107 protein-coding genes, 3 pseudogenes and 1 riboswitch (1 of these 111 running past the window's edge) are annotated in these 112,180 nt (G+C 64.3%); of the genes and pseudogenes, 64 read left to right on the plus strand and 46 right to left on the minus strand.

What is annotated here, in order from left to right:
- On the plus strand, positions 1 to 272 hold the 3' portion of the coding sequence (locus tag GGD61_RS10475; protein WP_018318642.1) for a L,D-transpeptidase. It extends 445 nt beyond the left edge of the window; 272 of the gene's 717 nt are visible here — the last part of the coding sequence; its start codon lies beyond the left edge, outside the window; its stop codon occupies positions 270 to 272.
- Between the two features lie 114 nt (positions 273 to 386).
- Positions 387 to 803 (plus strand): cytochrome c family protein, encoded by a 417-nt coding sequence (locus GGD61_RS10480; RefSeq protein ID WP_049814899.1) that lies wholly within the window; start codon positions 387 to 389, stop codon positions 801 to 803.
- On the opposite strand, the gene GGD61_RS10485 is transcribed toward GGD61_RS10480, so the two are convergent.
- Positions 800 to 1,066, minus strand: coding sequence for a hypothetical protein (locus tag GGD61_RS10485; protein ID WP_092253514.1), 267 nt, complete (start codon positions 1,064 to 1,066; stop codon positions 800 to 802). The genes GGD61_RS10480 and GGD61_RS10485 overlap by 4 nt on opposite strands.
- Positions 1,059 to 1,850 carry a DUF899 domain-containing protein gene (locus GGD61_RS10490; protein WP_409362460.1) on the minus strand — a complete coding sequence of 264 codons (792 nt, stop codon included), beginning with the start codon at positions 1,848 to 1,850 and terminating at the stop codon, positions 1,059 to 1,061. Before GGD61_RS10490 ends, GGD61_RS10485 begins: the two co-directional genes overlap by 8 nt.
- Positions 1,851 to 2,003: 153 nt before the next feature.
- Between GGD61_RS10490 and GGD61_RS10495 the strand changes: the two genes are divergently transcribed.
- The 8 genes from GGD61_RS10495 to GGD61_RS10530 all read left to right on the plus strand — a co-directional run bounded on the left by GGD61_RS10495 (position 2,004) and on the right by GGD61_RS10530 (position 11,637).
- Positions 2,004 to 3,224: a helix-turn-helix domain-containing protein gene (locus tag GGD61_RS10495; protein WP_183230672.1), complete on the plus strand. Its 1,221-nt coding sequence runs from the start codon at positions 2,004 to 2,006 to the stop codon at positions 3,222 to 3,224.
- A 28-nt stretch (positions 3,225 to 3,252) separates the two neighbouring features.
- Positions 3,253 to 3,891 (plus strand): PQQ-binding-like beta-propeller repeat protein, encoded by a 639-nt coding sequence (locus GGD61_RS10500; RefSeq protein WP_018318637.1) that lies wholly within the window; start codon positions 3,253 to 3,255, stop codon positions 3,889 to 3,891.
- A gap of 140 nt (positions 3,892 to 4,031) precedes the next feature.
- Positions 4,032 to 5,597 (plus strand): DUF4403 family protein, encoded by a 1,566-nt coding sequence (locus GGD61_RS10505; RefSeq protein WP_092253520.1) that lies wholly within the window; start codon positions 4,032 to 4,034, stop codon positions 5,595 to 5,597.
- 136 nt (positions 5,598 to 5,733) lie between these two features.
- Complete coding sequence (locus tag GGD61_RS10510; RefSeq protein ID WP_092253522.1) at positions 5,734 to 6,843, plus strand: ABC transporter ATP-binding protein; 1,110 nt, start codon at positions 5,734 to 5,736, stop codon at positions 6,841 to 6,843.
- Between the two features lie 48 nt (positions 6,844 to 6,891).
- On the plus strand, positions 6,892 to 7,950 hold the full coding sequence (locus tag GGD61_RS10515) for an ABC transporter substrate-binding protein (RefSeq protein WP_026202048.1): 1,059 nt from the start codon (positions 6,892 to 6,894) through the stop codon (positions 7,948 to 7,950).
- A gap of 22 nt (positions 7,951 to 7,972) precedes the next feature.
- Positions 7,973 to 9,235: an ABC transporter permease gene (locus GGD61_RS10520; RefSeq protein ID WP_183230673.1), complete on the plus strand. Its 1,263-nt coding sequence runs from the start codon at positions 7,973 to 7,975 to the stop codon at positions 9,233 to 9,235.
- Positions 9,232 to 10,059 carry an ABC transporter permease gene (locus tag GGD61_RS10525; protein ID WP_177236969.1) on the plus strand — a complete coding sequence of 276 codons (828 nt, stop codon included), beginning with the start codon at positions 9,232 to 9,234 and terminating at the stop codon, positions 10,057 to 10,059. The genes GGD61_RS10520 and GGD61_RS10525 overlap by 4 nt, the downstream gene beginning before the upstream one ends.
- Positions 10,060 to 10,425: 366 nt before the next feature.
- A complete protein-coding gene (locus tag GGD61_RS10530) occupies positions 10,426 to 11,637 on the plus strand; it encodes an ABC transporter substrate-binding protein (RefSeq protein ID WP_183230674.1) in 1,212 nt (403 codons plus the stop codon).
- A gap of 108 nt (positions 11,638 to 11,745) precedes the next feature.
- Here the strand turns inward: GGD61_RS10530 and GGD61_RS10535 are convergent, their stop codons facing one another.
- Entirely contained in the window at positions 11,746 to 12,276 is a 531-nt protein-coding gene (locus tag GGD61_RS10535; protein ID WP_018318630.1) for a PRC-barrel domain-containing protein, read from the minus strand.
- A 231-nt stretch (positions 12,277 to 12,507) separates the two neighbouring features.
- Positions 12,508 to 13,080: a hypothetical protein gene (locus GGD61_RS10540; protein ID WP_177236970.1), complete on the minus strand. Its 573-nt coding sequence runs from the start codon at positions 13,078 to 13,080 to the stop codon at positions 12,508 to 12,510.
- Between the two features lie 180 nt (positions 13,081 to 13,260).
- Between GGD61_RS10540 and GGD61_RS10545 the strand changes: the two genes are divergently transcribed.
- Both GGD61_RS10545 and GGD61_RS10550 read left to right on the plus strand, forming a co-directional pair.
- Positions 13,261 to 14,040, plus strand: coding sequence for a response regulator (locus GGD61_RS10545; protein ID WP_092253529.1), 780 nt, complete (start codon positions 13,261 to 13,263; stop codon positions 14,038 to 14,040).
- A gap of 14 nt (positions 14,041 to 14,054) precedes the next feature.
- Positions 14,055 to 15,377, plus strand: coding sequence for an ATP-binding protein (locus GGD61_RS10550; RefSeq protein ID WP_183230675.1), 1,323 nt, complete (start codon positions 14,055 to 14,057; stop codon positions 15,375 to 15,377).
- Between the two features lies 1 nt (position 15,378).
- On the opposite strand, the gene GGD61_RS10555 is transcribed toward GGD61_RS10550, so the two are convergent.
- A complete protein-coding gene (locus GGD61_RS10555; protein ID WP_092253533.1) occupies positions 15,379 to 15,594 on the minus strand; it encodes a hypothetical protein in 216 nt (71 codons plus the stop codon).
- 242 nt (positions 15,595 to 15,836) lie between these two features.
- Between GGD61_RS10555 and GGD61_RS10560 the strand changes: the two genes are divergently transcribed.
- The 10 genes and pseudogenes from GGD61_RS10560 to GGD61_RS10610 all read left to right on the plus strand — a co-directional run bounded on the left by GGD61_RS10560 (position 15,837) and on the right by GGD61_RS10610 (position 25,291).
- Positions 15,837 to 16,394, plus strand: coding sequence for a lytic transglycosylase domain-containing protein (locus GGD61_RS10560; protein WP_183230676.1), 558 nt, complete (start codon positions 15,837 to 15,839; stop codon positions 16,392 to 16,394).
- A gap of 178 nt (positions 16,395 to 16,572) precedes the next feature.
- Positions 16,573 to 16,701, plus strand: a riboswitch (TPP riboswitch).
- Positions 16,689 to 17,699: an FAD-dependent oxidoreductase gene (locus tag GGD61_RS10565; RefSeq protein WP_092253537.1), complete on the plus strand. Its 1,011-nt coding sequence runs from the start codon at positions 16,689 to 16,691 to the stop codon at positions 17,697 to 17,699. Its footprint overlaps the riboswitch before it by 13 nt.
- Positions 17,690 to 17,887, plus strand: coding sequence for a sulfur carrier protein ThiS (gene thiS, locus GGD61_RS10570; RefSeq protein ID WP_018318622.1), 198 nt, complete (start codon positions 17,690 to 17,692; stop codon positions 17,885 to 17,887). Before GGD61_RS10565 ends, thiS begins: the two co-directional genes overlap by 10 nt.
- A gap of 164 nt (positions 17,888 to 18,051) precedes the next feature.
- Entirely contained in the window at positions 18,052 to 18,834 is a 783-nt protein-coding gene (locus tag GGD61_RS10575) for a thiazole synthase (RefSeq protein ID WP_092253539.1), read from the plus strand.
- Complete coding sequence (locus tag GGD61_RS10580) at positions 18,821 to 19,429, plus strand: thiamine phosphate synthase (RefSeq protein ID WP_092253541.1); 609 nt, start codon at positions 18,821 to 18,823, stop codon at positions 19,427 to 19,429. The genes GGD61_RS10575 and GGD61_RS10580 overlap by 14 nt, the downstream gene beginning before the upstream one ends.
- A gap of 164 nt (positions 19,430 to 19,593) precedes the next feature.
- Entirely contained in the window at positions 19,594 to 21,492 is a 1,899-nt protein-coding gene (gene thiC, locus GGD61_RS10585; RefSeq protein ID WP_092253543.1) for a phosphomethylpyrimidine synthase ThiC, read from the plus strand.
- Between the two features lie 135 nt (positions 21,493 to 21,627).
- Positions 21,628 to 22,515: pseudogene (locus GGD61_RS40450) on the plus strand (ParA family protein).
- Between the two features lie 531 nt (positions 22,516 to 23,046).
- Positions 23,047 to 24,213, plus strand: coding sequence for a DUF262 domain-containing protein (locus GGD61_RS10600; protein WP_092253547.1), 1,167 nt, complete (start codon positions 23,047 to 23,049; stop codon positions 24,211 to 24,213).
- 1 nt (position 24,214) lies between these two features.
- On the plus strand, positions 24,215 to 24,685 hold the full coding sequence (locus tag GGD61_RS10605; RefSeq protein WP_092253549.1) for a HEPN domain-containing protein: 471 nt from the start codon (positions 24,215 to 24,217) through the stop codon (positions 24,683 to 24,685).
- Positions 24,686 to 24,790: 105 nt separating this feature from the next.
- Positions 24,791 to 25,291 carry a mismatch-specific DNA-glycosylase gene (locus GGD61_RS10610; RefSeq protein ID WP_092253551.1) on the plus strand — a complete coding sequence of 167 codons (501 nt, stop codon included), beginning with the start codon at positions 24,791 to 24,793 and terminating at the stop codon, positions 25,289 to 25,291.
- 118 nt (positions 25,292 to 25,409) lie between these two features.
- On the opposite strand, the gene GGD61_RS10615 is transcribed toward GGD61_RS10610, so the two are convergent.
- Positions 25,410 to 25,973, minus strand: coding sequence for a phosphohydrolase (locus tag GGD61_RS10615; RefSeq protein ID WP_409362461.1), 564 nt, complete (start codon positions 25,971 to 25,973; stop codon positions 25,410 to 25,412).
- Positions 25,966 to 26,190: a DUF6429 family protein gene (locus GGD61_RS10620; protein WP_092253553.1), complete on the minus strand. Its 225-nt coding sequence runs from the start codon at positions 26,188 to 26,190 to the stop codon at positions 25,966 to 25,968. Before GGD61_RS10620 ends, GGD61_RS10615 begins: the two co-directional genes overlap by 8 nt.
- A gap of 356 nt (positions 26,191 to 26,546) precedes the next feature.
- Between GGD61_RS10620 and GGD61_RS10625 the strand changes: the two genes are divergently transcribed.
- Positions 26,547 to 27,197, plus strand: coding sequence for a glutathione S-transferase family protein (locus tag GGD61_RS10625; RefSeq protein ID WP_092253555.1), 651 nt, complete (start codon positions 26,547 to 26,549; stop codon positions 27,195 to 27,197).
- A 149-nt stretch (positions 27,198 to 27,346) separates the two neighbouring features.
- Here GGD61_RS10625 and GGD61_RS10630 read toward each other — a convergent pair whose 3' ends face one another.
- Positions 27,347 to 28,903, minus strand: a complete 1,557-nt coding sequence (locus GGD61_RS10630) for an outer membrane protein (RefSeq protein WP_092253557.1) — start codon at positions 28,901 to 28,903, stop codon at positions 27,347 to 27,349.
- Between the two features lie 179 nt (positions 28,904 to 29,082).
- Between GGD61_RS10630 and GGD61_RS10635 the strand changes: the two genes are divergently transcribed.
- Positions 29,083 to 29,778, plus strand: a complete 696-nt coding sequence (locus GGD61_RS10635) for a glutathione S-transferase family protein (protein ID WP_092253984.1) — start codon at positions 29,083 to 29,085, stop codon at positions 29,776 to 29,778.
- 123 nt (positions 29,779 to 29,901) lie between these two features.
- On the opposite strand, the gene GGD61_RS10640 is transcribed toward GGD61_RS10635, so the two are convergent.
- Positions 29,902 to 30,336: a hypothetical protein gene (locus tag GGD61_RS10640; RefSeq protein WP_018318613.1), complete on the minus strand. Its 435-nt coding sequence runs from the start codon at positions 30,334 to 30,336 to the stop codon at positions 29,902 to 29,904.
- A 480-nt stretch (positions 30,337 to 30,816) separates the two neighbouring features.
- Between GGD61_RS10640 and GGD61_RS10645 the strand changes: the two genes are divergently transcribed.
- The 3 genes from GGD61_RS10645 to GGD61_RS10655 all read left to right on the plus strand — a co-directional run bounded on the left by GGD61_RS10645 (position 30,817) and on the right by GGD61_RS10655 (position 32,103).
- Positions 30,817 to 31,200 (plus strand): RidA family protein, encoded by a 384-nt coding sequence (locus GGD61_RS10645; RefSeq protein ID WP_018318612.1) that lies wholly within the window; start codon positions 30,817 to 30,819, stop codon positions 31,198 to 31,200.
- Positions 31,201 to 31,351: 151 nt separating this feature from the next.
- Positions 31,352 to 31,612 (plus strand): hypothetical protein, encoded by a 261-nt coding sequence (locus GGD61_RS10650; RefSeq protein WP_018318611.1) that lies wholly within the window; start codon positions 31,352 to 31,354, stop codon positions 31,610 to 31,612.
- A gap of 239 nt (positions 31,613 to 31,851) precedes the next feature.
- Entirely contained in the window at positions 31,852 to 32,103 is a 252-nt protein-coding gene (locus tag GGD61_RS10655) for a hypothetical protein (protein WP_018318610.1), read from the plus strand.
- A gap of 187 nt (positions 32,104 to 32,290) precedes the next feature.
- On the opposite strand, the gene GGD61_RS10660 is transcribed toward GGD61_RS10655, so the two are convergent.
- A complete protein-coding gene (locus GGD61_RS10660; RefSeq protein WP_092253560.1) occupies positions 32,291 to 32,788 on the minus strand; it encodes a molecular chaperone DnaJ in 498 nt (165 codons plus the stop codon).
- Between the two features lie 111 nt (positions 32,789 to 32,899).
- Between GGD61_RS10660 and GGD61_RS10665 the strand changes: the two genes are divergently transcribed.
- The 3 genes from GGD61_RS10665 (at position 32,900) to GGD61_RS10675 (ending at position 34,789) form a co-directional block, all read left to right on the plus strand.
- The gene (locus GGD61_RS10665) at positions 32,900 to 33,667 is read left to right on the plus strand and encodes an SDR family NAD(P)-dependent oxidoreductase (protein ID WP_092253562.1); all 768 of its coding nucleotides are present in this window, start codon (positions 32,900 to 32,902) and stop codon (positions 33,665 to 33,667) included.
- Between the two features lie 286 nt (positions 33,668 to 33,953).
- Entirely contained in the window at positions 33,954 to 34,202 is a 249-nt protein-coding gene (locus GGD61_RS10670) for a helix-turn-helix domain-containing protein (RefSeq protein ID WP_018318607.1), read from the plus strand.
- A 71-nt stretch (positions 34,203 to 34,273) separates the two neighbouring features.
- Positions 34,274 to 34,789, plus strand: coding sequence for a collagen-like protein (locus tag GGD61_RS10675; protein ID WP_092253986.1), 516 nt, complete (start codon positions 34,274 to 34,276; stop codon positions 34,787 to 34,789).
- Between the two features lie 159 nt (positions 34,790 to 34,948).
- Here GGD61_RS10675 and GGD61_RS10680 read toward each other — a convergent pair whose 3' ends face one another.
- Both GGD61_RS10680 and GGD61_RS10685 read right to left on the minus strand, forming a co-directional pair.
- Positions 34,949 to 35,167, minus strand: coding sequence for a hypothetical protein (locus tag GGD61_RS10680; RefSeq protein WP_026202044.1), 219 nt, complete (start codon positions 35,165 to 35,167; stop codon positions 34,949 to 34,951).
- A 98-nt stretch (positions 35,168 to 35,265) separates the two neighbouring features.
- Positions 35,266 to 35,532: a DUF2277 domain-containing protein gene (locus tag GGD61_RS10685; RefSeq protein WP_018318604.1), complete on the minus strand. Its 267-nt coding sequence runs from the start codon at positions 35,530 to 35,532 to the stop codon at positions 35,266 to 35,268.
- Between the two features lie 125 nt (positions 35,533 to 35,657).
- On the opposite strand from GGD61_RS10685, the pseudogene GGD61_RS10690 reads away from it, so the two are divergent.
- The 3 genes and pseudogenes from GGD61_RS10690 (at position 35,658) to GGD61_RS10700 (ending at position 37,909) form a co-directional block, all read left to right on the plus strand.
- Positions 35,658 to 36,727 (plus strand): annotated as a pseudogene (locus tag GGD61_RS10690) (alpha/beta fold hydrolase).
- 148 nt (positions 36,728 to 36,875) lie between these two features.
- On the plus strand, positions 36,876 to 37,229 hold the full coding sequence (locus GGD61_RS10695; RefSeq protein ID WP_028145598.1) for a hypothetical protein: 354 nt from the start codon (positions 36,876 to 36,878) through the stop codon (positions 37,227 to 37,229).
- A gap of 77 nt (positions 37,230 to 37,306) precedes the next feature.
- Positions 37,307 to 37,909 (plus strand): MSMEG_1061 family FMN-dependent PPOX-type flavoprotein, encoded by a 603-nt coding sequence (locus GGD61_RS10700; RefSeq protein ID WP_092253988.1) that lies wholly within the window; start codon positions 37,307 to 37,309, stop codon positions 37,907 to 37,909.
- 220 nt (positions 37,910 to 38,129) lie between these two features.
- Here the strand turns inward: GGD61_RS10700 and bfr are convergent, their stop codons facing one another.
- From bfr to GGD61_RS41635, 3 genes and pseudogenes are all read right to left on the minus strand, one after another.
- Complete coding sequence (bfr, locus tag GGD61_RS10705) at positions 38,130 to 38,618, minus strand: bacterioferritin (RefSeq protein ID WP_008556076.1); 489 nt, start codon at positions 38,616 to 38,618, stop codon at positions 38,130 to 38,132.
- A 133-nt stretch (positions 38,619 to 38,751) separates the two neighbouring features.
- On the minus strand, positions 38,752 to 39,024 hold the full coding sequence (locus GGD61_RS10710; protein ID WP_018318601.1) for a bacterioferritin-associated ferredoxin: 273 nt from the start codon (positions 39,022 to 39,024) through the stop codon (positions 38,752 to 38,754).
- 160 nt (positions 39,025 to 39,184) lie between these two features.
- Positions 39,185 to 39,493: pseudogene (locus GGD61_RS41635) on the minus strand (hypothetical protein).
- A gap of 134 nt (positions 39,494 to 39,627) precedes the next feature.
- Here GGD61_RS41635 and GGD61_RS10720 point away from each other — a divergent pair.
- Complete coding sequence (locus GGD61_RS10720; RefSeq protein ID WP_092253567.1) at positions 39,628 to 39,951, plus strand: hypothetical protein; 324 nt, start codon at positions 39,628 to 39,630, stop codon at positions 39,949 to 39,951.
- A 237-nt stretch (positions 39,952 to 40,188) separates the two neighbouring features.
- Positions 40,189 to 40,476, plus strand: coding sequence for a hypothetical protein (locus GGD61_RS10725; RefSeq protein ID WP_018318597.1), 288 nt, complete (start codon positions 40,189 to 40,191; stop codon positions 40,474 to 40,476).
- 80 nt (positions 40,477 to 40,556) lie between these two features.
- On the opposite strand, the gene GGD61_RS10730 is transcribed toward GGD61_RS10725, so the two are convergent.
- Both GGD61_RS10730 and ettA read right to left on the minus strand, forming a co-directional pair.
- Positions 40,557 to 41,783 (minus strand): lytic murein transglycosylase, encoded by a 1,227-nt coding sequence (locus GGD61_RS10730; RefSeq protein ID WP_092253569.1) that lies wholly within the window; start codon positions 41,781 to 41,783, stop codon positions 40,557 to 40,559.
- A gap of 7 nt (positions 41,784 to 41,790) precedes the next feature.
- Positions 41,791 to 43,440, minus strand: coding sequence for an energy-dependent translational throttle protein EttA (gene ettA, locus GGD61_RS10735; RefSeq protein WP_018318595.1), 1,650 nt, complete (start codon positions 43,438 to 43,440; stop codon positions 41,791 to 41,793).
- 234 nt (positions 43,441 to 43,674) lie between these two features.
- On the opposite strand from ettA, the gene GGD61_RS10740 reads away from it, so the two are divergent.
- Complete coding sequence (locus GGD61_RS10740; protein WP_018318594.1) at positions 43,675 to 43,890, plus strand: hypothetical protein; 216 nt, start codon at positions 43,675 to 43,677, stop codon at positions 43,888 to 43,890.
- Positions 43,891 to 44,033: 143 nt separating this feature from the next.
- Positions 44,034 to 44,996 (plus strand): D-2-hydroxyacid dehydrogenase family protein, encoded by a 963-nt coding sequence (locus GGD61_RS10745; protein WP_092253571.1) that lies wholly within the window; start codon positions 44,034 to 44,036, stop codon positions 44,994 to 44,996.
- 75 nt (positions 44,997 to 45,071) lie between these two features.
- On the opposite strand, the gene GGD61_RS10750 is transcribed toward GGD61_RS10745, so the two are convergent.
- Entirely contained in the window at positions 45,072 to 46,277 is a 1,206-nt protein-coding gene (locus tag GGD61_RS10750) for a L,D-transpeptidase (protein WP_177237003.1), read from the minus strand.
- Positions 46,278 to 46,645: 368 nt separating this feature from the next.
- Between GGD61_RS10750 and GGD61_RS10755 the strand changes: the two genes are divergently transcribed.
- Positions 46,646 to 47,416 (plus strand): hypothetical protein, encoded by a 771-nt coding sequence (locus GGD61_RS10755; protein ID WP_177237004.1) that lies wholly within the window; start codon positions 46,646 to 46,648, stop codon positions 47,414 to 47,416.
- Between the two features lie 171 nt (positions 47,417 to 47,587).
- Here GGD61_RS10755 and sseA read toward each other — a convergent pair whose 3' ends face one another.
- From sseA to GGD61_RS10770, 3 genes are all read right to left on the minus strand, one after another.
- On the minus strand, positions 47,588 to 48,445 hold the full coding sequence (sseA, locus tag GGD61_RS10760) for a 3-mercaptopyruvate sulfurtransferase (protein ID WP_092253577.1): 858 nt from the start codon (positions 48,443 to 48,445) through the stop codon (positions 47,588 to 47,590).
- A gap of 225 nt (positions 48,446 to 48,670) precedes the next feature.
- Positions 48,671 to 49,084 (minus strand): rhodanese-like domain-containing protein, encoded by a 414-nt coding sequence (locus GGD61_RS10765; protein WP_018318589.1) that lies wholly within the window; start codon positions 49,082 to 49,084, stop codon positions 48,671 to 48,673.
- A 238-nt stretch (positions 49,085 to 49,322) separates the two neighbouring features.
- Entirely contained in the window at positions 49,323 to 50,498 is a 1,176-nt protein-coding gene (locus GGD61_RS10770) for a VWA domain-containing protein (RefSeq protein WP_183230678.1), read from the minus strand.
- Positions 50,499 to 50,621: 123 nt separating this feature from the next.
- Between GGD61_RS10770 and GGD61_RS10775 the strand changes: the two genes are divergently transcribed.
- Positions 50,622 to 50,867 (plus strand): GlsB/YeaQ/YmgE family stress response membrane protein, encoded by a 246-nt coding sequence (locus GGD61_RS10775; RefSeq protein WP_092253581.1) that lies wholly within the window; start codon positions 50,622 to 50,624, stop codon positions 50,865 to 50,867.
- A 108-nt stretch (positions 50,868 to 50,975) separates the two neighbouring features.
- Entirely contained in the window at positions 50,976 to 51,818 is an 843-nt protein-coding gene (locus tag GGD61_RS10780) for a MoxR family ATPase (RefSeq protein WP_018318586.1), read from the plus strand.
- 839 nt (positions 51,819 to 52,657) lie between these two features.
- Here GGD61_RS10780 and GGD61_RS10785 read toward each other — a convergent pair.
- From GGD61_RS10785 to GGD61_RS10800, 4 genes are all read right to left on the minus strand, one after another.
- Positions 52,658 to 54,304 (minus strand): GMC family oxidoreductase, encoded by a 1,647-nt coding sequence (locus GGD61_RS10785; protein ID WP_092253583.1) that lies wholly within the window; start codon positions 54,302 to 54,304, stop codon positions 52,658 to 52,660.
- A gap of 16 nt (positions 54,305 to 54,320) precedes the next feature.
- The gene (locus GGD61_RS10790) at positions 54,321 to 54,914 is read right to left on the minus strand and encodes a GNAT family N-acetyltransferase (protein WP_092253585.1); all 594 of its coding nucleotides are present in this window, start codon (positions 54,912 to 54,914) and stop codon (positions 54,321 to 54,323) included.
- Positions 54,915 to 55,107: 193 nt separating this feature from the next.
- Complete coding sequence (locus GGD61_RS10795; RefSeq protein WP_018318582.1) at positions 55,108 to 56,034, minus strand: SMP-30/gluconolactonase/LRE family protein; 927 nt, start codon at positions 56,032 to 56,034, stop codon at positions 55,108 to 55,110.
- A gap of 139 nt (positions 56,035 to 56,173) precedes the next feature.
- Complete coding sequence (locus GGD61_RS10800; protein ID WP_092253587.1) at positions 56,174 to 57,007, minus strand: AraC family transcriptional regulator; 834 nt, start codon at positions 57,005 to 57,007, stop codon at positions 56,174 to 56,176.
- A 172-nt stretch (positions 57,008 to 57,179) separates the two neighbouring features.
- On the opposite strand from GGD61_RS10800, the gene GGD61_RS10805 reads away from it, so the two are divergent.
- Positions 57,180 to 58,283 carry a mandelate racemase/muconate lactonizing enzyme family protein gene (locus GGD61_RS10805; RefSeq protein WP_092253589.1) on the plus strand — a complete coding sequence of 368 codons (1,104 nt, stop codon included), beginning with the start codon at positions 57,180 to 57,182 and terminating at the stop codon, positions 58,281 to 58,283.
- 9 nt (positions 58,284 to 58,292) lie between these two features.
- Here GGD61_RS10805 and GGD61_RS10810 read toward each other — a convergent pair whose 3' ends face one another.
- Positions 58,293 to 58,646, minus strand: coding sequence for a hypothetical protein (locus tag GGD61_RS10810; protein ID WP_183230679.1), 354 nt, complete (start codon positions 58,644 to 58,646; stop codon positions 58,293 to 58,295).
- 183 nt (positions 58,647 to 58,829) lie between these two features.
- Here GGD61_RS10810 and GGD61_RS10815 point away from each other — a divergent pair, with 183 nt between their 5' ends.
- A complete protein-coding gene (locus GGD61_RS10815) occupies positions 58,830 to 59,054 on the plus strand; it encodes a hypothetical protein (protein ID WP_018318578.1) in 225 nt (74 codons plus the stop codon).
- 279 nt (positions 59,055 to 59,333) lie between these two features.
- Here the strand turns inward: GGD61_RS10815 and GGD61_RS10820 are convergent, their stop codons facing one another.
- A complete protein-coding gene (locus GGD61_RS10820; protein WP_018318577.1) occupies positions 59,334 to 59,990 on the minus strand; it encodes a glutathione S-transferase family protein in 657 nt (218 codons plus the stop codon).
- Positions 59,991 to 60,148: 158 nt separating this feature from the next.
- Here GGD61_RS10820 and GGD61_RS10825 point away from each other — a divergent pair, with 158 nt between their 5' ends.
- Positions 60,149 to 61,372, plus strand: coding sequence for a polyhydroxyalkanoate depolymerase (locus GGD61_RS10825; protein ID WP_092253594.1), 1,224 nt, complete (start codon positions 60,149 to 60,151; stop codon positions 61,370 to 61,372).
- Positions 61,373 to 61,402: 30 nt separating this feature from the next.
- On the opposite strand, the gene GGD61_RS10830 is transcribed toward GGD61_RS10825, so the two are convergent.
- The 7 genes from GGD61_RS10830 to GGD61_RS10860 form a co-directional block, all read right to left on the minus strand.
- The gene (locus tag GGD61_RS10830) at positions 61,403 to 63,232 is read right to left on the minus strand and encodes a diguanylate cyclase domain-containing protein (protein WP_409362462.1); all 1,830 of its coding nucleotides are present in this window, start codon (positions 63,230 to 63,232) and stop codon (positions 61,403 to 61,405) included.
- A 263-nt stretch (positions 63,233 to 63,495) separates the two neighbouring features.
- Positions 63,496 to 65,667: a glycosyltransferase gene (locus tag GGD61_RS10835; protein ID WP_143109026.1), complete on the minus strand. Its 2,172-nt coding sequence runs from the start codon at positions 65,665 to 65,667 to the stop codon at positions 63,496 to 63,498.
- 12 nt (positions 65,668 to 65,679) lie between these two features.
- Positions 65,680 to 66,960 carry an HlyD family efflux transporter periplasmic adaptor subunit gene (locus GGD61_RS10840; RefSeq protein ID WP_244550624.1) on the minus strand — a complete coding sequence of 427 codons (1,281 nt, stop codon included), beginning with the start codon at positions 66,958 to 66,960 and terminating at the stop codon, positions 65,680 to 65,682.
- Positions 66,961 to 67,266: 306 nt separating this feature from the next.
- The gene (locus tag GGD61_RS10845; RefSeq protein ID WP_177236972.1) at positions 67,267 to 70,596 is read right to left on the minus strand and encodes an adenylate/guanylate cyclase domain-containing protein; all 3,330 of its coding nucleotides are present in this window, start codon (positions 70,594 to 70,596) and stop codon (positions 67,267 to 67,269) included.
- A 313-nt stretch (positions 70,597 to 70,909) separates the two neighbouring features.
- Positions 70,910 to 71,428 (minus strand): hypothetical protein, encoded by a 519-nt coding sequence (locus tag GGD61_RS10850; protein WP_018318571.1) that lies wholly within the window; start codon positions 71,426 to 71,428, stop codon positions 70,910 to 70,912.
- Between the two features lie 462 nt (positions 71,429 to 71,890).
- The gene (locus GGD61_RS10855; RefSeq protein WP_092253598.1) at positions 71,891 to 72,817 is read right to left on the minus strand and encodes a glyoxylate/hydroxypyruvate reductase A; all 927 of its coding nucleotides are present in this window, start codon (positions 72,815 to 72,817) and stop codon (positions 71,891 to 71,893) included.
- A gap of 8 nt (positions 72,818 to 72,825) precedes the next feature.
- Entirely contained in the window at positions 72,826 to 74,154 is a 1,329-nt protein-coding gene (locus GGD61_RS10860; RefSeq protein ID WP_183230680.1) for an FAD-binding oxidoreductase, read from the minus strand.
- Positions 74,155 to 74,390: 236 nt separating this feature from the next.
- On the opposite strand from GGD61_RS10860, the gene GGD61_RS10865 reads away from it, so the two are divergent.
- A complete protein-coding gene (locus GGD61_RS10865) occupies positions 74,391 to 76,256 on the plus strand; it encodes an ATP-binding protein (protein WP_092253602.1) in 1,866 nt (621 codons plus the stop codon).
- A gap of 10 nt (positions 76,257 to 76,266) precedes the next feature.
- Here GGD61_RS10865 and GGD61_RS10870 read toward each other — a convergent pair whose 3' ends face one another.
- The gene (locus GGD61_RS10870; protein WP_092253604.1) at positions 76,267 to 77,292 is read right to left on the minus strand and encodes an AraC family transcriptional regulator; all 1,026 of its coding nucleotides are present in this window, start codon (positions 77,290 to 77,292) and stop codon (positions 76,267 to 76,269) included.
- 188 nt (positions 77,293 to 77,480) lie between these two features.
- On the opposite strand from GGD61_RS10870, the gene GGD61_RS10875 reads away from it, so the two are divergent.
- The 4 genes from GGD61_RS10875 (at position 77,481) to GGD61_RS10890 (ending at position 81,785) form a co-directional block, all read left to right on the plus strand.
- Positions 77,481 to 77,960, plus strand: a complete 480-nt coding sequence (locus tag GGD61_RS10875; RefSeq protein ID WP_018318566.1) for a cupin domain-containing protein — start codon at positions 77,481 to 77,483, stop codon at positions 77,958 to 77,960.
- A 108-nt stretch (positions 77,961 to 78,068) separates the two neighbouring features.
- Positions 78,069 to 79,559, plus strand: a complete 1,491-nt coding sequence (locus GGD61_RS10880; protein ID WP_183230681.1) for an NAD(P)/FAD-dependent oxidoreductase — start codon at positions 78,069 to 78,071, stop codon at positions 79,557 to 79,559.
- Between the two features lie 94 nt (positions 79,560 to 79,653).
- Positions 79,654 to 80,721 (plus strand): hypothetical protein, encoded by a 1,068-nt coding sequence (locus GGD61_RS10885; RefSeq protein ID WP_092253608.1) that lies wholly within the window; start codon positions 79,654 to 79,656, stop codon positions 80,719 to 80,721.
- Positions 80,722 to 80,786: 65 nt separating this feature from the next.
- Complete coding sequence (locus tag GGD61_RS10890) at positions 80,787 to 81,785, plus strand: NAD-dependent epimerase/dehydratase family protein (protein ID WP_183230682.1); 999 nt, start codon at positions 80,787 to 80,789, stop codon at positions 81,783 to 81,785.
- A 39-nt stretch (positions 81,786 to 81,824) separates the two neighbouring features.
- Here GGD61_RS10890 and GGD61_RS10895 read toward each other — a convergent pair whose 3' ends face one another.
- A complete protein-coding gene (locus GGD61_RS10895) occupies positions 81,825 to 82,343 on the minus strand; it encodes a GNAT family N-acetyltransferase (protein WP_018318562.1) in 519 nt (172 codons plus the stop codon).
- Positions 82,344 to 82,356: 13 nt separating this feature from the next.
- Positions 82,357 to 83,148 carry an ABC transporter substrate-binding protein gene (locus GGD61_RS10900; RefSeq protein WP_092253612.1) on the minus strand — a complete coding sequence of 264 codons (792 nt, stop codon included), beginning with the start codon at positions 83,146 to 83,148 and terminating at the stop codon, positions 82,357 to 82,359.
- Positions 83,149 to 83,400: 252 nt separating this feature from the next.
- On the opposite strand from GGD61_RS10900, the gene GGD61_RS10905 reads away from it, so the two are divergent.
- Positions 83,401 to 84,594, plus strand: coding sequence for an efflux RND transporter periplasmic adaptor subunit (locus tag GGD61_RS10905; RefSeq protein WP_092253614.1), 1,194 nt, complete (start codon positions 83,401 to 83,403; stop codon positions 84,592 to 84,594).
- Positions 84,595 to 84,605: 11 nt separating this feature from the next.
- On the plus strand, positions 84,606 to 87,761 hold the full coding sequence (locus tag GGD61_RS10910; RefSeq protein ID WP_092253616.1) for an efflux RND transporter permease subunit: 3,156 nt from the start codon (positions 84,606 to 84,608) through the stop codon (positions 87,759 to 87,761).
- Positions 87,762 to 87,871: 110 nt separating this feature from the next.
- Here the strand turns inward: GGD61_RS10910 and GGD61_RS10915 are convergent, their stop codons facing one another.
- Both GGD61_RS10915 and GGD61_RS10920 read right to left on the minus strand, forming a co-directional pair.
- Positions 87,872 to 90,139: a cation:proton antiporter gene (locus GGD61_RS10915; protein WP_092253618.1), complete on the minus strand. Its 2,268-nt coding sequence runs from the start codon at positions 90,137 to 90,139 to the stop codon at positions 87,872 to 87,874.
- A gap of 221 nt (positions 90,140 to 90,360) precedes the next feature.
- Complete coding sequence (locus tag GGD61_RS10920) at positions 90,361 to 91,533, minus strand: MFS transporter (protein ID WP_092253620.1); 1,173 nt, start codon at positions 91,531 to 91,533, stop codon at positions 90,361 to 90,363.
- A 50-nt stretch (positions 91,534 to 91,583) separates the two neighbouring features.
- On the opposite strand from GGD61_RS10920, the gene GGD61_RS10925 reads away from it, so the two are divergent.
- Both GGD61_RS10925 and GGD61_RS10930 read left to right on the plus strand, forming a co-directional pair.
- Positions 91,584 to 92,408, plus strand: a complete 825-nt coding sequence (locus tag GGD61_RS10925) for a helix-turn-helix transcriptional regulator (protein WP_092253622.1) — start codon at positions 91,584 to 91,586, stop codon at positions 92,406 to 92,408.
- Positions 92,409 to 92,728: 320 nt separating this feature from the next.
- Positions 92,729 to 94,081 (plus strand): malonyl-CoA decarboxylase, encoded by a 1,353-nt coding sequence (locus GGD61_RS10930; protein ID WP_018318555.1) that lies wholly within the window; start codon positions 92,729 to 92,731, stop codon positions 94,079 to 94,081.
- A gap of 202 nt (positions 94,082 to 94,283) precedes the next feature.
- Here GGD61_RS10930 and tarD read toward each other — a convergent pair whose 3' ends face one another.
- The 5 genes from tarD to GGD61_RS10955 all read right to left on the minus strand — a co-directional run bounded on the left by tarD (position 94,284) and on the right by GGD61_RS10955 (position 98,279).
- Positions 94,284 to 95,453, minus strand: a complete 1,170-nt coding sequence (gene tarD / locus GGD61_RS10935; protein WP_092253624.1) for a D(-)-tartrate dehydratase — start codon at positions 95,451 to 95,453, stop codon at positions 94,284 to 94,286.
- 226 nt (positions 95,454 to 95,679) lie between these two features.
- A complete protein-coding gene (locus tag GGD61_RS10940) occupies positions 95,680 to 95,922 on the minus strand; it encodes a DUF3297 family protein (RefSeq protein WP_038950952.1) in 243 nt (80 codons plus the stop codon).
- Positions 95,923 to 95,933: 11 nt separating this feature from the next.
- On the minus strand, positions 95,934 to 96,410 hold the full coding sequence (locus GGD61_RS10945; protein WP_092253626.1) for a glutathione peroxidase: 477 nt from the start codon (positions 96,408 to 96,410) through the stop codon (positions 95,934 to 95,936).
- Between the two features lie 2 nt (positions 96,411 to 96,412).
- On the minus strand, positions 96,413 to 97,813 hold the full coding sequence (locus tag GGD61_RS10950; RefSeq protein ID WP_092253993.1) for an amidase family protein: 1,401 nt from the start codon (positions 97,811 to 97,813) through the stop codon (positions 96,413 to 96,415).
- A 208-nt stretch (positions 97,814 to 98,021) separates the two neighbouring features.
- Positions 98,022 to 98,279 (minus strand): DUF6894 family protein, encoded by a 258-nt coding sequence (locus GGD61_RS10955; protein WP_026202038.1) that lies wholly within the window; start codon positions 98,277 to 98,279, stop codon positions 98,022 to 98,024.
- A 248-nt stretch (positions 98,280 to 98,527) separates the two neighbouring features.
- On the opposite strand from GGD61_RS10955, the gene pqqA reads away from it, so the two are divergent.
- The 10 genes from pqqA to GGD61_RS11005 all read left to right on the plus strand — a co-directional run bounded on the left by pqqA (position 98,528) and on the right by GGD61_RS11005 (position 108,532).
- Positions 98,528 to 98,608 carry a pyrroloquinoline quinone precursor peptide PqqA gene (gene pqqA, locus GGD61_RS10960; RefSeq protein ID WP_007595659.1) on the plus strand — a complete coding sequence of 27 codons (81 nt, stop codon included), beginning with the start codon at positions 98,528 to 98,530 and terminating at the stop codon, positions 98,606 to 98,608.
- 117 nt (positions 98,609 to 98,725) lie between these two features.
- Positions 98,726 to 99,655, plus strand: a complete 930-nt coding sequence (pqqB, locus tag GGD61_RS10965) for a pyrroloquinoline quinone biosynthesis protein PqqB (protein ID WP_092253628.1) — start codon at positions 98,726 to 98,728, stop codon at positions 99,653 to 99,655.
- Positions 99,652 to 100,431 carry a pyrroloquinoline-quinone synthase PqqC gene (pqqC, locus tag GGD61_RS10970; protein ID WP_092253630.1) on the plus strand — a complete coding sequence of 260 codons (780 nt, stop codon included), beginning with the start codon at positions 99,652 to 99,654 and terminating at the stop codon, positions 100,429 to 100,431. Before pqqB ends, pqqC begins: the two co-directional genes overlap by 4 nt.
- Before the next feature lie 12 nt (positions 100,432 to 100,443).
- Complete coding sequence (gene pqqD, locus GGD61_RS10975; RefSeq protein ID WP_092253632.1) at positions 100,444 to 100,755, plus strand: pyrroloquinoline quinone biosynthesis peptide chaperone PqqD; 312 nt, start codon at positions 100,444 to 100,446, stop codon at positions 100,753 to 100,755.
- On the plus strand, positions 100,752 to 101,951 hold the full coding sequence (gene pqqE / locus GGD61_RS10980; protein ID WP_092253634.1) for a pyrroloquinoline quinone biosynthesis protein PqqE: 1,200 nt from the start codon (positions 100,752 to 100,754) through the stop codon (positions 101,949 to 101,951). Before pqqD ends, pqqE begins: the two co-directional genes overlap by 4 nt.
- On the plus strand, positions 101,941 to 102,927 hold the full coding sequence (gene pip, locus GGD61_RS10985) for a prolyl aminopeptidase (RefSeq protein ID WP_092253636.1): 987 nt from the start codon (positions 101,941 to 101,943) through the stop codon (positions 102,925 to 102,927). Before pqqE ends, pip begins: the two co-directional genes overlap by 11 nt.
- Before the next feature lie 24 nt (positions 102,928 to 102,951).
- Positions 102,952 to 103,629 carry a DUF4286 family protein gene (locus GGD61_RS10990; RefSeq protein WP_092253638.1) on the plus strand — a complete coding sequence of 226 codons (678 nt, stop codon included), beginning with the start codon at positions 102,952 to 102,954 and terminating at the stop codon, positions 103,627 to 103,629.
- Positions 103,630 to 103,863: 234 nt separating this feature from the next.
- On the plus strand, positions 103,864 to 105,663 hold the full coding sequence (locus tag GGD61_RS10995) for an FAD-dependent oxidoreductase (protein ID WP_183230683.1): 1,800 nt from the start codon (positions 103,864 to 103,866) through the stop codon (positions 105,661 to 105,663).
- On the plus strand, positions 105,633 to 107,480 hold the full coding sequence (locus GGD61_RS11000) for a 2-oxoacid:acceptor oxidoreductase subunit alpha (RefSeq protein ID WP_018318542.1): 1,848 nt from the start codon (positions 105,633 to 105,635) through the stop codon (positions 107,478 to 107,480). The genes GGD61_RS10995 and GGD61_RS11000 overlap by 31 nt, the downstream gene beginning before the upstream one ends.
- Positions 107,477 to 108,532: a 2-oxoacid:ferredoxin oxidoreductase subunit beta gene (locus GGD61_RS11005; RefSeq protein WP_018318541.1), complete on the plus strand. Its 1,056-nt coding sequence runs from the start codon at positions 107,477 to 107,479 to the stop codon at positions 108,530 to 108,532. Before GGD61_RS11000 ends, GGD61_RS11005 begins: the two co-directional genes overlap by 4 nt.
- Here GGD61_RS11005 and GGD61_RS11010 read toward each other — a convergent pair whose 3' ends face one another.
- Together GGD61_RS11010 and GGD61_RS11015 are read right to left on the minus strand one after the other, a co-directional pair.
- Positions 108,533 to 108,982 carry a DUF4399 domain-containing protein gene (locus GGD61_RS11010; protein ID WP_092253640.1) on the minus strand — a complete coding sequence of 150 codons (450 nt, stop codon included), beginning with the start codon at positions 108,980 to 108,982 and terminating at the stop codon, positions 108,533 to 108,535.
- Between the two features lie 17 nt (positions 108,983 to 108,999).
- Entirely contained in the window at positions 109,000 to 110,565 is a 1,566-nt protein-coding gene (locus GGD61_RS11015) for an SUMF1/EgtB/PvdO family nonheme iron enzyme (protein WP_092253642.1), read from the minus strand.
- 302 nt (positions 110,566 to 110,867) lie between these two features.
- Between GGD61_RS11015 and GGD61_RS11020 the strand changes: the two genes are divergently transcribed.
- On the plus strand, positions 110,868 to 111,488 hold the full coding sequence (locus GGD61_RS11020; RefSeq protein WP_018318538.1) for a hypothetical protein: 621 nt from the start codon (positions 110,868 to 110,870) through the stop codon (positions 111,486 to 111,488).
- A 38-nt stretch (positions 111,489 to 111,526) separates the two neighbouring features.
- On the plus strand, positions 111,527 to 111,976 hold the full coding sequence (locus GGD61_RS11025; protein ID WP_177236973.1) for a DsrE family protein: 450 nt from the start codon (positions 111,527 to 111,529) through the stop codon (positions 111,974 to 111,976).
- Positions 111,977 to 112,180 lie beyond the last annotated feature (204 nt).

Below are 112,180 nucleotides of genomic sequence, written 5' to 3' on the forward strand. Positions count from 1 at the left end.
AAATGATCGCCCGCCAGCCCTATCTGCCGCGCCACATGGCCGGTGGCCCCGGTAACCCGCTTGGCGCCCGCGCCATGTATCTCGGCGGCACCATCTACCGCATCCACGGCACCAACGCCCCCGACACCATCGGCAAGCGCGTCTCTTCCGGCTGCATTCGCCTGACCAATGATGACGTTTCCGACCTCTACTCCCGCGTCAACGTCGGCACCAAGGTGATTGTGCTGCCGATGACGGAACGGAGAGCGGAGCTCGGAACCGCGACGCGCTGAACCGACAGGACATTGTGACGCAAACGGCCCCGGAACATCCCCGGGGCCGCTTTCGTTTGCCCTCGACATTCCGGCGCGCGCTTGCTGCGGCGCGGGTCCCCGATGGAGGCGCAAATGCAATCACGCCTGCAGACGTCACGAAGTTCATCGCTGCGCACGATTGCGGCCGCCGGAGCAGTGACACTGCTTCTCTCGACCCCCTCGCTCGCGCAGCAGCCTGCGGGCAACGAGGCAGCCCACCAAGCCTTCAACAATTCCTGCCGCACCTGCCATTCCGTGAAGGAAGGCGACAACCGTCTCGGCCCCAACCTCAACAAGATTCTGGGACGCAAGGCCGGCGCGCTCCCGGACTATAATTATTCCTCTGCGATGAAGGATGCCGGTTTCGTCTGGGACCAGGACAAGCTCGCGCGCTTCATGGTCAAGCCGGACGAGGTCGTTTCCGGCAACAAGATGCAGCCCTATGGCGGCATCTCGGCGGAGGAAGCGGGGAAGATCGTTGCTTATTTGCAGGCAGGTGGGACGCCCTAACGAATCCGCCGCTCCGCAATCAACCTCAGCCACGCCGCCGAGTGAAACGCGCTCATCAAGAGATACATCGGCACCATGCCGCCGAGCACAGATCCCTGCCCGGCGCCGCACAGCATGTCCGGCCCACCCCCGATCATGGCCGTCAGCACGGCCATGATCGCGAAGGTTGGCGTCGCCGCCAAGGCCAGCCACTTGGCGAGATGGCGCGCAGCCACCACGCCATCGCGACCGGCGCCGGCCGTTGCGTTGAGCGGACTAGTCACGTCCTTTCGCGGCCTCGTCGCGAAAGGCCTTCTCGCCGGCGTCGGAGATCTCGACCCATTTTTTGTCGGGCGCCGCGCCTTCGGTGTAGCTGTCGTGCCAGTTCCACCATTTGTAGGTCGGCGTCTGCGGATAGCCCTTTGGCGAATCCTCCCAGACCTCCTGCCGTCCGAGCGGCGTGATGTCGAGATAATTCCAGGTGCCGCCCATCTGCTCGTCGCCGCGGCTCTTGACGAAATAGGTGCGGAAGATGCGGTTGCCGTCGCGGTAGAACACGTTCGTGCCATGCCATTCGTCGACGCCGAAATCGGCGTCAAAGCTGTCGGTAACGATGACCCACGGCATGGTCCAGCCCATCCGCTGCTTCAGCCTGATGATGTCGGCCTGCGGCGCGCGTGAGGCGAACACCAGCGTGGTATCGCGGGCGTTGAGGTGCGCGACGTGGGCGACCTGGTCCGCCACCATGGAGCAGCCGCGGCAGGCGTGATCGGGCCAGCCGAACACGCCGGGCTCGAAGAAGGCACGGTAGACGATCAGCTGCCGCCGGCCCTGGAACAGGTCGAGCAGGCTGACCTTGCCGCCGGGCCCCTCGAACGCATAGGTTTTGCTCACTTCCATCCACGGCATGCGCCGGCGCTCGGCGGCCAGGGCGTCGCGGGCACGGGTATGGGCCTTTTCCTTCACGAGCAGTTGCTGACGGGCGGCCTCCCAGTCCTGCGGCGACACCACCGGCGGTGTTTGCATGCCTGCCTGTCCGTTGTTCCGTTCGTTTTGGGCTAATGTCATCATGACTCTCCGAATTCCTTGCTTGACGTTTTGCCTGGGCGATCACTCCGCGTCTCGCGGAACCGCTCGCCCGTCACCGCACCTTGTCGGCCGTCAACGAATTCTGGCACCTCGCGGTTGCGCGGTGGGAGTAACAAGTGTGGCGGGATTGACATGGAGTCGCTGATCACCGCCGCCGCGCGCGCGCTCGAGGCCGGCGATCCGCTCGGCGCTCTGAACCGCGTCGCGCTGCGCAACGATGCGCCGTCGCTGCCGCTGCGCGGCATCGCGATGGCGCAGCTCGGCGATCTCGCGAAGGCGAAGACGCTGCTGCGAAGCGCGGCGCGCGCGTTCGGTCCGCGCGAGGCGGTGGCGCGCGCCAGATGCGTGGTGGCCGAAGCCGAGATTGCGCTGGTCTCGCGCGACCTGAGCTGGCCGGCGAAGACGCTCGCGGCGGCACGGACGACGCTCGAAAAGCACGGCGATGTCGCCAATGCCACGCATGCGGGCCACATCGAGGCACGACGTCTTCTTCTCGTCGGACGGCTCGACGACGCCGAGCGTATCCTCGCCGAGCTCGGCACCTCTCCGCTTCCGCCTGCCCCGCAGGTCGTCCGCGAGCTCGTGGTCGCCGGCATCGCAATACGGCGGCTCAGAACCAAAGACGCGCGCGCGGCGCTTGCCCGGGCGACCGACGCAGCGAGCCTGGCGGGCATCCCTGGGCTGACAGCCGAGGTCGAGAGCACGAACCGCGTGCTCGATACACCCGCAGCACGCCTGATCACGCATGGCGGCGAATGTCCGTTGCTGCTGGAGCAGGTCGAGGAGCTCGCGACCTCGGACGCGCTGGTCGTGGACACGTTCCATCATTCGGTGCGCAGGCGAGCCACGATCCTATCGCTCGGGACTCGCCCAGTGCTGTTCGCGCTCGTCCGCCTCCTGGCGCAGGCCTGGCCCGCGGACGTCTCGCGAGAAAAGCTCATCACCGGAGCGTTCGGCGCAAGGCACGTCGATGAATCGCATCGCGCGCGCTTGCGCGTGGAGATCGGCCGCCTCCGCGCCAAGCTCAAGCCTGTGGCCGATGTCGGCGCCACGAAGCAAGGCTTTGCGCTGACCCCGCGCAAGACGCGGCAGGTCATGGTGCTGGCGCGGCCCGTCGAGGAGAAGCACGCCGCTGTCCTCGCCTTCCTCTCCGATGGCGAGCCGTGGTCGAGCTCTGCGCTCGCGCTGGCGCTGGGAACCAGTGCGCGCACCGTGCAGCGCGCGCTCGACGAGCTGGCGCGATCGAACAAGGTGCAGTCGTTCGGACATGGACGGGCGCGGCGCTGGATGACGCCGCCCGTCCCGGGTTTCCCGACAGGCTTGTTACTCCCCACGCCACTGCTGAAGACGTAAGGTAGGAGCACATCACAGGGAGCGAGACATGAAGCGTTCAGCCGCCGAGATCGTCAGGGAGTACGGGCCGTTTGAGGGCGTCGAGGCCGTGCACGGCGTCACCTATGATGGCAGCCATGTCTGGTTCGCATCCGGCGACAAGCTGAATGCAGTCGATCCTGATAGCGGCAAGGTCGCGCGCTCCCTCGATGTCGCAGCCCATGCGGGAACGGCGTTCGATGGCCGGCACCTGTTCCAGATCGCCGAGGATCGCATCCAGAAGATCGATGCGGCCTCGGGCAAGGTGCTCACCAGCATCCCGGCGCCGGGTGGCGGTGGCGATTCCGGCCTGGCCTGGGCCGAGGGCTCGCTGTGGGTCGGGCAATATCGCGAGCGCAAGATCCATCAGGTCGATCCGGACACGGGCAAGGTCCTTCGCACCATCGAAAGCAAGCGCTTCGTCACCGGGGTGACCTGGGTCGACGGCGAGCTCTGGCACGGCACCTGGGAGGGCGAGGATAGCGATATCAGGCGGATCGATCCCGCCACAGGCAAGGTGCTCGAGCAGCTCGACCTGCCTGCCGGAACGATGGTGTCAGGGTTGGAGTCCGACGGCGGTGACCGCTTCTTCTGCGGCGGTGGCCCTAACGGCAATGTGAGAGCGGTCCGCCGTCCCCGGCGCGGCTAGCCCCCGACGATGGCCTGAATGCACGGCAGCGATGCGGTCGCTGCCGTTAACCCATTCGCCCCAATTCCACCCCATCGGTGCGCTCTAGCGCCCTCCTCGCCTGCCCTGTAAAATCCCAGCCGGGGCGGCCTGGGGGATCGATGCGACTGACGTTCAACTTGAAGACCATCACGATCGCCGTCGTAGTGCTCGCGGCGTCATTCTTCATCAGCTTGAAGGCCATGGACTGGCTGTCGCCGCGCGCGACGAACTCCGCGCCGCCGGTGGCGCAACTGCCGCCGTTGCCGCCGGTCGCGAAGAGCTCGATCGTGGTGGCGCCGGTCGCCATCGCGCTGTCGGCGATCCGCGACCAGGCCGAGAAGGCCGCCCCGCGCAATTTCGCAGGAAAGGCCGACAACCCGATCTCGCAGATCCTGGAGAACGCCGATATCGGCTGGACTGCCGTGCGCGGGCCGATGGCGACTGCCGGCGACAAGGACGTGCTGACGATCTCGACACCGCTGAGCGGCAAGCTGAACGTGACGGGCTCGCTGTCGGCGAAGGCCACAGGCGCGCTCGGCGACGCGCTCGGCAGCGTGCTTGGCGGTGACGCAGCGAAACGGATCGGCGCTGTCAACATCAAGAATTTGAACGCCAGCGCCGAGATCAAGGGCAACGTGGTCGTCACCTCGCGCCCGAAGCTTGCGGCCAACTGGCATCTCGAGCCCAATCTTGGCGCCCAGGTCAATCTCGGCGATACCAATCTCAACGTCGCCGGCGCCAAGGTCAACGTTCCGGCGCAGGTTAAGCCGCTGATCGACAAGAATGTCGGCGAGCAGATCAACATCGTCTCCGAACGCATCCGCAACGATCCGAGCCTGCGCGAGAATGCGAAGCTGCAATGGGCCAAGGCCTGCCGCTCGATCCCCCTGCAGGGCTCGGGCTCGACCGCGCTTCCGCCGCTCTGGCTGGAGATGAAGCCGATCCGCGCCATTGCCGCGCAGCCGCGCGTGGACGCGCAGGCCGTGACGCTGCTGATGGGCCTGGAAGCGGAGACGCGCGTGACGTCGGCGCAGACCAAGCCGAACTGCCCGTTCCCCGACAAGATCGCGATCGTGCCGCCGACCGGCACCGGCGTGAACATCGGCGTGCCCATCGACGTGCCCTTCACCGAGATCAACAAGCTGATCGCCGCGCAGATGGTCGGCCACACCTATCCCGAGGACGGCTCCGGCCCGGTCGACGTCACCGTCAAGAGCGTCAACGTGATCCCGTCGGGCGAGCGCCTGCTGATCTCGCTTTTGGTCCGCGCCAAGGAAAAGAAGAGCTGGCTCGGTCTCGGCGCCGAGGCGACCGTGCACATCTGGGGCCGGCCGGTGCTCGATCAGGCCCAGCAGACGCTGCGGCTCACCGACATCCAGCTCGCGGTGGAGTCGGAAGCCGCTTTTGGCCTCTTGGGTGCCGCGGCGCGCGCGGTGGTGCCGCAGATGCAGCAGGCGTTGCTGCAGAGGGCGACGCTCGACCTGAAGCCGATTGCGGCGAACGCGCGCGAGAAGATCGCTGGCGTCATCGCCGACTTCCAGAAAAGCGAGGACGGTGTCAAGGTCGACGCCAAGATCGACAGCCTGACGCTGGCCGACATCGCCTTCGATTCCAAGACGCTGCGCGTGGTCGCGGAAGCCGGCGGCACGCTGAATGTGTCGGTGACGAAGCTGTCGGGGATGTAGCTCGCTTTCGCTCGCCGTATCTGGGCGCCTCTTGATCGGTTGCGCCGCTGGCATTCTGATCGGAGGGTGCTAAGCTGTTCCTCGCAACCTCGAATGAGGTGCCGACAGCACTGTATTGGGTAACGCGAGGGACAAGATGGAAGCCGGCATGGTCACGCCTGCGCCGGCACTGGTGCGCTTCTCCGGCATTCAGAAGACCTATGATGGCGAGCATCTCGTGGTGAAGAACCTCGACCTCGACATCAGGAAGGGCGAGTTCATCACGTTGCTTGGCCCGTCGGGCTCGGGCAAGACCACCACGCTGATGATGCTGGCCGGCTTCGAGGTTCCGACCCATGGCGAGATCTACCTCTCAGGCCGGCCGATCAAGAACATGCCGCCGCACAAACGCGACATCGGCATGGTGTTCCAGAACTATGCCTTGTTTCCACACCTGACGATCGCGGAGAATATCGCCTTCCCGCTCTCCGTGCGCAAGACGAACAAGGCGGACGTGGAGGAGCGCGTCGGGTCGGCGTTACGCATGATCAAGATGGAAACCCTGGCGCACCGTCGGCCCGGACAGCTGTCCGGCGGCCAGCAGCAGCGCGTGGCATTGGCCCGCGCGCTGGTCTTCAATCCGCAACTCGTGCTGATGGACGAGCCGCTAGGGGCGCTGGACAAGCGCCTGCGGGAGCAGATGCAGTTGGAGATCAAGCAACTGCACGAGACGATGGGCATCACCGTCGTTTACGTCACCCATGACCAGAGTGAAGCGCTCACCATGTCGGACCGCATCGCCGTGTTCAATGACGGCATCGTGCAGCAGATCGACAAGCCCGACGCGCTGTACGAGCACCCGGTGAACAGCTTCGTCGCCCATTTCATCGGCGAGAACAATGTGCTGGCCGGCACCGTCGAGACGGTCGACAAGGATTATTGCCGCGTCGCGCTGGCTGCCGGCGGCACTGTCACCGCGCGGGCGATCAACATATCAGGCGCGGGCGCATCGACCTCGCTGTCGGTGCGGCCGGAGCGGATCACTATTATTCCGGACGGCAGCTCCAGTGACGGACCGAACCGGCTGCCGGCCAAGGTGCAGAACACCATCTATCTCGGCGACCACGCGCTGGCCGTGCTCGATGTCTCGGGGAATGCCGAGTTCATGGTCAAGCTTCAGCCCGGCGCGCATGACAGCCTGACACATGGTGCAAACGTGTTCGTCACCTTTCGCCCCGAGGACTGCCTCGCCCTCGATCCCGTCTGATCCAGCGATCGAACTCAATGCAACGCATATGAAGAAGGAACAATGACCATGCTGAAGCGCAAGATTGGCAAGATTGCTCTGGGTTTCGCCGCGGCCTTCACCGCCAGCGCCGCGCTGGCCACGGTCGGGCAGGCGCGTGATCTCACCGTCGTGTCGTGGGGCGGCGCGTATCAGGATGCCCAGAAGAAGGTCTATTTCGAGCCGTTCAAGAAGGCGGCCGGAATTGCCATGAATGACGAGTCCTGGGACGGCGGCGTCGGCGTGCTGCGCGCCAAGGTGCAGGGCGGCGCCGCCACCTGGGATGTCGTCCAGGTCGAGAGCGACGAGCTGGCGGTCGGCTGCGAGGAAGGTCTGTTCGAGAAGATGGACTATTCCAAGATCGGCGGCGAGGCCGCCTATATCCCGCCATCCGTCAATCCCTGCGGCGTCGGCGCCATCCTCTATGACTTTGTGCTCGGCTACGACAAGGACAAGCTGAAGGAGGCTCCGAAGGGCTGGGCCGACTTCTTCGACACCAAGAAGATTCCCGGCAAGCGCGCCCTGCGTCAGGGCCCGAAGACCACGCTGGAGATCGCGCTGATGGCCGACGGCGTCGCGCCGAAGGACGTCTACAAGGTGCTGGCGACCGACGAGGGCGTCGACCGCGCGTTCAAGAAGCTCGACACCATCAAGAGCGACCTCGTCTGGTGGAAGGCCGGCGCCCAGCCGCCGCAGCTGCTCGCCTCCGGCGAAGTCGCGATGACCTCGGTCTACAATGGCCGCATCGATACCGCGAACAAGAACGAGAAGAAGAACTTCGGCATGGTCTGGGACGGCGCGCTGTTCACCCTCGACAGCTGGGTGATCCTGAAGGGCAGCCCGAACAAGGACGCGGCCTACAAATTCCTGGATTTCGTCGGCAAGGCGGAGAACCAGTCCAAGCTTTCCGAGAACATTGCCTACGGCACCTCGAACAAGGACGCCGCCGGCAAGCTGCAGCCCGCCGTTCTGAAGGACCTGCCGACGGCGCCTGACAACATCAAGAACGCGGTCGAGATCAACGTCGGCTTCTGGCTCGAGAACATCGACCGCCTGACCGAGCGCTTCAATAAATGGGCCGCGAAATAACGCGCGCCGCAAGGCTCGCCCCATGACGGATGCGCTCTTGACCGGCGGCAATGCGTCGACCGAGGTGCCGCTCAAGCGCCGATTGAGGCGCGCGGAGCGGACACGCCAGGTCAAGGCATTGGCGCTGGTCCTGCCGCTTCTCGTCTTTCTGCTCTTCACCTTCGCAGGCCCGATCGCCGGCATGCTGTGGCGCGCGGTCGATGACAGGGAGGTGCGTCAGGTTCTGCCTCAAACCGTCGCGGCTCTCGCCGATTGGGACGGCAAGGACCTGCCGGACGAAAAGGCGTACGCTGCGCTGGCAAGCGACATCGTGGCGGCGCGCGCCTCTGGCACCATCGCGATTGCGGCGAAGCGGCTGAATTACGCACTCAACGGTTTTCGCACGATCCTGACCAGCACGGCACGCAATCTGAAGACGATGCCGGAGCCCGGCGCGGCCAAGGAGACGCTGGGCAAGATCAATGCGGCCTGGCGCGAACGCGCCACCTGGACGACGATCAGGGATGCCAGCGGCCCCATCACGGGCTTCTACCTGCTGGCGGCGCTCGACCTTGTCAGGAACGTCGACGGCGCGATCGTCGCGGCCCCGCCGGACCAAGCCATCTACCGCAGCCTGTTCACCCGCACCTTCATCATCAGCCTCAGCGTCACCGCGCTCTGCCTGATCCTCGGCTTCCCGGTCGCCTACCTCCTGGCGACACTGCCGCCGGGAAGATCGAACCTGCTGATGATCTTCGTGCTGCTGCCGTTCTGGACGTCGCTCCTGGTTCGCACCTGCGCCTGGATCGTGCTGTTGCAAAGCAAGGGCGTCGTGAACGACAGCCTGCACTGGCTCGGCATCATCGACGGGCCGTTACGCCTGATCTACAACCGCTTCGGCGTCTGCGTGGCGATGACCCACGTGCTCCTGCCCTTCATGATCCTGCCGCTTTACAGCAGCATGAAGGCGATCTCACCTGCTTACATGCGTGCCGCCGCCTCGCTCGGCGCGCCACCGTTCACCGCTTTCTTGAGGATCTACCTGCCGCAGACGCTGCCCGGCATCGGCGCAGGAAGCCTGCTCGTCTTCATCCTCGCGCTCGGCTACTACATCACACCTGCGCTCGTCGGCGGCGCCGCCGATCAGATGATCAGCTACTTCATCGCGCTCTACACCACCGAAACAGCCAATTGGGGTCTTGCTTCGGCGCTCGGTGCGGTGCTGCTGCTCGCCACCATTCTGCTGGCACTGGTCTACGGCAAGCTCGTGCAGGGCCAGCAGGTCACGGGAGGCATGAAGAATTGAGCGACAATGCTTCCCTCCGCACGCCGAGCCAGCGCATTGCGTGGACCGCAACCATCATTGTCTCCGCGCTGGTGTTCATCTTCCTGATCGCGCCGATCCTGGCGATCATGCCGCTGTCCTTCAGTTCGGGCTCGTACCTGACCTATCCGCTTCCGGGCCTGTCGTTGCGCTGGTACGACGACTTCATCAGCTCGCCGCGCTGGATGAATTCGCTGAAGAACAGCATGATCATTGGCGTCGCCTCGACGCTGCTGTCCATGGTGCTCGGCACGCTCGCGGCGCTCGGCCTGGCGCAGTGGAAGAGTAGGTTCAAGCCGCTCGTGCTGGCCTTCGTGCTGTCACCGGTCGTCGTGCCCGGCGTCATCACCGCGGTCGGCCTGTATTTCTTCTTCGCGCCGATCGGGCTGACCGGCAGCTATCTCGGCTTGATCCTGGCCCACACCGCGCTGGCGACGCCCTTCGTGGTGATCACGGTCGGCGCGACGCTGCAGAGCTTCGACACCAATCTTTCGCGCGCCGCCGCCTCGCTCGGCGCCTCGCCGCTTCAAGCGTTTCGCCGCGTGATCCTGCCGCTGATCCTGCCCGGCCTCGCCTCGGGCGCATTGTTCGCCTTCGCGACCAGCTTCGACGAGGTCGTGATCGTGCTGTTCATGGCAGGTCCCGAGCAGCGCACCCTGCCGCGCGAAATGTTCAGCGGCATCCGCGAGAACATCAGCCCGACGATTACAGCAGCGGCGGTGATCCTGACGGCGGTCTCGGTGATCCTCCTCGCCACCCTCGAAGGCCTGCGCCGCCGCAATGAACGGCTCAAGGCCGGCGGCTGAGCGCTCTTCCTTCTCCACGATTGCAGGGTGAGGGGAAGTCTTCGCAAGGACGACGGCAGTATCGTTGGGTGGGCAAAGCGACTTGTCCGCCGTAGCTCGAAGAGCGAAGGCGGAAGCGTGCCCACATGTCCCTCGATCATGCTGAGATGGTGGGCACGGCGCAAATGCGCCTTTGCCCACCCTACGATCCTGAGCTCGCTGATCCTGCTGAGCCTCATCAGCTGCGGGGAGAGGCGAAGGGAACACGCCCGCCCCTTCTCTTTTTGCATTCCGCTATGGCGCGCATCGCTTAGCTGCCGCGGTCGATTGTCGCTAGAACAGTCCCCGCAACAAAGCCCAAACAACAACACAGGGAGAAGAACAACCATGCAAAAACTCATCGCCGCCGTCGCGGCCGGTTTCGCCCTCGCCGCTACGTCCGGCGCGGCGCAGGCGCAGATTTCCGACGATGTCGTCAAGATCGGCGTGCTCACGGACATGTCCGGCCTCTATGCGGACGCGACCGGCAAGGGCTCGCTCGCCGCCGTCGAGATGGCGGTCGCCGATTACGGCGCGAAGGTCGCGGGCAAGCCCGTGCAGGTGGTCGCCGCCGACCACCAGAACAGGCCCGACGTCGGCGTCAACATCGCCCGAAACTGGTACGACAACGACAAGGTCGACGCGATCTTCGACGTGCCGACGTCATCGGTGGCGCTGCCGGTCTCGGCGCTGACGCGCGAGAAGAACAGGATCAACATCAATTCCGGCGGCGGCTCGTCCGACATCACCGGCACCGCCTGCTCGCCCAACACCGTGCACTGGACCTACGACACCTATGCGCTGTCGAACGTCGCCGGCAAGGCGATGGTCAAGCGCGGCGAGGATAGCTGGTTCTTCGTCACCGCCGACTACGCCTTCGGCATGGCGCTGCAGCGCGACGCCGCCAACGTCGTCAAGGAGAGCGGCGGCAAGGTGCTCGGCGAAGTCCGCCATCCGCTCAACTCGTCGGATTTCTCCTCGTTCCTGCTCCAGGCCCAGGCCTCCAAGGCCAAGGTGGTCGCGCTGGCCAATGCCGGCGGCGACACCACCAACGCGTTGAAGCAGGCGTCCGAGTTCGGCCTGACCCAGGGCGGCCAGAAGATGATCGCGCTTCTGCAGGAGATCACCGACACGCATTCGCTCGGCATCAAGGCAACCCAAGGCCTGATCGTCACCGACGCCTTCTACTGGGACATGAACGAGGAGACCCGCGCCTTCTCCAAGCGCTTCAACGAGAAGGTCGGCCACATGCCGACCATGATCCAGGCCGGGCTCTACTCGGCGACCATGCACTATCTGAAGGCGATCGACGCCATCAAGAGCGACGAGGCGCCGAAGGTGATGGAGCAGATGCGCAAGACGCCGGTCAACGACTTCTTCGCCAGAGGCGGCAAGATCCGCATCGATGGCCGCATGGTCCACGACATGTATCTGTTCGAGGTCAAGAAGCCCGAGGAATCCAAGGGCGAGTGGGACCTCTACAAGCTGATCGCCACCGTGCCCGGCGACGAGGCCTTCCGTCCGCTCGACAAGGGCGGCTGCCCGCTGGTGACGCACTGAGAGCCGTCTCCCTCGCCGCCTCTCTAGCGGGACGAGGTAAGAGAAAGACACGACAGCGCGCCCGGCGAAAACCAGGCGCGCTTCGTTTAGGCAGTTACGCGGGCTGCATTACTCCGCGTACTTGAACTCCGGCATGTTCTTCAGCTCGTCCTTGCTGGCATTGAACACGGCGTGGTCCGGATACCACTTCGAGGTGGACGACGTCGTGGTCGCAGCCGGCCTGTCGGTGCCGGTCGCAGCGCCTGTCGTGGTCGATGCGGCGGGCTTGGCGCCCGGATTCGTGCCGGTGCCGGTATAGGCGACGGCCTCGTTGACGAACTTCAATTTCTCATAGGGCACGGCGACCAGATGCTCGCCCATGCCGAGGAAGCCGCCGACGCCGATCACGGCAATCTTGACGTTGCCGCTCTTGTCCATCAGCAGCTCGTTGATCGAGCCGATGTTCTCGTTGGCCTCGTTATAGACCTTCAGGCCCGACATCTTCGACGTACGCCACTCGCCGGAAGCGGTCGTGGTGGCCGTCGTCGCGGTGGCCGCGGTCGGCGCCTTGTCGGTGGTGGCGGTCGGCGATTGCGCGAACGCAACGGTCGCAAGCAGTGCGGTGCCGGCGAGGCCGGCGGCGATGGATTTCGTCAGCATGTTGTCCTCTCCTTCACAGAAAAAACTCGTGTGGAGAAAACAGCGCTGATCACACGCAGTTCCGTGCGCGCCGCAATTTCGTCGCGCTATGCGCGAGCGCGGAAACCTCGCAGGGACTGTTCCTGCGTCACCCAGGAACATTTTGCGGCGCACGGTTCCCCGCCGACGATCATGCGCCCTGGGTGAAGCACGATCGTGGCGAGGACTCGCGCCGACCCGCGTCGCTCAGGGTCAGCTCTTGTAGTCGATCAGAAGCGCGGAGAGGTCGGAATTGCCGGACGAACTGCCGTTGGCGCCGTAGGACGAGCTCGATGATTGCGACTGCTGCAGCGCCTGCAGGAACTGCTGGAGAATCTCGGCCGTGGAGGCATCGGTCGACGTGCTGCTGGTCGAGTCCGCAGACGACGCCGAATCCGAAGCGCTGTCGTCCGGCGGCGGACCGGGCGGAGGTCCGCCTGCACCGCCGGCGCCACCCGGCCCGCCCGGACCGCCCGCGAAGGCGGACTGAAACACGCCCTTGAGCGCTTCGGCCTGATCCGACGTCAGCGTGCCGTTCGACACCTCGTTCGAAATGAGGTCGTCGATCTTCGACTTCATGTCCTCCTTGGAGGGACGCGTGCCGCTCGACTGGTCGCTCGAGCGGCTCTGCTGGAGTGCCGTGTCGATGTCGGTCAGCGCCGTCGAGAGCGCTGACTGGTCCGACGACGAGATCGTGCCGGCGGACACTTCCGATTGCAATTCCTGCTGCAGCCGCTGCAGCGGCGAGGGGTGGTTGTTGGCGGAGGCCGCCGAAATCGAGGTCATGATGGCTCCGTGGATTTTGCGGGGTTTCGTCGCGGACCACGCCACGCTATGGTTAACGGCCTTAACGAGACCTTGCCGCTTCGCGACGGCGCGATTGCCGCCTGTTGCGGGAAGCCCGACAGAAACAATCCGAAACAAAAATCTTCGCCATTTGGCCCGAATCCTGGACAAACAAAGCGCATGGCCGTTCCCAATCCCAACATCCTGGTCGTCGAAGACGACCGCGAAACCCGGACGTTGATTGCGAAGTACCTGCGCAACAACGCCTGCAACGTCACCGCCGTGAGCGACGGCCGCGAGATGTCGCGCGCCATGGCCGATCACCGCGTCGACCTCATCATCCTCGATGTCATGCTGCCGGGCGAGGACGGCCTCAGCCTGTGCCGCAAGGTGCGTGCCGAGGCGCAGACGCCGATCATCATGCTGACCGCGCGCGGCGAGGACGTCGACCGCATCGTCGGCCTGGAGATGGGCGCCGACGACTATCTGCCGAAACCGTTCAACCCGCGCGAGCTGCTCGCCCGCATCAACGCGGTGCTGCGCCGCCAGGCCGCGGCCCAGGCGGCGAGCTCGATCGAAGGCGCCTCCACGCTCACCTTCGAGGGCTGGCACATCGACCTGCGCCTGCGCGAATTGCGCAATCCCGAAGGCGCGCGCGTCGCGGTGACCAGCGCCGAGTTCGATCTCCTGCGCACGTTCTGCGAACGGCCCGGCCGCGTGCTGTCACGCGACAGCCTGCTCGACCTCACGCAAGGGCGCAGCACCGGTTCGTTCGAACGCTCCATCGACGTTCTGGTCAGCCGCATCCGCCGCAAGATCGAGCCCAATCCAACCGATCCCACGCTCATCAAGACGGTGCGCTCCGGCGGCTATCTGTTCACGCCGCGAACGCAGGTGGCGAGTCCTCAAGGCACTCAAGCAGCGAGCATTGAAGCGGTTGCGGCGCCCCTGAGCAGTTGAAGGGGACGCCAACGATGAAGCCGTTCGGATTCTTCCACCTCAAGGGGATCGGCGGGCAGATCGCCGCGCTGGTGCTGGCTTCGACCGTCGCGCTCCATCTCGTCGTCACCACCGCCTTCCTGATCAGCCGGCCCGACCGCCCCGACACGCCGCCGGACGGCGCCCATCAGCTGACCGATGCCGCGCTGCTGCTCGGCTCGGCCGAGGCCGGCGAGCGTCCGCGCCTCGTCGCCGATCTCGCGCGCGCCTTCCCCAAGCTCGGCATCGAAATGCTCGCCCCCGGCACCGCAAGCGTCGCAGAGAGCGACAATCAGCATCTGCGCGGGATGCGCCGTCATCTCGGACGCGGCTACAGGGCGGTCCAGCTGACCTTGGGCGGCACAGCATCCCGCGTCGGCGTCGAGTTGCCCGACGGCACCGTGATCGCCGGACATGTCGAGGGCGACCCGCGCCCGTGGTTCTGGGGCGGCCCCTGGCTGACGGCGCTGATGACCGCCTTCATCTGCGTCAGCGTGCTCGGCCTGTGGGCGGTGCGCGCGCTGGCAGCACCGCTATCGTCATTCGCCAACGCCGCCGAGAATTTCAGCGTCGACGGCGAGGCGGAGCCGCTGCCGGAGCGCGGCCCGGAGGAGATCCGCTCGGTAGCGCGCGCGCTCAACCGCATGCATGAGCGGATCGCCCGGCTGATGTCGGATCGCACCCGGATGCTGGCCGCGATCAGCCACGATCTGCGCACGCCAATCACGCGGCTGCGCCTGCGCGCCGAATTCATCGAGGACGAGGGCAACCGCAAGCGCATGCTGATGGACCTCGATCAGATGCGCGCGATGCTGGAATCGGTGCTGTCGCTGTTGCGCAACGACCGCAAGGTCGAGGCGGTTACGCTGGTCGACATCGCCAGCACGCTCCAGCTCGTCGCCGACCAGTTCGGCGACATGGGCCATGTCGTGCATTACGACGGGCCGGCGTCCGCGACCGCCGCCGCGCGGCCCGACGATCTGCATCGCGGTGTCACCAACCTGGTCGAGAACGCCGTGCGCTTCGGCGCCGAGGTGACGATCCGCCTCGACATCTCGGGTACCACGCTCGTCATCGACGTCGAGGACGACGGCCCCGGCATTTCTGATGCGCGAAAGCAGGAGATGCTGGAGCCGTTCGTGCGCGGCGACGATGCGCGCACCATGGACGAATCCACCGGCTTCGGGCTCGGCCTGTCGATCGCGCGCGCCATCGCGCTCGCCCATGGCGGCGAGCTGTCGCTGCACGACCGCAACCCACATGGACTAATCGTACGAATGCAATTGCCGCTTTGGCAGCAGCCGCGGCTCGCCGCCTAACTCACGCCGCGAGCGGCGGGTGCTCGATCGCGGTCTCGTCGAAGATGGCCATCGCCTCGAAGCGATAATTGCAGGCGTGGCAATTCCAGAGATAGGAGACGCGTCCCTCGCCCGGCTCGATCCAGTCAGGCTGCGGGATCGGCGCGCCACATTGGGCACAGGGGTTCTGTCTGGGGATGTCGCCGGCATACAGCCTGGCCATGTTTGATTTTGTCATGGCACCTCTCCCGATTTGCAGCGTCTTCTTACTCGCTTTCGCTGGCACGCGCGAATAGACAGGCGTGCTGCCGCGAGCGGGGATCGTCCGTCCCCGAAGCTCTCTTGCGCCAGCTTTGAGTCGTAACCGCGGCTCGGCACCGCAAAATCGGGCGATGGCGGCGTTTGGTCACATCATCGCCGCGTTCGGAAGGCCTAACGGCGGCTGGGCGCAGGTCACCTAGGGGACCTCAGGGATATCTGATGAAAATTTTATGCATTGCCGCGCTGCTCGCGGCCGGATTGACATTGCCGCAGGCTGCAGTCGCGGGCGAAGCCGAATATGCCGAGATGGTCGCGGCCCATGCCCGCGCCAACGGCGTGCCGGAAGCGCTGGTGCATCGCGTGATCATGCGCGAGAGCCGCTACCAGCCGCACCTCGTCGGCCGCGGCGGCACCATCGGGCTGATGCAGATCAAGCTCGCGACCGCCCGCGGGGTCGGCTACACCGGCGACGCCGCCGGCCTGCGCGATCCCAACACCAACCTCACGTATGCCGTGAAATACCTCGCCGGCGCCTATCGCGCCGCCAACGGCGACCATGCCCGGGCCGTGCGTTATTTCGCCGGCGGCTATTACTACGCCGCCAATCGCCAGCGGCAGCAGGCCGTGCAAATCGCCAATATGGGCGATACCAATATGGGCAATATGGGCCAACCCTGGCTCGAGCCCAACGGCAACCCGCAGCCGATGTTCGGCGCCACTCCGCACAGGAAGCTGGCCCAGCGTGTCCGCAATGCGCGGGCGCAAGCCTCGCAATAGCCGCTCGTGTCCCGGACGCGCTGCAGCGCGTAGCGTTGCTGCGCAGCGCCGGGACCCAGCATCCCTGCATCAGCATGGGCCCCGGCTCAGCAGCGCAGCACTGCGTGATGCGCTGCGTCCGGGGCATGAGGGTTCCCGCAACACGCGTTGACCACCCCGCCTCCGTGGCATACATTAGAGCCGTTCCGAGGGGTGCTCCGAGGAGGAGCTGAGATACCGCTAAATGGGCAATAACGCCCAGGACCGCGGTGACCCTTTGAACCTGATCCGGGTCATGCCGGCGAAGGGACAGGGATGTTGCAAACGACCAAGCGACCGGACTCACCGGTATCCATCATCGGCGCAGGCATCGCCGGAGCCTGGCAAGCCCTGCTGTTCGCGCAGGCCGGCCATGCCGTGACCTTGCACGAGCGCGGTGACGAGGCGATGACGGACGCCACCAGCCATTGGGCCGGCGGCATGCTCGCGCCCTATTGCGAGGCCGAGGTCGCCGAACCCATCATCAGCCGCCTCGGGCTGCGCTCGCTCGACCTCTGGCGGCGCGAGCTGCCCGACACGCCCTTCAACGGCTCGCTGGTCGTCGCACATCCGCGCGAACGCAACGATTTCGAGCGTTTTGCGCGCATGACCGAGGACCACCGCCGGCTCGATGCCTCAGGCCTCGCCGCGCTCGAACCCTCGCTGGAGGGCCGCTTCCGCGACGCGCTGTTCTTCCCGGCCGAGGGCCATGTCGAGCCGCGCCGCGTGCTGCCGCAGTTGCACGATCGCATCCGCGCCGCCGGCGGCACCATCAAATTCTCCAGCGACGTCGCAGCCGGGGATCTCGACGGCATCGTGATCGACTGCCGCGGCCTTGGCGCCCGCGACGAGCAGAGCGAGCTTCGCGGCGTCAAGGGCGAGATGATCCTGATCGAGACAGACGAGGTGCAGCTTGCGCGCCCGGTGCGGCTGATGCATCCGCGCTGGCCGCTTTACGTGATCCCGCGCGAGGACAATCTGTTCATGCTGGGCGCGACCTCGATCGAGGCCGAGGACACCGGCGTCAGCGTCCGCTCCGCGCTGGAGCTTTTGGGCGCGGCCTACGCCGTGCACCCCGCCTTCGGCGAGGCCCGCATCGTCGAATTCGGCTCGGGGCTGCGTCCCGCCTATCCCGACAATCTGCCGCGCATCGGCATTCGCGGCAAGACGATCTCCGTCAACGGACTCTACCGCCACGGCTTCCTGATCGCGCCGGCGCTCGCCGAGCTGACGCTCGCCTATGTCGAGCGCGGCCAGATCGACAACGAGGTGATGCGATGCTTGTGATCGTCAACGGCGAGCAGCGCGAGGTGACTTCGGGAAGCGTCGATGCGCTGCTCTCGGAGCTCGACTACGAGGGCACCCATTTCGCGATCGCGCTGAACTACGACGTCGTGCCGAAGAGCCGCTGGGCCGAGACGGCACTGAAGGCCGGCGACGAGATCGAGATCATCACGCCGCGGCAGGGAGGGTGAGGTGATGCCTGTCGCCACAAACGACGCCGTCATCCTGAGGTGCGAGCCGTCTTCGGCTCGCCTCGAAGGATGGCCGCAAGCGGCGCTGTCATCCTTCGAGACGCGCAAGTGCGCGCACCTCAGGATGACGGTCTGTGCAAGTCGCCCGCAAGGAAATTGAAGCCATGGTGACCTTCTACGGCAAATCCTTCGCCTCCCGCCTGCTGATCGGCAGCGCGCTCTATCCCTCGCCTGCGATCATGCAGGAAGCGATCCGCGCCTCCGGCTCGAACATCGTCACGGTGTCGCTGCGGCGCGAATCCGCCGGCGGCAAGACCGGGGACGCGTTCTGGAAGCTGATCCGCGAGCTCGACGTCACCGTGCTGCCGAACACCGCGGGATGCCGCAGCGTGCGCGAGGCCGTGACCACGGCAAAGCTCGCGCGCGAATTGTTCGGGACGAGCTGGATCAAGCTCGAGGTGATCGCCGACAACGACACGCTGCAGCCCGATGTCGTCGGCCTCGTCGAAGCTGCCACCATCCTGATCAAGGACGGCTTTGAAGTGTTCCCCTATTGCACCGAGGATCTCTCGGTCGCCAACCGCCTGGTCGATGCCGGCTGCAAGGTGGTGATGCCGTGGGCAGCTCCGATCGGCAGCGCGAAGGGCATCACCAATCGCGATGCCTTGAGGCTGCTGCGCGAGCGCCTGCCCGACATCACGCTGGTGGTCGACGCCGGCCTCGGCGCTCCCAGCCACGCCGCGCAGGCGCTGGAGCTCGGCTATGACGCCGTGCTGCTCAACACCGCGATCGCCAAAGCCGCCGATCCCGTCGCGATGGCAAACGCCTTCCGCCTCGGCTGTGATGCCGGCCGCACCGCTTATGAAGCCGGGCTGATGAACGCCCGCGACTTCGCCTCCCCCTCCACCCCTGTCGTTGGGACTCCGTTCTGGCATGCCGTATCCTGATCGATTTTATCCCGTCGTCGACAACCTCAAATGGGTCGAGCGACTGACAAAGCTCGGCGTCGGCACCATCCAGCTGCGCGCCAAGGAGCTCAACGACGCCGACGCGCTGCAGATCGTCACCGACGCGCTGGCCATCACCAAGGATACGCAAGCCAAGCTGGTCGTGAACGACTATTGGCGCGCCGCCGTCGTCGCCGGCGCGAAATATCTGCATCTCGGCCAGGAGGATCTGGCGGAAGCCGACCTCAAGGCCATCCGCGAGGCCGGCCTTTCGCTCGGCATCTCCACCCATGACGATGCCGAGCTTGAAACCGCGCTCGAGGCCAAGCCCGACTATGTCGCGCTCGGCCCGATCTTCTTCACCACACTTAAATCGATGCGCTTCGAGCCGCAGGGCATTCCGAAGATCACCGAATGGAAGAAGCGCATCGGCAACATCCCGCTGGTCGCGATCGGCGGCATCAAGTTCGAGCACGCCGCGGAGATATTTGCGGCGGGCGCGGACTCGATCGCAGTGGTGAGCGATGTGACGCAGAACGCCGATCCCGATGCGCGCGTGCGGCAATGGCTCGGCCAATCAGCGGAGGATGCATGATGCAGGTCCGCCCCTATTCGACCCGTCACCCTGAGGTGGCCGCTTCTTCAGCGGCCCTCGAAGGGCGACGGCCCGGCTCTTTCATCCTTCGAGGCTCGCGTTCCGCGAGCACCTCAGGATGACGAGATCGAATATCTCACAACAGAATTAAACCGGAGGATCCCATGAACATCCGCTCCAATCCCGAGAAAACCGTCCCCGCCGTCACCACCGGCCCCCTTCCCTCCTCGCGAAAAATCTTCGCCTCGCCGGACGCTGCGCCCGACCTGCGCGTGCCGCTGCGCGAGATCATCCTGTCCGAAGGCGCGGGCGAGCCGAACCTGCCGGTCTACGACACCTCGGGCCCTTACACCGATCCGTCCGTGACCATCGACGTCAACGCCGGCCTTGCCCGCAATCGCAAGCAATGGGTGCTGGAGCGCGGCGGCGTCGAGGAATATCACGGCCGGCAGATCAAGCCGGAGGACAACGGCAGCGTCTCCACCGACAACGCCGCGCGCGCCTTCAGCGCCTATCACCAGCCGCTACGCGGCCTCGACGGTCACAAGATCACCCAGCTCGAATTCGCCCGCGCCGGCATCATCACCAAGGAGATGATCTACGTCGCCGCCCGCGAGAACCTCGGCCGCAAGCAGCAGCTCGAGCGCGCGGAAGCAGCCCTCGCCGACGGCGAGAGCTTCGGCGCCGCCGTGCCCGCCTTCATCACCCCGGAGTTCGTTCGCGACGAGATCGCGCGCGGCCGCGCCATCATCCCCTCCAACATCAACCACAGTGAACTCGAGCCGATGATCATCGGCCGCAACTTCCTGACCAAGATCAACGCCAATATCGGCAACTCGGCCGTGACCTCGTCCGTCGAGGAAGAGGTCGAGAAGATGGTGTGGGCGATCCGCTGGGGCGCCGACACCGTGATGGACCTCTCGACCGGCCGCAACATCCACACCACCCGCGAATGGATCCTGCGCAACTCGCCGGTGCCGATCGGCACCGTCCCCATTTATCAGGCGCTGGAGAAGTGCAACGGCGATCCGGTGGCGCTCACCTGGGAGCTCTACAAGGACACGCTGATCGAGCAGTGCGAGCAGGGCGTCGACTATTTCACCATCCACGCCGGCGTCCGCCTGCAATACATCCATCTCACCGCCAACCGCGTCACCGGCATCGTCTCCAGAGGCGGCTCGATCATGGCGAAGTGGTGCCTGGCGCATCACAAGGAGAGCTTCCTCTATACGCATTTCGACGAGATCTGCGACCTCATGCGCAAGTATGACGTCTCGTTCTCGCTCGGCGACGGCCTGCGCCCCGGCTCGATCGCGGACGCCAACGACCGCGCGCAGTTCGCGGAGCTGGAGACGCTCGGCGAGCTCACCAAGATTGCGTGGGACAAGGGCTGCCAGGTCATGATCGAAGGCCCCGGCCACGTGCCGATGCACAAGATCAAGATCAACATGGACAAGCAGCTCAAGGAGTGCGGCGAAGCGCCGTTCTACACGCTTGGACCTCTGACCACCGATATCGCGCCGGGCTACGACCACATCACCTCGGGTATCGGCGCCGCCATGATCGGCTGGTTCGGCTGCGCCATGCTCTGCTACGTCACGCCGAAAGAGCATCTCGGCCTGCCCGATCGCAACGACGTCAAGGTCGGCGTCATCACCTACAAGATCGCCGCCCACGCGTCCGATCTCGCCAAGGGCCACCCCGCAGCCCAACTGCGCGACGACGCCCTCTCCCGCGCGAGGTTCGACTTCCGCTGGAGCGACCAGTTCAACCTCGGCCTCGACCCTGACACGGCCAAGAACTTCCACGACGAGACCCTGCCCAAGGAAGCCCACAAGGTCGCCCATTTCTGCTCGATGTGCGGCCCAAAATTCTGCTCGATGAAGATCACGCAGGACGTGCGGGACTACGCGGCGACGCTGAACGATCCGAACAGCGTGGGCATGTCGCTGGCCGGCACCGCCGAGGACGGCATGGCCAAGATGAGCGCGAAGTTCAAGGAGATGGGGAGCAGCGTTTATCTGGATGCGGAGAAGGTGAAGGAGAGCAATCGGGTGTTGTGAGGGGGCAAGCCCGTTTTCACCTAGAAGCCTAAAGATAGAGCGCTTAGACCATCGGCCGGCAACTTTTAGTTGCCGACCGATTTATTTTCAGCCAAGCTAACCTCATTTGATTTTTGGCCATTTAGGGGGAAGGTCATGGCAGGCAATAAGAGCCCTAAGACAATTGCGACTATCAATTTTAAAGGCGGCGTGGGGAAAACAACGGTTACCTGGTGTCTCGCCGATACGCTTGCCACTTACTCCAATGCAAGCGTTCTCATGTTCGACCTCGATGCGCAAATGTCACTTACACAGGCTGTTGGCCTTAACGAGGACAGCGGCTCACTGCATGCAGCATTTGGCAGCTGGTACGACAAAAGCGTCTCTGACCGTCGGACAATCTTTGATGCGATTGATCAATACACGAAGCCATGAGCTCACTTCGATTTTCCGATAGCGTACGACTTTATCTATCAGATTACGAAGGGTCTTCACTTCGTTCCCTCGGTAGAGGACCTCTATTGGCTCGAACTGGAAGTTTTTGATCGGGACCAGATGAAGGACTTTATGCGCAGGCTACTCGGCAAAATTCATCACTCAAGCAAAGTCACCGACTATGACTATGTTCTGTTCGATTGCCCGCCTTCATTCACGCTCCTTTCGTACAGCGTACTGTCATGCTGCGATTTGGTCCTCATCCCGGTCAACCCAGACTTCTTTGCATCAAGGGGCGTCAGCTTGTTGTTGAATTCGCTTAAGATGCGAATAGAACCCCACCCAACTCCGCAGATCGCGGTCTTCATGAACAAGACTAAGACGTGGGCCAACTCACCAACAAAAGAAACTACATTCTACATGCGGCAAATTCAGCAGATCTGCGACCGCGCGACTAAAGATCACGGCATCCGTGCAAAATTCTTCGATGATGCATGGGTACGTGAGAGAGTAGGCATTAAGCGAGCCATTACCGGCGGCGGCGTACCGGCGGATTTAGTCGCCGATTTTCAGACGCTCTGGAGTGCGTGTTTGGGGGTGATTAAGTGACAAATGAAGCACCATTTCGGAGTTCTGACGAAGAGATTGAAAAGCTCTTGGAGGAATGCGGGGAGCTTAAGAGGACACTTAAGACCATTAGTTCCCAGCTTTCCCGGATGGAGAACCGGATAAAGGCCGCGTTTCCAGCTGCGGCCAAGAAGATTAAGGAGCAGCGGCAAGCACGGCCAGCGCAGAGGGAAAGCACTCTCTCAGCCGATCAAGCGGTGGCCGAGTTCGACAAGATTGTACAGCTCGCCTCTTCAGGAGCCACATCTGAGGCAGAGACTTATCTTGCTCGCCGTCCTTCTGCCGACCTACTCTCAATAGCGAGAGAAGTTGGCGTTACATTTCCCAGTAACAAACCTTCGGTTCGCGCTATGCTTGACGCAATTCTCGGTAAAGTCCGAGAGAGCCTACTCTTGTCACGTCATAGTCGTCGAGAATGAACAACTTGCCAGCTGACATCTTGCAGTGGACAGAACTGCGGCACTCGGCAAGGCGAACGATGCATTCGCAAACCTCATTCGAACGGGAGTTTTCATGGCCAAAACACTATTCGACGAAATTGAGCATTCCGATGCAGCAGCAGCTACTGAAGACAAGCTAGCACTTGAGCAGGTCTCCGACGAACTGAACGTCATCGACGAGACGGAAGACGAAAAGCTAGCACCAACACGCTTTCGGATCACGTCTTATGGCGCCGACCTTTCCGTGTTTGATCTTAGACGACGACTTGGACATGAAATTCTCATCCCTGCGCCATTTCAGCGGAAATTTGTCTGGACCCAACGCCAAGCATCGCGATTTGTCGAATCTATTCTCCTTGGCCTCCCTGTGCCTGGTATCTTTGTCTATCTGAAGGATAAGAAGCAACTCATCGTCGATGGACAACAGCGGCTGATTACTTTGGACAGATTTCTGTCAGGAACTTGGGAGACGAAGACTCGAAAGCAAGGAGGGAAGGACGTTGAAGTCGTCACGCCGTTCGATCTGGTAGATGTGGATCCTGCATGGGAAGGGAGGACATTCCAGAAATTGGACAAAGACGATCGAGACGAAATCGAGAACTACCTCATTCATGCGACGATATTTCGTCAAGATCATCCAAAGGCTAAAGATCGCAGCATCTACGAGGTCTTTGAAAGAATTAACACCGGCGGCCTTCGTCTCTCGCCCCAGGAAATAAGAGCGTGCGTTAGCCACGGCACCTTCGTCGTAAAGTTGGGCGAAGCTGCTGAGCTTCCGAATTGGCGCAGAATTTATGGCAGAAGGAGTCCACGACTGAAGGACGAAGAACTGATCCTTCGGTTCTTTGCATTACTGCACGCCGTCGACAGCTATAAGCGACCGATGCGCGTCTTTCTTGATGACTATCTCGAGGCAAACAAAGACATATCCGACCAATCCTTCGCCGATCTTGTAGCTCTTTTTGTAAGGACACTAGATGTCTTCTATGATGTTTTAGGAGATCGAGCATTTCGTCCGGAGAAGGCCATCAATGCCGCGGTCTTTGATGCAATGATGATCGGTTGCGCCAAGCGGCTCCAGAATGGCAATGTTAGTAACAAAGACGAATTCGCCAATGCGTACGCTGCACTTCTTGCAGACGAAACTTTTCGTCGCAACTATCAACGAGCAACGGCGGACGAAGAGAGCGTTAAGAATCGTATCAAGCTTGCAACATCGGCTTTCGCCAGTGTGACGTAAGATGAGAAGTCATGGCATTTTGGATCAAGTCGACAATCTAATTTCCCAAGCCAAAAGCGCTCCAATCAGCCTTCCCGGAGGCGATGGCGACTTCATTCAATCGCAGTTGGTTCGTTATGGTTGTCTTCTGACGTGCGCAGCTATCGAACAGGCATTGATCGATACTGCGGTGTCTTACGCTGATAGATTTGGTGACGATCGCCTGAGCGCCTTTGTTTCCGAGTCGCTTAAGACGGGAAGGAATCCTTCCCCCGGATATATCAAGGAGACTCTTTCGAGGTTCGACCCAGACTGGGGGTCTCACATTGGATCCGTAATCGATGCCGTAGGCGAAGATAAGATAAAGTCCATTGTTTCCAATAGGAACCGCATTGCGCATGGCGAAAGTGTCTCGATGGGAGTCACTTCCCTATTGCAGTGGGTGCCGGCGGCGCGGCAGCTTTGTTTGGAAATCGTCAAGTTTGCCAAATAAGATCGCAGGATAGCGCATTCTTCGCGTTGAGCTGCAGACAAATGCGGCTTTCCGGTTTGGGGCTCAGTCGGGCAACGCGCAACACCAACGATCTATGGTCCGTGTTTGACCCACCGCCTCCCCGACCAGCTCCGCCCCAACCTCCGCCTCGTCTTCGTCGGCACCGCCGCCTCGACGCGCTCGGCTGAAGTCGGACACTACTACGCCCATCCCGGCAACCGCTTCTGGCGCGCGATCCATGAGGCCGGCATCACGCCACGGCGGTATCAGCCAAGCGAGTTCGCATCGCTGATCGCGCTCGGGATCGGCTTCACCGATCTCTGCAAGACGGGCGCCGGGATGGATCACCAGATCGCGGCGGAGACGATCGACGTATCAGGCTTCAGGGCGAAGATCGAAAAATATCGGCCGCGGACGATTGCGTTCACGAGCAAGAAGGCGGCGAGCTTGTTTTACGGCCGGCCGTCAGTTGCGATAGCGCTGGGGCGGCAGGCGCGCGATGAGAGCTGGCCGGAGATCTTCGTGCTGCCGTCGCCGTCGGGTGCGGCGTCCGGGCATTGGACGATTGAGCCGTGGCGTGAGCTTGCGGCGCGGATCGCTGCGTAGGGTGGGCAAAGGCGCTCTTGCGCCGTGGCCACGATCTTTCCATGGGTCCGGCAGGACGTGGGCACGGCGCGCGAAGGGCGCGCCTTTGCCCACCCGCCTTTGCCCACCCTACGGCACTTCAGCCCAACGCCTTCAGCTCCCGCGCGAGGTTGACGCGGGCTTGCCGATCGAACCTCGCGGCGAAATCCGGATCGGGAAAGATCACCTCGCGTGCAGCAAAATGGCGAAGCACGCGGGCACGGCCGATGCGATAGTCGTCTTCGCCGACGTGGATGAATTCCCGGCGGATCGCGGCGGCATAGGCGTCGTAGCGCGCGGCATCAGTGCCGAGAATGCTGAGGTCGATCGAGATCAGGATCGCACCGAGACGATCGCCGGCGGCAATTTCGTGCGTCTTGGTAAGGCGGATCAGGCGGCCGACCTCCTGACGAAGCTCGGCGCGGACATGCTGCTCGGCGAGCTCCGCGCTGCGCTCCTCGTTATCCGACCGGGTCGGGTCGTACACGACGTCGTGCCACCAGATCGCCTCCGACAGCGTCTCGCGCTCGGCGGCCGAAAGACCTTCGACACCCGCGAGCGCGGCGAGGCAATCCTCGATATGCGCGAGATTGTGATAGTGGCGGCCGGGCGCCGCATAGGCCGCGGCCAACTGTTCCCGATTCATCGGCAAGGCATCATTCATCGAACAGTTCCTTGAACAGCCTCTTCGCACGTTCGAGGCCTTCCTCCGTAAACACCACGGATTTCACCTTGCCGACGGGATCGTCAATCATGCCCTTGTCATGCAGGCGGCCGAGCACGTCCCAATCAAACCCCTTCCAGGCCCGATAGCCGTCGTGCAGAGTCAGGTAAAGCAGGGCGAGCGCCGCGTCGTCGATCTTGTCGTTGTTGATGGCCATCGTGATCTCCTCCGGAGCGGGCGGAGGATATCCTATTGCGTAACAGGCAATCTGCAATGGCGACTCAGCGGCGTGGGGTGGGCAAAGGCGCTCTTGCGCCGTGCCCACGATCTTTCCGTGGGTCCGGCAACGCGTGGGCACGGCGCGAAGAGCGCGCCTTTGCCCACCCTACGGGACTGGTCGTTTCGGTACGGGGACCAACCGCAACAGATAAATCACGCGGTATGGGTCCCGTCGTTCGCCGGGACGACACCGTTGGTTTGGCAGCACGCGAGATAAGAATCGAACCGTTGTCGGAATCCGCACCAGCCGTTCGTCCTCTGCAAAGCTAAACGGCGATCAACCCGGAGCCCTAGATGCCCCCCACCATCACCGCCTTCGAAAACTCCCCCGACCGCGGCCGGGGACAGGCGCGCGACATGCGGGTTCGCTGGGCGTTCGAGGAAGTCGGGCAACCTTACGACGTTCACCTTGTCTCGTTCGCCGAGATGAAGGCGCCGGCGCACCGCGCGCGGCATCCGTTCGGGCAGATTCCGACCTATGAGGATGGCGATCTCACTCTGTTCGAGTCGGGCGCAATCGTGCTGCATATCGCAGAACGCCACGATGGCTTGCTGCCGAAGGACGCCAATGCGCGCGCCCGCGCGATCGCCTGGATGTTCGCTGCGCTGAGCACGGCGGAGCCGCCGATCGTCGAGCTCACCATGGCCATGCTGTTCGAGCGCGACAGGAACTGGTACGCGGAGCGGCTGCCCATGCTGCAGGAGCGCGTCCGTGTCAGGCTCGGCGAATTGTCCCGCCACATCGGTGGTGCCGACTGGCTCGACGGCGCGTTCAGCGCCGGCGACCTCATGATGGTGACGGTGCTGCGGCGGCTGAACACATCTGGCCTGGTGGACGAATATCCCGAGATCGCCGCCTATGTCGCGCGCGGTGAAGCGCGGCCGGCGTTCAAGCGGGCGTTCGATGCGCAGCTTGCGGTGTTTAGGGCTGCATCACAGTCGTAGTGTGGATTAGCCCCGGGCTGCGCGAAGCGCAGTCCCTCAGCGTAATCCACCTCTGTCTATATCGGCGGACACAAAAGAGGTGGGTTACGCCGCGCGGGCCGCGCTTCGCGCAGCCGCTCGGCTAACCCACCCTACGACTACGCGCCGCCTCACTGAAACCGATACGTCACGGCGAACGTCGCCAGATGCGTCCGCATCGCGACGTCATAGGTATTGACGGACGGATTGAACTCGGGTCGGCCGCTCGACCGTGCGACGGTGAAACCGGTGCTGCCGTAGTCGACATAGCGGTATTCGGCGCGCGCGAGCCAATTGCCCCACAGCACCGTCTCCAGGCCGCCGCCGAGCGTCCAGCCCATCTTCGTGGTCGACGAATTGATGATCGGCGAGGACAGCGCGAAGAAGCCGCTGCAGTTGCGGCTGGTGCAGGTTGAGGTCAATTCGAAGTTCTGCCACGCCGCGCCGGCTGTGGCATAGAGCATGGTGTGGGGGTTGACGAGATAGCCGGCGCGCGCGCGCAAGGATGCGTCCCAGCGGCTGCGGATCGAAAGGCTCTCGCCCGGCGCCTGGGAGTCGGCGAGATGGATGCTGGTAAAACCTTCGCGCATGGTGGTGCGGTCGGCGAAGCCGACGTCGCCCTCGACGCCGGCGGTCCATTGCGGGGCGAGCTGCCAGAGATAGCCCGCATAGGGGCTGGCGCGAAACGCGGTGTTGTCCATCGGGCGGTTGTTGGCGCGCTTGGCGAGGTCGAACGCAGAGCCGCCAATGGTCTCCGACGTTGCCGTCAGGTCGGTGCGCGTGGCGCGCGCTCCGAGGCCAAGGCCGAGATACGCACCCGTCCAGGACGGCAGCATGGCGGCCTGCGCCTGCAGCGGATGCCAACCGCCACCGGTGACGGGAGCGCCGAACTTGTAGGCGAGGCCGACGCTCGCCGTGTGGGTCCGCAGACTGGTGTCGAAATTGTCGACCGTCAGCGTGGGCCCCGCGCCGCTTCTGGTGCGCGCGAGGGCGAACGGCGTGGTTCCGAAATCGGCGTAGCGATAGTCGGCGCGCAGCAGCCAATTGCCCCCTAGCGCGGTCTCGAGGCCGCCGCCGAGCGTCCACCCGGTCTTGATGGCGGAGTTCGACACCACGGCGGGCAGCGCATTGTTGCAGGTGGCGCCGACGCAGACCGAGGTGACGTCGAACTGCTGCCAGGCAAGTCCGCCCGTCACATAGGCCAGTGTCGCCGGCGTCAGCAGATAGCCGGCGCGGCCGCGCAGGCTCGCATCCCAGCCGGCCTCGAGCGCGAGGCTGTCGGCGAGGAAGGTGGACGAGCCGGCCCGCGGCGAGGCGCGAAACCCCTGGAGGATGGTGGTCTGGTTGCCAAAACCGACATCGCCTTCGACGCCGAGGACCCAGCTCGGTGCCACCTGCCAATTGAAACCGGCATAGGGATTGACGCGAAGACCCGGGCCATCGAACGGCTGACTGACGACGGCATCGCCGATGTCACGGGGAACGCCGTCCTCCAGCACCGAGGTGGTGGTGAGATCGGCGGCCGTCGATCGAAAGCCGAGGCCGAGGCCGGCATAGAAGCCGGTCCACGACGAGACCGCGACCGGCGGCGCCTTGGTCAACGGCTTTGCCGCGAGGTCCGCAGCCCGTGCCGGTGCTGCGAAGGCGAGCCCGACCAGAAGCGCACCGCCGCAAGACAATGCCGGCATGTTTCGGCGGGTCGATGAACATCGCATGGCGGGCCCTGGGGCAAGTATTTCAGGCCGAATCATACTGCGAACGGGCGATCCCTCGCGTCCTCCGATCGAACGACACCGCCGACAAGGCGCCGGATTGTTGCAAGCCTGTCACTGCAGCGATACGACTCCGGGTGGAAGGGAGCCCGCCCATGCTGACCCTCTATTCCTACCCGCAACTGTTCGGCGTCGCCGACAACAACGGCTACGGCCTCAAGGTCTACGCCTTCCTCAAGCTCGCAGCCGTGTCGTTCGTGCACGAGCATATCTTCGATGCCTCGGCCGCACCGCGCGGGCAGCTGCCTTACGTCGTCGACGACGGCGAGAGCATCGGCGACAGCGAGACCATCATCGCGCATGTGATCGCGAAATATCGTCTCACCATCGATGCCGGACTTTCACCGGCGCAGAGTCGCACCAATCTCCTCGTCACGCGCATGCTCGACGATCTCTATTGGGTGATGTCGTATTCGCGCTGGAAGGACGAGCGCTATTATCCGGCGTTCCGCGACGGCTTCATCGCGCAGCATCCGCAAGTGAGTGCGGAAGGGTTCGAGAAGGCCAAGGCGTATAATGCGCAGCGCTATCATTACCAGGGCATCGGCCGCTACACGCCGGAGCAGGCTTACGCGCGCGGGCTCGCCGATTTGCAGGTGCTGGCCGAGATCGTACCCGCCGCGGGCTTCGTGCACGGCGCGGCGCCAACGAGCGTCGATGCCGGCATCTATGGCTTTGTCGCGAACATCTATTATTTTCCGATCCCGACGCCGCTGAAGGCGTTCGTGGATGCGCAGAAGAATCTCGTCGCGCATTGCGAGCGGATTCATGCGGCGGTCGGAAAATCGTAGGGTGGGTCAGCGCAGCGGCTGCGCGATGCGCGGGCCGATGCGCGTAACCCACCTCTTCGCTTTCCGCGGTGACAGAAGCGGTGGGTTACGCCAAGCGGCTAACCCACCCTACGATACCCTGGCCTACCGCATCGTGATCGCAAGGCCGCTGAGATCCGCATTCGCCATCAACCCGACCTGCGTGCCCGTCAGCTCCAGCACGGCGCCCTTCTGGTTGGTGAGCACGATGGCACGGGCGCCGGCGCCCACGGCGAGGCCCGCGCCGGCGGCGCCGTAGACCCCGGCGACATCGGAGGGACGGTTGATGTTGGAGACGCGGCCGCGCAGCACCGTCTTTGAACCGCCGAAGACGAGGCCGTAGTCGAGGCCGCCGGTGGAGAGCCCATAGGTGCGGCCGCGGAAGTTGAGCACGCCGCTCCCGCCTGAGCCGCCGATGATCCAGCCGGCCTTGTAGATCGTCAGCGTCACGAAACCGCTGTCGGCCATCGCCGAGGTCGAGAGCCCGGCCAGGGCGGCAATGGCGACCAGCGCGGCGCGGAAGGTGGATGCAATCTTCATGGACGTCTCCGGGGGCTATTTTTCAAGGGGGGAAAGCGAATCAGACGAGCCGAATCTATCCGATCGATCGGGGCGGCAACATGATGGGACTGCCCTGAGACACAAGGTGCAGCGTCGCACTCAACCGTCATCGCCCGGTTCAACCGGGCGATCCAGTATTCCAGAGGCGGCGGTGATTGAGCCGAGAGGCCGCGGCGTACTGGATGCCCCGGTCAAAGCCGGGGCATGACGGCGGAGGCTCGGGCACAAGGTCGCGCATCGCCATCATCCCATTCTGCCCTTGTTTTGCCCGACGGAGCAACTTGAGTGTTTAGCCTTTACCGAATTATAGAAGCTCAATGATCTCCGCATGATCTCTACTGTGCATGGGGTTGTTTTCGCGTTTTTGTTCTTGCCCGTCTCCGCAACCCGATTGCAAGTCTCCCGCATGTCGCTACGCTCATGCGGGCTACGCGCCCGTTCCTAATTCGAGGTGATGCCATGCCGATCCAGCATTTCGCGCCCCCGCCGCACGTGAAGGCGCCGCCGCTGTCCTTTGCGACGCGCGTCGGCGATCTCCTGTTCGTCTCGGGCATTCCGGGCTTCGATGCCAATGGTGCGCTGCCCGACGGTTTCGAGGCGCAGTTCGCCAATGTCGTCGTCAACATCAAGCGCGTGCTGGACGAGGCCGGCGCCGGTGTCCGCGACCTCGTCAAGGTCAACGTGCTCTTGACCCGCGCCTCCGACGTCGCCGCCATGAACGCGCTCTATGCCGGCGCCTTCGGCCCGCCGCCCTATCCGGCCCGCACCACCTGCGTGGTGCAGGCCCTGCCCGATCCGAAGATGCTGATCGAGATCGAGGCGGTGGCCTCGCTGGCGAAGTGAGCCACGGAGCGTGTGGCTTGCCGGGCACGCGGCCGAACCAAATGCTTGGGGAACAGCTGACATGTCCGTGAACGGCAGCTCACCGGCTTGCAAAGGACCTGCTTTTACCGCACGAATTTTTGCGTCCCACTTCCCCACAAGGAGATATTTCATGCGTCGCGTTCTCGCCCTCTGTGCCGTTGCCGGCATCGCAAGTTCCGTGTTCGCCGTGCCCGCATCCGCCAAGGTCGGCTATTACGTGATCCGCTGGGACAACACCGGCATCTGCCAGGTCTGGAACGAAGACCTGCAGTACAAGCCGCTTCAAATTGGGGTGTCGACCTACAAGGTCGTCAGCAAGCCGCTCCCGACCTTCCAGGCCGCTTCCGACGTCCAGATCAAGATGCGCGCCGAGCGCCGCTGCACGCTCTGAGCTTTTTGCAACGGATCGGATTTCGAGGGCGGGTCGCGCGAGCGGTCCGCCTTCTTCTTTTTGCGGGACCCGCGCGTTTTCCGGCCGAATTCAGCCATGTCCCGCCCGCGCGCTTTGAACCTGGCCGGCCTGCGGAACTACTCACATCTTGTCCGGGGCGCATCCCCCAAGACGTCCCGCACCAGCCCTCCCCGTCATTGCCGGGAGGCACATCACATCATTCATTTGAGGAGCTGATCATGCGTCGTATTTCCGTGCTGTGCGCTGCCGCCGGTCTTGCCGTCACCGCCTTCGTCGCGGCGAGCCCTGCGGAAGCCAGCTATCACCTGATCCGCTGGCAGGACACCGGCCTGTGCCAGATCTGGGACGAGAGCATCCCGACCACACCGTGGCCGGCCGGCTATCATCGCGCCAGCGCATCCGTGCCGACCTTCATCGACGCCCTCGCGGTGAAGGATGCCGCGCTGAAGAACGGTCAGTGCACCTGGTAAGATTTTCGATCGGCGGACGAAGAGCGGGCAAGGACCATGCGTCCTTGCCCGCTTGTTTTTCCGAGATGTCGTAGGGTGGGCAAAGGCGCGCACTTCGCGCGCCGTGCCCACGCCTTTCAACAACGAGCAAATGGCGGGCACGGCGCGATGCGCCTTTGCCCACCCTACGAGATATCGTCAAGCCCTCTCACGCGTCCTTGTGCGCGCCGGGATGGATCAGGACGTCGCGCGCGGCGGCGAGGTCGATGAAGGCTTGCGCGCTGCCGCCGTGGTCGGGATGCATGCCCTTGGCGGCGCGGCGATAGGCCTGGTTGATGTCCTCGCAGGTGAGCTGCACCGCGAGCGGCAGACCAAGCATCTTGCGGGCGCGATCCTCGCTGGACAGCTGTTTCGGCATGGCGTTGCGGCGGCCGAAGCGCGGCGCTGTCAGATCATGAACGACTTCGAGAACGACGCCGATGCGGCGCTGGGCCGCCAGCGTGACGCCGTGATCGTCATTGTCGACCGCCTGGCGAAGCACCGGAAGCGCCTGCTCGGCGGCCTGTCGCAGCGTGGCATCGACGCTCATCCGCGCGATCTCGGCCACGAGCCGGCCCGCCTCGGCCCAATCGGCCGATTGCGCCGACCGCAGGCGTTCGAGGGCGGGTTTCCAGGAGTCGAGCCGGGAGTCGAGCCGTTCCATCATGCGCGCAACGTTTAGCAATGAAGATCAGTATGCCAAGGCTGCCGTTTCCGACCCCTTAATTTCGAGTTAGCGTTTCGTGAAACTTCGAAACGAAATCGGGAGGAAAATGTAATGGCATTGCTCGCAAACCACATCGCCGTCGTCACGGGCGCCGGTTCCGGCATCGGCCACGCCATCGCGGCCGGCTACGCCCGCGAGGGCGCGCAAGTGGTGCTGCTCGACGTCAATGCCGACACGGTCGCGGAGGCCGCACAGGAGATCCGCAAAGCGGGCGGCAAGGCCGAGAGTTTTGCGCTCGACGTTGTCAGCCGCGAGGACTGTTTTGCGCTGGCCAAGCAGGTCGCGGGCGAGGTCGGGCAGGTCTCGATCCTCGTCAACAATGCCGGCATCACCCGCCGCAACGCCTTCACCGCGGAGACCGAGACGGTGGCGAAGGACTGGAACGACATCATCTCGCTCAACCTCAACGGCGTCTTCAACATGACGCAGGCCTTCCTTGCACCCTTGCGCGCGAGCAAAGGCCGCATCGTCAATATCGGCTCGATCCAGTCCTTCGTGCACCTGCGCACGCCAAGCTCGGCGGCTTACACGACCTCGAAACACGGCGTGCTCGGCTTTACCAAGGCGCTCGCGGTCGAACTCGGCAAGGAGGGCGTGCGCGTCAACGCGATCGGGCCGGGCTTCATCGAGACCAACATCAACGCCAATGTGCGCGCGACCAATCCGGCGCTGGTGCAGGCCTTCGTCGACCACACCCCGCTGGCGCGCACCGGCAAGCCCGAGGATATCGTCGGGCCCGCGATCTTCCTCGCCTCGGATCTGTCGGCTTATGTCACGGGAACGATCGTGATGGTGGACGGCGGCTATCGGACGGTGTGAGGCGCGACTCACTATCCCGAAGCACGGGATCATCGTCCGCCGTGTAGGCAATTGCGCCACTGGACCGGACGATGACACCGCGTGTGTGGAAGAGATAGTCCCGCATCACGATGCATCTGGCGCAAATCGCGGCGGCTTAGCGGCATTCCTGAGGTCAATTGGTGCGATCGTCCGCGATTAACCTTTCATTAACCAAACCCGCCCACCGTGGATCTACGGCTTGGGGGTCGTTGGTTCTCGATCCGCTTCCAAAGATGGCAGCGGGCGTTGATCGGGAGGTGTGTTGATGACCACTGTTCATGTCGCTGCGTCCGAGTCGGGCGCGCAATTCCTTGCTCCTAACCAGATCGTTCCGCTTCTGATCGGCGCCACCGTCGACGAGGTCGAGCGCGAGCTCGTGCTTCAGACGCTTGCGCGCTGCGACGGCAACCGCACACGCGCATCGCGCGTGCTCGGCCTGTCGGTGCGTACGCTGCGCAACAAGATCAAGCTCTATGCCGCGTCCGGCATCGAGGTGCCCGCCTATCAGGATTAGCGCGTGGGCGGAATTGCTGCTGTCGTCAAACGCCGCTAAGTAGCTTGCTTCCGATCATGGGGAGCAGTGGCGTGGCAGACGATCAGGGACGACGGCAGGGATCTCAAGGGCCGCGCGGACGGCAGGGTGAACCGGGACGGCCGGGACCGCAGGGTCATCCCGGCCGGCGCGGTCCCGACGGCGCGCGCGGCAAGCCGGGACCGCAGGGAAAGCCGGGGCCGCTCGGAAAGCCGGGACCTCAGGGCAAGCCCGGTCCGCAAGGCAAGCAGGGTGAGGCTGGCCCGCGTGGGGCCGCCGGCGCGCAGGGGCCTGCCGGACCTCAAGGGCCGGCGGGACCGCAAGGCCCGCGCGGCGAGGCTGGGCCTGCCGGTCAATTGCCCTCGATCGAACAGCTGCTGCCGTGGCTCGAGCAACTGTTCGACGCCTGGGACGAGCGCCGCCGCCAGCGCGAGCGCGACGCCGCCGAACGCGAGGCGCTGGAGGCCGCCGTGCAGGAGCCCGATGAGGGCATCGTCGACGACGCGAGCGACGACAGCGAAGGCGACGCGCACAAGAAAAAGAAGAAAAAGAAGAAGCACGGTCACTAGGATTAGTGGCGCGCCCGTGCCCCGACGCAGCGCAGCACGCAGTGACGCGCTGCTGGGCCGGCGCCCATCTGACCAAGAGCTTTTCTCGCGATTTTCTGGGTCCCGGCACTGCGTCGCAGCGCTGACGCACTGCGCCGCGTCCGGGACACGAGCCTCGGTTTAGGAAGCCGATGAATCATCCTTGCGCGGCAGCATGCCCATGCGCTCGAATTGCCAGCGCATGGCGCGATACCAGAGATAGCCCACCGCCGCGCCGCACAGGGCCAGGATGATCACGTTGGCGCTCGAGAACGAGCCGCTCCACCACATCATCCACGCGGTCCACAGCAGTGTGAGGACAATGGCACCTGCTTTCAGAGGAAGAAGGGGGCGGCTCATGGGTCGTGCTCCGGCTGTCAAAACCCCGGCACACATCATTGCAGGAGGAGACGCCCCCGTACCGTGAGCCAGATCACGGAATGAATTACCCTAGCCCACTAACCGAAGCGCAGCCGCGAGCGCTCCCTGGCCCTTTCCGCCTCGACCTCACGGTCCCGCGCCGGCGCATGGGTGTGCAGCGAGGTCAGGAGATTTCGCGCGGCCTGTGAGACCTCGGCCACTGCGCGGTCGAACGCCGCCTCGTTGGCCTGCGACGGCTTGTTGAAGCCGGACAGTTTTCGCACGAACTGGAGCGCGCTGGCATGGATTTCATCCTCCGTCGCCGGCGGCTCGAAGTTGAACAGCGTCTTGATGTTGCGGCACATGCAGGGGCCCCGGATGTTTCCTTGAAGACGATCGGCGGAGCCGAAATCCTACATCCTTCTGTGCATTTCTGCTAAGTCCCGCCGTAACGCGGCCGCCGACCATGAGCCGCAATGGGGAGAAAAGCATGAAGGCTTCCTGCGCCGCACTGTCGGCTGCCCTCCTGTCCTTTTCAATCCCGGTCCTGGCCGCGGATTATCCGGCACCGAAGCAGGGCGACTGGATCGCCAGGGATTTCAAGTTCCACACCGGCGAGACCATGGCGGAGCTGAAGCTGCACTACACCACAATCGGCGAGCCCTCCACCGGTGCTGGTGCTGCACGGCACGGGCGGCTCGGGCGCAAGCATGCTGTCACCCGCCTTCGCCGGCGAGCTGTTCGGCGCGGGGCAACCGCTCGACGCCTCCAAATACTACATCATCCTTCCCGACGGCATCGGTCATGGCAAATCGTCGAAGCCCTCCGACGGGATGAAGACGAGCTTCCCGAAATACGATTACGACGACATGGTCGAAGCGCAGCATCGCCTGGTGACGGAGGGCCTCGGCGTCAAGCATTTGCGGCTCGTCATCGGCAATTCGATGGGCGGCATGCACAGCTGGCTGTGGGGCGCGAAATAATCCGAACGCGATGGACGCACTGATCCCGATGGCCTCGCAGCCGACCGAGATGGCGTCGCGCAACTGGATGCTGCGGCGGATCATGCTCGACACCATCCGCAACGACCCGGACTACAATGGCGGCAATTACACCAGCGAGCCGCGCATGATGAAATATGCCATCACCGCCTACGGCATCGCCAGCATCGGCGGCACGCTGGCCTACCAATCGCAGGCGCCGAACGCGGCCAAGGCGGACAAGATCGTCGACGACCGGCTGGCGGCGCCGATCACGGCGGACGCCAACGACTTCGTCTACCAGTGGGAGTCCTCGCACGACTATAATGCCGGCGAGAAGCTGGAGGCCATCGAAGCATCGCTGCTGCTGAATTCCGCCGACGACGAGCGCAACCCGCCCGAGACCGGCATCACGGACGCTGCCATGAAGCGGGTCAAGAACGGCCGTCTCTATTTGATCCCGGCGAGCGGCGAGACGCGCGGCCACGGCACCACCGGCAATGCGAAATTCTACAGCGAGCAGGTGCGGCAATTGCTGGAGAGCACACCGCAGCAAACGATCGAATCGGCGCGCCGCTGATTTTGCAGCGCATCATGTGCGGCACTTCGGAGCCGCATATTATTTGGGCATGCAATGCGCTGACAGCTCGGGCTTAATCGCGTCACCGATGGAATCGACGCGAGCAAGACTCGCGCGCGAATAGCGGGACGCGACGAGGAGGGATCGCATGCACAGGCTCGCACTGTGCGTTTGGCTGGTCGCGATGACGGCGCTGACCAGCGCCGCACTCGCATTCGACAATGGGCAATACGACCACATCCCGCCCGATATCCGCGCCTGGTTCAAGAGCGTGATCGCGCCGAACGGCGTGCCCTGCTGCGACGTCTCGGACGGCCATCGCACCGACTACGATGTGCGCAGCGGCGCTTATTGGGTGCCGATCGAAGGGCAGTGGATGGAGGTGCCGGAGCGCGCCATCATCCGCGACCGGGGCAATCCGGTCGGCCAGGCCGTGGTGTGGTACGTTCGCCACCGTGGCGCCATCATCATAAGCTGCTTCGTGCCGGCGGACGCCGTGTAATGCGTCTTTATCGATTCCATTGGCTGGAGGCGGCCCGATCGGCTAGCTTGCCGCCAAGCTGAAGCGGAGGCATGCCGTTGACCGATCTTTGCGCCGAAGACCTCGCCACCATCTATGCCAAGCCGAGCCCGCGCGTGATCGCGAAAGCGCGGCCCGCGATCGATGCGCATGCGAAGAAGTTCATCGAGATGTCGCCGTTCTGCGTGCTCGCGACGTCGGGCGCGGACGGCAGCGTCGATGCCTCGCCACGCGGCGGCGGCACCGGCTTTGTCCACGTCGCCGGTCCCAACCAATTGCTGATGCCTGACCGCTCCGGCAACAACCGGATCGACAGTTTTCGCAACGTCGTCGAAGGCTCGGGCTTCGTGCACCTGTTGTTCTTCGTGCCCGGGATTGACGAAACGCTACGCGTCGGCGGACGCGGCACGCTGTCGGCCGATCCGGATCTGCTCGTCGCGATGGTCGAATTCGGCAAGCCGCCGCGGGCGGTGCTGAACGTCGCTGTGAGCGAAGTCTATTTCCATTGCGGCAAGGCGCTGATGCGCTCGAAGCTGTGGTCGCCAGAGAAAGTGCAGCGCTCGGTGATGCCCAGCATCGTCACGGTCATTCACGACCAGACTGGCCTCGGCGAACCGGCGAGCCAGGAAACTGTGGAAGAGATTTACAAGACGCAGTTGTAGTTGGGACGACAATCACGGTGTCGTCCCGGACAAGCGCAGCGCAGATCCGGGACCTCCGCGCGAGCGCTTGCGCTCGTCGCGATAACCACAGGGAGTGGTTTTGCGAAGACTAACAGTGAAGAACTCGTGCCCCGGTGCTCATACCGGCGCATCCAGATAGATCACGCGGTGGGTCCCGGCCTTCGCCGGGACGACACCGAGTATGCAGCGATGCCCGAGCTTAATGCCCCTCGCCCTCGAGCCCGCCGACGTGCTTCTGGGTGTAGAGTTCAAGGCCGATGCGGCCGATCAGGTCGAGCTGGGTTTCGAGGAAGTCGATGTGGTGCTCCTCGTCGCTCATCAGCTTCTCGAACAGGTCACGCGTGACGTAGTCCTTGGCGCCGTGGCAGTAGGTCGCCGCTTCCTGGTAGAGCGCACGCGCGCTCATCTCGGCAGCGAGGTCGCACTCGATGATCTCCTTGACGTTCTGGCCGATGCGCAAGGGATCGAGCACCTGCATGTTCGGAAAGCCGTCAAAGAACAGGATGCGCGCGGTGAGCTTGTCGGCGTGCTCCATCTCCTCGATGGACTCCTTGCGCCAGACCTTGGCCATGTCGAGGAGGCCCCAATTGTCGAGGAAGCGGTAGTGCAGCCAGTACTGGTTGATCGCAGTCAGTTCGTGACGCAGTGCCTTGTTGAGATAGTCGATGACTTTTGCGTCGCCCTGCATGGTTCACTCCAGCTCTTGCAGTCCAAATCGGCCCAAAACCGAATTTAGAATGCTTCTAAGTCAGTTTACGAATGAGGGCAACTGGCTACGGCGGCGCAGCCGGGGAAAAGCTCAGCTGAGCTGGCGAAGGCTTTCAGCAGGCCGCGAGGGCAAACTGGGCGGGCTCGGCCGCCTCGTCATTGGCAGCCACGGTGTGGTTGTGCGGGCAGCCGGCACAGCAGGACTGGGCGCAAGGGCCGAGAGCTTCGTCGATGATGGTCTTGATCGTCCGGGCGCAGCGGCCGCATTCGGCGCTACAGCCGAGGCATCCATAGACCTGCTTGGCATGGCGCACGGCGTCGTCGGACTCGGCGACGGCGGCGCGGATGTCGTCATCGCTCAGCACGTTACAGGAACAAACGATCATGGAAGCGGCAGGCCCTTCGTGATGCGTCATCATCGATATTTAACGGGCCCGCCGGATGCAAAAGGAAAAAGCGGTATTTGAAGCTATTCCAAACTGGCCCAAAAGCAGCCTAGAACGGCCCTAAATTTCAGGGTTGCGCTGGATCAAGATTGGAGCGGATCTAATCGCCGCCACCGCCTCCCCCACCGTCACCGCCGCCACCGCAATCGCCGCCACTGCTGCCGCTATCGCTGCTGGAACAGCTGCCGCCGTCGGCCGGGCTGCCCGAACTGTCGCTGGAAAACCAGCTTCCCAGCTAGAAGCCGTTATTGCTGCCCGAATAGGTGTCGCCGCTGCTGCTGCCGTCGCCGCCCGCCCCGGCGCGGGAGCGCCGCTGGCCGCGGTTCTGAAGATGGGTGATCCAGCCGTAACCGATCGCGGACACGACCCCGGCAGCAATCAATGCATTGATCATCGCGTTGCCCATCATCGCCTCCCTGGCCGGGCCTGAGGTCCATATCAATTGGTCGCCCGCCCCCAAGGTGCCGTTCATTGATCATTCAAGCGAAGTATGGAACTCTGCCCCCAAAGGGTTCCCGCGTGTTCGTACGAAAGGTCAAGCCAATGAAGAAGCTGCTCGTGACGGTCGCCGCCGTCGCCTCCCTGGCCGTTGCGGCCGGATCCCCGGCCCATGCCCAGCGCGGCGTCGCGGCGGGCGTGGCGGCCGGCATCGTCGGCGGCGCCATTGTCGGCGGCGCGCTGGCCTCTCCGTATTACTACGGACCTGGCCCCGGCTATTACGAACCCGGCTATTACCCGCCCCGTTACTATGCGCCGGGTCCGGGCTATGTCTCTGACGACTATTACGGCGGCGGCTGCGTCTGGCAGAAGCAGCGCTTCTGGGACGGCTATGCCTGGCGGGCCCGCCGCGTCAGAGTCTGCGGCTGAAGCGACTCGAACCGGTCCATCGCGACTGCTTCGCTGGCCGGTTCACTACGGGTGCCCCGTTCATCTCCGGGCCTGAAAAAGACCGCTTTTTCTCGTCACAGCTCCGTGTGCGTTTACCGTGGGTTGACCAATTGCGCGCTTCCTAGCTGCACGGCCAATTCCATCAGCGTGTGCGTGAACCTTTGAAACCCGGGCGCCTCTAACAAGAGGAACCCATCTCCCAGGAGAGCCCTGAGCATGAAGAAGACTCTTGTTGCCGCCCTCACGGTTGCGACGATCGCCGGTTCGCTGGTGACTGCCGCTCCGTCCGCCAAGGCGCATGACGGCAGCATCGGCGCCGGCATCGCGGCCGGCCTGATTGGCGGCGCGATCGTCGGCGGCGCCATCGCGTCGAGCCGTCCGGCCTATGGCGGCCCCGTTTACGTCGCCGAGCCCGGCCCGCCGCCCCCGCCCTGCTACTGGCAGCGTCAGCGTTATTGGGACGGTTACGGCTGGGTCGTTCGCCCGGTTCGCGTCTGCTACTGATCTGATCGCACCGGCGCATCCGCGCCACGATCGAAGCCCGGCCGAGCATCTCGGTCGGGCTTTTTCTTTTTGATGAAACGCTATCGCGCCGCCTGGATCGAACGCAGCACCTCTTCGCTCGGCCAGCAATCGACCTTGAGGCCTGCCGACTTCTGATAGGCGCCGAGCGCGGCGCGCGTCTGCATGCCGGCCTTGCCGTCAATCTTGTCCTTGTAGAGCCCGACGCGCGTGAGCCCACGCTGCATGGTCTCGACATCCCTGGTGCGCAATTGCTTCGAGGCCGCCCATGGCGTTGCGAACGGCAGCGGGCTCGTCATGCGGTCGGCAAGGTGGCCGACGAACAGCACGTAGAGATCGGAGAAATTGTATTCCTTGATGACGAAGTAGTTCTTCGTCGTCAGGAACGAGGGGCCATAGATGCCTTCCGGCTGCAGCAGCGAGGCCGGCTGCGCCTGTTCAGTAGCGCTCAGCTTCTGCCCGCGCACCGGCACAAAACCTTCGCGCAACCACTGGCCGATCGGCTTCGTCACCTCGGGCACGCCGGTGGTGCAATCGACCTTCGCGGGTGCTTGCACCTCGTACGCCCAGCGCACGCCGCTCTGCCAGCCCTTGTTGACGAGTTGCTGCGCGGCCGAGGCCAGCGCGTCCGGCACCGAATGCCAGATGTCGATGCGGCCGTCGCCGTCGAAATCGACGCCGTGCTTGTAATATTCGGACGGCAGGAACTGCGTCAGCCCGGTGGCGCCCGCCCAGGACGAGCGCATGTCCTTGCGCGTCACCACGCCTTCGCCGAGGATCTTCAGCGCGAGGATGAACTCGGTGCGGTATTGCTCCTTGCGGCGCCCGACATAGGCCTGCGTCGCCAGCACACGGACGAGATCGTAAGGCAGCGTGTAGCGGCCGTAATCGGTCTCGCGGCCCCAGATCGCGAGCATCACGGTTGCCGGCACGCCGGACTTCTTCTCGATCTCGCTCAGCGAGGCGCGATATTTCTGCAGCAGCCGCTGCCCCTCGCCCGCAAGCCGCGCGATCGAGGCTTCCTTGACGTAATCGGCCGGTACCTGCACGAACTCGGCCTGCGACGGCCCACCTAGCGCGGGCCTTCCGGGCAAGATCAGATCGGGCAGCTTGTAGTCGGGCTCGAGCCCGCGCGTCTGCTCGTCGAACGTCTTGCGCGAGACGCCTTCTGCCTGCGCCTCCGGCCACAGCGAGGCGATGAACTGGGTGAAGGCGGCATCGGCGGCGCGCGCGGACGTCCAGCCGCAGGTGACCACGATCACCGCAGCGATGAGCGCCCGCCGCATCATGCCGAAATCACCGCGTCAGCTTCTTGTACTTCACGCGGTGCGGAATGATGCTGTCCTGGCCGAGCCGGCGCATCTTGTCCTTCTCGTAATCCTGGAAGTTGCCTTCGAACCATTCGACGTGGCTGTCGCCTTCGAAGGCCAGGATGTGGGTCGCGATACGGTCGAGGAACCAGCGATCATGGCTGATGATCACAGCGCAGCCGGCAAAATCCTCCAGCGCCTCTTCGAGCGCGCGCAGCGTGTCGACGTCGAGGTCGTTGGTCGGCTCGTCGAGCAGCAGCACGTTGGCGCCGGACTTCAGCATCTTGGCGAGATGCACACGGTTGCGTTCGCCGCCGGAGAGCGCGCCGACCTTCTTCTGCTGGTCCGCGCCCTTGAAGTTGAAGGACGAGCAATAGCCGCGCGAGTTCACTTCCTTCTTGCCGAGCAAGATCAGCTCGTTGCCGCCGGAGATCTCCTCCCACACGTTCTTGCTACCGTCGAGCGCGTCGCGCGACTGGTCGACATAGCCGAGATGCACGGTCTCGCCGACCGTGATCGTGCCCTTGTCCGGGGTCTCCTGCTTGGTGATCATCTTGAACAGCGTGGTCTTGCCGGCGCCGTTGGCACCGATCACGCCGACAATGCCGCCCGGCGGCAGCTTGAAGGTGAGATCGTCGATCAGCAGGCGATCGCCATAGCCTTTGCTGAGGCCTTCGAAATCGACCACATTGGCACCGAGCCGCTCGGCGACGGGAATGATGATCTGCGCGGTCTGGGTCTGCTTCTCGCTCGCCTGCTTGAGTAGCTCCTCGTAGCGCTGATAGCGCGCCTTGGACTTGGCCTGGCGCGCTTTCGGCGAGGACGCGACCCATTCCTGCTCGCGGGCAATCGTCTTCTGGTGCGCGGCGTCTTCGCGTCCTTCCTGCTCCAGCCGCTTCTGCTTCTGCACCAGCCAGGACGAGTAATTGCCCTCGTAGGGAATTCCCTTGCCGCGATCGAGCTCGAGAATCCAGCTCGTGACGTTGTCGAGGAAGTAGCGATCGTGGGTGACGATCAGGATCGCGCCGGGATAGTTGCGCAAATGCCCTTCCAGCCACGACACCGACTCCGCGTCGAGATGGTTGGTCGGCTCGTCCAGCAGCAGCAGATCGGGCTGGTCGAGCAGCAGCTTGCACAGCGCGACGCGGCGGCGCTCGCCGCCGGAGAGCTTGGTCACGTCGGCGTCGTCGGGCGGGCAGCGCAGCGCGTCCATGGCCTGGTCGACCTTGCTGTCGAGATCCCAGAGGCCCTGGGCCTCGATCTCGTCCTGCAGCTTGGTCATCTCGTCGGCGGTTTCCTCGGAGTAGTTCATCGCCAACTCGTTGTAGCGATCGAGGATGGCCTTCTGCTTGGCGACGCCCAGCATGACGTTCTCGCGCACGCTCAGTGCCGGATCGAGATGCGGCTCCTGCTCGAGATAGCCGACACGGGCGCCCTGCGCGACCCAGGCCTCGCCGTTATACTCCTTGTCGAGGCCAGCCATGATCTTGAGCAGCGTCGACTTGCCCGAGCCGTTGACGCCGAGCACGCCGATCTTGGCGTCCGGGTAGAACGACAGATGGATGTTATCGAGCACCTTCCGGGTCGGGTAGCTCTTGGTCAGGCCCTGCATGAAATAGATGAACTGGCGCGCCATAGGTCCCGAAAACCTTCGATTTGAGGAAATTTGCTTCGCCGCCGATGTAACGATCCCGCCCCCAAAGGGCAATGTTTTCCGTCCGTTCACCACGGATGAATACGGGACGGACACCATCCGGCCACCGATCCGGACAATTGAAACCATCTTTTAATAAATCAGGCCGAAAGCTCGGTTTCGCGCGGAAACAGCGCCACCCGCTCAGAACGAAAGGGAGCACAGCGAGGCCGCATCATGGCTCTGATCGAGACCAACTCACTTCCTGTTCCGGCAGAAGCCGGCCACGTCTCCGGGCTCGTCTCGGAGGTCGCGGGGTTCTGGAAGCGCTTCTTCGCCACCGCCTTCAATCCCTACCGGCCCGAGCTGCACTACATGCGTGGACCCGGTCCCGCCTGGCGCGCCAAGCACGGCATGGATGCGCCGTTCCGGCTCAAGCCCCGGGATCTCTGAGCGCCTCCTTCCTATCGGACTTTTGAAGACGCAAGCGGCTTGCGCGCCGTCCTGATTGCGCGCAACCATGGCCTGGTTCCGACGGCGGCGCTCGCCCAGCGCCCTCACCTCTCGCCATCAACTCTGGCCCTGGATGAACGCTGATGAGCCGGCTGCGCTGTGCAATTCTCGACGACTATTTCAACCTCGCGCTCGACGTCGCCGACTGGCAGAAACTGTCCGACCGCCTCGACGTCACCGTGTTCAGCCATCCCTTCGCCTCCGAGCAGGCAGCAGCCAGCGCGCTGGCTGATTTCGAGATCATCTGCGCGATGCGCGAGCGGACGGCCTTCCCGAAGAGCCTGTTCGAGAGCTTGCCGAAGCTGAAGCTGCTGCTCACGTCAGGCATGCGCAACGCCGCGATCGACATGGAAGCCGCAAAGGCGCGCGGCGTCACCGTCGGCGGCACGCAATATTCGCGCGATCCCACAGCGCCCCTCACCATGGGGCTGATCCTGGAGCTGACCCGCGGCATCGGCCGCGAGAACGCGCGCATGCATGCCGGCGAGCCCTGGCAGACCTTTGCCGGCGTCGAGATCGAGGGCATGACGCTCGGCATTGTCGGGCTCGGCAAGCTCGGCAGCAGGATGGCCGGGATCGCCAAGGCGTTCGGCATGAACGTGATCGCCTGGAGCCCGAACCTCACGCCGGAGAAATGCGCGGCCGCCGGCGTCGGCTACGCCACCAAGGAGGAGCTGTTCGCCAAGGCCGACATCGTCACCATCCACGTGGTGCTCAGCGAGCGCTCGCGTGGTTTGGTCGGCGCTGCAGATCTCGCGCGGATGAAGCCGACGGCCTTCCTCGTCAACACCGCGCGCGGGCCGATCGTGGACGAGCAGGCGCTGCTCGAGGCCTTGCAGCAGCGCAAGATCGCGGGCGCCGGCATCGACGTGTTTTCGGTCGAGCCGCTGCCGGTCGACCATCCCTTCCGCAAGCTCGACAACCTCGTGCTGACGCCGCATCTCGGCTACGCCACCTCCGACGGCCTGCGCATCCATTACGGCCAGATGGTCGAGGCGATCGATGCCTTCACCAAAGGCAGCGAGCTGCCGCGCAAGCTGGCCTGAATGACCAAGCTCGCCTGAATGACAAAGGGCGTGCCGATGGCACGCCCTTTAGCAATCTGAATATTCGCGGCGCGCTTAGCGCACGGTGACCGGTGCAGGCAGCGGCGGCACGACCGTCGGCTGGGTGCCGGGGACCGGACCAGCCTGGGCGGCCATCGGAGCCGGACCGGCGGCAGGACCGGGCGCCGGCGCAGCGGACGCCGTCGCCGTTCCCGGCGGCGGGCCACCGGGCATCACCACCACGCGGGTGCCGACCTTGACGCGATCGAACAGGTCGGAGACGTCCTCGTTCAACATGCCGATGCAGCCGGACGAGACGAACTTGCCGATGGTCGAGGGCTGGTTGGTGCCGTGGATGCGGTAGACGGTCGAGCCGAGATACATCGCGCGGGCGCCGAGCGGATTGCCAGGGCCGCCGGCCATGAAGCGCGGCAGATAGGGCTGGCGCTCGATCATCTCGGTCGGCGGATGCCAATCCGGCCACTCGGCCTTGCGGGTGATCTTCTGCACGCCGGTCCAGGTGAAGCCGTCGCGGCCGACGCGGACGCCGTAGCGGATCGCGCGGCCATTGCCGAGCACGTAATAGAGATAGGTGTTGGGGGTATCGACCACGAGGGTGCCCGCGGGCTCCTTGGTCTGGAACGCGACCTCCTGGCGGCGCAGGTTCTGCGGCAGCTGCACCGGCGCAGCATCGGGCTGCTCCTCGGGCGGCAGCGCGGCCATCGTCATCGGTCTTCCATCGGTGCCGACGGGCGGCTGGCCGGCCTGGACCGTACCGGTCGCGGCGGGACCACCAACGGCTTCCGGCGGACGCATGCCGTCATTGGCGGGGGCCTGACCTTGACCCGGGCGATTTGCGTAGATCACCGGCGGCGGACCGGCGGGCCGGCCGTAGCGGGGATCGTCGGGCGACATCACGGGGCCCTGCGATGGCGCGGCCGAATAGACCGGCGGAGCGCCAGCCGGACGGCCATAACGTGGATCATCCGGCGACATCACCGGACCCTGCGGCGGCGCGGCCGAGTAGACCGGGGGAGCGCCGACCGGACGGCCATAGCGCGGATCGTCGGCCGGGCCGGGCGGCGGCAGCGATGCCTGCGGCATCGCGTCGTCGTCATCGTCCAGCGCGTCGAAATTCGGCGTGCGGTCGCCGGGCCGATATTCGGCCGGGGCGCCGTAGCTCGGTGCCTGCTGAACCGGATAGCTTTGAGCCTGCGCGAGCGAGGTTCCCGCCGCAGCGACTGTCGCGGCAGCGCATATCGTCAGAAAGTGTTTGATCATCATCGCTCTTGTATAGTCCCCAAGCCCGATCGGACCGTTAACGGCCAGATGGCCGAAGATAGCGGCACATTCAAGACATATCAGGCTTATTTGCGCCGGACCTGCCGATTTGTGATCCGCAAGACTACCGTTGCCCCGTTGCATCACGGGGCGGAAATCGGCTCATGGCGTCAATTGCCGGAGTCCTCGGCCCGTTTTTTGCGGAACGGGTCGGAATCGTTGCGGTATGTTCGAATCAGCCTGATTCGCCGCCCATTTGAGCTCCCGATCCCCGCGTGGCGAACGCGGCAAACAGTACCGTCACCGCGTTCAGATGGCTCTTGGGCCCTGGCTTCTTCGCCGCCGGGGCGGAAATTCGCAACCGCTCGATGCTTCCCGGCTTTCGCTTCCTGTTTGCCGCGATCCTGCTGTCAGTCTCCATCCTGGTGTTCGGCCTGGGCGCCGCCGCACTGCTGCGGGCGAGCCATGAGCAGTATGTCAGCAATCCCTCCTGGCGGAACGGCCCGCAGGAGCAGGTGTTCGCGCAGGCTCCCGAGCCGGCCCAGCCGGTGCTCGCGGTCCTCCGCGCCGAGCCGGAGCTGACCGCCGAGCCCGAGCCGTCGCTGCGCGACCGGGTGCCGACCATTGGACTGCCCGAAAGCGAGCCCGAGCAGGTCGCCGCCCTGACGACCGAGACCGAGGCTCAGCCCCAGGTCGCAGCACCTCCGGCTGATGTCCCCGTCGCCGAACCGGCCAAGGCCGAGACGGCAACGGAGACCGCAGTGCCGGCACCCGCCGATACACTCACCCCGGCCGACACCACGGCGTCGATCCCCGCGGCCGAGCCTGCCGCGACCGCCAGCGAGCCGGCGCCGGTCGATCCCAGCGCGGCCCTGGCCTCTTCCGCACTCGATGCCGCCTCGGCCAAGCTGGCCGCTCTGAACGAGCCGGCGACGACGGCCGTGAAGGATGCGCCGGCGAAGGCCAAGACCGAGAGCAAGGCTGATAGCAAGCCTGACGACAAGGCGACCAAGCGCAAGGCGAAGGCGAAGAAGCGACACCGCGTGGTGCGACGTCCGCCGCCTCAGCAGTTGCAGCAGCAGCTCGATCCGTTCGGCCAGCCGCAGACGTTTGCGACGACGACCACACGCACGCGGTGATCTTACTTCACCTCTCCCCGCTTGCGGGGAGAGGTCGGAATGCGCGCGTAGCGCGGATTCCGGGTGAGGGGGTACAGGTCACTCGATCGTCTCATCGTGTGGACAGAGGCCCCTTACCCCAACCCTCTCCCCGTAAGAACGGGGCGAGGGAGCGCACCGTCATCGTGGCGCTCACGCCGGCCCGGTCGCGATCGGCGGGCCTTTTTCCTGGCCCCATTCCGACCACGAGCCGTCATAGAGCGCGGTGTCGGTGATCCCCAGGCGATAGAGCGCCAGCGTCAGCACGCCGGCCGAGACGCCCGAGCCGCAGCTTGTCACGATCGGCGCATCGAGCTTGACGCCGGCGCTCGTGAAGGCGGCGCGCAGATCCTCGAGCGGCTTCATCGTGCCCGTCGCCGCATCGAACAGCAGATTGTAGGGCACGTTGCGCGCGCCGGGGATGTGGCCGGAGCGGATGCCCGCCCGGGGCTCGGGCGCACGGCCCTCGAAGCGGTCGGCGGCGCGCGCGTCGATCACCTGCTCGGCACGGCTTTCGACATTGGCGATCAGCTGCTGCATGCTGCGCACGCGCTTCGGATCGTAGCTCGCCTTGAACGTCGCCGGCTTCGGCTTCACCTCGCCGCTCTCGACCGCTCGCCCCTCGGCGCGCCACTTCTTCAAGCCGCCATTGAGGATGCGCACATTGTTATGGCCGAAGGCCAGGAGCATCCACCAGGCGCGGGGCGCTGCGACCCAGCCGCCGGCATCGTAGAGCACGACGGTGTCGGCGTTGGAGATGCCGAGAGTGCCGATGTCACGGCCGAACTGCTCGGCGCTCGGATACATGTGCGGCAGCGGGTTGGAATGATCCGACACCGCATCGACGTCGAAGAACGCAGCGCCCGGCAGGTGTGCGGCGAGATAATCATCCTTCGGCAGCGGCAGCACGCCCGGCAGCTTGAAGCTGGCGTCGAGCACCTTGACGTTGGCATCGTTGATGTGGGCAGCGAGCCATTCGGTGGAGACGAGGGGGTCGGTGGCGCTGGTCATGCGATTTCTTCCTTGTCATTCCGGAGCATGCGCCGCGCGAGCGAGACTGAAGCAGCGCGCGTCGCACTCCTCTGTCATCGCCCGGCCAGTGCGCAATTGCGCACTAGGAACGGGCGATCCAGTATTCCAGAGGCGGTTGTGATGGAACCGAGAGGCCGCGGCGTACTGGATTCCCCGCCTTCGCGGGGAATGACAGCAGAGCCCGGAGAGATAGCGGAGCACCCCTCACCCCTTCTTCTTCGGCTCCCACTGCTCGGTCGGCCCGCCGGCATCGCGCCAAGCGGCGTAGCCGCCGGCGATGTGGGCGACGGGCTTGAGGCCCATGTCCTGCGCGGTCTTGGCCGCGAGCGCGGAGCGCAGGCCGCCGGCGCAGTGGAAGACGAACTTCTTGTCCTCCTGGAAGACCGGCTTTGCGTAGGGGCTCTGCGGATCGATCCAGAATTCGAGCATGCCGCGGGTGCAGGCGAACGCGCCGGGGATGCGGCCGTCGCGCTCGATCTCGCGGGGGTCGCGGATGTCGACGATGACGACATCGCCGTTCTTGGAGATCTCGATGGCATCCTTGGCGTTGAGCGTCTCGATCTCGGCATTGGCCTCGTCGATCAGCGCCTTGATGCCTCGGGTGATGTTTTGGGGCATGTGGTTCTCCCTCTTGTTACGTCATCGTCCCCAAGCGAACTGCCTGAGGTGGGGTCACCTCTCCCGCTTGCGGGAGAGGTCGCAGCGCGCCGGGCGATCCGAAGCATCGTCCCGAGCGATGCGGGTGAGGGTTCTCTCCTCTGGGGGACTGTCCCGTTGTGGAGATACCCTCTCCCCAACCCTCCCCCGCAGGCGGGGGAGGGAGCGCAGTCCCGTCGCGGACAGGCTCACTCATGCATCAGTGCGTCAATTCCTTCATCGCGCCCTCAAGCCCCTCGATCGTGATCGGGTACATCCGGTTGGCGAAAATGCGTTTGATGATGGTGGTCGATTCCGAATAATCCCAATGCTTCTGAGCGACCGGGTTCAGCCACACTGCATGCGGATAGGCGCGGATGATGCGGTCGAGCCAGACCGAGCCGGGCTCCTCGTTGACGTGCTCGACCGAGCCGCCGGGCACCATGATCTCGTAAGGCGACATCGAGGCGTCGCCGACGAACACGATCTTGTAGTCGTGCGGGTATTTGTGCAGCACGTCCCAGGTCGGCGTGCGGTCGGTAAAGCGGCGCTTGTTCTGCTTCCACACGCCTTCATAGAGGCAGTTGTGGAAGTAGAAATACTCCATGTGCTTGAACTCGCTCTTCGCCGCCGAGAACAGCTCCTCGACCTGCTCGATATGCGCGTCCATGGAGCCGCCGATGTCGAAGAACACCAGGAGCTTCACCGCATTGCGCCGCTCGGGGCGCATGTGAACGTCGAGATAGCCGTGATTGGCGGTCTCGCGGATGGTGGTGTCGAGATCGAGCTCATCGGGCGCGCCGGTGCGCGCGAATTTGCGCAGACGGCGCAGCGCCACCTTGATGTTGCGGATGCCGAGCTCGACATTACCGTCGAGGTCCTTGAACTCGCGCTTGTCCCACACCTTCACGGCGCGGTTGTTGCGGTTCTTCTCCTGGCCGATGCGCACGCCTTCGGGATTGTAGCCATGGGCGCCGAACGGCGAGGTGCCGGCGGTGCCGATCCACTTCGAGCCGCCCTGGTGGCGGCCCTTCTGCTCCTCGAGGCGCTTCTTCAGGGTCTCCATGAGCTTGTCCCAGCCCATGGCCTCGATCTGCTTCTTCTCTTCGTCGGTCAGGTATTTCTCGGCGAGCTTCTTCAGCCACTCCTCGGGGATCTCCGCCTTCTCCATGGCGTCGAGCAGGTTTTCCAGCCCCTTGAACACTGTGCCGAAAACGCGGTCGAACTTGTCGAGGTTGCGCTCGTCCTTCACCAGCGAGGTGCGCGACAGGTAATAGAAATTCTCGACCGAATAATCCGATAGATCGGCGTCGAGCGCCTCCATCAGCGTGAGGTATTCGCGCAGCGTCACGGGGACCTGCGCGTCGCGCAGAGAGGTGAAGAATTGCAGGAACATGGGTGACAGATTGCCCGTCGGGTGGCTGACGTCAAGGGGCGGAGACCGTCGCGGGGTGCTGGACCGGGAAGCTTTTTGCTCTAGAATTGGGGCTCTCACGGGGTTGTTTTGGGGACGTTTGCAATGGGAATTGTCGCAGCGCTCATCATCGGGGCGATCGCAGGCTGGCTTGCGGGCAAGATTGTCCACGGCGCGGGATTTGGACTGATCGGCAACATCGTCGTCGGCATCATCGGCGCGCTGGTCGCAAGCTGGGTGTTGCCCCAGCTGCACATTCAGCTGGCAACAGGCATGGTCGGCGCCATCGTGGACGCCACCATCGGCGCGGTGATTGTGCTCGTCATCCTTTCGCTGATAAAACGGGTCTGAAAGCCTGACCGAACCGGGAACGGCCGCCACGAGCGGCCGTTCCCTTGTCGCGACCGGGGCCATGACATTGGCAAATGCATCGCGCCGACGATTACCCAAGGACACGCAATGAAATTTACCGGCACCAAGGACTATGTTGCGACCGACGATCTCAAGGTCGCCGTCAATGCCTCGATCGTGCTGGAGCGCCCGCTGCTCATCAAGGGCGAGCCCGGCACCGGCAAGACCGTGCTGGCGGAGGAAGTGGCGAAGGCGTTGAACGCGCCGCTTTTGACCTGGCACATCAAGTCCACCACCAAGGCGCAGCAGGGCCTCTACGAATACGACGCGGTGTCGCGCCTGCGCGACAGCCAGCTCGGCGACGCGCGCGTGTCCGACATCAAGAACTACATCAAGCGCGGCAAGCTGTGGGAAGCCTTCACCGCCGAGCAGCGCCCGGTGCTCTTGATCGACGAGATCGACAAGGCCGACATCGAATTCCCGAACGATTTGCTGCTCGAGCTCGACCGCATGGAATTCCATGTCTACGAGACCGGCGAGACGATCAAGGCCAAGCAACGCCCGATCATGATGATCACCTCCAACAACGAGAAGGAGCTACCGGACGCCTTCCTGCGCCGCTGCTTCTTCCACTACATCAAGTTCCCCGATGCCGACACCATGCATCGGATCGTCGACGTCCACTTCCCCGGCATCAAGAAGCGCCTGGTGGAAGAGGCGCTGCGCATCTTCTTCGAGGTGCGCGAGGTGCCCGGCCTGAAGAAGAAGCCGTCGACCTCGGAGTTGCTCGACTGGCTCAAGCTGCTGCTCAACGAGGACATGAGCGTCGAGCAGCTGCGCGAGCGCGACCCGCGAAAGCTGATCCCGCCGCTGCACGGCGCGCTGCTCAAGAACGAGCAGGACGTGCATCTGTTCGAGCGGCTGGCGTTCCTGAGCCGTCGGGAAGTGTGAGACGCCTCGTGTAACGCACGGTGCCGTCGGGTGGGCAAAGGCGCAAAGCGCCGTGCCCACCATTTGCTTCTGGTGGGCACGCTTCGCTTTGCCCACCCTACGATGTTCGCGCATGTGGCAACAGCTTCGCCATTTCAGTCGCGTTTTGAATCGCAGACACGCCTTCGCGTCCTCGCGGCGCATCTCGCCCGAGCTTTGCTTCAATCGCTCCGCCCTCCAAGAACAAGGGCGCAGGGAAGGCCGGGTGCTGACCTCGCACCCGCGGTCTGCTGCGCAAAAGGCACACGCAGAAAACCGCACAGCAGCATACAGGTGGTGCCGAACACACGGCCTTCCCTGCGCGATGGTCGGACGGCTTATGCCGTGATCTCCCGGGAGCCGAACTTTCCCTCTGGCCTCCCTCGCCCCGCGAATTGACGATGCCGTCCGCCCGGTTGGGCTCGCGCGCATCTCCGCGAAGGGCTTGACCGTAGCAACGACGGACAGGACCACACGGTTTTGCCGTACGCGCTCAGCGCCGTTCGTCTACACGCGGCCTCGGGCTCACAGGGAATACGCCCTGCCCGCTACCGTCTCGTGCCGACGCTGCCGCGTCCACCGCAACCCGGCCCGCGTTTCGAACGACTCGCGAACCGCCCCTCTTCGTCGGGCCGGGCTGTCTCGATGTATGCCGCAATTCCGAATTTCGGTAAAGTGGAATATTTTTGCGCGCAGGGGTTGACGAGCGGCGACACAGCCGGGCTCGTAGGGTGGGTAAGGCGCACTTGCGCCGTGCTCACCACCTCTACAATGTCTCAACCGAAGGTGGGCACGCTTCGCTTTGCCCACCCTACGAAGCCCTACGCCACCGCAGCGTCCGGAATCCTTGCGGCTTCCATCGGCTGCTTGCCGCGGATGAGATCCGAGGCACGGTCGGCGATCATCATGGTGGAGGCATTGAGGTTTGCCGAGATCATGCGCGGCATGACCGAGGCGTCGATGACGCGGAGGCCTTCGAGGCCGTGGACGCGGAGCTGGTCGTCGACCACCGCCCAGGTCGAATCCGCCGGGCCCATGCGGCAGGTGCAGCCGGGGTGGAAGGTGGTGGTGCCGCGCTCGGTGGCGGCTTGCAAGAACTCGTCGTCGGTGTTGACGTTAGGGCCGGGGAAATCCTCGTAGGCGTAATAGGGCGACAACGGCGCGGACTTCAAAAGGCGCCGCGCGAGCTTCATGCCGCCGACGATGACGCGGCGGTCGAGCTCGGCGTCGAGATAGTTGGTCTGGATGATCGGCGGCGCGAACGGATCGTTGGAGCGGATGCGGACATAGCCGCGGCTCTCCGGGCGCTGCTGCCAGGACGCCACGGTCATGCCGGGCTCGTCCTCGAGCTGGCCCTGCACGCCTTCCTTGTAGGACGCCGGCGTGAAGGTGAGCTGGAGGTCTGAGCTCTCGGCGCTCTCGCCGGAATGCCAGAAGCAATAGACCATGGTCGGCGACAGCGAGAGCAGGCCGCGGCGCGCGGTCGCCCATTTCAGCGCCTCGATCCACAGCGAGAAGCCGCGGCGAAGCTCGTTGATGGTCTTGATGTCTTTGACGCGCGCCACCGTGCGCGGGGCATAGTGGTCCTGCAGGCCCTCACCGACCGGCAGCGCGTGACGCACCGCGATGCCGTGCTGCTGCAGCAGATCGGGCGAGCCGACCCCGGAGAGCTGCAAGAGCTGCGGCGAATTATAGGTGCCGCCGGAGAGGATGACTTCCTTGTTGGCGCGCACCTCCACCGGCGTGCCGCCGCGGCCGCCCTTGGTGTAGCGCACGCCGACGGCGCGCTTGCCCTCGAAGATGATCTCGGTCGCGTGCGCATGGGTGTGCACATGCACGTTGGGCCGCTTCATCGCCGGTTTGAGGAACGCGGTCGCGCCGGAGACGCGCAGGCCGTTGTTGATGGTGCGCTGGCAGTAGGAGACGCCTTCCTGGGTCTTGCCGTTGTAATCGGGATTGCGGGGAATACCGAGCGAGACCGCGCCTTCCATGAAGGCTTCGCACAGCGGGTCGCGCCACTCCATGGTGGTGACGGTGAGACTGCCCTCGCGGCCGCGATAGGTGTCCTCGCCCTCGCCCACGCGCTTCTCCAGCCGGCGGAAGTAGGGCAGCACGTCGGCATAGCCCCAGCCGCGATTGCCCATCTGCGCCCAGGTGTCGAAATCCATCCGCTGGCCGCGGTTGTAGATGTGGCCGTTGATGGAGGACGAACCGCCGAGCGTCTTGCCGCGCGGCGCATAGATGCTGCGCCCGCCGGTCCAGGGCCCCGGCTCCTGCTGGTAGGCCCAGTTGATGCTCTTCATGTGGAAGGTCTTGATGAAGCCCGCCGGCAGATGGATGTAGGGATGCCAGTCGGACGGGCCGGCTTCCAGCACGCAGATGCTGGTGTTGGGGTCTTCGCTCAGCCGGCTGGTGAGCACGCAACCGGCAGAGCCCGCGCCGACGATCACATAATCAAATCTGTCCATGGTGCCTCGGCCGCTCCTAGCGCGGCTTGTCGTTGAGTTGAAATTCCAAATGTGTCTTCACCGTCGGCCATTCGGCGGCGGTGATGCTGTAGACCACGGTGTCGCGCAGTGTGCCGTTCGGCGCGACCTGGTGGCTGCGCAGGATGCCGTCCTGCTTGGCGCCGAGGCGCTCGATGGCGCGGCGGCTCTGGTGGTTGAAGAAATGCGTGCGGAATTCGACCGCGATGCAGTTCAGCGTCTCGAAAGCATGGCGCAGCAGCAGCAATTTGCACTGCGTGTTGAGCGGGCCGCGCTGCGCGCTCTTGCCGTACCAGGTCGAGCCGATCTCGACGCGGCGGTTGGCGGCATCGATGTTCATGTAGGTGGTCATGCCGACGACGTTGCCGCCGGCGTCGAACACGGTGAACGGCAGCATCGAGCCCGCGGCCTGCAGCCCGAGGCGCCGGTCGATCTCCTTGGCCATGTTCTCCGGCAGCGGGATCGCGGTGTACCAAAGCTTCGACAGCTCGCCGTCCCTGACGGCCGTCACCAGCCCGTCGAGATGCTGATGCGACAGCGGCTCGAGACGGGCGTGCTGTCCACGCAGGGTGATGGGATCGGGCCAGGGCATTTGAGGTCTCTCCTTACGTCACTGTGCGCCGAGGCATTCCGGTGCCAGATCCTCATCCTGAGGAGCGCGGAACGGCGTCTCGAAGGATGAAGGCCCGGCTGGTGGCCTCGCCCTTCGAGACGCGCGCCAAGGGCGCGCTCCTCAGGGTGAGGGTCTGAGAGTTACCTCGCCTCCCGCACAATGACGGCTTGGCTCACTTGTTCAAAAAATTCAACGGCAATCCGCTGCGCGGCCAGTCCATGGCGACCAGCTCGCCCTTGCCTGACAGCGTGATGTAGGCCGTCTTCAGCTCGGGGCCGCCGAAGGCGATGTTGGTGGTGACGCGGTCGCCGGTCGGGACCTGCTCGACCAGCGTGCCATCGGGTGCGATCACCGAGATGCAGCCGGAGACGAGGGTGGCGACGCAGACATTGCCGCCGGCTTCCACCGCGAGCGAGTCGAACATCTGGTAGCCGCCGAGGCCGCAGATCGGCTTGCCGCGCTCGCCACGATAGATCACGTCGCGCGGCTTCAGCGTGCCGGGCGCGGAGAGCTCGTAGGCCCACAGCCGGCCGGTCGGCGTCTCCGCGATGTAGACGGTATTCTCATCCGGCGACAGCCCGATGCCGTTGGCCGGCAAAATGCCGTGCACGATCTCGACGAGCTCGGTCATCCCGGGCTTGAGGTAGTACATGCCGCCGACGTCCATCTCGCGCGCGCGGCGCTTGCCGAGATCGGAGAACCACAGGCCGCCCTGCTTGTCGAACACCAGATCGTTCGGCCCGCGCAGATCGTGCTCGCCGCATCTGGTGACGACGGTCTCGACCTTGCCGGATTGCAGATCGACACGCTGGATCGAGCCGCCGAGGTAATCGTCCGGCTGCGGGCCCGGCATGATCATGTTGCGGGTCGGGATCCAGGAGAAGCCGCCGTTGTTGCAGATGTAGATCTTGCCGTCGGGCCCGAGCGCGGCACCGTTCGGGCCGCCCGGAATCTTCGCGACGATCTCCTTGCGGCCGTCGGGATAAACGCGCGTCAGGCGCTGGCCACGGATCTCCACCAGCACCACCGAACCGTCCGGCATCACGACCGGCCCTTCGGGAAATTCGAGGTCGGTGGCGAGAACGCGGACGTCAGACATTGGGGACCCTCCCGGCTGCTTGTTATGGCTTGCACGGGATGTCCGGCACGGGCCCCACACGCAAGATTTGCCTGCGGTTATGACAAAGTCGCCTCGGCTTGCCAAGCAAGCGGGATGGTATGCCAGCGTTGCGGAAGCCCTAATGCTTCACCGGCAGCCAGATCTCGAAGCCACCATTCCCGGTTGCGGGATCGAACGCCTCGTCGTAGCGCTCGAAGCTCGGCGCGTCCGCGGCCGTCAATCCCGAGGCGGGCAGCCATCGATTCCAGATCGTGTTGACGGTGCGGCGGATCGAGGCGACGTGCTCGGTATGCGTGAACACCGCATAGCGCTGCTCAGGGATGCGGATGCGGGCGAAGCGTCGCGGCAGGTCCGAGAACTCGGCGACCTCGACGCCCGCGATGTAGTCGAAATTGCCGGAATCGTCGCCGTTGCAGCAGACGCCGTAGGCGACCTGTCCGACCCTCGATGGAATATCGGCGACCTCCTGATGAAAGCGGTGCCAGAGGCCGGGGATGACGGCGCCGTTGTCGCAGGAGATGCGCTCGCCGGGACCGGCGACGAGCAACGCCCGCTCGGTCTCGAAACGCGGCGGGGCGAGATGGTCGAGCATGGTGGAGTCCATGAGGATCGGCTCCTGAAGCTTGAGGTCATTGGCGCACATCGCCGCCCTGACCGCTTCGGGCGTGGTGCCGAATTGGTCGCGGAACGCGCGGGTGAAGGCTTCGTGCGAGCCGTAATCGGCCTCCAGCGCCAGCGACAGAATGTCGGGCGCGCCGTTCGCGAGAAGACGCGCCGCCTCGGTCAGCCGCCGCGCGCGGACGTAGCGCATCACCGGAAGGCCGGTGGCTGCGGCAAACGCGCGCACGATGTGGAACCGCGACACGCCCGCGATCGCAGCGATCTCGTCGAGCGTCATCGGCTCGGCCAGATGGCTCTCGATATACCAGAGCGCGCGTTGGGCAGGGTTCATGGCGGCTCAACCCTCGTTCGAAGCGTGACGATGATGCGCCCTCAGCGCCGGCTTCGCTTGATCGGCATTGCTGTGCTCGCGTGAGGATAGTCCGGGAAAAGCCACTGGCAACGCCCCGGCATTCGCGGCTAGACTGTTTCGAACCGCTCACGAGAAAGAGGAACCCCACGTCATGGACATCACCGATGTGCGGGCACACCATATCCGCATCCCCTATGACGCCGGTGTCGCGAGCTTTCGCCAGGGCGCGTCCGCGATTACCGCGCTCGACATGGTGCTGGTCGAGGTCATCACCGATGCCGGGCTGACCGGCTGGGGCGACGCCTTTGCCTATGTCTGCCCGCGCACCGCGCGCAGCGCCGTCGAGGAGATGATCGCACCGCAGGCCCGCGGGCTGAAGGTGCCCGATACGGCCGGCATTCCCGCTGCCATGGAGCAGATCCAGCGCAATCTGCATCTGTTCGGCCGCTACGGCATCACCATGTTCGCGATCTCAGCGCTCGACATCGCGCTGTGGGATTTGGCGGCGAAGGTGCAGGGGGTGCCCCTGCATCGCCTGCTCGGCGAGATCAGGCGCACGGCCATTCCCGCCTATGCGAGCCTGCTGCGGATCGGCTCGCCCGACAACATCGCGGCCGAATGCAGGAAGGCGCTCGCGCTCGGCTATGGCGCGATCAAGCTGCACGAGACCACGGCGCCGGCGGTGTTCGCCGCCCGGGAGGCGATCGGACCGACCGTTCCGCTGATGGTCGACATGAACTGCCCGCTGACGGCCGAGCAGGCGATCGCGTTCGCGACGACCTGCCGCGACGCACGGCCGATGTTTCTGGAGGAGCCGGTCTGGCCGCCGGAGGATTTCGCCGCGCTCGCCGAGGTGCGCAGCAAAGGCGGGCTCGGGATTGCCGCCGGCGAGAACGCCTGCACGGAATATCAATTCCGCCAGATGATGCAGGCCGGCGCGGTGAGCCACGCCCAGCCGTCGGTGACCAAGGTTGGCGGCATCACGGAATTTCTGAAGGTCGCGGCGCTCGCCGATCGGCTCGGCGTCAAGATCGTTCCGCACTCGCCGTATTTCGGTCCGGGCCTGCTCGCGACGCTGCACCTTCTGGCGACACGCGAGGACGGGCTGGTCGAAATGTTCTATCTCAAGCGCGAAGCCTGCCTCTGGAGCGGCCGCGCCGACAGCGATGCCACCGGCCATGTCGCGGTGCCCGCGGGCGCGGGGCTCGGCTATGAGCCTGATCGGGACGTGATGGAGCGCTATCGCGTGGCGTGATCGGCTCGCTTATTTCGCGTCCTTCGCCGCCGGCGCGTCCTGCTTCTTCTTCAGATCATCGGCCGTCTTCACCTGCGCGGCCTGGAGATCGCCGAGCGTCTTCTGCAGGCCGGCGAGGTTCGTCTTCAGCGCATCGATCTGACGGTTTGCTGCATCCAGCTTCTGCTGCTGGTCGAGCGCGAGCTTGGTGATCGTTTTCTGCAGGAAGTCGACATTGCTCTGCAGGCAGCTGGTGCGCCGCTCTATGGTCTTCTCGACCGTGCAGATCTCGATACCGGGCACGTCCTGCGCGTGCACCTGCGCATTCGCCAGCGTTGCGAGCAGCAATATTGCGAAACAAACGCCGGCGTTTCGAAGCAGCATGAAAGGTTCCTCTCCGATCGATCACGGCAATGTGCGCTGTTTGCGCACAGCCACTCAAGGCTACCACACTCGCACCGCATTCTCGCGTTGAGCTTGCATCGTTCCCTTGGACGGGGAACGATGATCCGCACGCGGAAGAAGTGGGCGCTCGTTCCGCGGCTTTGTTTAGGGGAGATTTTTGGAATGGCAACGCGCGATAGACGACTGGCGGAATTCGACGGCGCCGGAGAACCACCGCCGGGCCTGGCGCTCGAAGTGCTGTGCGAGGACCACAGCGGAACGTACCAACTGCCGTTCGCCTGTCGCTATGTCGAGGGACGCTGGCAGAACCACGAGGCCGGCATCGCGGTCGAAGCGACCGTCATCGGCTGGCGCCTGCCGCGCGTGAGGCAGCGCGGGGCCGCCTGACGCCCATATTTGTTCCAGAATGCAACGGGGCCGCGCTCCGTCTTAACCTTCGGAACGCGGCCCGAACGAATCACGTCCGAATCAGCCGAACGGACGTGTACGCAGCTGTTCACGGCTAGATATCGATGTGGCTTGGCCGGCGCGTACAATATCTGCGCAGCGCGGTGGATGGCCCACGCCTCGCACGGGCGCCAAAGGTTAATCGCGAAAAGGACATAGCGCTCAAGTTGCTGTGGCCGGTCCCCGCCCCCGAAACAGGCAGGGCCAGGCAAGGCCTGCCTAATATTCGACCTCGAGCTCCTCGATCTCGGCCGGCTCTTCCCTCGCCGCCGCGATCCATTCCTTCATCTCATCCATCGCCATGATGGTGTCGGCGTAGGCCTTCAGCTGCGGCTCGAGCTTGACGTCGTAGGTGACGAAGCGCGTCACCACGGGCGCGTACATCGCATCCGCCATGGTTCGCCGCTCGCCGAACAGGAACGGGCCGCCGGATTTCTCCAGACAGTCGCGCCAGATCGACCAGACCCGATCGATGTCGGCCTGCGCGCGCGACCAGATCTTGAAGCCGGGAAAACGTCCCTTCAGATTCACCGGCAGCGAGGCGCGCAGCGTGGTGAAGCCGGAGTGGATTTCGCCCGAGATCGAGCGGCAATGGGCGCGCTGCACGCGATCATCAGGCAGCAGCCCGGCTGACGGCATCGCCTCGTTGAGGTATTCGGCGATCGCCAGCGTATCCCACACCACGGCACCGTCGTGCCGCAGGCACGGCACCAGGATCGACGACGACAGCAAGAGGATTTCGGCGCGCGCCGACGGATCGTCCGGCGCGGTGACGATTTCCTCGAAATCGAGCCCGGAGAATTTCGTCAGCAGCCAGCCGCGCAGCGACCAGGACGAGTAGTTCTTGCTGCTGATGGTCAGAGTCGCCTTCGCCATATGGCCATTCCCTCACGCCTGGGCGCGCACTGCCGCGCGTGCGTGCCCCGTCCTTCCCGCCCAAAGAGCAGCAAGCGACGTGCCAATTTTCCCGGCGGTCCAGCTCCCATCTGGCTTCGATATTGCATCACGAAGGGGGGACAGGTGGGCACTTCAGTATGATGTCGATGTATTATCAGGCCTTTCAGAACCAGATGGACCTGACAGCGCCGTGGCGGGCGGGGGCTTCGTCCGCGCTCAAATTCCTCAATCTGGTGCCGCAGGGCATGTCGGACCAGGTCGTCGGCCGTCTCTCGGCGGCGCTGGAGCTGATCTCGCGCTCCACCCTCACCTATCATCGCCCGGCCTACGGCATCGACAGCGTCATGGTCGGCAATCGCGAAGTCGCCGTCACCGAGGAGGTCGCCTACGCGACACCGTTTGGCTCGCTGCTGCACTTCAGGAAGGACGGCGTGACGGAGCAGCCGCGCATGCTGCTGGTGGCGCCGATGTCCGGCCATTTCGCGACGCTCTTGCGCGGCACCGTGCAGACGCTGCTGCAGGACCACGACGTCTACATCACCGACTGGCACAATCCGCGCGACATTCCGCGCAGCGAGGGCCGCTTCGGGCTCGACGACTACACCGAGCATCTGATCGATTTCCTCGGACAGCTCGGCCCGCGCCCGCACATGGTGGCGATCTGCCAGCCGTCGGTGTCGGCGCTCGCGGCCGCCGCGATCATGTGCGAGGACAACCATCCCTCGCGCCCGGCGACGCTGACGCTGATGGCGGGGCCGATCGACACCCGCATCCAGCCGACCAGGGTCAACGACTTCGCCAAGAGCAAGCCGATCGAATGGTTCGAGCGGAACCTGATCAACTACGTGCCGATGCAGTGCCGCGGCGCGCTGCGGAAAGTCTATCCCGGCTTCGTGCAGCTCACCGCCTTCGTCTCGATGAACCTCGAGCGCCACATCAAGCAGCACATGGATCTCGCCAACCACATCGCCAAGGGCGAGAACGACAAGGCCGCGACCATCAAGACTTTCTACGACGAATATTTCGCCGTGATGGACCTGCCGGCCGAGTTCTACATCGAGACCGTGCGCGACGTGTTCCAGGAGCACCTGTTGCCGCAAGGCAGACTGATGCATCGCGGCCGCCCGGTGAACACCAAGGCCGTCAGCCGCATGGGGCTGATGACGGTCGAAGGCGAGAAGGACGACATCTGCTCGATCGGCCAGACGCTGGCCGCGCAGGACCTCTGCACCGGCGTGCGCGCTTATCGGCGCGTCCACCACATGCAGGCCGGCGTTGGCCATTACGGCGTGTTCTCAGGCCGCCGCTGGAATAACGAGATCTATCCGCTACTGCGGGATTTCGTGCACGTGAATTCGTGACACCACGCCGCGGCGCGCTGGAATTGCTCTTCAAGCCCGTATCGAGCCGGGCCACGCGACGACTTGCCCTGACATCACCATGCGGTTGCGTCCGCCCTCCTTGGCGGCGTAAAGCGCCTTATCCGCAGCCGCTATCAGCGACGTGCAATCCGCCTTGTCGCCGAACGAATGATATGTGGCGCCACCAATGCTGAGGGTGACCTGCCTGGATGACGGGTTGAGCGCGTGCAGGATGCCGAGGTCCTCGATCGCCTGCCGGATTCGCTCGCCGACCTGCTCGCAACCTCCTGCGTCGGTATTCGGTAGCAGCAAGGCGAATTCCTCACCACCGTACCGGGCCGCCACGTCTGCCGGCCGTCTGGCCTGCTGCGCCAGGACCCCCGCGATTGAGCGGAGACATGAATCGCCCGCTTGATGCCCGTACCGGTCGTTGAAGCTCTTGAAATGATCGACGTCCATCAGCAGCAGTGACAGAGGCGTTCCTTCCCGCCTGGCCCGGTCCCATTCCGCCTCCAGCCGCTCGTCGAAGTGTCTGCGATTTGCCAAGGCCGTCAGGCCGTCCGAACTGGCGAGAGCCGCCAGCCTATCCTCCAGATCCTTGCGTTCGGTCATGTCGCGCGAGATCGCCACCACGCCGTTGATGTGTCCACTCTGCGCACTCCTCGTGACGCGCAGCGCAGTTTCGACCCAGATCTCTTCCTTCTCACGATGACGGGTGCGATACGTGATTCTCGCCTCCTCGGCTTCGCCGTTCATCAATGCGGAGAGCGTTTGCTCAACTCGGGCCAAATCCGCGGGATTGATGCCGGCGAGGGCTGATGTATTCACCAATTCGTTCGGAGCCCAGCCAAGGATTCGAGCGGTGGACGGCGACGCATAGAGGATCCGTCCATCGACTGCGACGCGCATGACCATGTCTCCCGACTGCTCTGCAAGGAGGCGAAAATCCGCCTCCTTGGCAACCAGGGCAGCGGCCATCTTCTGCCGCAGGTGCAACTGGCGCACCAGAAAGAGCCCGGCAACACCAAGCCCACCTGTCAGCGCCAGGACTGCGGCAATGCGCGTCAGCGCGGCTCTGCGCCAGGGGGCCAAGACGTCATCTTCTGATTCCGTAGCAACGAGGAGAACGGGGTAGCGGCTGCTGAGTTGATAGAAGCTCAGACGCCGAACGCCGTCGAGAGGCGACGTGAAGTAGTAGACGCCCGCAGCCGGCCGCTCGCGAATAGTCTTGAAAAGCGGAGCACTCGACAGATCGCGGCCCGTGTATCCGTTGTCCGGGGTACGCGCGAGGACAATGCCTCCCGCGGTCGCCAGAGCGATTGAACCATTCCGGCCAACGTCGAACCCGCGATAAAATTGCAGAAAATAGTCGACATCGATCGTCGTAAGGGCAACTCCGGCAAAACTGCCGTCAGGATGATTGAAGCGCCGTGACGCGGTGATGATCCATTGACCGCCCGATCTACTCTTCACCGGATTCCCAATGAAGGTGCCCCTGTCCGCCACGGCACGATGATGCTGGAAATAATCTCGGTCGCTGTTGTTGAGACGGGCGAAATCCACTGGCTCGCTGGTTGCGAGCCAGCGGCCGGTCTCGTCGTAGATAAATACGGCGCGGATCCGGTTCGCGGCTTTGCGTCGGGTCAAAAAGGTCTGAATCTTGGCGATTGCCGCTGGCCCGGCTCCCTCCAGTTCGAGTTGACCAACCAGCACATTCAGAACGGTGTCCGCGAGTTCGAACGTGTCGTCCGCGTGTTGCGTCAGCGACCGGGCCAGATTGGCCATGTCCGTTTCGGAACCCTTCAGCACCGCCAGTCGCGAGGACCATTCCCGCCAGCCGCTGAGCGCGACAATCGCCATACAGGCGACCGCCACGAATGCCGAGACCCAGAACGTCAGACGCCCCTGGCGAACATCACTACGGTGATCGATCAAGAGATGTTCCCTCCACCCCAACCCCGTAAACGCCTTGGGCTAAGGGATAGTTGCTCGTTCCGGTTGAGTTTCTGGCAGGGCTTCGGAAGACTGACGGCATCGATGAGCGGCTTGACGTCGATCGATAACCCTTCGACCGGTCGGGCGAGAAGGACACCACAGCAATCAGCCCGACTTGACGGCCTCGCTCAACGTGCCGGCCACTCGGCCAAGTGAGGCTCAGTGAAACTGGCCGGATGCAGGCTTCGGACTCCGGCAAGATGTGCCAGATCGTCGATCCGCGGTTGAGGCCGAATGACCAGGCTCTCTGCCGGCAACCGCATCGGCGGCGGCGAAAGCGGTGTGGGCTTCGCGCCAGTTGTAACAATTTGAGGCAACGGCACGGCCATTGACCAGATGTTCTTGAGCATCGCCCTGTTCACGGAGCATGCGACGACACCGTTCTCTTTCAGACGGGCGACGGTAAAGAGCTTGCGAATCAGCAGGTCTCGTTCAAGCGATTGCGGCAAATGGAACTGCATCCCGGCCAGCCGGCCTCGTTGCTGCACAATCATCGCGTCGATCCAGCCCACCTGCATGATGTGCACGCGCAGCGGTTCTCCAGCGCCGGAACAGTCAATGCCGGAGCCGAGCAGAACGCCAGCGCCAGAGAGGGAGATGTTGCTCACGCGCCCAGAAAGCCGTTCGCCGGCCCCGGTCTCGATCAAGACCGATTCATCGACGTCGAAACGCTCCTCGGCGCGGCCCATCCGGGCTTGCAGCGAGGTCATGCAGACGAAGAAGAGCACGACGACGTTCACCACCGACCAGAAGGCGACCATCGGTAAAGCGGCCGGATGATCGATCATCCGCCATTCCGGGATGGTGTTCAGAACCAGGCCGACAACCGTCAACGCCATCAGCGCCGCCGACGGCCAGAATATCTCCGCGGCGTAGCTTGCGCACCGCGCGGCAGCTCCCTTGGGCGTCACCTTGAACGCATGTCCCATCGGCTTGACGAGAGTCCCGAGCACCGTCGGCAGAATCTTGAAGCTCTGGATCGTCGCCGACACCTGAGCGGCGAGCGGAAAGTGCACGTGCGGCGCAAACCAGGAGATGCCGCCGTTGAGCGCCAGGATCGCGGGGAACAGGTAAAAGAAGACCGCCTCGGGGGTGACGTCGGCGACAGGCGCTAGACCGGTCCACATGAACACGATCGGAACCACCACGACCATGAGCGCTCGCAAGCCCAATGAGAGCCAATGAGTCGGAAAGAACAGGAGCCGATGCATCAAGCCCAGTCCGGGGCCGAGCGGGCCGGCGGCGAGATACAGAGTCTGGATCGCGCCACGCGCCCAGCGTTGCCGTTGCACGAAAAACGCGTCAAGGCTTTCCGGCGCCAATCCAATCGCCAATGGCTCGTTGAGATAACGGGTGATGTACCCTTTGCGCAGCAGGACCAGCGTCAGCAGAATGTCTTCGGTAATGGACTGGGTCGGCAAGGCATCCCCAACCACGCGAAGTGCGGCACGACGCGTGACGGAGTTGGAACCACAACAAAAGGCACCATCCCAGCCGTCGCGCGCGGGCATGATGGAATCGAAGAAGAACCGTTGCTCGTCCGGCAATCCCCTGTGCAGGCCGAGATTCGCCTGCATCGGATCCTCGTTGTAAAAGGTGTGCGGGATCTGAACGATTCCGATCTTTGGATCCGCGAAGAAGCCGATCGTGCGCATCAGGAATTTGCACTGCGGCACGAAGTCCGCGTCAAAGATCGCAAAGAACTCGCCGTTCGTCTGCGTCAGCGCATGATTGATATTACCGGCCTTGGCATTCAGGTTGTCGGCGCGCGTGAGATACCCGGCACCCTTTTCCTCGCAGAGTTTCTTGAGCCAAGGCCGGCGACCATCATCCAGAACCCAGACCTGGAAGTTTGGATAGTCCAGACACAACGCGCCGGTGATCGTCTTTTCCAACACCTCGAACGGCTCGTCATAGGTTGGAATAAGGACGTCGACCGATGGCAGCTCATCATGCGGCAGGCTGCGAAGCCGACGCTCGTGCTGATCCGCCTCGCTGCGGCGATCGGTCCTGCGAAGGAAAATCAGATAAAGGATAAACTGATCCGTGAAGGTCAGTAGCTCAACGAAGAGACAGAACCAGATCCAGTAGACCTGATACCAAGTGCCGGTTGCCGGCAGCACCGTGGTGAAAATACGCCATTCGAGATAGCGAGCCACGACAAGCCAGACCGCGGCAAAGACCGCGACACGTGCCCAAAGGCGCGCGACTGGAAAGGTCGGCGCCAACAGGTACATCGCCGCAAAGATCCCCACCATCGGCGCGAACAGCTGAGAGAGAGACAGAGTCATGGCCTGCATGGAACACCTCGCTCACAGCGACGACTGGTCGAGCTCCAGGCGCGCAGTCAGCCATTTCAACTTCGAGCTGACCAATCGTAGCAAGCCGTCGGCTCTGCGCTCGAAGCGCACTTCGGCCAGCCGTCCGATATCGCAGGAGCCATTGCGGTCGGCCCACGTTTCGTTGGGGGGAAGCGATATCTCAACGGTAATGTTGCCCGGATCAGGCCGCGGCACCCGAGCCGCAAGCAGTCGATCGTCGGCGTAAGCAGCCGATCCGCGGACTTGCCGGACCAGGCCGGTCTTCCATTCGCCGCTCCCGATCAGGCGGACGGTAGCCGCATCTCCGGCCTTGATCTTCTCGAAATCGCGCTCGGGCAGTTCAACGACAATGAATCGGCGTTGGCAGTCTGCAAAATCGAGGACCGATTGCCCTTCCGTGACCATCGAGCCGGGGCTGGCCGCGACCGACCAGACGACATGGGCGGCCGGCAACGACAGATCGTAGTGATCGAGACGATCAAGCCGAGCGCGCTCCTCGGCGATTTCCGCGGCCAGTTGCGCAGAACGTGAGCTGTTTTGCAACTCGTCCGTCTCGAGCTCCTGGCGGCGGAGAACAAGCCGCTCGCGTTGCTGCTGGGAGTAGGGCACGTCATTGGCATCGCCACGAAGATAGAGACCTTTCTCCGCCGCCCCCAACTCGGTCTTGAGGCGCTGCAGGCGTTCATCGGCCATCCGGCACCGCGTTGCGGTTGCCTCCTGCGAGGCTTGGGCCTCGCCGGAGCGGATCTGCGAACTGATGCCGAGCTTCACGAGCCTCTCCATCCGGCCCGCGACATCGTTCCGCTGCCGCGCCTCGGCGAGACAGCCGCCTTTTTCAACTTCCGTTTCGCCGATTTCGTGGCTCAGGCGCGCGACCATCCCCAAACGATAGTCCTCGCTGCGCTCGCCGAGCTTGCGATCGAGCTCGGCGATCTCCTCGAGTTGCCGACGTGCGAGCTCGGCGCGTTTGGTGGACACGGCAAGCTGCTGATCGAGGTCCATGAGGTGTCGGCGATCCGGCGAACGCGCCCCGACCATCGGCACCACCCGGCTCTGCTGGAAATATTCGCCCTTGCGTGGAAGATCAGGCGAGAGCTGACCCGCGAACGGTGCAGTCACCCGCATGAGCTCGGCATTGACAAAGGCGGAGGGAGCGATTCGGTAGGTCACATACGGCAACAGGGCCCATCCGCTCAGCGCGATGATCCCGAGCGCCAGAGCTCGGCGAACAACCCGGCTGCGAATGAAACGTTCGACGTGCAAACGGACCACGACTGGATCTCCAATGGGCTTTGGTCGCTGCGCCTGCCGCAGCGAAGGCAAACCAATCGTCGGGCGTTGGGATGAAGTTTGCGCCTTGAGGCAAGGAGCAATCCGACAACATTGCCGCCAGCCGAAATCAGGATTCGCCACCGCGGCAGACTCGCCTTCGCAACCACGAGAAGCATACCTAGGATTCACCACATCAGGTTAAGCCGTGTCAAAACCGGATAACTACGGCTGCCGAGTCGAGGATCAGGATATCGCCCCATTCCGGCTTGAAGTCGGCGCGGCGCTTGCGGCGATCGAATGGCGCGGCTAACGCCCATTCCCAAGCAGCTCTTTCGCTTCCAGGACTTCGGGAAGATTTCGCTCCGCATCGAATTCGGCGAGCACAGGAGCGAGCACTTCAGAGACCGCACCAGCTCGGCCATTTGTCTTGTACAGGCGTGCAAGTTCAAGGGCGCCGCGCAGCTCGAAAGTCCTGGTCTGCTGGTGTCGCGCGATGTCCAGCGCGCGCTTGAAGGCTTCTTCGGCACTGGATTCGTCCGAAGGATCATGGCGCGATACAAGTTTACCGCGGACACGATGCAGCTCGGCATCGAGCCAATGCTGGCCGGATTGTTCCGTCCCGGCGATCGATTCGTCCAGGATTTCCAGGCCGGTCCCGATTTCGCCCACTTCTGCATTCGCCAGGGCGACATGCATTCCCCAGAACGGTTCGCAGAGGTAGCAGTCGTTCTCGTGCAGGAAGGCCCAGCCGTGACGCATGTCCGCCAGTCCGGCCATTCGGTCGCCGGCACGCCACTTGGCGAGGCCATTCAGGTAGGTGCCCGCGGCCACGTACAGCGGCATCGTGTGGTCGCGCGCGAGACCGAGCGCCAGGATCGTCTCTGTTTGCTGCAACATGCCCCCGCATACCCCGTCGAACACAGCGCGATGAACCAGCGCATTGGCCTGGGACAGCGCCCGTTTTTCGCCCGGAGCACCCACCGCTTCCGCGGCGAGCTTGCGCGCACGAGCGGTGCTACCGAGCGGCCAGAGCACCAGGGCAAGAAATCTCATGATCACGAACGGCAGATCCAGCGCAGACGCCCTGAAGGTCGCGGGATCCGGTTCGGCACCATAGATCCCCAGCGCCCGCTCAAGATGCGTTCTCGCATTCAAGTAATCGCCCTCGAACCAGCAGGTGACGCCGCCCGTCCAATGGGCGACGACGGCGGCCACCGGCGAGTCCGGTCGTCGGTCAGCGGCGCTCCTGATGGCGTCCGCCAGCTCCCGCATCGGAGCGAGTTCGCCGTGGGTCAGGCAGGCATTGAAGAGCCCCGACTGCACCGGCGCAAGTTCAACGGGATCATCGATGTCGGCTGCGAACTGTCGCGCACGCGTCCATGCCGCGACCGTCTCTGGAGCGCTGTGGCCGAGGCTGCCCCGCAAGGCACGGCCATATGCGATTTGAAGATGCAGCCTGCTCATGATCCGGCGGGGATCATCAGGCAACTGATCGGCGGTCGCAATGGCCTTGCCGAGATGCGCGATCGCCTCGGAATAGGCCGAGCGTTTCAACGCCTGCTGGCCCGCCTTGCGCCACCATTCGAGGGCCGTCTCGCTCAGCCCCGCCTCAGTGAAGTGGTGCGCCAGAACTTCCGGTTCGGTCTCGGCGACTGCTGGAAACTTCTCGCCCAGGACATCGCCAATGCGGGTATGAAGCAGCTGCCGTTTGCTCTTCAGCAGACTCTCGTAGGCCGCCTCCTGAACAAGGGCGTGCTTGAAACTGTAATTTGCTTCGGGCGGCGTGCCACGACGCAACAGCAGTTCGGCCTCTTCAAGTTGTCCCAACGCAGCGTTCAGCGTCAGATCGTCGCGTCCCGCCACGGTTTTCAGCAGTGCGTACGAGAAGTCACGGCCAATGGCGGCGCCTATCTGCGCTACCTCCTTGACCGGAGCGAGCCGGTCGAGCCGCGCCATCAGCGAATCCTGCAGCGTCGCGGGGATAGCAAGCGGCGGGAGCGGACTATTCAGGCGGTAGCGCCCGGCATCTTCGACGAGCAGCCCGGACTCCAGCACCATCTTGGTCAACTCTTCGACGAATAGCGGTATGCCATCGGTCTTGTCGATGATCTGCTTCATCATCTCGCGTGGCAGCTGGCGACCGACGACCACCTGCTCGACCAGCGCGCGCGTGTCCTGCCGATCGAGCCGGTCGAGCCGCAACAGACTGACATTGGCAAGGCCCGACCAGGAGGGCTCGAACTCCGGCCGGGACGTCAAGAGCACGAGTATCTGCAGGCCCCTGATCCGATCGACCGCGAGATCGAACAGTTCAAGTGTCGTCGCATCGGCCCAATGCATATCCTCGCAGATGATCAGCAGAGGCTGGTCTCGCGCCAATCCCTCGAGCTGATCGAGAAGGGCGGCAAATGTCTGTCGCCTCTGCTGCGCCGGGCTCAAGCCGAGTGGCGGGCAATGGTCGCCGGTCGGAATCGAGAGCAGGGCCGCAATGAGCGGCGTGGCCCGGGCGACTTGCCGGGTTCCTATTGCCAGCATCGCCTCGAGCTTGTCGAGCTTTTGTTCTGGCGTGTCGTGGGAGCGGATTCCGGCGGCGCGCTCGAGCTGCGCGACAAAGGGATGAAGTGCGCTGTTGGTGTGGTAAGGCGAACACTGATATCGCACGCGACGGTGCGTCCCCAACGAGGGGCTCTCGGACAGCATTGCCACGATGCGCGACTTGCCGATGCCCGCTTCGCCGGAAATCAATACGATCTGGCCCTGGCCCTGCCATGCCTCCCGCTGGCGCGAGAGAATGAACTCGATCTCGTCCTTGCGGCCGACAAAGCCGATCGAGCGCGCGGCGCGGACCGCCTCGAAGCGACTCTCCGATGAGGTCGCTCCTTCCACCGCCCAGACCGCGATGGGTTCGCCTATCCCCTTGACCTCGCGGCGGCCGAGATTGCGAAAGGTGAAGAGATCGCCAAGTAGCCGGCGCGTCGACGAGGCAACGACGACCGCCCCCGGCTCGGCCAGGCTTTGAAGCCGAGCAGCGAGGTTTGGTGCATCGCCGATGGTTGCGTGCTCCTCCGATGCATCTCCGCTGATGAGATCGCCGACCACCACAAGCCCGGTCGCAATTGCGATCCGCAGTTCAACCCGTTCGCCGGCGCCTGTCTTGAGTTGGCGAATCGCAGCGATAATATCGAGGCCCGCTCGCACTGCCCGCTCCGCATCATCTTCGTGGGCGCGCGGATACCCGAAATAGACGAGTATTCCGTCACCGACGAACCTGGCTATCCTGCCGTCATAAGCGGCAATGACGCTCCCGCAGGCGGCGCGGTACGCCCGGATCACTTCCCACAGATCCTCGGGATCGAGACGCGCCGAGAGCGCTGTCGAGCCGACCAGATCGCAAAACATGACGGTGAGGTGGCGACGCTCGGCGTCGTGAGGAGGAGCCGGCGATGCGATCAACGCGGCTGGATCAAGGTCGGCAATCGCACGCAGCATTTTGCGGCGATGCCCGAGCAGGACTCCGAGCTTGTCGAAGTCCTCGACCATCAGCTCGGGAAGGACGCCCATGTCGATCCCATTTTGGACAAAACGCTCTGCGTATTGCCCAAGCCCCAGCTTCTCGAGCCACTCCGCAATCTGCATTGGCTCCACCGATCGTGTGGTTGGCGGTTAGCAGAATTTTGGACCACGGCGCGCAGGGACAATATCCCAACGCCACCATGATGGCACGTCTTGTTTGTCGCGCGAAAATTTAGGTTACTCGATACCGACACGTTTTTCGACCGGGACACTGCTCGATGCGAACGGCTGCGCTACCAAACATCGCCCGCGCGCAGCGTTAGATGGCAGAGGTTGCGATGAGTCGTCGCTGCTCACTGCAGACCTGAAGCCGAACCAACACTGCGGCTTGTGCGCACATACGATGCCAAGTGCACGTTTCCCGTGAGGTGCACTTTTATCGTTGCTCGTTCGTGGGCGCATCGGAGCTGCGAGTCATTGCACCCGCCGCAACTTGAAGCGAAGAACCAACCACCCAACAGCCGGCAACAAAGCCTATCAGGCCGTTAGGCAGGTTTTGATCAAGGACAAGGATGCTGACGGACAGCGTTGCGGCAATCGCCGCGCTGAACGTTCCAGCCGCACTCATGAGCTCAGCCGGCTCAGAACCATTCCATTCTTCCGAGATGTTCGATGTCGCCCTTCGTGCGACATTGCCGGACAAATCAATCCCGACATAATAGCTGAGAGCTCCATAGAGCATTGTTATCAGCACGATCCAGCCGCTTTCAAACATTCCGCCTTTCTGACGCAACAGGGTCGCACCCACATAGAGGCCACAAGAGGCCCCAACGGCTGCCAGCCCAATTCTTTCAAGAAGGTGGGCCGACTTGATCAGGCTGGAACGGGCGATCCGAAGACTGCCGACCTGCCTTCTTAGGGAAAAGGCGCTGGAAATTGCGCTGCTAATCTTCATTGGGGGCTCCTCTGAGTAAGTAGCAGCCTACCGGCCGACCCCGACTAGAAGCTGCCAGGACGCGTTTCTCGATGCCCTTGATTCCAATTTCTGAAAGATCTGTGTTGAGTGATGGGGTTGGCTTGCTCGTGACCAGGACGAGAGCCAATCCAAAGCTGCGAGCACGCGGCTTCGCAGGCATTTGCATCTCACCCGTGTCTGCCAGTTGGCTCCAGGTGCGACAATTTCTTGCGGGAGTGATAGCTCGAAAAGAGAGTGATGGAATATGAGGCGGTTCACATGCCGCAGTTCCCTCTCGCTCCATCCAGTCACAATTTCAGGAGGACAAATCCTCATCGTCGCGCCACCCCTCCCCCCAAGAGGAGAGAACCCTCACCCGGCGCTGCGCGCCGACCTCACCCGCAAGCGGGAGAGGTAAAAGGAGCTCTTGGCTAGACCGGTGTTCCCATCACCATCACGCCCTCAGTAACCGCGAGTGCGATCGACACGCCCCGGCAACTCCTCGCCGCGACGGTGACGGTCGATGACATCGAGCACGAAATCGACGGCCGTGTCCGGCGTCGTCATGCTGGCATTGTGCGGCGTCAGCAGGATGCCCGGATGGCTCCAGAACGGATGTCCCTCAGGCAACGGCTCGGGTTCGGTGACATCGAGCACCGCGCCTGATAGCGCACCGCTGTCGAGGGCCGCGAGGAAATCGGCCTCGATGAGATGCGGTCCTCGTCCGACATTGACGAGGGACGCACCGCGCGGCAGGCGCGCGAACAAATCCGCGTTGAGGATGCCGCGGGTCTCGTCGGTCAACGGCAGCAGGCAGACGAGGATGTCGCTCTGTGCGAGGAAATCTGGCAGCGCGTCTGCACCCACGTGGCAGGTCACGCCCTCGATCTCACGCGCCGAGCGATTCCATCCCGAGAGCGGGAAGCCGAACACCTTGAGGCGTTCGAGCACGGCCTGGCCGAGCTGGCCAAGCCCCATCACGCCGACACGCCGCCGTTTCGCCGGCGTGATCCGGATCTCGCGCCAGACCTGCTGCTTCTGCTGATCGATGAACTGCAGGAGGTCGCGATGCAGACCGAGCACGGCCATGGTGACGTACTCCACCATGGTCTCGGCGATGCCGGGCTCCAGCATGCGGACAAGCGGAATGTGCGCGGGCACTTTCGTGGCATCGAACTGATCGACGCCAGCGCCGACCGAGAAGACCAGCTCGAGATTGGGAAACGTCGTCGCGATATCGTCAGGCGGCACCCACGCAACGAGATAGCGGACGTTGGCGGGATCGCCGATATCAGGCCAGAGCCGGAATGGGACGTCGGGCGCACGCTCCGCGAAGAAGCGCGCCCATTCGGCACCGCGAACCATGTTGGCCTTGTAGAGAACGGTCATGCGAGCCCTCAGAGCGGGCTGACCGGTGCGAGCCGGCGGCCGTCGATCATGCGCTTGTGGCTGTAGGCCGCGGGATCGACCAGCGGCGTGGTGCCGGTCACGATATCGGCGGCGAGCTTGCCTGCGGCGGGGCCGATGCCAAAGCCGTGGCCGGAGAATCCGGTCGCGAGGAAAAAGCCCGGCAAGGCGTCGACCGGCGAGATCACGGGGATCGTGTCCGGCGTGCAGTCGATGGTGCCGCCCCAGGCTTCCGCGATCTCGATGTCCTTGAGTTCAGGGTTGGCCTTGACCAATGAGGCGAGCGCAGCATTCACCAGCGACATGTCGGGCTCGGGATCGCGCACGCGCTCGGTCTCGAACGGCGACGGCTTGTCAAAGCTCCAGCTGGTGCCGCGCACGATCTGGTCGATGAAGGACTTGCCCAACGACAGCTTCAGTCCGCTCTTGCGATGCAAATAGGTTGGCCAGAAGGTGCGCGCATAGCGGAACAGATCGGGCGACAGCTCGACCGTGCCGCGGTTGCGCAGCGCCAGCGTGAAGCCGCCGTCGAGGCGGCGGCGGACGCAGTAGAGATCGGTGCCCAGCGCGCCCGAGGTGATCTCCGGCCCCGGCGTGGTCCGGCAGGCGGTGGCGTTGACGAGGCCGATCGGCAGCTCGATGCCGTGACGGCGGCAGAACAGCGACGACCATGCGCCGCCCGACAGCAGCACGGACTGGGTGCGGATGGTGCCCTTCTCGGTGACGACGGCGCTGACCCGCCCACCGGTCGTCTCCAGTCCCCGCGCGGCGCAGCCCTGATGGATGGTGACGCCGTGCTTTCGCGCGGCGGTGGCCAGCGCGGGCACGGCCATCGACGGCTCGGCACGCCCGTCGCTCGGCGTATGTAGGCCGCCGACCCACTGGTCGGTATTGCCCGGCATGCGCTCGGCAACCTCGGCCGGCGTCAGGACGGTGGAGTGGACCTGCATCTCGCGCGCGACCGCGGCCCAGCGCTCCCAGCTCGCAAGCTCGTCCTTGCTCTTGGTCAGGAACAGAACGCCGGTGCGGCGGAAGCCGGCATCGACGCCGGCGTCGTTCTGCATGTCCTCCCACAGCCGCAGCGCCTCGCGAGCCAGCGGGATCTCCTCGCGCGCGCGGCCCTGCTGGCGGCACCAGCCCCAATTGCGGCTCGACTGCTCGCCGCCGACGTGGCCCTTCTCGACCAGCGCGACCGAGAGGCCCTTCTTCGCCAGATGATAGGCCGCGGAGACACCGATGACGCCGCCGCCGATGACGACGACATCGACCTGCTGCGGCAGGCGTTCGTCGCTGTTGATACGGTTGAGCGGCGGGGACATGGAGCACTCCTGGAGTTCAGTTCGAACGATCACGCCTCAGTACAGCTGTCAATCGCATTGCTTGTATGCGCGCCTCCTTGCCATGCGATTCGCCCGCAGGTTGAGGCCGAAGAAAGGCTGGCGGCCGACACCACCGCAAATTGCCCCTCGACGCCGCCGCGCGGAGTCTGTAGCTCACATCAAAGCGGCACCCGGGACCGGGCGGCCAGTGCGGTAGTCTTCTTTGGTGGGAGACCATGAAACTCAGGGGGCTTCTGACACTCGCGATGGCCGCACAGGTCGTGGTGACCGCGGCGGCCCTTCTCGCCTCCTATGCCGTGGCCGGACCCGGGTTCGGCATGGCCCAGATCGCAGCCTTAATCGCAAGCGCCGCCGTTGCCGCGCTGCTCGTGCACCTCTGCACGCGCGCGATCGAGAGATCGGAGGACAAGCGCGCCGCGGGACGATCGGCGGAAGACGCGCGAGCACGCACCGACGGCGCGCAGATGATGCAAGCCGTCATCAAGACCGCGCTCGATGCCTTCATTCAAATCGACGACAGCGGCGCCGTGCTGGAGTGGAGCTTTCAGGCGGAGGCCCTGACCGGATGGACGCGCGAGGAGGCGCTCGGTGCCGACGTCGTCGACCTCATCGTCGCCGAGCCGCTGCGGGCCGCCTTCAGGCAGCGCATGGCGCGGCTGGTGCCGGAATTGTCGGACACGCCGTCCGGCCTGCGCTTCGAGCTCGCCCTGATCCACCGGAACGGCGACCAGATCCTGGCCGAGGCGTCCAGCACGGTGTTGCGGCTGGGTGGACGCGCCGTCATCAACACCTTCGTCAGGGACATCACCCAGAAACGCGCTGCCGAGGAGCAGCTAGTGCAGTCCCAGAAGATGGAGGCGGTCGGGCAGCTCACCGGCGGCATCGCACATGAATTCAACAACATGCTCACGGTGATCACAGGCACGATCGAGATCCTGGCCGACGCCGTCAGGGACAACCCGCCGCTTGCGACCATCACCAAGCTGATCAGCGAGGCCGCCGATCGCGGCGCCGCGCTGACCTCGAGCCTGCTGTCCTTTGCCCGCAAGCAGGCGCTGCAGCCGGCCGAGATCGACGTCAATGAGCTGCTGGAAGAGCTGGCAAAGCTGCTGCTGGCGACCTTCGACAAGAAGATCGAGATCGTGACCAGGCTCGACCGCAACGTCTGGCTCGCCTATGCCGACCGCGGCCAGCTGAGCTCGGCGCTGCTCAACCTCGCGATCAACGCGCGCGACGCCATGCTGGACGCCGGCAGGCTGACGCTGACGACGCGCAACGTCGTGTTCGGCGTGCGCGAGGCCGTCGCGGTCGGCGCCGGCTATGCCGGCGACTATGTCGAGATCGAGATTGCCGACACCGGCACCGGCATTCCGCAGGCCATCCTGGAGCGGATCTTCGATCCGTTCTTCTCCACCAAGGACGTCGGCAAGGGCACGGGACTCGGGCTCAGCATGGTGTTCGGTTTCGTCAAGCAGTCCGGCGGCGGCATCAAGGTCGCCTCCGAAGAAGGACGCGGCACGATCTTCACGCTCTATTTGCCGAAGGCGGAGGCGAGCGCGCTGCGCCCGACCGGCTATGACGACCGCAAGATCGTGGGCGGCAGGGAAACCGTCCTCTGCGTCGAAGACGACCGCGACGTCCGCCAATACGTCACGGTCCAGCTCCAAGGTCTCGGCTACAAGGTCATCCCGGCCGCCAATGCGAACGAGGCGCTCGCGATTGCGGCCGAAGGCAGGTCCTTCGACCTGCTCTTCACCGACATCGTGATGGCCGGCGGCATGAATGGACGCGAGCTCGCCGAGCAGATGGTGGCGGCGCGCCCCTCTCTTCGGGTGCTGTTCACGTCGGGCTACGCCTACGATTCGCTGCACGCGCAGGGACGTGCGACGATGGGCGCGCCGCTCTTGAGAAAGCCTTACCGCAAGGCCGAGCTCGCCCGCATGCTGCGCCGCTGCCTCGACACCGCCGTCGATTCCGCCGGCGACGCGATCCCGACGCCCTATTCGGTGCAGGCTGATGTCGAGGCGTTCCTGCGCAGACAGGCGGCCGACGATAACGGCACGATGCGGCCGCGGAAATAGCTCTCTCGCGCTAGCTCAATCGTCGCCGCAGCGTCGCCGACGGCGTCTCGCCGAATTTTTCGCGGTAGGCGCCGGCCATGCGGCTGAGATGGGTGAAGCCGAGATCGAAGGCGATCTCGGTGATGGAGGCATCGGGCGCGGCCTGCGCCAGGCGGGCGTGCAGACCGGCGAGGCGCATGTCGAGCAGCATCTGCGAGATCGACAGGCCGAAGTGACGGCGGAAGCCGAGCTGGAGCGCGCGGATGCCGATGCCGGCGGCACAGGCGAGCTGTGCAAGGTCGAGCGGCTCGCCGGCATTGTCCGCAAGATGGTCCCGCGCCGCGCGGAGCGCGCGCGGCAGCCGCTCGGCCTGCCCCGAAAACGTTTGAATCGCATCCGACAGGCCATGGCGCTGACCGTTGAGCAGGTGATCGAGCAGCAGCTCGCGCCAATCGGCCATCGCGACCGCCGACAGCCGGCCGGAGGGACCGAGACGTTCGGCGAGCTTCATCAACTCGGCGAGACTACCGCGCAAGGCGCGCCCGGCCGGCGCCTCCAAATCGATCACGGGATCGAACTCGACCGTGCCTGACGCCCTGCCCGACAGCGCCGCGGCGCGCTGCTCGACCATGCGGCGGTCAAACAGCAGGATCGCCTGCGCGCAGTCGCGCCACATCATCCGGGTCGGGATCGTCGGCGACAGCAGCGACGCCGTCCGCTCCGGCGCGGCGTCGAGCTCGGTCGTGCCGGCGCGAATATAGGCCGTGCCGGTGAGCGGGACCTGCACCAGGAAGAAGCGCTCGAGGCAGCCCGGATCGATGCCGACCGATCCGCCATAGGCCACGTAATTGATGGAAAAGCCGTCGAAGCCGGCGCAATTGTGCCGGGCGGAGAAGCCGGCCGCGCGCGCCTGTGCCGGCTTGAGATCGTGCGGGCAGAAGATGCGCCCGATCTGTTCGGCCGCTTCGTCGACATCGTCGGTGGTGACGCGGGCGAAATCCGCGAGCCGTTCGGCCGCAGGCGCCCTTGCGCTCATTTCCAGCACGGCTGCGAACATGGTTGACCACGCTTCGCGTCACGGAATTGCTTTAAGCCTATAATAGTTCCCCGGACGCGGAAAGGGCCGGCGTCGGCAAAATCGTCATGCTGCAGGGCAACAGGCGCTCGCGGATTCGTTTAGCGGATAGACAGGCGACCCATTGTTGACTGAAGCTCCATCCTCGCCGGAATCCATGGGAGAGCGCCATGACTGCACCTGAAAAGTCTGCACCTGAAAAGACTGCACTCGAAAAGGGCATTACCGCCGCTGGCACAGGCTACGGCGGCAAGAGCTGGAACATTCTGGGCCAGGTCTACTTCCCCAAGGCCGTCACCGACTCCACCTTTGCATTCGAAACCAACAGCGATCCCGGCCAGTTCGTCCCGGTGCACATCCATCCGACCCAGGACGAATTCATCCTGGTGCAGGAGGGCACGCTCGACCTCAAGCTCGATGGCAAATGGGTCAAGGCCCATGCCGGCGACCTCGTGCGCATGCCGCGCGGCATTCCGCACGGCTATTTCAACAAGTCCGATAAGCCGTGCCGCGCGCTGTTCTGGGTCTCGCCGATGCAGAAGCTGGAGGCGCTGTTCAACCAGCTGCACAATCTGACCGACCCTGCCGAGGTCGTGCGCATCTCGGCGCTGCACGAGGTCGACTTCCTGCCGCCCGAGGCCAACGACTAGGCACGGGCCCCTCGTCCACTTTCATCTGCTTGCAGCTCCGCCGGCCGCGCCTTGCGGCCGAACGTGGCCGCTTGCCCGCGGAAAACACATCGATTGCGAGCCAATCCCATGGTCAGCCCCAAGCATGTCTGCGTGATCGGCGCCGGCGTCTCCGGCCTTGCTGCCGCCAAGGCGTTCTCCAGCCGCAGCCACCGCGTCACCATCGTCGAGCGCAGCGCCGATCTCGGCGGCGTCTGGGAGCCGGCGCGCTCCTACCCTGATGTGCAGACCCAGAGCCCGAAGGAGCTCTACCGCTACACCGACCGCGCCATGCCGGAGGCCTATCCGGAATGGCCGACCGGGCCCCAGGTTCACGCCTATCTCACCGACTATGCCAAGAGTTTCGGTCTCGACCGCATGCTGCGCCTCGGCACCGAGGTCGCCGGCATGGCACGCCGCACCGACGGCAAGCCCGGCTGGACGCTCGCGCTGAGGACCAAGGACGGCACGAGCACGAGCGAGGATTTCGATTTCGTCGCGGTCTGCACCGGGCAGTTCAACGAGCCGCGCGAGCTGCATTGCCCCGGCGAGGACGCCTTTCTCGCACAGGGCGGGCAGATCCTGCATTCGTCGAAATACGGCGATCCCACGCTGGCGAAAGGACGCCGCGTGGTCGTACTCGGCGGCTCGAAGTCCGCGACCGACATCGCCGTCAACGCGGTGAAATCGGGCGCGCGCGAGGTCACCATCGTGATGCGCGAGCCGGTCTGGCGCATTCCCTATTTCATCGGCGGCCTCGTGAACTTCAAGCGCATCCTCTACATCCGCGCGCAGGAGGAGATGTTTCCGGGCTGGGGCATCGGCGCGATGACGCGGCTCGCGCACCGCATCGCCGCGCCGCTGGTGTGGGCGAACTGGCGCGGGCTGGAGAGCCTGCTCAAGGCGCAGCTCAAGCTCGGCCGCTGCAAGATGGTGCCGAAGGAGCGGATCGAGGATGGCGTCAACTGCTCGGTGCCGATCGCAACGCCGGGCTTCTACCCGATGGTCGCCGACGGCCGCATCAAGGCGGTGTTCGGCACCTTCGGCCATTATGACGGCGACAGCATCGTGATGAGCGGCGGCGAGCGCATGAGCGTCGACGTCGCGGTGCTCGCGATCGGCTACAAGCTCGGCGTGCCGTTCCTGCCCGCGGCCTACGAGCAGAAGCTGGTCGATTCCGACGGGCAGTACCGGCTCTACCGCCTGATCGCCAACCCTGACCTGCCCGAGCTCGGCTTCGTCGGCTTCAACTCGTCGTTCTGCACCGTGCTCTGCGCCGACCTCGCCGCCAACTGGCTGGTACGCTATGCCGACGGCCAGCTCGCCAACCAGCCGACGGCGCGGCGGATGCACGACAAAATCGAGATGATGCTGCACTTCAAGCGTGTCGAGCGGCCGGCCGCGGGCGTCTATGGCGGTCTCTGCGTCGCGCCCTATCACTACCGCCATTTCGACGAGCTGATGGCCGACATCGGCACCAAGAACCAGAAGACCGGCGGGCTCAAGGGGCGCTTCCAGCCGCCGGATGCGGATGCCTATGCGAAATTCCTGGCGACGGCGCCCGACTATCGCGCGACCTGAGCAGAAGAATTGCGGCTGAGCGGGATTTGCATCTCGCCAGCCCTAGCCTCCAATGCTTACGATCTCCCTGGCATCGAATCGATGGGAAACGGCCATGGGATCCAGACGTCTCGCCGCCCTTGCGGCTGTTGCCTTCATCGTCGCGGCGCCCGCCGTCGGACAACAGCGCGCGCTCACGCCTCGCCAATCCGAGGCGGTCGCCACCTATGAGCGGGCGCTCGGCGATTTCAAGTCGATCCTCGCCGAGCGTCGGCGCCAGATCGATGCGAAGCAGCCGCTGCCGAATCTCCCTGGACAGGCGCTCTATCTCGCCCGCGTCGCCGTGATCAGTTCTTACAAGGATCTCACCGACGCCATGCCGTCACGGATCGGCAGGCCCAACAAGTTCGAGATTCCTCCGGCCTATTTCGATGCCGACATCGAGCCGCTGATCGACGAATATTCAAAACTGTTCGACGTCATGGAGGCGCCGCCGGCGAATGCCCAGAACTCGCCGACGCCGTTCAAGGACGTCGTCGATCTCGCGACAGTGATCGCACGCGCCAAGGGGCTTGCGCCCGCCCACGCCGACGCTGCGGGGCGCATCAGCCTCGGGCTGTTCTTTGCCGAGACCAACGGCAAGCAGAACGTCCGCAACGGACGCTCGAACACCTATATGGGCAGCTTCCAGACCGGCCCCTCAGAGGATCGCAACGGCCGCAGGAAATGGGAGGCCATCAAGGGCGAGATTGCGGCGATCGATCCGGGCTTGAGCGCGCGCGACGACAAGGAGGAGGCGCGGGCCCGCGGCACCGATCACCGCTTCAACCACTGGACCAATGTGCGCGACGGGCTGATGAATGCGCATGCGGATGTGTTCCGCGAGATCCCTGGAATCGTGAAGACGCTGCCCGACCCGATCGACCAGATGAAGCTGTTCGAATTGATTCAGATCGTGCCCACCCCGACGAGATCGGCGCTCAAGTCGGGCGATCTCTTGAACTACAGGGTGTCTAGCCCGACGATCATGAAGCATCTGCGCAACAACAGCATCTTTGCTTTCGGACAGGCCGACCGGGCGCGCAGCTCGGCAAGCTTCCGCGAGATCCTCGCCGCGATGTGGCTGTTCAACCGCAAGTTCGAGAAGGCGATGGCGAAATACGCGGAGATCAAGCCGCGCTAACGATCGGTTGCAAATGCTACCGGAAATTGTAGCCTCGCGATCTCATCGACGGCACGGACAATGTCATGCGCATGCTCATTCTCGGCGGCAGCCAGTTTCTCGGGCGCGCGATCGCCGCTCACGCCTGCGCCACAGGCCACGACGTGACCTGCGCAGCCCGCGGGCTCGCGGGGCCGATCGCCCCGGGCGCACGCTTTGTGCGGATCGATCGCGACGTCGCTGATGGTCTTGCGCCACTGCCCGGCGAGACGTTCGACGCTGTCGTCGACGTCTCGCGTCATCCCGGCCAGGTCCGCCGCGCGGTCGCGGCGCTGAAGCGGCCGGGCGTGCACTGGACCTTCGTCTCCACGATCAGCGTGTATGCGGACAACCGGATACTGGGACAGCGCGCCGACACGGCGCCATTGCGCGAGCCTGCGGCCGAGGATCTGGAGCACAGCACCGGTGCCATTTACGGCGCGGCCAAGGTCGCCTGCGAACAGGCGGTCGGCGGCGATGCCTTCATCTGCCGTGCCGGCCTGATCGCAGGGCCGGAGGACCCGACCGGGCGCTTCACCTATTGGCCGGCGCGGCTCGCGCGCGGCGGCGAGGTGCTGGCGCCGGGATCGCCTGACGATGCCGTCCAGTTCGTCGATGTCCGCGACCTCGCGCAATGGATCGTGCATGCGGCGGAAGTTCGCCTCACCGGCATCTATGACGGGATTGGACCTGTGCGCTCACGCGGCGAGTTCATGGCCGAATGCGCATCGGCGCTGAACGCATCCTGCACATTCACCTGGGTCGATCGGGCGTTTCTCGAGGCACACGACGTGCGGCGCTGGGCGGGTCCGCGGTCATTACCGCTGTGGCTGCCGCTGCCCGACTTCGCCGGTTTCCTGACTCGCGACACCTCGCCCGCGCGCGCGGCCGGATTGATCTCGCGACCGCCGGGAGACACCGCGCGCGATACGCTGCATTGGCTTCACATCACCGGCGGCCCGGTCGTCGGGCTCACTGGCGATGAAGAGAAGGACGTGCTCGCCGCGTGGCACGCGGAAAGAGTGACCCAAGTCTCCGGCCTGTAGCTGTCTGTCAGCGTCTTGAGGAAGGCGACGAAATCCGCCTCAAAGTCGCTTGGTGAAATGGTAGCGGCGAATGCCGCCGCCCAGCGTCTTGTTGCTGGAGGCATCGGCGATCTCTTCGCGCACGTTCTCATATCCCGCGTTACGATACAGCGCCAGCGCATCCTCCTGAAGCTCGGACGTACTCAGCTGCAACTGCAGACGATCGCGATGGCGGCACTCCTGCTCGGCAAACGCCAGCATCTTTCGCGCAATGCCGCGGCGCCGCGCCGCGGGAGCGACGTACATGCGCCGTAACTCCATCGCATGCTCGCCAAGGGCCTCTAGTCCAAACATACCAACGATTTCGTCGCCATCGACAGCGACCCAAAAACCGCCGTTCCGGCTCGAATAATAATCGGAGAGCCGATCTATCTCCTCTGCGAGCGAGCGGCTAATGTATCTTTCAAACGCCTCCTCCAAGCGCGCTGGCGCCAACAGACGATTTACCCGGATGAACAGCTCCCGCACAGGAACTGCATCGGGCGGTGAGAAGGCGCGAATCTGAATCTCTCTTGTCATGGAGCCGCAGCCGTCACTCCGTCCGGATCTGCGAATCCTTCAGGCCGTTGTCGTCATAGGCCTTGCGCAGCGTGCCGTTGGTCGTGGCCTCGGTCATGAACTTGGTGACGAAGGCCAACGCCTGCTGATGGCCGAGCGGCACGGCGACGGCGGTCACCGTCTTCTTGAAGGTCTCGTCCAGCACCTTCGTCCCCGGAATCTTCTGCGCCATCTTGTTGAGCTGGTCGCGCGACAGTGCGAAGGCGTCGATCTCGCCGCTCCTGAGCAGGCCGAAGATCTCGTCATAGGTCTGATAGCCCGTGACGGTCGCATGCTTCAGATGCGCGATCGCGCCGCGCATGGTGGTGGTGGCGTTGACGGCCGCGACCTTGAATCCGGGTTGGTCGAGCGTCGCGAAATTGGTGACGGCGGAGCCGGGCTTGACGATATAGGTCGCGTCCGCGACCTCGTAGATCGGGCCGAACATCATCTTGGTCTCGCGCTCGGGATCCCTAGGGAGCCAGGTGACATCCCACGTACCTTTCGACGCAGCGTCGGTGATCTGTCCGGAGTTCTGGTGGACGACATATTCGACGGGGACGCCGAGCTGGGCGGCCATCGCCTTGCCGAGATCGACGGGAACGCCGGCATAGCCGGCTTCGGTCTTGGTCGACCAGAATGCGCCGCCTGCGGGGCTGATGGCGATCGCGACCCGCAGCTTGCCGGTCGGTGCGATCTCGTCCTTCAGACCGTCTGCTAGCGCCGGCATGGCGACCATCGCTGCGAGAACGAGGCCGGCAAGGCCCGAGTGGAGGGACGTGGGCATGTCATGTTCTCCTCACCTTTTCTTCTTTTCTTCTTGGCTTCTTCCCGGCTGACTCGCGTAGCGTCACACGGTCTTTGACACAATTCTGGTCGATCGTGCGCTCGGTGAAAAGCGGTTTGTCATGGCAAATCTGTCAAAGGCCACACCGCCCTGTGCAGCGCAAGGCCGGCGACTGCCATGGCTATGGTGTTCCACGGACGGTCATTTGTTGGTAGCCTGCCGCACCGACAGACGATACTCGGGGGCTAGCGAATGACCTCATCGAATCCCGCATCTCCTGCACGGCGCAATGGAGCGTGGAGACAGGCCGGGCGGACACTGGCCGCCGCTGCGGCCGTGGTCGCGCTGGCCGGTTGCGAGGACAAGAACACGTTCGTGGCACCGCCGCCGCCCAAGGTGGACGTGGCAACGCCCGTGCAGCGTCCGGTCACGCGCTACATCGAAGCCACCGGCAACACCGCGCCGATCAAGAGCGTCGATCTCGTGGCGCGGGTGCAGGGCTTCCTGCAATCAATCGACTATCAGGACGGCGCCTTCGTCAAGCAGGGCACCCAGCTCTTCACGATCGAGCCCGAGACCTACAAGCTCAAGGTCGAGCAGGCGAAGGCGGCCGAGGTCGGCGCGCAGGCCACGGTCAAGCAGGCCGAAGCCGATTTCAAGCGGCAGGTCGAGCTCGTGCAGCGCCAGGCGGTCTCGCAATCCACCTTGGACACCTCGACATCGACCCGCGACAACGCGCAGGCCAACCTCCAGCAGGCCCAGGTCAATACGAGGCTGGCCGAGGTCAATTACGGCTACACCAGGGTGACAGCGCCGTTCGACGGCATCGTCAGCGCCCACCTGGTCTCGGTCGGCGAGCTCGTCGGCGTCTCCTCGCCAACCCAGCTCGCGACCATTGTCGCCATGGACCCGATCTGGGTGAACTTCACGGTCAACGAGCAGGACGTGCTGCGCATCCGCGCCGAAGCGGCCCGCCGCGGACTGACCCCCGCCGACATGAAGCAATTCCCGATTCAGGTGGGACTGCAGACCGAGACCGGCTATCCGCATGAGGGCAAGCTCGACTACGTCTCGCCGACCCTCAATACATCAACCGGCACGCTCGCGGTGCGCGGCGTCGTGCCCAACGACAAGCGGGTGCTGCTGCCCGGTTATTTCGTCCGGGTGCGCGTGCCGTTCGACCAGGAGAAGAGCGCCCTGCTCGTCCCCGACACCGCGCTCGGCAGCGACCAGGGCGGCCGCTATCTGCTGGTGGTCAACGGCGACAACGTCGTCGAGCAGCGCAAGGTGCAGATCGGCCCCGTCGACAACGGCCTGCGCGTCATCGAAAGCGGCTTGAAGCCGGAGGACCGCGTCGTCATCGCGGGGCTGCTGCGGGTGATCCCGGGCCAGAAGATCGATCCGCAAACAACGAAGATCGAGCAGCCGCAGGCGTCTGCCAAGTAGGAGCGCCAGCCATGATCTCAAAGTTCTTCATCGAGCGGCCGGTCCTGTCGAACGTCATCGCGCTGTTGATGATCCTGATCGGCGGCGTCGCGCTGTTCAATCTCGCCATCGCGCAATACCCCGACGTGGTGCCGCCGACCGTGCAGGTCACCACGCGCTATCCCGGCGCCAGCGCCAAGACCGTGATCGACACCGTTGCCTTGCCGATCGAGCAGCAGGTCAACGGCGTCGAGGACATGCTCTACATGCAGTCCTACAGCGGCTCCGACGGTACCTATACGCTGACCGTGACCTTCAAGATCGGCACCGACCTCAACTTCGCGCAGGTGCTGGTGCAGAACCGCGTCTCCAGCGCATTGTCGCAGTTGCCGCAGGCCGTGCAAAACCAGGGTGTCACCGTGCAGAAGCGGTCGACCTCGATCCTGCTGTTCGTGACGCTGACCTCGCCGGATTCGAGATACGACAGCCTTTACCTGAGCAACTACGCCACCATCAACATCCGCGACGAGCTCTCCCGCCTGCCCGGCGTCGGTAACGTCACCGTGTTCGGCGCCGGCCAGTATTCGATGCGGGTCTGGCTCGATCCGAACAAGCTGCAGGTCCGTGGCCTCGTACCGCAGGACGTCATCAACGCAATCCAGCAGCAGAGCCAGCAGGTCTCCGCCGGCCAGGTCGGCGCGCCGCCGACACCGCCGGGACAGGCATTCCAGTACACGCTCAACGTCAACGGACGGCTCGACGACACCAGCCAGTTCGAGGACATCATCGTCAAGTCAGGCAGCAGCGGCGACGTCACGCGGGTGCGCGACGTCGGCTGGGTCGAGCTGGGGGCGCAGACCTACAGCCAGATCTTTTCGCTCAACAAGCAACCGGCCGTCGGCATCGGCGTATTCCAGTCGCCCGGCGCCAACGCGCTCCAGGTCGAGCAGGCCGTCGAGAGGAAGATGGCGGACCTCGCCAAGCGGTTCCCGGAAGGCATCAGATACGACACGCCGTTCGACACCACCAAATTCGTCGAGGCCTCGGTGCACGAGGTCTACATGACACTGATCGAGGCCGGCCTCTTGGTGCTGGTCGTGATCCTCGTGTTCCTGCAGGACTGGCGCGCGATGCTGGTGCCGGCGACGACCGTGCCTGTCACCATCATCGGCGCCTTCGCCGCGATGGCGGCGCTCGGCTTCACCATCAACATGTCGACGCTGTTCGCGATCGTGCTCGCGATCGGCATCGTGGTCGACGACGCCATCGTCGTGGTGGAAGGCGCAGCCCACAACATCGAGCAGGGCATGAACGGCCACGACGCCGCGATCAAGGCGATGGACCAGCTGTTCGCGCCGATCGTCGGCATCACCCTGGTGCTGATCTCGGTGTTTTTGCCGGCCTCGTTCCTCGCCGGGCTCACCGGGCGCATCTATTCGCAATTCGCGCTGGTGATCGCGGCGACTGCGCTGCTCTCCGCCATCAACGCGGCGACACTGAAGCCGACGCAATGCGCGCTGTGGCTGCGGCCGACTGTGCCGCCCGAGCAGCGCAATTTCTTCTACAGAGGTTTCAACGCGGTCTATAACCGCGTCGAGCGCGGCTACACACGACTGATCACCTTCCTCGTGAAGCACGCCACCATCTCGGTCGCGTTCGCGCTGCTGGTGATCGGCGCCAGCGGCTACGGCCTGTCGCGGGTGCCGACCGGCTTCCTGCCGATCGAGGACCAGGGCTATCTGATCGCCGCCGTGCAGCTGCCCGACGGCGCCGCGCTGGAGCGGACGCAAGCCGTGCTCGACAGAGCGAGCGGGCTGATCAAGGAGACGCCCGGCGTGGCGCAGGTCATCACCATCGCCGGCATCTCCGCACTCGACAACAGCGCCAGCCTTGCCAATGCCGGCGTCGCCTACATCATCCTGAAGGATTGGGATGCGCGCAAAGGCCCCGGCGAGGATCTGCGCTCGCTGGTGTACGGGCTCAACGACAAGCTCGCCACCATCATGGAGGCACGCACGCTGGTGCTGCCGCCGCCGCCGATCCAGGGCATCGGCAACGCCGCCGGCTTCTCGATGCAGGTCGAGCTGCGCGACGGCAACAGCGATTTCGCCAAGCTGCAGGCGATCACCGGCGCGATGGTCAGCAATGGCCAGAGCCAGAGCGCGCTGCAGCGCGTGCAGTCCTCGTTCCGCTCCTCGGTGCCGCAGTTCAACGTGGAGATCGACCGGGTCAAGACCCAGACGCTGCACGTCACGACCGACCAGGTGTTCTCGGCGCTGTCGACCTATCTCGGCTCGTCCTATGTCAACCAGTTCAACAAGTTCGGCCGTGTGTTCCAGGTCTACACCCAGGCCGATCCCGCGTTCCGCGTCACCGAGCGCGACATCGCCAACATGCAGGTGCGCAACTCGAACGGCGACATGATCCCGATCGGCACCGTCGCCAAGATCACGCCGGCCACGGGACCGTCGCTGATCAGCCTCTACAATCTCTATCCGTCCTCGACCGTGATCGGCCTGCCGGCGCAGGGATACTCCTCCGGCCAGTCGCTGAAGCTGATGGAGGAGATCGCCGACAAGACGCTGCCGCCGGGCACCGGCTACGAGTGGACGGCGATGTCCTATCAGGAGAAGGCGGTCAGCAACCAGATCTACTGGGTGTTCGGCCTTGCCATGCTGCTGGTCTATCTCGTGCTCGCCGGCCAGTATGAGAGCTGGTACGCGCCGATCTCGGTGATCCTCGCGGTGCCGCTGTCGCTGCTGGGGCCGATGCTGATCCTCTCCGGGCTCAAGATCGACAACAACCTGTATTGCCAGATCGGGCTGATCCTCCTGATCGCGCTGTCGGCCAAGAACGCGATCCTGATCGTCGAGGTCGGGCTCGAGCTGCACGGCCGCGACGGCAAGCCGGTGGTGGAGGCCGCGATCGAGGCGGCGCGTGCGCGCTTCCGCCCGATCCTGATGACCTCCTTCGCCTTCATCCTCGGTGTGGTGCCGCTGGTGCTCGCCACCGGCGCCGGCGCCAGCGCGCGCAAGTCGATCGGCATCACCGTCTTCTCCGGCATGCTGGCCTCGACCTGCCTCGCCGTGCTGTTCGTGCCGGCCTTCTTCGTGGTGGTGCAGCGCTTCGAGAACTGGCGGGCGAGCAAGAAGGCGGTGAAGGTGGAGACTGTGGCGGAGGTGAAGTAGTCGTCATTGCGAGCGCAGCGAAGCAATCCAGAGCCTTTCCGGAGAGAGAGTCTGGATTGCTTCGTCGCTTCGCTCCTCGCAATGACGGCGGAGAGGGAATGCACCGTAGTTCACGCCTTCTCCGCCGGAGCCTGCCTTGCCTCGCCGCTCGACACCAGCAGCACCGAGACTTTCGACTGCCGGAGCACGGCGTCGGCGACGCCGCCGAAGGACAGGTGGTCGGCCTGGATGCGGTCGACGCCCATGACGACGAGATCGACGTCGGTGGTGTCGATCTCGCGCAGGATCGCGGCTTCGGGCGCCCGGTTCACCCGCAGCGTGGTGGTGATGTCAACGTCATAGCGGGCGGCGAGATCGCTGGCGTCCTTGAGAATGCCCGCCTCCTGGCCGAGGCCACGGGAGGCGCCGCGCTGCGCGCCCTTGTCGCGCGTGGTCGCGACATAGATCACCCGCAGCGAGCCTGATCCTCCTTGCGCCAACGCGACCGCGACCTCGGCGCCGCGCTTGGAGATGCCGCTGCCGGAGACCGGAACGAGGATGTTGAGCGCCTCGGGCGCCGGCTGCTTCAGGTGCTTGCCCTTGGCCGCGACGATCGCGAGCGGCCCTTCGAACTTCGCGGCGATGTCGTCGATCCTCCGGTCGAAACGGTCCTTGGTCGCGATGACCTTGTCGATGCCAACCACCAGAAGATCAAAACCCTTGCGCGCTTCATCGGCGATGGTCTCGCCGAGCTCCGCCTGCCGCGCGCGGGTGACGACATCGACGTTGCCGGCCTCGCCGTCGCCATGGGCGGACACGACTTCGGCGGCTTTCTTCACCACCGCTTCGTGGCTCTCCTCCTGGTCGCGGCCCTTCTCCCGCTCCTTCGCGCTTTTGCCGATATGCAGGACGGTGATCGGCAGGCCGCGCATGCCGGCGATCAGGCCGGCGATGTGCGCGGCAAAGATGGCGTTGGCGCTTTCGTCCACCGCCAGCAGAGGGCGCTCGAGATTGGCGAGGAAACCGCGCTTCTCGAATTCCTCCCGCTCCAGCCGCTCCTTCTCGTCCTTGTTCATCGGCAGCCTTGCCAGCGCCGCGCGCAGCATCGGCGGCATCGCCATCGTGGTCACGATCGCCATGGTCACGATCATCGTGAACAGGTTCTGGCTCAGCACGCCGATGGACAGGCCAATGGTCGCGATGATCACCTCGGTCGAGCCGCGGGCATTCATGCCGCTCGCCAGCGCCAGCGATTCCCGATGGTTCAGGCCCCCCAATGTGCCGCCGACGAAGGCGCCGCCGAACTTGCCGACGCTGGCGATCACGACCAGCAGGCCGGTGAGCATCAAGAGATTGGGATCACGCAGCACCGACAGATCAGCGCTGAGGCCGGCAAGGCCGAAGAACACCGGCATGAAGAAGGCGGAGATCAGCCCGCGCAGGCGCTCGTCGATCTGCCGCGTCAGGATCGGGGATTCCCCGACCAGGATGCCGGCGACGAAGGCCCCGAGCACGGTGTGCACGCCGATCAGATGCGTGATCAGCGCCATCACGCTCATCAACAGCAGGATCACCGTGATCACCGCCGCCGCGCTGACGAGATTGTCGTTGGCCCAGCGGATCAGCTGGAACACCAGGCGGCGGCCGATGGTGAAGCTGACGGCCAGGAAGGCGAGCGTGCCCAGCACGGCTTTCGCCACCGAGGCGATATCCAGCGTACCGTGCGAGGCCAGGCTGAAGATCACGGCGATGATGATCCAGCCGATGGTGTCGTCGATGACGGCGGTCGCCACGATGATCTGCCCGACATTGCGGCGCATGAAATTCATCTCGCGCACCACCACCGCGACGATCTTGACCGAGGAGATCGACAGCGCCGTGCCCATGAACAGCGAAGCGACCAGGCGCTGTTGCGGATCGGGCAGTAGCGCATCGGGCAGAAACTCTCCGAGCGCGAAGCCGCAGGCGAAGGGCACGAGGATGCCGGCGATCGAGATCGCGATCGCGGCCCTGCCGACTTTCCGGACCAGCTTGAGGTCGGTCTCCATGCCGGTGAGCAGCAGCAGGAGCAGGATGCCGAACTGGGCAATGCCGTCGATCATCGCCTTCTGCTCGGGGGTCTTGGGGAAGATCGCGTGCTGCGCCTCGGGCCAGATCCAGCCGAACAGCGACGGTCCGAGGATGATGCCCGCGAGCAACTCGCCGATCACCGAGGGCTGGCCGATCCGCTGCATGATCTCGCCAAGACCGCGCCCCACAGCGATCAACAGCACGATCTGCGCCACCAGCAGGAATTCGGACGGGCCGGCCGATTTGCCGCCCTCGGCACCGGCCGCAATGGTGGTGAGGACAAGCGCCGCGGGGACGAGGCCGACCGGACGGAGCAGGCGCCATGGCATGCAGGTGTCTTTCCCCCTTTGCCTGCCCCGAGGTTGGGGCCACGAGGATAGAACCCGCGGGACGTGGAGCGGGTTCCCGGTTCACGGGGCGGGATATTCGCCGTCGTTGCGAGCGCAGCGACTTGTCCGCCGAAGCCTTGGCGAAGGGGACTCGCAACTCTGGGTCCCGGCTCTGCGCTGCAACGCTCACGCGTTGCGGCTTGTCCGGGACACGAGGCGCCTCACACCGGCTGTGGCGTCCGGATCTCGCGCGGCAGGATGATGGCGGCTGCGATTGCCAGCAGGCAGAGCGCGGCGAAGGCGTGCAGCATGGTCACGAAGCCGCCCTGCTCGTAGAGCCAGGCGACCAGGCCGACCGAGGCGCCGGCCGCGGTGAAGCCGATGAAATAGCGCACGGCGTAGGCGCGCGAGCGCCATTCCTCGCTGGTGTACTTGCCGACCATGGCATCGTTCACCGTGACCTGCCCGAATGCGCCCATGACGATGCCGATCGAGACCAGGATCAGCGGCAGATTGTTCAGGCTGGCGGCGAGATAGAGGAACGGCGCCAGCATGAAGGACAGCGGCAATGCCACCGTCTTCAGCGAGTAGCGGTCGAGCAGCCGGCCGATCGTGTACTGCGTCATCGCGCCGAACACGTAGACGCAGGCCGCAATGATTCCGAGCAGCGCCGGGCTCTTCGTCAAATCCGCGAGACGCTCCGCGAACAGCTTTGGCAGCGCCACGGTGACCGCGTTGAAGGTCGTGGAGATCGCGATCACCACGATCAGCAGCGACAGCACCACGCGCCACATGTCCTGCTTGGCCACCCGCGCCTGCGCCGCGGCCTGCTTGGTGCCCTTGCGGTCCTCGTGCACGACCATCATCGCAAAGGCGACGCCGATCAGGATCGTGACCACGCCGGGAACGATGAAGGCGAAACGCCAGCCGAGATATTGGCCGATCACGCCTGTCACCAGCGCCGATGAGGCCACGCCGAGATTGCCCCAGACGCCGTTGATCCCCATCTCGCGGCCGAGCCGGTCGGCATAGGACACGATCATGGCGGTGCCGACGGGATGGTAGATCGAGGCAAAGATGCCGATCGCCAGCAGCGCCGCGCCGAGCTGCGCCGGGGTCTGCACGAAGCCGACCGCGATCATGGAGAGGCCGATGCCGACGAAGAAGATCAGCATCATGTGGCGGCGGCTCCAGCGGTCACCGAGCCAGCCGGTGAGCAGCGAGCCGGCGCCGAAAGCCACAAAGCCAGGTGTCGCGTAGGGCAGAAGTTCCGAATAGGCCATGCCGAGCGCCGGTCCCATGATGATGACGGCGGCGGCGAAGATCAGCATCGAATAATGGTCGATGAAATGGCCTGCGTTGACGAAACCGATGACCCGGCTGGCGCTGTTCATACGAATCCTCTCCTGCTCCGAAATGAGTTATATGTCCTCCCCATGACGGGATGCTGCCAATGACTGTCTTGGAAACGCCAATCTTGGAAACGCCAATCCTGCGGGAGGTCCGGAGCAACCACCGCTCGCCCGCGGGCGTGCATCTGGTCGCGCGCGACTACCCCAAGGGTTTGCGGATCGATCCGCATTTGCACCGCGAGGCGCAGCTGATCTATGCGGCCAAGGGCACCATGCAGGTGACGACGCCGGGGGGACGCTGGCTGGTGCCGCCGGACCGCGCGGTCTGGGTCCCGGCCGGGCTCGAGCATGCCATCGATCTGCTCGCCGACATCGAGATGCGCACGCTGTATTTCGACCTGTCCTGGCTCAAGCGCGAGCAGCGCTATGACGGCCTGACCCGGGAATTCGTGGTGCGGGTGTCACCGCTGCTCAATCAGGCGATACTGGCGCTGTTCGACGCGCGCAACACGGAGGAGCGCACCGAGCTGCTGGTTCGCCTCGTCATGCTGGAATTGCACCAGGCTGAGGATTCCGCGACCTTCGTGCCGCTGCCGCGCGAGTCGCGCTGCCGCCGCGCCGCCCTGATCGTGCTCGACGATCCGACCGGCCTGCACGACATCGACACGCTGGCGCGCGAGGTTGGAACTTCCGCGCGGACGCTGTCGCGGCTGTTCTCGACGGAAACGCAGCTGAGCTTCAAGAGCTGGTGCCAGCGCGCGCGGATTGCTGCGGCGATCCAGCGGCTGTCGACGGATGCGAATGTGTCGGTGAAGCAGCTCGCAACCCAGCTCGGCTATGCCAGCGTGCCCGCGTTCTCGGCCGCGTTCCGCCGGGTGACCGGGCGGACGCCGACGGAGTTTGCCGGCAAAGCTTGAGGCAGCCTCGGCATTGCGAGCACAGAACTCATAGGGTGGGCAAAGCGCCGCCGTAGCTCGAAGAGCGAAGGTGGAGGCGTGCCCACGATTTCTTCGCTGCAGTCAAAGATCGTGGGCACGGCGCAAGGGCGCCTTTGCCCACCCCTACGGCAGCTCGTTTGGGGTGAGCACACCCGCTCCCTCAACGCCCACGCTATGCCGTCATTCCCCAAACGCACGGCCCAACTAAAGTTGCCGCATTCCTCCGCTTGATTGTGATCGGTTTCCGCCCAAATCCCGTGTAAGCTTCGGCAACGCACAAACCTGATACGAAAGCCCCGATGGCCAACGCCTTCTTCTCCGACCTGCTCGCCACGATCTCCGAGCGCGGCCGCACGCTGCTTCGTCGCGGCGAGTCCGCCGACACCAGACGGGATGCCGACGGGCTGATCGATCTCTGCGATGCGCTGCTGTCGGGCCGGGGCGAGGCATCGGGCATCGCCATCGCGCGTGAGGTGCTCGACATCTACCGTGAGCTGGATCCTGCGGGACGCCGCGCCTTCTTCCACGGGCTGGTGCGCGATTTCGGCCCGGACCGGGAGCGCCTGGCCAAGGCGATCGAGAAATGGCGCGCCGCGCCGAGCGACGAGGACGCGAGCTCGCTGCATTTCGCCTCGGAGCCGCGGCGGCAGGAGCTGATCCGCCGCCTCAACCGTGCGCCCGGCGGCACCGGCGATCTCGTCAACATGCGCGCCGATCTGCTCGGCATGATGAACGGCCACACCGACCTCGCCGCGCTCGATCGCGACGTCTCGCATCTTCTCTCTTCGTGGTTCAACAGGGGGTTTCTCGTGCTGCGCAGGATTGACTGGTCGTCCCCGGCCAACATCCTCGAAAAGATCATCCGCTACGAGGCCGTGCACGAGATCTCGGACTGGGACGATCTGCGCCGCCGCATCGATCCGGTCGACCGCCGCTGCTACGCCTTCTTCCATCCCGCGATGGTCGACGAGCCCTTGATCTTCGTCGAGGTGGCGCTGACCGAGACCATCCCGGGCGCGATTGCTCCGCTGCTTGCAGTCGACCGCCAGCATCTGCCGATCGAGCGCGCGCGCACCGCCGTGTTCTATTCGATCTCCAACACCCAGCGCGGTCTCGGCGGCATCTCCTTCGGCAGCTTCCTGATCAAGCAGGTGGTCGAGGAGCTGCGCCGTGAAACGCCCAAGCTCGACACTTTCGTGACGCTGTCACCGGTGCCGGGCTTCATGCCATGGCTGAAGCAGGACAAGGACTTGCCGCTGTCCGACGAGGACCGAGAGGTGCTGAAGCGCCTCGACGATCCCAAATGGTTCGAGAGCCCCGAGACGACGGCACAGCTCCGCGCCGTGATCGAGCCGCTCGCGGCACACTACTTCCTCAAGGCGCGCACGCCGAAGGGCAAGCTGATCGATTCCGTCGCCCGCTTCCATCTCGGCAACGGCGCCAGGCTGGAGCGCATCAACTGGCTGGGCGATCTCTCGCCGAAGGGCGTGCGGGAATCCGCCGGCGTGATGGTCAACTACCTCTATCGCCTCGACGACATCGAGAAGAACCACGAAGCCTACGCCAATGACGGCGAGGTGGTGGCGTCCAGTGCGGTGAAGAAGCTGCTGAAGGGCGAAGGAAGGCGGCTGCTGGATATGCGGTTGTCGTAAGCCACACAGTCAGTCGTCGTCCCGGACAAGCGCAGCGAAGCGGAGCGCAGATCCGGGACCCAAAACCACAGGATTGGGTTTGGCGAAGACTCGGTGTCAGCTCGCTCCCTAACCTCTCCCTGGGGTTATGGGTCCCTGCTTTCGCAGGGACGACACCGAGTAAGTGGCGCGATTGTCGCGCGCCACTCGCGCTTAGCAACCCCTACTCCGCCAGCGCCTTCATTTCCTTGTAGAGATCCGACTTGCCCTCGAAGCCGATGCCCGGAAGGTCTGGCATGGTGATGTGGCCGTTCTCGACGCGCACGCCATCCGGGAAGCCGCCGTAGGGCTGGAACAGGTCGGGATAGCTCTCATTGCCGCCGAGGCCTAAGCCGGCTGCGATGTTGAGCGACATCTGGTGGCCGCCGTGCGGGATGCAGCGACTGGGGGACCAGCCGTGGGTCTTCAGGACTTCCAGCGTGCGCTGGTATTCGCAGAGGCCATAGGACAGCGCGCAGTCGAATTGCAGCCAGTCGCGGTCGGGGCGCATGCCGCCGTAGCGGATCAGATTGCGGGCATCCTGGTGGCTGAAGAGATTCTCGCCTGTGGCCATCGGGCCCGGATAGAATTCGGCGAGCGCGGCCTGCAGCGCATAGTCGAGGGGATCGCCGACTTCCTCGTACCAGAACAAGGGATAGTCGCGCAGCATCTTGGCATAGGCGATGCCGGTCTCGAGATTGAAGCGGCCGTTGGCGTCGACGGCGAGCTGCGCGTCCTTGCCGATCTCCTTCAGCACCGCCTCGATGCGGGTACGGTCCTCGTCGATATCGGCGCCGCCGATCTTCATCTTCACGACATTGTAGCCGCGGTCGAGATAGCCGCGCATCTCGCCGCGCAGCATCGAGAGGTCCTTGCCGGGATAGTAATAGCCACCGGCGGCGTAGACGAACACGCGCGGATTGGCTTTGACGCCGTGACGTTCGGCGAGTAGGCGGAACAGCGGCTTGCCGGCGATCTTCGCCACTGCGTCCCACACCGCCATGTCGATGGTGCCGACTGCGACCGAACGCTCGCCGTGGCCGCCGGGCTTCTCGTTGGTCATCATCGCGCCCCAGACCTTGTCGGGGTCGAGATTGTCGCCAGCCGTATTCAGCAGCGACTTCGGATCGGCCTCGGTGATGCGCGAGGCAAAACGTTCGCGGATCAGGCCGCCCTGCCCGTAACGGCCGTTGGAGTTGAAGCCGTAGCCGATCACGCGCTTGCCGTCGCGCACCACGTCGGTGACGACGGCGACGAGGCTCGTCGTCATCTTGGTGAAGTCGATATAGGCGTTGCGGATCGGCGAGGAGATCGGCTTGGTGATTTCGCGGACGTCGACGATGCGGACGGACATGGGGCTGGCCTTGGGTGTTGAGAGGAATTCGCCGGACTGTCTCCCCGTCATCCTGAGGTGCGAGTGATGGGGCGCTCAGCGCCCCATCGGGAGCCTCGAAGGATGAACGGCCGAGGTGCAGCCGGGCTGTCGCCCTTCGAGGGCCGCTGGAGGAGCGGCCACCTCAGGGTGACGGTCTTGCATTTGGACGCGCGGCGGATTCGCATCGCCCCGGAATGACGGTGGTCTATTTCTTATCCCTGAAATACGGCTCCACCGGGCCGTGCACCTTGATGGTCAGCGGGTTGCCGTGGCGATCCTTGGCGTTGCCGGCGGTGACGCGGACCCAGCCTTCGCTGATGCAGTATTCCTCGACATTGGTCTTCTCGACGCCCTTGAAGCGGATGCCGACGTCGCGCGCCAGGATGTCCGCGTTGTAATAGGGGCTGTTCGGATCGACCGACAGGCGGTCCGGAAATTCGTCGCTCATGATTGTCTCGCTCACAACAGTGTTTCGATTTGACTCCGCAATCCTTCGGGCCGCGCGGTCGGCGCGTAGCGCGCGACCACCTTGCCGGTACGGTCCACCAGGAATTTGGTGAAATTCCATTTGATGGCGGCGCCGAGAAGCCCGGATTGCTGGCGTTTCAGGTACTCATACAGAGGGTGCGCATTGGCGCCGTTGACGTCGATCTTCTCGAACAAGGGAAAGGTGACGTCGTAATGGGTCGAGCAGAACGCCTGGATCTCGTCCGCCCGCCCCGGCTCCTGCGCGCCGAACTGGTTGCAGGGAAAGCCGAGCACCGAGAAGCCGCGCGGCGAGAGATCGCGATGCAGATCTTCCAGGCCGCGATATTGCGGCGTGAAGCCGCATTTGCTCGCGGTGTTGACGATCAGCAGCACCTGCCCCTCGAAACGTTTCAGGGCGACCTCCTCGCCGGCAAGCGAGTTGGCCTTGAAATCGTAGATCACGGACATCGCTAACCCACGGGATCGATCGGCGACGGCGGCACGCCGCCCGCCTCGATCGCCTCGCCTGCGAGCAGGCACAAATCCTCGCGATAGCGGCCGGAGACGATGTGCACGCCGACGGGCGCCTTGCCGACGAGACCGGTGGAGACCACAAGGCCCGGCAGACCCATGAAGGGAATGGCGATCTGCGGCAGCTGCGCTTCCCAGACCCGCTTGAACGACTCGTCGTCCTTGCGATCAAGATGATCGGGGAACGGCAGCTCGCCGGACACCGGCGTCAGCAGCACCGCGTATTTTTCGAAGAATAGCATCCAGTCGCGGGTCAGGGTGGCTCTTCGGGTCAGCGCCTTGGCGTAATTGGCCTGGTCCATCGGCGTGACCCTGGCGCGGTTGCCGCGCAGGCACGCCAGCGCGCCGGGATCGCCCTCGCGCTCGGCCATCTCGAGCTGGGCCTCGTAGCCGTCGCCGAGCCAGAGCTTGATCTGCCACTCGACCGCCTCGCGCATCGGCGGCGTGTCATCGATGATGTCGACGGTCCAGCCCGCGCGCTCCAGCCGCTTGCCGGCATCGCTCACCGCCGCCTTCACCTCCGGCGTCGCCGCAAGGCCGCCAGGATTGAGGCAGAGCGCGGCGCGCTTGTCCCGTGCGGGGCCTTCCAGCGGCACCGGCACGAACCAGGGATCACGGATGTCGCGGGCCGACATCGCAGCCAGTGAAATCCTGAGGTCGTTGACGGTGCGCGCCAGCGGACCCGAGACCGCCATGATCTGCGGCCCGATCGGACGCTCCGGCAGCGCCGGGTTGAAGGCGGGGATGCGGCCGAGCGTCGGGCGCAGGCCGTGCACGCCGCAGGCATAGGCGGGATAGCGGATCGAGCCGGCAATGTCGGTGCCGTGGGCGATGTGGCCGATGCCGGCCGCGACCGCCGAACCGGCGCCGCCGGACGAGCCGCCCGGGGTCAGAGAGGCGTCACGCGGGTTCTTGGTGTCGCCATGGACGAGGTTGGTGGTGAACCAGCGATAGGAGAAGGCCGGGCAATTGGTGCGGCCAAGGAGAATGGCGCCCGATTTCCGGAAATTGGCGACCACCGGATTGTCCTCGCGCGCGATCAAATCGCGCTGGAGCTTGAGGCCGTTGGTGGTGGCAAAGCCCTCCTGATCGACATTGGCCTTGATGGTGACGGGCACGCCGGCGAGCACGCCGGGGTCCTCGCCGCGCGCGATGGCGGCGTCGACGGCGTCGGCCTGCTTGAGCACGTCGTCCGGCCGGTGGTCGATCACCGCGTTGAGCTGGGGATTGACGGCGTCCAGGCGGGCGAGCCCGGCCTTGGCCGCCTCCCGGGCGGACACCTTTTTGGACTTGACGAGGGAGGCGAGGTCGGCAGCCGACAGGCGCCAGAGATCTTGCATGGCTTGCTCCGTGTAACCGGCGTCTTTTAGCGCCGGGAACGCGGCAAAGCCATGCGGATTTCGCAAGGGCGAAGGCGCTGGGGCGCCGGGTGGTGCCCCATTCTCCGTCGTCTTTGCGAGGAGCCCTTGCGACGAAGCAATCCAGACTTCCTCCGCGGAGAGTCTCTGGATTGCTTCCTGCGCTCGCAATGACCGGAGAGAGCGCCCGCTAATGCCGCGTCGCGGACGCGTCCGGGATGTCGAGCAGCGCCTCGGTGAAAGGAAACTCCAGCACGATCTCGCCTTCGGCGTCGGTCACCTCGATCACGGCGTCCAGCAGGGCGCGCTGGGTGCCCTCGGATTTCACCACTTCAAGGATCATCTGGCGGGCGACCTCCCAGGCGCGGTCGGGGTTGCGCAGATCCTCGCCTTCGGGATCCACGATCAGTTCGTCGCCGATACGGGTATTGAAGTAGTATCTGGGCATCATCGAGATCCAGTTGGGTCGCCTGTACCGGATTGAAAGCTGCACTGCACTCACAACTGCTTTATCAGGACAGGGTTCGCGACCGAATGCGCCGAACGCAAGGCAGCGCCCCAGAAGTGAGCGTTCCCGAAGGCATTTTTCGCGGCGCAACATGAGATTCTCGGGAAAATTTCACTGGCGAACTTCCCAGCGCGCATTAATTTAACGGGTGGGCGATACGTCCGAATTCGCGAAAATGGAGTGCCAAAATGGCTTGGAAAGCCCCGAAGATCGTCGAAGTGCCCTGCGGCATGGAAATCAACATGTATGTGAGCGCTACCCGCAAGTAAGCGGTTGGTGATCTGCGTTCAGCGCAGGTGGGTCTTTCGGTCACGACCGGTTTCCGAATGAGGGAAATCGTGTCGGCCTGAGATCCACCTCGTGACGTTGCTTCCAGGAGACGGATCATGCTTCGCGTCGTCGTCCTGGGCGCCGCAGCCGGCGGCGGAGTGCCGCAATGGAATTGCGGCTGCGAGGGCTGCCGGGCGGCCCGAGAGAACGGCCATGAGCTCTTGAGAACCCAGGCCTCGGTCGCCTTCAGCGGCGATGGCGAGCACTGGTTCCTGATCAATGCCTCACCGGACCTCCGCCAGCAACTGAATGCCACGCCGCAACTGCACCCCAAGGCCGGGGCGCTGCGCCATACGCCGATTGCGGGCGTGATCCTGACCAACAGCGAAGTGGATGCGGTGGCCGGCCTGCTCTCGATGCGCGAGAGCTCGCCGTTCACGATCTATGCGCATGAGAAGGTGCTGGCGATCCTTGCCAGCAACAGCATCTTCAACGTGCTGAACGAGAAGCACGTGCGGCGCCAGCCGATGGCAATCCGCGAGCCATTCGAGCCGCGCCTGCCCGACGGCACCCGCTCCGGACTGGAGGTGCTGTCCTTCGCAGTCTCTGGCAAATCGGCCTGGTATCTGGAAGGCAAGGCGCATCCCGGCGGGGACAGCGGCGACGGCGACACGCTGGGCCTGAAGATCACCGACAAGGCGACCGGCAAGTGCTTCTACTTCATCGCGGCCTGCGCCGAGGTGACCGACGCGCTCAAGGCCGAGATCGACGGCGCTTCGCTCGTGTTCTTCGACGGCACGGTCTGGCAGGACGACGAGATGATCAAATGCGGGCTCGGCCAGAAGACCGGCAAGAGCATGGGACATGTCGCCATGTCCGGCGAGGACGGCGCCATCGCACGGCTGGCCGACCTCGCTATCGACAGGAAGATATTTCTGCATATCAATAACTCGAACCCGGCGCTGCTACCTGCCTCATCCGAGCGCAAGGCCGTCGAGGCGGCGGGCTGGCAGATACCGGCGGATGGAACGGAGATCGTGCTGTGAATGCGGCGTCAATGACTGGAATGACTGCGCTCTCGATCGGCAAGGATCTGAGGCTCAACTCGGCCGAGGAGCTCGAGGCGACGCTGCGCCATATCGGGGCGACGCGCTATCACAGCCTGCATCCGTTCCATAAGCTGCTGCACGGCGGCAAGCTGAACAAGGGCCAGGTGCAGGCCTGGGCGCTGAACCGCTACTATTACCAGAGCACGATCCCGATCAAGGACGCGGTGGTGATCTCGCGTTTCCGCGACCGAGCCACGCGCCTGGAATGGCGCCACCGCATCGAGGATCATGACGGCGACGTCGGCAGCGAAGGCGGCATCGAGCGCTGGCTGAAGCTGACCGAAGGCCTAGGCCTCGACACGGCCTATGTGGAATCGACCGAAGGCATTTTGCCGGCGACGCGCTTCGCGGTGGAGGCCTACGTGCATTACTGCCGCGAAAAAAGCCCGCTGGAGGCGATCGCCTCCTCGCTCACCGAGCTGTTCGCGCCGAACCTGCATGAAGAACGCATCTCCGGCATGCTGCAGCACTATGATTTCGTCAACCCCGACATCATGAGCTACTTCAAGCGCCGCCTGGCGCAGGCGCCGCGCGATGCCGGCTTTGCGCTCGACTATGTCAAGGCGCATGCCACGACGCCGGAGCAGCGCGCGCAAGTGTGCAACGCGCTGATCTTCAAGACCAACGTGCTATGGGTGCAACTCGACGCACTTCAGCACGCCTATGTCGAGGGCAACATTCCGCCGGGCGCGTTCGTGCCCAAAGCGGGCTGAAGAGGAGCTGCAATGGCCGGGCCGCGTCACATCAGCGTCAGCGAGGCGAGCCGCCCGGTGCTGCCGCGGCATGCCAAGCTGAAATATGACGAGACGCGGAAGGTCTGGGTGATCCTGGCGCCGGAACGCGTGCTGGCGCCGGACGAGATCGCCGTTGAGGTCTTGCAGCTCTGTAATGGCGAGCGCAATGTCGGCGATATTGCGGACGCGTTGGCGGCAAAATACGCCTCGCCACGCGAGGCGATCCTCGCCGACGTCATCGTCATGCTGCAGGATCTCGCCGACAAGGGCTTTCTCACGGAGGCCCGGGAGAAGACGTCATGAGCGATGTGCTCGGCAACCCCATGATCCCCCCTGATGCCAGCGACAGCCTCGCGGTGCTGGAGAAGCAGCGCTCGACGGCGGAGACCTTTGGCATTCCGCTCGCGGTGCTGCTCGAGATCACCCATCGCTGCCCGCTGCAATGCCCCTACTGCTCCAACCCGGTCGAGCTCGATCGCTCGGGCAAGGAGCTGACCACCGAGGAATGGAAGAAGGTCTTGAGCGAGCTTGCCGAGATCGGCGTGCTGCAGGTGCATTTCTCCGGCGGCGAGCCGACGGCGCGCAAGGACCTCGTCGACCTCGTCAAGCATGCCAGTGACGTCGGCCTCTACACCAACCTGATCACCTCGGCCGTGCTGCTGACGCGCGAGAAGCTCAGCGATCTCGCCGATGCCGGGCTCTGCCACGTGCAGATCAGTTTCCAGGGCGTTGAAGAAGGCCTCGCCGATCGCGTCGCCGGCTACAAGAACGGGCACCGCAAGAAGCTCGAGGTCGCAAAGTGGACGCGCGAGCTCGATCTGCCGCTCACCGTGAACGCGGTGATGCACCGCCAGAACCTGCACCAGTTGCCTGACATCATCCAGATGTCCGTCGATCTCGACGCCGACCGGCTCGAGGTCGCCAATGTCCAGTATTACGGCTGGGCGCTGAAGAACCGTGCCGCGCTGATGCCGAGCGTGGCGCAGTTAGATGAGTGCACGCGCATCGTCGAGGAGGCGCGCGAGCGGCTGAAGGGTACGCTCGCGATTGACTACGTCGTCCCTGATTATTACGCGCTGCGGCCGAAGAAGTGCATGGGCGGCTGGGGCCGGCAGTTCTTCAACATCTCGCCCGCCGGCAAGGTGCTGCCCTGCCACGCCGCCGAGAGCATCACCGGGCTCGACTTCGAATCGGTCCGCTCCAACCATTCGATCGCCTGGATCTGGCAGAACTCCGAGGCCTTCAACCGCTATCGCGGCACCGGCTGGATGAAGGAGCCGTGCAAGTCTTGCGAATTCCGCGAGATCGATTTTGGCGGCTGCCGCTGCCAGGCCTTCGCGCTGACCGGCGATGCCGCCAACACCGATCCGGCCTGCGCGCTGTCGCCGCTGCACGAGACCATCTTCAAGCAGGCCGAGCGTGAGGCCGAGGGCGAGACCAGCCGCTTCCTCTATCGCAACTTCGCCGGCGGCACCCTGGAATCAGAGAATGGGGCCTGACGCCGACGCAGGCACAGCGGCGAGGCGTGCCGATCCCTTTGCGCCGCTGACCTCCGACATGCTCGACGTCGGCGACGGCCATGAGCTCTATGTCGAGAGCGTCGGTCGCAGCGACGGCATTCCCGCGGTCTACCTGCACGGCGGGCCCGGCAGCGGCTGCCAGCCCGATCATCGCCGGCTGTTCGACCCTGATCGCTTCTGCGCCGTGCTGTTCGACCAGCGCGGCTGCGGCCGCAGCCGGCCCAAGGGATCGCGCGAGCACAACACCACGGCACATCTGATCGCGGACATGGAGAAAATCCGCGAAAAGTTCGGCTTTGACCGCTGGATGGTGGTCGGCGGCTCCTGGGGTGCGACGCTGGCGCTGGCGTATGCGCAGGCCCATCCCGAGCGCGTCTCCGGCATCGCGCTCCGCGCGACCTTTCTGGGCACGCGGGCCGAGGTCGAGACGGCCTTCACGGGGCGCCTGCCGCAATTCTATCCCGCGCTCTACGAGGATTTTCTGAGCGTGCTGCCGCCTGAGGAACGCGCGCGCCCGGTGGAAGCCTATTATCGCCGCATCCTCGATGCCGATCCGGCCGTTCACGGACCTGCGGCCCGCGCCTGGCACGACACCGAGCGAGCCCTGTCGGAGCACAAGGCGGCCAAGACGCGGCTGGAGCTGGCGTCGCTTAACGTCTGGCGCACGCTGCCGGCGACGCCGTTCATGGAGGCGCATTACTTCATCAACAACTCCTTCATGAACGAAGCCCAGCTGCTGCGGAACGCGGACCGGCTCGCCGGGATTCCCGGCATTGTCGTGCAGGGCCGCTACGACCTGTTGTGCCCTCCTGAGACATCACACGCGCTCGCGAGAGTTTGGCCGGGTTCCGAGGTTCGCCTCGTGGAAGAAGCCGGACATTCGCTCTATGATGCCGGCGTGAGGGATGCGGTCATGAAGTCGATTGCCGACCTTGCGTCGAAGGCCGCGCGCTAATGCGCGAAAAAGGACAACAAGAAAATGCCGCTCGCCGGAAAGGGCATGCTGCTGACGTCGATGAATATCGACGCAGCCAATGAGGCCGATTTCAACCGCTGGTACGATCGAGAGCATCTGGAAGAGCGCGTCGCGATCGAGGGCTTTCTGGAAGCGCGGCGCTATGTCGCGCATGCCGCCAATCCCAAATATCTCTCGCTGTACTCGACCGCGACTCTCGACGTGCTCGACAGTCCCGCCTATCGGGCGCGCCTGTCCAACCAGACCGAATGGTCGCGGCAAAGCATGGCGCATTTCAAGGACATGCTCCGTGTCGTCGCGCGCATTACCATCAGCAACGGCACCGGCCGCGGCGCTGCGCTCGGCCTCGTGCGGCTGCGGCCCACAGCCGACAATGCTGGCGCATGGCGTGATGCGCTGCAAGAAAAGCTGGCGCCGCAGGACCGAGAAGGCATCATCTCGATGCATCTGCTCGAGAGCGAGCCGGAGCTCTCGGGCACGACCGCGGACATTCCGGCGGTGCGCAACGAAGGCGCACGCGACTGGTTCGTGCTGATCGACGGCACGCATGTCGGCGCGGTCTCGGCCGTCATCGCCGAGCGCTTCACCGGCCCTGCTGCATCGCCCTTCCCGCTGCCCGTCTCGGTCGGAACTTACAGTCTGATGTGGGACCTCGCGAAGAGCGATATCGCGCGCGGCTGAACATATCTGCATCGCAACATATTGCACCGCACGCGCATCGCGCGCGGCCGTTAATGCTGTGCGCGCGTAGCTCCCATGAAAGCGGGGACGCGCGAAACTTTGCCGTTGTACTTCGGAAAGGTTCTAATAAGCTAACCCAATGACGTCATTCAGAAACCAGATCGCAGCGCGTTAAGCGTTCGCCAAGCTCAGAAGAGGCCGCCGGGTCTTTGAGCCTGCGCGGACAGGGTAGGAATGAAACCGACCGATATCGCGGCCCCCGACTACTTTCACAAAGTGGTCGATTGCCAATGGGCCTGTCCTGCGCACACCCCGGTTCCCGAATATATCCGACTGATCGCACAAGGCCGCTATAGCGACGCCTACATGATCAATTGGAAGTCGAACGTGTTTCCCGGAATTCTGGGACGCACCTGCGATCGTCCCTGCGAGCCGGCGTGCCGCCGCGGACGCGTCGAGGAGACGCCGGTCGCAATCTGCCGGCTCAAGCGCGTCGCCGCCGATTTCAAGGACGACATCAAGCAGCGCCTGCCGCGCCCTGCACCGAAGAACGGCAAGCGCGTTGCCTTCGTCGGCGGCGGTCCGGCCTCGCTGACGGTGGCGCGCGATCTCGCGCCGCTCGGCTATCACTGCACCGTATTCGATGCCGATCCGGAAGCCGGCGGCATGATGCGCACGCAGATCCCGAAATTCCGCCTGCCCAATTCGGTGATCGACGAGGAGACCGGCTACATCCTGGGTCTCGGCGTCGAGTTCAAAGGTGGCCACCGCATCGAGAGCATGAAGTCGCTGCTCGCGGAGAAATATGACGCGATCTTCGTCGGCTCCGGCGCGCCGCGCGGCCGAGAGCTCGACATTCCCGGCCGCAAGGAAGCGGCTGGCAATATCCATATCGGCATCGAATGGCTGGCCTCGGTCTCGTTCGGCCATATCGACAAGATCGGCAAGCGCGTGATCGTGCTCGGCGGCGGCAACACCGCAATGGACTGCTGCCGCACCGCGCGCCGGCTCGGCGGCGAGAAAGTCACGGTGATCGTGCGTTCCGGCTTCGAGGAGATGAAGGCCTCGCCGTGGGAGAAGGAGGACGCGCTCCACGAGGATATTCCGATCCTCAACTACATGGTGCCGGTGGCATTCAAGCACGTCGCCGGCAAGCTGATCGGCGTCACCTTCCAGCACGTCAAAGCCGAATATGACGCCAAAGGCCGCCGCAACCTCGTGCCTTCGGGCGATCCCGATCAGACCATTCCCTGCGACGACGTGCTGGTCGCGGTCGGCCAGGAGAACGCCTTCCCCTGGATCGAGCAGGACTGCGGCATCGAGTTCGACAAATGGCACATGCCGAAGGTCGGTCCCAAGACCTTCGTCTCGACCAATCCAAAAGTGTTCTTCGGCGGCGATGCCGCGTTCGGCCCCAAAAACATCATCTGGGCGGTCGCGCACGGCCATGACGCCGCATTGTCGATCCACAAGATGCTCTCGGGCGAGGACATCACCGAGCGGCCGCTGCCTGAGGTGCATGTCTCATCGCAGAAAATGGGCATCCACGAATGGAGCTATGACAACGACATCTCGATCGACAAGCGCTACAAGGTGCCGCATCGCGACAAGGTGATCGCGCTAAAGGACATCCGCGCCGAGGTCGAGCTCGGCTACGACGTCAAGCTGGCGCTGGGCGAAGCCGAGCGCTGCCTGAACTGCGACGTGCAGACCGTATTCTCGACCTCGCTCTGCATCGAGTGCGATGCCTGCGCCGACATCTGTCCGATGGACTGCATCACCTTCACGGGCAATGGAGAAGAAAGCGATCTGCGCCAGCGCCTGAAGGCGCCCTCGCCGCATCCGGACCAGGACCTCTATGTCTCCTCGGATCTCAAGACCGGTCGCGTGATGGTGAAGGACGAGGACGTCTGCCTGCATTGCGGGCTGTGCGCCGAGCGGTGTCCCACCGGCGCCTGGGACATGCAGAAATATTTCATCGACATGACTCACGCAGGTTCGACATGCCCGACAAAAAGCCGATCAGCAGCGTAAACGACTTCGTCGTCCGCTTCGCCAACGTGAACGGCTCGGGCTCGGCCAGCGCCAACGAGATGTTCGCGCGCGCGATCCTGCGCCACGGTGTTCCGGTCTCCCCACGCAACATCTTCCCCTCCAACATCCAGGGCCTGCCGACCTGGTACGAGGTGCGGGTGACCGAGGACGGCCATCTCGGCGCCCGCGGCGGCGTCGACATGATGGTGGCGATGAACCCGCAGACCTGGGACAAGGACGTCGCCGGCATCGAGCCGGGCGGCTATCTGTTCTACGATTCCACCAAGCCGATGCCGTCGACGAAATTCCGCGACGACATCACCGTGATCGGCGTGCCGCTCACCGCCATCACCAACTCGACCTATACCGATCCGCGCCAGCGCCAGCTGTTCAAGAACATCATCTATCTCGGCGCGCTCTCGGCGCTGCTCGACATGGACCCGAAGCTGATCGAGCAGCTGATCGGCGAGCAGTACAAGGGCAAGGAAAAGCTGCTCTCCTCCAACGTCCACGCGCTGCATCTTGGGCGCGACTGGGCGCTGCAGAACCTGAAATGCCCGCTCGGCCTCAGGGTGAAAAAGTCGGACAAGGTCGGCGACCGCATCTTCATCGAAGGCAACAGCGCCGCCGCGCTCGGCGCCGTCTATGGCGGCGCCACGGTATGCGCCTGGTATCCGATCACGCCGTCCTCGTCGGTGGCGGAGGCCTTCACCGCCCATTGCAAGAAGTACCGGCACGACCCTGAAACCGGAAAGGCGAAATACGCCATCGTGCAGGGCGAGGACGAGCTCGCTTCAATCGGCATCGTCATCGGCGCCTCCTGGAACGGCGCCCGCGCCTTCACCGCGACATCGGGCCCCGGCATCTCCTTGATGACCGAATTCATCGGCCTCTCATACTTCGCCGAGATTCCGGCCGTGATCATGAACATCCAGCGCGCCGGCCCCTCCACGGGCATGCCGACCCGCACCCAGCAATGCGACATCATCGCCTGCGCCTATGCTTCGCACGGCGACACCAAGCATGTGTTGCTGTTCCCCGAGGATCCCGCCGAGGCCTTCGAATTCGCGGCCGCCGCGTTCGATCTCGCCGAGCGGATCCAGACCACGATCTTCCTGATGCTCGACCTCGACATCGGCATGAATCACCGGCTCTGCCGTCCGCTGAAATGGGACGATGCCAAGCAATACGACCGCGGCAAGGTGATGACCGCGGAGATGCTGGAGGAAGGCCGCGACTTCGGCCGCTATCTCGATGTCGACGGCGACGGCATCCCCTACCGCACCTATCCCGGCACGCACCCGACCAAGGGCTCCTATTTTACCCGCGGCACCTCGCGTGATCGCTATGCGCGCTACTCCGAGGAGGGCTCGGTTTACGCGGACAACATGCAGCGCCTGATGCGCAAGTTCGAGACCGCGCAGGACCTGGTGCCGCGACCGCTGCAGGCCAATGCGGAACGGCCGACCAAATACGGCGTGATCTATTTCGGCTCGACCTCACCGGCGATGGACGAGGCGATCGGCCTTTTGGAAGCGCGAGGGCATCAGCTCGACCGCCTGCGCATCCGCGCCTTCCCGTTCCATTCGAGCGTGGCGAGCTTCCTCGCCGAGCACGATTTCGTCTACGTCGTCGAGCAGAACCGCGACAGCCAGCTACGCCAGCTCATCGTCAACGAGAACGGCATCGACCCCGTCCGCCTCGTGCCGATCGTGCATTACGACGGCTCGCCGATCACCGCCCGTTTCATTGCAAAAGCCATTGGCGACCACCAGGATCACCTCAAGGTGACCCCGCTCCGCAAGGCCGTGTCATGACCTATATTGCCAAGCCGAAATTCCATCATCCGGGGCTGAAGAAGAACGAGCTCGGCTACACCCATCGCGACTACGAGGGCAAGATCTCGACGCTGTGTGCCGGCTGCGGTCACGATTCGATCACGGCTTCGATCATCGAGGCCTGCTACGAGCTCTCGATCGAGCCGCACCGGGTGGCGAAGATCTCCGGGATCGGCTGCTCCTCGAAGACGCCGGATTATTTCCTCGGCAATTCGCACGGCTTCAACTCCGTGCACGGCCGCATGCCATCGGTCTTGACCGGCGCCAACCTCGCCAACCGCGATCTGATCTATCTCGGCGTGTCCGGCGACGGCGATTCCGCCTCGATCGGGTTCGGCCAGTTCGCGCACTCGATCCGGCGCGGCGTCAACATGACCTACATCGTCGAGAACAACGGCGTCTACGGCCTGACCAAGGGCCAGTTCTCGGCCACCGCCGACCGCGGCTCGAAGTCCAAAAAGGGCGTCACCAACACCGACAACGCCATCGACCTCGTTGCGATCGCATTGCAGCTGGGCGCCACTTTCGTGGCGCGCAGCTTCTCCGGCGACAAGACCCAGCTGGTGCCGCTGATCGCGGCTGCGATCCGCCACAAGGGCGCGTCCTTCATCGACGTCATCAGCCCCTGCATCGCCTTCAATAACCACGCCGGCTCGACCAAGAGCTTCGACTATGTCCGCGAGCACAACGACGCCGTGAACCGGCTCGACGTTCTAGTCGGCCGCGATCCCATCGCGGTGGACTACGCGCCGGGCACGGTGCAAATGGTCGAGCAGCATGACGGCAGCAAGATCGCGCTGCGCAAGATCGACGCCGACTACGATCCGCATGACCGGCTGGGCGCCCAGACCTTCCTTGCGCGGCACGCCGCCAAGGGGCAGATCGTCACCGGTCTCCTTTACGTCGACCCCGACGCGGAAGATCTGCACGAGCATCTCAACACGGTCGAGACGCCGCTCAACACGCTGGAAGCGGATACCCTGTGCCCGGGCTCGGCGGTGCTGGACAAGATCAACGCCAGCCTGCGCTGATCATTTGCTCCGCGCCGAAGCCGGCGACCTGACGCGTATCGTGATCTTCTCCGACACGACCGGCGGTTCGAACGGATAGTGCTTGGCGTCGCCGAGCACCAGTTGCAGGGTGTGAGTCCCCGGCGCAAGGTCCAGCATGGTCTCGGTCTGCCCTGCGCCGAAATGCAGGTGCGACTTGTCCTGCGGGATCGGCTCCTTGGGATCGATGGGATCGTTGACGTCGACCAGCAGATGATGATGACCGGCATTCTGGTAATCGTCGCCGGCATGCGTCACGCCCATGTTGCGCAGGCCGAACCGGACCCAGAAACCACCGCGAACCTTCTGCCCATCGTGCGGCGTGATGAAATAGAGTTTCGCGTCCTTTGGCGCGGTCTTTCCCTGCGAGCAGGCTGCGCCCGGGTGCACTGCGATCGCCATCGCCAGTGCGACACAATGAATGATCTTCATCAAATCCACTCCAGCACTTACGGACTGAGCGCGACGCGGAATCCATGCGTGGGGTAACGGACATTGGTGTCGTAACCATCGCGGTTGGATGGCCTCACATATCTCGCATCGTTCTTCCACGAGCCCGAGCGCAGAACGTGCGAGCTGCAGTCCCCGCCACCCCATGCCGAGCCGTCAGTGGGTGCGCCCTGATAGGTCCTGTGCCAGCAGTCCTCGACCCACTGATCGATACCGCCACCCATGTCGTGGAGGCCGAACGGATTCGGCTTGAAGCTGCCGACCTTCGCCGGCTGCTCGGCCGCGAGGTCACCGCAATCCTTGCAGCCGGCCACGCCTGGCTGAAGCTTGTCGCCCCACCAATATTTGCTCTGCGTGCCGCCGCGCGCGGCATATTCCCATTCGGCCTCGCTCGGAAGCCGGTAAGGCTTCTTCGTCGCCTGCGCGAGCCAGGCGGCATATTGCTGCGCGTCGGTCCAGCTCACATTGCCGATCGGCGCATCCTCTTTGCCGGTGGCGGTGAAGCCGCACGCCTTTGCAGCCGCGCATTCGTTCCATTCCTGCACCGTCACCGGATATTTGCCGATCGAGAACGGTTTGACCGTGACCTGGTGGACAGGACGTTCGGTCGGATCGTCATTGCTTCCCATCGCAAAGCTGCCGCCGCGAATGGGGATCATCTCGGGTTCTCGGACCGCCGTCACCGATGGAGCGGATGCCGGAGATGGTGAAGGCGATGCTGCGGGCGACGGCGTCGTTGTGGGCAACGGAGAAGCCGCGGGTGCAGCTTGAGGCGCCGGTACCGGCGGGCTCGGTAACGACGGAACGGATTGCGGCATCGGCGAAGCTGACGGCGCCGCGATCGGAGGAGCGGCAGCCTGTTGCCCCACCTGGCTGCGGTGCTGCACCAGCACGTACCAAAGCACGTAGCCGGCAATCACCAGCAATGCCATGATCAGAAGAAAGAGCAGCATGCTCTCGCGCCGGCCGCGCGTCCTGCCTACCGCGTCTGCGTCCGGCAGCACGCGATAGACGCGCACCGGATCCGTGATGTTCTTGACCTTGCGGTCTCCGAGCGACTCATAGCCGCACACCACCTTGTGCTTGATCTGCTCGTAGATCGCGCCTGAGATATAGACGTGACCGGGCTCGGCGATACCCTCGATACGTGTGGCGATGTTGACCCCGTCGCCGTAGACATCGTCCGGCTCCACGATGACGTCGCCGAGATTGACGCCGATCCGGTATTCGAGCCGTGAATGCTTGGGAAGCGGGGCGTTGCGGCCGATGAGATTCTGCTGGATGACGATGCTGCATCGAACGGCCTCGACAGGACTGTCGAAGATGGCGATGAAGCCGTCGCCCGTCGTCTTCACCAGCGTGCCATGGTGCTCGACGATGCTGGGCTGGATGATATCCCGCTCGATCCGCTTGACGCGGACATGCGTGCCCTCCTCGTCGGCCTGCATGATGCGACTGTAGGAAGCGATGTCGCCGACAATGATCGCCGCGAGGCGACGAGGCATGGGGCCGTGTGGAGGCGGCTCGTCCTGATTTCCGGATCTGAAGTTGCGAATTTCGCCCATTGCGGGGGACTCCACAAACCTACAAAGGCAGCCCCAGCTTACGACCGCTAAAGGCGATCGTCTGTGAAGGCTATCACATTGATGAAATGGAGCAATGTCGAAGGACTCGCAGGGATCGAGTTCCGGAAGGCGAAGGCGTCGCATCGGTTGAACCTTCCTCGCCCTCCCGGTGACTAACGCCGTGCCTGGAACTGTCCATCCCGCTCCGCGCTGTGATGATCATGTACGACTTGCGCGGGTTGAACGCGTCGCACCTGGGCCGCGTCTAAAGCCTACAGCTCGCTCCTGCGTTCGAGGCCATCATGAAGCTTTCTCTCCTGACTGCCCTCGCCGTTGCCGCACTCATCAGTACGGCCCACGCGGAAGAGGCCGACGACGTCCGCGAAGCCAGCAAGGCCGAAGCCGAGACCTTCAACACGCGCATGTATGCGGGCGCGCCCGGCAACAAGGCCTATGCCTGCTTCGTCCGCCGCTACGATGCGGAGCACCTGGCGCGGCATCCGAAGCAGAAGGTCGCTTCGATGAAGCTGCTGATCTCGGCCGAGTTGGACAAGGAAGACAAGGAGCTGCACAATTCCTTCCGCCTCGGTTTCAGGTACCGCCATCGCTCCGGCGATTTCGACTCCAGCGGTTCTTGCAACCACGCCGTATTCACCAAGGACGGCAACGAGGTTCGCCTCGGTTGCGGTGTCGATTGCGAAGGCGGTGGCATCGGCGTTGCGCTGTCCAAAGACGACAAGTCGACGATCGTGCGGCTCGAACGGGTCCGGGTCTGGCAGAACAACAAGCCGGATGACGAGGCCGAGCGGTCGCTGGTCGGCGGTGCCGACGACAGGATCTTTCGGCTTGATCGCACCGACAACAGCGAGTGCGCTTCGCTGGTGACCGACCGCAAGGAACTCGCCGCGCTCCGCCACAAATGATGATATGTCTCCGGCAAAGTCAGTCGAGGGAGATCGCCATGAACCGGCGGAACATCTTGTGGAGCGCAATCTCGGCCCTCGGCGCGGCATTCGGTGCCTCCGGCGCGAAAGCCGCGACGGGAGCGGGCGCGGGCAACAAGCTGAAAGTGGTCTACCATCTCAGCGATGCCGAGAAGGTCAACTTCGTGCTCGGCAACATCCAGAACCACATCGACGGTGTCGGCGGTCCTGATCACGTCACGATCGCGCTGGTGATCCACGGGCCGGCGCTGAAGGCATTCTACTCGGCGCAGGCGAACCCCGACATCAGCAAGCGCGTCGGCGAATTCTCCAAGGACGGCGTCGAGCTCGCCGCGTGCGGCAACACGATGAAGGCGCAGAACGTGACGTTGACCGAGCTGCTACCGGGCTTCGTCAGCGCGGAAAAGGGCGGCGTGGTTCGTTTGGCTGAGCTGCAGTCGCAGGGGTATCTTTATCTGCGGCCGTAGGGGCTGCTTCTTACCCACACGACAAGTGCACTCCCTCCCCCGCCTGCGAGGGTTGGGGAGAGGGTGGCTCCGCAGAGGGACAATCCCCTAGAGGAAAAAGCCCTCACCCGGCGCGCGGGTCGATGCTTTGCATCGCCCGGAGGTAAGGCGGAGCTCGTAGCGCCCTCCAAACTCATCCTCATCCCGCTTGACTCACCCATAACC

Origin of the sequence: Bradyrhizobium sp. SBR1B (assembly GCF_014198205.1) — a bacterium.
GTDB lineage: Bacteria > Pseudomonadota > Alphaproteobacteria > Rhizobiales > Xanthobacteraceae > Bradyrhizobium.

Bases quoted from the DNA above. Each gene is read 5' to 3' on its own strand.
- GGD61_RS10550 (WP_183230675.1), top strand. From the start codon at position 14,055: ATGAAGCCGTTCGGATTCTTCCACCTCAAGGGGATCGGCGGGCAGATC.
- GGD61_RS10835 (WP_143109026.1), bottom strand. From the start codon at position 65,667: ATGCAGGCCATGACTCTGTCTCTCTCTCAGCTGTTCGCGCCGATGGTG.
- GGD61_RS10830 (WP_409362462.1), bottom strand. From the start codon at position 63,232: ATGGCGATTGTCGCGCTCAGCGGCTGGCGGGAATGGTCCTCGCGACTG.
- GGD61_RS10940 (WP_038950952.1), bottom strand. From the start codon at position 95,922: ATGAGCGACGAATTTCCGGACCGCCTGTCGGTCGATCCGAACAGCCCC.
- GGD61_RS10625 (WP_092253555.1), top strand. From the start codon at position 26,547: ATGCCCCCCACCATCACCGCCTTCGAAAACTCCCCCGACCGCGGCCGG.
- GGD61_RS10805 (WP_092253589.1), top strand. From the start codon at position 57,180: ATGGACATCACCGATGTGCGGGCACACCATATCCGCATCCCCTATGAC.
- GGD61_RS10645 (WP_018318612.1), top strand. From the start codon at position 30,817: ATGCCGATCCAGCATTTCGCGCCCCCGCCGCACGTGAAGGCGCCGCCG.
- pqqE (WP_092253634.1), top strand. From the start codon at position 100,752: ATGAGCGATGTGCTCGGCAACCCCATGATCCCCCCTGATGCCAGCGAC.
- GGD61_RS10545 (WP_092253529.1), top strand. From the start codon at position 13,261: ATGGCCGTTCCCAATCCCAACATCCTGGTCGTCGAAGACGACCGCGAA.
- GGD61_RS10880 (WP_183230681.1), top strand. From the start codon at position 78,069: ATGGTCAGCCCCAAGCATGTCTGCGTGATCGGCGCCGGCGTCTCCGGC.
- GGD61_RS10890 (WP_183230682.1), top strand. From the start codon at position 80,787: ATGCGCATGCTCATTCTCGGCGGCAGCCAGTTTCTCGGGCGCGCGATC.
- GGD61_RS10865 (WP_092253602.1), top strand. From the start codon at position 74,391: ATGAAACTCAGGGGGCTTCTGACACTCGCGATGGCCGCACAGGTCGTG.
- GGD61_RS10555 (WP_092253533.1), bottom strand. From the start codon at position 15,594: ATGACAAAATCAAACATGGCCAGGCTGTATGCCGGCGACATCCCCAGA.
- GGD61_RS10710 (WP_018318601.1), bottom strand. From the start codon at position 39,024: ATGATCGTTTGTTCCTGTAACGTGCTGAGCGATGACGACATCCGCGCC.
- GGD61_RS10930 (WP_018318555.1), top strand. From the start codon at position 92,729: ATGGCCAACGCCTTCTTCTCCGACCTGCTCGCCACGATCTCCGAGCGC.
- thiC (WP_092253543.1), top strand. From the start codon at position 19,594: ATGAACATCCGCTCCAATCCCGAGAAAACCGTCCCCGCCGTCACCACC.
- GGD61_RS10490 (WP_409362460.1), bottom strand. From the start codon at position 1,850: ATGACATTAGCCCAAAACGAACGGAACAACGGACAGGCAGGCATGCAA.
- GGD61_RS11020 (WP_018318538.1), top strand. From the start codon at position 110,868: ATGAAGCTTTCTCTCCTGACTGCCCTCGCCGTTGCCGCACTCATCAGT.
- GGD61_RS11015 (WP_092253642.1), bottom strand. From the start codon at position 110,565: ATGGGCGAAATTCGCAACTTCAGATCCGGAAATCAGGACGAGCCGCCT.
- GGD61_RS10770 (WP_183230678.1), bottom strand. From the start codon at position 50,498: ATGTTCCTGCAATTCTTCACCTCTCTGCGCGACGCGCAGGTCCCCGTG.
- GGD61_RS10720 (WP_092253567.1), top strand. From the start codon at position 39,628: ATGAAGAAGCTGCTCGTGACGGTCGCCGCCGTCGCCTCCCTGGCCGTT.
- GGD61_RS10790 (WP_092253585.1), bottom strand. From the start codon at position 54,914: ATGCCCTGGCCCGATCCCATCACCCTGCGTGGACAGCACGCCCGTCTC.
- GGD61_RS10680 (WP_026202044.1), bottom strand. From the start codon at position 35,167: ATGAGCCGCCCCCTTCTTCCTCTGAAAGCAGGTGCCATTGTCCTCACA.
- GGD61_RS10520 (WP_183230673.1), top strand. From the start codon at position 7,973: ATGACGGATGCGCTCTTGACCGGCGGCAATGCGTCGACCGAGGTGCCG.
- GGD61_RS10750 (WP_177237003.1), bottom strand. From the start codon at position 46,277: ATGATCAAACACTTTCTGACGATATGCGCTGCCGCGACAGTCGCTGCG.
- GGD61_RS10810 (WP_183230679.1), bottom strand. From the start codon at position 58,646: ATGCTGCTTCGAAACGCCGGCGTTTGTTTCGCAATATTGCTGCTCGCA.
- GGD61_RS10725 (WP_018318597.1), top strand. From the start codon at position 40,189: ATGAAGAAGACTCTTGTTGCCGCCCTCACGGTTGCGACGATCGCCGGT.
- GGD61_RS10875 (WP_018318566.1), top strand. From the start codon at position 77,481: ATGACTGCACCTGAAAAGTCTGCACCTGAAAAGACTGCACTCGAAAAG.
- thiS (WP_018318622.1), top strand. From the start codon at position 17,690: ATGCTTGTGATCGTCAACGGCGAGCAGCGCGAGGTGACTTCGGGAAGC.
- GGD61_RS10900 (WP_092253612.1), bottom strand. From the start codon at position 83,148: ATGCCCACGTCCCTCCACTCGGGCCTTGCCGGCCTCGTTCTCGCAGCG.
- GGD61_RS10535 (WP_018318630.1), bottom strand. From the start codon at position 12,276: ATGCTGACGAAATCCATCGCCGCCGGCCTCGCCGGCACCGCACTGCTT.
- GGD61_RS10560 (WP_183230676.1), top strand. From the start codon at position 15,837: ATGAAAATTTTATGCATTGCCGCGCTGCTCGCGGCCGGATTGACATTG.
- GGD61_RS10660 (WP_092253560.1), bottom strand. From the start codon at position 32,788: ATGATGGAACGGCTCGACTCCCGGCTCGACTCCTGGAAACCCGCCCTC.
- GGD61_RS10515 (WP_026202048.1), top strand. From the start codon at position 6,892: ATGCTGAAGCGCAAGATTGGCAAGATTGCTCTGGGTTTCGCCGCGGCC.
- GGD61_RS10885 (WP_092253608.1), top strand. From the start codon at position 79,654: ATGGGATCCAGACGTCTCGCCGCCCTTGCGGCTGTTGCCTTCATCGTC.
- GGD61_RS10855 (WP_092253598.1), bottom strand. From the start codon at position 72,817: ATGACCGTTCTCTACAAGGCCAACATGGTTCGCGGTGCCGAATGGGCG.
- GGD61_RS10955 (WP_026202038.1), bottom strand. From the start codon at position 98,279: ATGCCCAGATACTACTTCAATACCCGTATCGGCGACGAACTGATCGTG.
- pip (WP_092253636.1), top strand. From the start codon at position 101,941: ATGGGGCCTGACGCCGACGCAGGCACAGCGGCGAGGCGTGCCGATCCC.
- GGD61_RS10730 (WP_092253569.1), bottom strand. From the start codon at position 41,783: ATGATGCGGCGGGCGCTCATCGCTGCGGTGATCGTGGTCACCTGCGGC.
- GGD61_RS10915 (WP_092253618.1), bottom strand. From the start codon at position 90,139: ATGCCATGGCGCCTGCTCCGTCCGGTCGGCCTCGTCCCCGCGGCGCTT.
- GGD61_RS10990 (WP_092253638.1), top strand. From the start codon at position 102,952: ATGCCGCTCGCCGGAAAGGGCATGCTGCTGACGTCGATGAATATCGAC.
- GGD61_RS10500 (WP_018318637.1), top strand. From the start codon at position 3,253: ATGAAGCGTTCAGCCGCCGAGATCGTCAGGGAGTACGGGCCGTTTGAG.
- GGD61_RS10950 (WP_092253993.1), bottom strand. From the start codon at position 97,813: ATGCAAGATCTCTGGCGCCTGTCGGCTGCCGACCTCGCCTCCCTCGTC.
- GGD61_RS10685 (WP_018318604.1), bottom strand. From the start codon at position 35,532: ATGTGCCGCAACATCAAGACGCTGTTCAACTTCGAGCCGCCGGCGACG.
- GGD61_RS10745 (WP_092253571.1), top strand. From the start codon at position 44,034: ATGAGCCGGCTGCGCTGTGCAATTCTCGACGACTATTTCAACCTCGCG.
- GGD61_RS10695 (WP_028145598.1), top strand. From the start codon at position 36,876: ATGCACAGGCTCGCACTGTGCGTTTGGCTGGTCGCGATGACGGCGCTG.
- GGD61_RS10895 (WP_018318562.1), bottom strand. From the start codon at position 82,343: ATGACAAGAGAGATTCAGATTCGCGCCTTCTCACCGCCCGATGCAGTT.
- GGD61_RS10780 (WP_018318586.1), top strand. From the start codon at position 50,976: ATGAAATTTACCGGCACCAAGGACTATGTTGCGACCGACGATCTCAAG.
- GGD61_RS10825 (WP_092253594.1), top strand. From the start codon at position 60,149: ATGATGTCGATGTATTATCAGGCCTTTCAGAACCAGATGGACCTGACA.
- tarD (WP_092253624.1), bottom strand. From the start codon at position 95,453: ATGTCCGTCCGCATCGTCGACGTCCGCGAAATCACCAAGCCGATCTCC.
- GGD61_RS10630 (WP_092253557.1), bottom strand. From the start codon at position 28,903: ATGCCGGCATTGTCTTGCGGCGGTGCGCTTCTGGTCGGGCTCGCCTTC.
- GGD61_RS10775 (WP_092253581.1), top strand. From the start codon at position 50,622: ATGGGAATTGTCGCAGCGCTCATCATCGGGGCGATCGCAGGCTGGCTT.
- GGD61_RS10845 (WP_177236972.1), bottom strand. From the start codon at position 70,596: ATGCAGATTGCGGAGTGGCTCGAGAAGCTGGGGCTTGGGCAATACGCA.
- GGD61_RS10615 (WP_409362461.1), bottom strand. From the start codon at position 25,973: ATGAATGATGCCTTGCCGATGAATCGGGAACAGTTGGCCGCGGCCTAT.
- GGD61_RS10820 (WP_018318577.1), bottom strand. From the start codon at position 59,990: ATGGCGAAGGCGACTCTGACCATCAGCAGCAAGAACTACTCGTCCTGG.
- GGD61_RS10600 (WP_092253547.1), top strand. From the start codon at position 23,047: ATGGCCAAAACACTATTCGACGAAATTGAGCATTCCGATGCAGCAGCA.
- sseA (WP_092253577.1), bottom strand. From the start codon at position 48,445: ATGACCAGCGCCACCGACCCCCTCGTCTCCACCGAATGGCTCGCTGCC.
- GGD61_RS10655 (WP_018318610.1), top strand. From the start codon at position 31,852: ATGCGTCGTATTTCCGTGCTGTGCGCTGCCGCCGGTCTTGCCGTCACC.
- GGD61_RS10910 (WP_092253616.1), top strand. From the start codon at position 84,606: ATGATCTCAAAGTTCTTCATCGAGCGGCCGGTCCTGTCGAACGTCATC.
- GGD61_RS10860 (WP_183230680.1), bottom strand. From the start codon at position 74,154: ATGTCCCCGCCGCTCAACCGTATCAACAGCGACGAACGCCTGCCGCAG.
- GGD61_RS10945 (WP_092253626.1), bottom strand. From the start codon at position 96,410: ATGTCCGTGATCTACGATTTCAAGGCCAACTCGCTTGCCGGCGAGGAG.
- GGD61_RS10580 (WP_092253541.1), top strand. From the start codon at position 18,821: ATGCCGTATCCTGATCGATTTTATCCCGTCGTCGACAACCTCAAATGG.
- GGD61_RS10920 (WP_092253620.1), bottom strand. From the start codon at position 91,533: ATGAACAGCGCCAGCCGGGTCATCGGTTTCGTCAACGCAGGCCATTTC.
- GGD61_RS10755 (WP_177237004.1), top strand. From the start codon at position 46,646: ATGCTTCCCGGCTTTCGCTTCCTGTTTGCCGCGATCCTGCTGTCAGTC.
- bfr (WP_008556076.1), bottom strand. From the start codon at position 38,618: ATGCAGGGCGACGCAAAAGTCATCGACTATCTCAACAAGGCACTGCGT.
- GGD61_RS10565 (WP_092253537.1), top strand. From the start codon at position 16,689: ATGTTGCAAACGACCAAGCGACCGGACTCACCGGTATCCATCATCGGC.
- GGD61_RS10480 (WP_049814899.1), top strand. From the start codon at position 387: ATGCAATCACGCCTGCAGACGTCACGAAGTTCATCGCTGCGCACGATT.
- GGD61_RS11010 (WP_092253640.1), bottom strand. From the start codon at position 108,982: ATGAAGATCATTCATTGTGTCGCACTGGCGATGGCGATCGCAGTGCAC.
- GGD61_RS10670 (WP_018318607.1), top strand. From the start codon at position 33,954: ATGACCACTGTTCATGTCGCTGCGTCCGAGTCGGGCGCGCAATTCCTT.
- GGD61_RS10905 (WP_092253614.1), top strand. From the start codon at position 83,401: ATGACCTCATCGAATCCCGCATCTCCTGCACGGCGCAATGGAGCGTGG.
- GGD61_RS10505 (WP_092253520.1), top strand. From the start codon at position 4,032: ATGCGACTGACGTTCAACTTGAAGACCATCACGATCGCCGTCGTAGTG.
- GGD61_RS10815 (WP_018318578.1), top strand. From the start codon at position 58,830: ATGGCAACGCGCGATAGACGACTGGCGGAATTCGACGGCGCCGGAGAA.
- GGD61_RS10925 (WP_092253622.1), top strand. From the start codon at position 91,584: ATGCTGCCAATGACTGTCTTGGAAACGCCAATCTTGGAAACGCCAATC.
- GGD61_RS10530 (WP_183230674.1), top strand. From the start codon at position 10,426: ATGCAAAAACTCATCGCCGCCGTCGCGGCCGGTTTCGCCCTCGCCGCT.
- pqqB (WP_092253628.1), top strand. From the start codon at position 98,726: ATGCTTCGCGTCGTCGTCCTGGGCGCCGCAGCCGGCGGCGGAGTGCCG.
- GGD61_RS10785 (WP_092253583.1), bottom strand. From the start codon at position 54,304: ATGGACAGATTTGATTATGTGATCGTCGGCGCGGGCTCTGCCGGTTGC.
- GGD61_RS10605 (WP_092253549.1), top strand. From the start codon at position 24,215: ATGAGAAGTCATGGCATTTTGGATCAAGTCGACAATCTAATTTCCCAA.
- GGD61_RS10640 (WP_018318613.1), bottom strand. From the start codon at position 30,336: ATGAAGATTGCATCCACCTTCCGCGCCGCGCTGGTCGCCATTGCCGCC.
- ettA (WP_018318595.1), bottom strand. From the start codon at position 43,440: ATGGCGCGCCAGTTCATCTATTTCATGCAGGGCCTGACCAAGAGCTAC.
- GGD61_RS10800 (WP_092253587.1), bottom strand. From the start codon at position 57,007: ATGAACCCTGCCCAACGCGCGCTCTGGTATATCGAGAGCCATCTGGCC.
- GGD61_RS10665 (WP_092253562.1), top strand. From the start codon at position 32,900: ATGGCATTGCTCGCAAACCACATCGCCGTCGTCACGGGCGCCGGTTCC.
- GGD61_RS10620 (WP_092253553.1), bottom strand. From the start codon at position 26,190: ATGGCCATCAACAACGACAAGATCGACGACGCGGCGCTCGCCCTGCTT.
- GGD61_RS10650 (WP_018318611.1), top strand. From the start codon at position 31,352: ATGCGTCGCGTTCTCGCCCTCTGTGCCGTTGCCGGCATCGCAAGTTCC.
- GGD61_RS10740 (WP_018318594.1), top strand. From the start codon at position 43,675: ATGGCTCTGATCGAGACCAACTCACTTCCTGTTCCGGCAGAAGCCGGC.
- pqqA (WP_007595659.1), top strand. From the start codon at position 98,528: ATGGCTTGGAAAGCCCCGAAGATCGTCGAAGTGCCCTGCGGCATGGAA.
- GGD61_RS10995 (WP_183230683.1), top strand. From the start codon at position 103,864: ATGAAACCGACCGATATCGCGGCCCCCGACTACTTTCACAAAGTGGTC.
- GGD61_RS10635 (WP_092253984.1), top strand. From the start codon at position 29,083: ATGCTGACCCTCTATTCCTACCCGCAACTGTTCGGCGTCGCCGACAAC.
- GGD61_RS11025 (WP_177236973.1), top strand. From the start codon at position 111,527: ATGAACCGGCGGAACATCTTGTGGAGCGCAATCTCGGCCCTCGGCGCG.
- GGD61_RS11005 (WP_018318541.1), top strand. From the start codon at position 107,477: ATGACCTATATTGCCAAGCCGAAATTCCATCATCCGGGGCTGAAGAAG.
- GGD61_RS11000 (WP_018318542.1), top strand. From the start codon at position 105,633: ATGCCCGACAAAAAGCCGATCAGCAGCGTAAACGACTTCGTCGTCCGC.
- GGD61_RS10575 (WP_092253539.1), top strand. From the start codon at position 18,052: ATGGTGACCTTCTACGGCAAATCCTTCGCCTCCCGCCTGCTGATCGGC.
- GGD61_RS10870 (WP_092253604.1), bottom strand. From the start codon at position 77,292: ATGTTCGCAGCCGTGCTGGAAATGAGCGCAAGGGCGCCTGCGGCCGAA.
- GGD61_RS10850 (WP_018318571.1), bottom strand. From the start codon at position 71,428: ATGAAGATTAGCAGCGCAATTTCCAGCGCCTTTTCCCTAAGAAGGCAG.
- GGD61_RS10540 (WP_177236970.1), bottom strand. From the start codon at position 13,080: ATGACCTCGATTTCGGCGGCCTCCGCCAACAACCACCCCTCGCCGCTG.
- pqqD (WP_092253632.1), top strand. From the start codon at position 100,444: ATGGCCGGGCCGCGTCACATCAGCGTCAGCGAGGCGAGCCGCCCGGTG.
- GGD61_RS10765 (WP_018318589.1), bottom strand. From the start codon at position 49,084: ATGCCCCAAAACATCACCCGAGGCATCAAGGCGCTGATCGACGAGGCC.
- GGD61_RS10795 (WP_018318582.1), bottom strand. From the start codon at position 56,034: ATGTCTGACGTCCGCGTTCTCGCCACCGACCTCGAATTTCCCGAAGGG.
- GGD61_RS10495 (WP_183230672.1), top strand. From the start codon at position 2,004: ATGGAGTCGCTGATCACCGCCGCCGCGCGCGCGCTCGAGGCCGGCGAT.
- GGD61_RS10510 (WP_092253522.1), top strand. From the start codon at position 5,734: ATGGAAGCCGGCATGGTCACGCCTGCGCCGGCACTGGTGCGCTTCTCC.